Source organism: Streptomyces sp. NPDC042364 (assembly GCF_056437585.1).
In genome coordinates this window covers 1-89,769 of sequence record NZ_JBWKAJ010000029.1, presented here as the reverse complement: position 1 = coordinate 89,769, position 89,769 = coordinate 1, and the positions used below count along the sequence as shown (strand labels likewise).

The 89,769-nt window shown below is 71.5% G+C and carries 78 protein-coding genes, 6 pseudogenes and 1 riboswitch; of the genes and pseudogenes, 46 read left to right on the top strand and 38 right to left on the bottom strand.

What is annotated here, in order from left to right; translation table 11 throughout:
• Positions 1-94 (top strand): annotated as a pseudogene (locus AC067N_RS35895) (sarcosine oxidase subunit gamma); the annotation flags it as partial.
• A 218-nt stretch (positions 95-312) separates the two neighbouring features.
• Entirely contained in the window at positions 313-1,167 is an 855-nt protein-coding gene (gene folP, locus AC067N_RS35890; protein WP_478683134.1) for a dihydropteroate synthase, read from the top strand.
• Here folP and AC067N_RS35885 read toward each other — a convergent pair.
• Positions 1,155-1,952, bottom strand: a complete 798-nt coding sequence (locus tag AC067N_RS35885; RefSeq protein WP_478683133.1) for an IclR family transcriptional regulator — start codon at positions 1,950-1,952, stop codon at positions 1,155-1,157. The two genes, folP and AC067N_RS35885, sit on opposite strands and share 13 nt — an antisense overlap.
• Positions 1,953-2,363: 411 nt before the next feature.
• Between AC067N_RS35885 and AC067N_RS35880 the strand changes: the two genes are divergently transcribed.
• The 8 genes from AC067N_RS35880 to mshA all read left to right on the top strand — a co-directional run bounded on the left by AC067N_RS35880 (position 2,364) and on the right by mshA (position 11,736).
• A complete protein-coding gene (locus tag AC067N_RS35880) occupies positions 2,364-3,449 on the top strand; it encodes an S-(hydroxymethyl)mycothiol dehydrogenase (protein WP_478683132.1) in 1,086 nt (361 codons plus the stop codon).
• Complete coding sequence (locus AC067N_RS35875; RefSeq protein ID WP_478683131.1) at positions 3,446-4,078, top strand: MBL fold metallo-hydrolase; 633 nt, start codon at positions 3,446-3,448, stop codon at positions 4,076-4,078. The genes AC067N_RS35880 and AC067N_RS35875 overlap by 4 nt, the downstream gene beginning before the upstream one ends.
• An 87-nt stretch (positions 4,079-4,165) precedes the next feature.
• Positions 4,166-5,299 (top strand): aromatic ring-hydroxylating oxygenase subunit alpha, encoded by a 1,134-nt coding sequence (locus tag AC067N_RS35870; RefSeq protein WP_478683130.1) that lies wholly within the window; start codon positions 4,166-4,168, stop codon positions 5,297-5,299.
• 219 nt (positions 5,300-5,518) lie between these two features.
• Complete coding sequence (locus AC067N_RS35865; protein WP_478683129.1) at positions 5,519-6,700, top strand: NAD(P)/FAD-dependent oxidoreductase; 1,182 nt, start codon at positions 5,519-5,521, stop codon at positions 6,698-6,700.
• Between the two features lie 49 nt (positions 6,701-6,749).
• Entirely contained in the window at positions 6,750-8,009 is a 1,260-nt protein-coding gene (glyA, locus tag AC067N_RS35860; RefSeq protein WP_478683128.1) for a serine hydroxymethyltransferase, read from the top strand.
• Between the two features lie 68 nt (positions 8,010-8,077).
• Positions 8,078-9,460 (top strand): L-serine ammonia-lyase, encoded by a 1,383-nt coding sequence (locus tag AC067N_RS35855; protein ID WP_478683127.1) that lies wholly within the window; start codon positions 8,078-8,080, stop codon positions 9,458-9,460.
• Positions 9,461-9,511: 51 nt separating this feature from the next.
• Positions 9,512-10,369, top strand: coding sequence for a formate dehydrogenase accessory sulfurtransferase FdhD (gene fdhD / locus AC067N_RS35850; RefSeq protein WP_478683126.1), 858 nt, complete (start codon positions 9,512-9,514; stop codon positions 10,367-10,369).
• Positions 10,366-11,736 (top strand): D-inositol-3-phosphate glycosyltransferase, encoded by a 1,371-nt coding sequence (gene mshA / locus AC067N_RS35845; protein WP_478683125.1) that lies wholly within the window; start codon positions 10,366-10,368, stop codon positions 11,734-11,736. Before fdhD ends, mshA begins: the two co-directional genes overlap by 4 nt.
• Before the next feature lie 312 nt (positions 11,737-12,048).
• Here mshA and AC067N_RS35840 read toward each other — a convergent pair whose 3' ends face one another.
• Complete coding sequence (locus AC067N_RS35840) at positions 12,049-12,291, bottom strand: hypothetical protein (RefSeq protein WP_478683124.1); 243 nt, start codon at positions 12,289-12,291, stop codon at positions 12,049-12,051.
• A 261-nt stretch (positions 12,292-12,552) separates the two neighbouring features.
• Here AC067N_RS35840 and AC067N_RS35835 point away from each other — a divergent pair, with 261 nt between their 5' ends.
• Entirely contained in the window at positions 12,553-13,869 is a 1,317-nt protein-coding gene (locus AC067N_RS35835) for a phytase (RefSeq protein ID WP_478683123.1), read from the top strand.
• A 65-nt stretch (positions 13,870-13,934) separates the two neighbouring features.
• On the opposite strand, the gene AC067N_RS35830 is transcribed toward AC067N_RS35835, so the two are convergent.
• The 4 genes from AC067N_RS35830 to AC067N_RS35815 form a co-directional block, all read right to left on the bottom strand.
• Positions 13,935-14,636: a FadR/GntR family transcriptional regulator gene (locus tag AC067N_RS35830; RefSeq protein ID WP_478683122.1), complete on the bottom strand. Its 702-nt coding sequence runs from the start codon at positions 14,634-14,636 to the stop codon at positions 13,935-13,937.
• A gap of 70 nt (positions 14,637-14,706) precedes the next feature.
• Complete coding sequence (locus AC067N_RS35825; RefSeq protein ID WP_478683121.1) at positions 14,707-15,747, bottom strand: ABC transporter permease; 1,041 nt, start codon at positions 15,745-15,747, stop codon at positions 14,707-14,709.
• Positions 15,748-15,749: 2 nt separating this feature from the next.
• Entirely contained in the window at positions 15,750-17,375 is a 1,626-nt protein-coding gene (locus tag AC067N_RS35820; RefSeq protein ID WP_478683120.1) for a sugar ABC transporter ATP-binding protein, read from the bottom strand.
• A 52-nt stretch (positions 17,376-17,427) separates the two neighbouring features.
• Positions 17,428-18,480, bottom strand: a complete 1,053-nt coding sequence (locus tag AC067N_RS35815) for a sugar ABC transporter substrate-binding protein (RefSeq protein ID WP_478683119.1) — start codon at positions 18,478-18,480, stop codon at positions 17,428-17,430.
• A 406-nt stretch (positions 18,481-18,886) separates the two neighbouring features.
• Between AC067N_RS35815 and AC067N_RS35810 the strand changes: the two genes are divergently transcribed.
• From AC067N_RS35810 to AC067N_RS35785, 6 genes are read left to right on the top strand one after another with little or no spacing between them, the layout of a single operon-like run.
• Entirely contained in the window at positions 18,887-19,738 is an 852-nt protein-coding gene (locus tag AC067N_RS35810) for a fumarylacetoacetate hydrolase family protein (RefSeq protein ID WP_478683118.1), read from the top strand.
• Between the two features lie 14 nt (positions 19,739-19,752).
• Complete coding sequence (locus AC067N_RS35805; protein ID WP_478683117.1) at positions 19,753-21,090, top strand: enolase C-terminal domain-like protein; 1,338 nt, start codon at positions 19,753-19,755, stop codon at positions 21,088-21,090.
• Positions 21,087-21,857 carry an SDR family NAD(P)-dependent oxidoreductase gene (locus AC067N_RS35800; protein ID WP_478683116.1) on the top strand — a complete coding sequence of 257 codons (771 nt, stop codon included), beginning with the start codon at positions 21,087-21,089 and terminating at the stop codon, positions 21,855-21,857. The genes AC067N_RS35805 and AC067N_RS35800 overlap by 4 nt, the downstream gene beginning before the upstream one ends.
• Positions 21,854-22,897, top strand: coding sequence for an aldo/keto reductase (locus tag AC067N_RS35795; protein WP_478683115.1), 1,044 nt, complete (start codon positions 21,854-21,856; stop codon positions 22,895-22,897). Before AC067N_RS35800 ends, AC067N_RS35795 begins: the two co-directional genes overlap by 4 nt.
• Positions 22,894-23,205 (top strand): L-rhamnose mutarotase, encoded by a 312-nt coding sequence (locus AC067N_RS35790; RefSeq protein WP_478683114.1) that lies wholly within the window; start codon positions 22,894-22,896, stop codon positions 23,203-23,205. The genes AC067N_RS35795 and AC067N_RS35790 overlap by 4 nt, the downstream gene beginning before the upstream one ends.
• Positions 23,202-24,095, top strand: coding sequence for an amidohydrolase family protein (locus AC067N_RS35785; RefSeq protein WP_478683113.1), 894 nt, complete (start codon positions 23,202-23,204; stop codon positions 24,093-24,095). Before AC067N_RS35790 ends, AC067N_RS35785 begins: the two co-directional genes overlap by 4 nt.
• Positions 24,096-24,144: 49 nt before the next feature.
• Here AC067N_RS35785 and AC067N_RS35780 read toward each other — a convergent pair whose 3' ends face one another.
• Genes AC067N_RS35780 through AC067N_RS35765 form a run of 4 tightly spaced genes read right to left on the bottom strand, consistent with a single transcriptional unit; the run spans position 24,145 to position 26,809 of the window.
• On the bottom strand, positions 24,145-25,002 hold the full coding sequence (locus AC067N_RS35780; RefSeq protein ID WP_478683112.1) for an energy-coupling factor ABC transporter ATP-binding protein: 858 nt from the start codon (positions 25,000-25,002) through the stop codon (positions 24,145-24,147).
• Positions 24,999-25,748: a cobalt ECF transporter T component CbiQ gene (gene cbiQ, locus AC067N_RS35775; protein ID WP_478683111.1), complete on the bottom strand. Its 750-nt coding sequence runs from the start codon at positions 25,746-25,748 to the stop codon at positions 24,999-25,001. Before cbiQ ends, AC067N_RS35780 begins: the two co-directional genes overlap by 4 nt.
• 6 nt (positions 25,749-25,754) lie before the next feature.
• On the bottom strand, positions 25,755-26,114 hold the full coding sequence (locus AC067N_RS35770) for an energy-coupling factor ABC transporter substrate-binding protein (RefSeq protein WP_478683110.1): 360 nt from the start codon (positions 26,112-26,114) through the stop codon (positions 25,755-25,757).
• Entirely contained in the window at positions 26,111-26,809 is a 699-nt protein-coding gene (locus tag AC067N_RS35765) for an energy-coupling factor ABC transporter permease (protein WP_478683109.1), read from the bottom strand. Before AC067N_RS35765 ends, AC067N_RS35770 begins: the two co-directional genes overlap by 4 nt.
• A gap of 30 nt (positions 26,810-26,839) precedes the next feature.
• Positions 26,840-27,023, bottom strand: a riboswitch (cobalamin riboswitch).
• Positions 27,024-27,267: 244 nt separating this feature from the next.
• Here AC067N_RS35765 and AC067N_RS35760 point away from each other — a divergent pair.
• Both AC067N_RS35760 and AC067N_RS35755 read left to right on the top strand, forming a co-directional pair.
• Positions 27,268-28,005, top strand: coding sequence for a DUF1775 domain-containing protein (locus AC067N_RS35760; RefSeq protein ID WP_478683108.1), 738 nt, complete (start codon positions 27,268-27,270; stop codon positions 28,003-28,005).
• Positions 28,006-28,131: 126 nt separating this feature from the next.
• The gene (locus tag AC067N_RS35755; protein ID WP_478683107.1) at positions 28,132-28,917 is read left to right on the top strand and encodes a TSUP family transporter; all 786 of its coding nucleotides are present in this window, start codon (positions 28,132-28,134) and stop codon (positions 28,915-28,917) included.
• A gap of 72 nt (positions 28,918-28,989) precedes the next feature.
• Here AC067N_RS35755 and AC067N_RS35750 read toward each other — a convergent pair.
• The 5 genes and pseudogenes from AC067N_RS35750 to AC067N_RS35730 all read right to left on the bottom strand — a co-directional run.
• Positions 28,990-29,417, bottom strand: a pseudogene (locus AC067N_RS35750) (IS5 family transposase); the annotation flags it as partial.
• Between the two features lie 77 nt (positions 29,418-29,494).
• Positions 29,495-30,172 (bottom strand): Fic family protein, encoded by a 678-nt coding sequence (locus AC067N_RS35745; protein WP_478683106.1) that lies wholly within the window; start codon positions 30,170-30,172, stop codon positions 29,495-29,497.
• Positions 30,162-30,920 carry a hypothetical protein gene (locus AC067N_RS35740; protein WP_478683105.1) on the bottom strand — a complete coding sequence of 253 codons (759 nt, stop codon included), beginning with the start codon at positions 30,918-30,920 and terminating at the stop codon, positions 30,162-30,164. Before AC067N_RS35740 ends, AC067N_RS35745 begins: the two co-directional genes overlap by 11 nt.
• A 570-nt stretch (positions 30,921-31,490) precedes the next feature.
• Positions 31,491-33,251, bottom strand: a complete 1,761-nt coding sequence (locus AC067N_RS35735; protein WP_478683104.1) for an FAD-dependent oxidoreductase — start codon at positions 33,249-33,251, stop codon at positions 31,491-31,493.
• 45 nt (positions 33,252-33,296) lie between these two features.
• Positions 33,297-35,246 carry a maleylacetate reductase and hydroxyquinol 1,2-dioxygenase domain-containing protein gene (locus tag AC067N_RS35730; RefSeq protein ID WP_478683103.1) on the bottom strand — a complete coding sequence of 650 codons (1,950 nt, stop codon included), beginning with the start codon at positions 35,244-35,246 and terminating at the stop codon, positions 33,297-33,299.
• Positions 35,247-35,423: 177 nt separating this feature from the next.
• Here AC067N_RS35730 and AC067N_RS35725 point away from each other — a divergent pair, with 177 nt between their 5' ends.
• Entirely contained in the window at positions 35,424-36,329 is a 906-nt protein-coding gene (locus tag AC067N_RS35725; RefSeq protein ID WP_478683102.1) for a helix-turn-helix domain-containing protein, read from the top strand.
• Between the two features lie 71 nt (positions 36,330-36,400).
• Positions 36,401-36,988 (top strand): carboxymuconolactone decarboxylase family protein, encoded by a 588-nt coding sequence (locus AC067N_RS35720; protein WP_478683101.1) that lies wholly within the window; start codon positions 36,401-36,403, stop codon positions 36,986-36,988.
• 11 nt (positions 36,989-36,999) lie between these two features.
• Here AC067N_RS35720 and AC067N_RS35715 read toward each other — a convergent pair whose 3' ends face one another.
• On the bottom strand, positions 37,000-37,920 hold the full coding sequence (locus tag AC067N_RS35715) for a LysR family transcriptional regulator (protein WP_478683100.1): 921 nt from the start codon (positions 37,918-37,920) through the stop codon (positions 37,000-37,002).
• Positions 37,921-38,071: 151 nt separating this feature from the next.
• Here AC067N_RS35715 and AC067N_RS35710 point away from each other — a divergent pair, with 151 nt between their 5' ends.
• The 8 genes and pseudogenes from AC067N_RS35710 to AC067N_RS35675 form a co-directional block, all read left to right on the top strand.
• On the top strand, positions 38,072-39,067 hold the full coding sequence (locus AC067N_RS35710; protein WP_478683099.1) for a fumarylacetoacetate hydrolase family protein: 996 nt from the start codon (positions 38,072-38,074) through the stop codon (positions 39,065-39,067).
• Entirely contained in the window at positions 39,064-40,026 is a 963-nt protein-coding gene (locus tag AC067N_RS35705) for a cyclase family protein (protein ID WP_478683098.1), read from the top strand. The genes AC067N_RS35710 and AC067N_RS35705 overlap by 4 nt, the downstream gene beginning before the upstream one ends.
• Before the next feature lie 62 nt (positions 40,027-40,088).
• Positions 40,089-41,216 (top strand): FAD-dependent oxidoreductase, encoded by a 1,128-nt coding sequence (locus AC067N_RS35700; protein WP_478683097.1) that lies wholly within the window; start codon positions 40,089-40,091, stop codon positions 41,214-41,216.
• A 53-nt stretch (positions 41,217-41,269) separates the two neighbouring features.
• Positions 41,270-42,253, top strand: a complete 984-nt coding sequence (locus AC067N_RS35695) for an amidohydrolase family protein (protein ID WP_478683096.1) — start codon at positions 41,270-41,272, stop codon at positions 42,251-42,253.
• A gap of 25 nt (positions 42,254-42,278) precedes the next feature.
• Positions 42,279-43,217, top strand: coding sequence for a VOC family protein (locus AC067N_RS35690; protein WP_478683095.1), 939 nt, complete (start codon positions 42,279-42,281; stop codon positions 43,215-43,217).
• 84 nt (positions 43,218-43,301) lie between these two features.
• On the top strand, positions 43,302-44,255 hold the full coding sequence (locus AC067N_RS35685; protein ID WP_478683094.1) for a fumarylacetoacetate hydrolase family protein: 954 nt from the start codon (positions 43,302-43,304) through the stop codon (positions 44,253-44,255).
• A 245-nt stretch (positions 44,256-44,500) separates the two neighbouring features.
• Positions 44,501-45,757 (top strand): MFS transporter, encoded by a 1,257-nt coding sequence (locus AC067N_RS35680; RefSeq protein WP_478683093.1) that lies wholly within the window; start codon positions 44,501-44,503, stop codon positions 45,755-45,757.
• Positions 45,758-45,898: 141 nt separating this feature from the next.
• Positions 45,899-45,976, top strand: a pseudogene (locus AC067N_RS35675) (succinyl-CoA--3-ketoacid-CoA transferase); the annotation flags it as partial.
• Between the two features lie 348 nt (positions 45,977-46,324).
• Here AC067N_RS35675 and AC067N_RS35670 read toward each other — a convergent pair.
• The gene (locus tag AC067N_RS35670) at positions 46,325-46,561 is read right to left on the bottom strand and encodes a hypothetical protein (RefSeq protein WP_478683138.1); all 237 of its coding nucleotides are present in this window, start codon (positions 46,559-46,561) and stop codon (positions 46,325-46,327) included.
• Positions 46,562-46,941: 380 nt separating this feature from the next.
• Entirely contained in the window at positions 46,942-48,258 is a 1,317-nt protein-coding gene (locus AC067N_RS35665; RefSeq protein ID WP_478683092.1) for an MFS transporter, read from the bottom strand.
• Between the two features lie 149 nt (positions 48,259-48,407).
• Between AC067N_RS35665 and AC067N_RS35660 the strand changes: the two genes are divergently transcribed.
• A complete protein-coding gene (locus AC067N_RS35660; RefSeq protein WP_478683091.1) occupies positions 48,408-48,767 on the top strand; it encodes an ArsR/SmtB family transcription factor in 360 nt (119 codons plus the stop codon).
• A gap of 12 nt (positions 48,768-48,779) precedes the next feature.
• On the opposite strand, the gene AC067N_RS35655 is transcribed toward AC067N_RS35660, so the two are convergent.
• On the bottom strand, positions 48,780-50,870 hold the full coding sequence (locus AC067N_RS35655; protein WP_478683090.1) for a glycoside hydrolase family 43 protein: 2,091 nt from the start codon (positions 50,868-50,870) through the stop codon (positions 48,780-48,782).
• 363 nt (positions 50,871-51,233) lie between these two features.
• On the bottom strand, positions 51,234-52,100 hold the full coding sequence (locus tag AC067N_RS35650; protein WP_478683089.1) for a (2Fe-2S)-binding protein: 867 nt from the start codon (positions 52,098-52,100) through the stop codon (positions 51,234-51,236).
• Between the two features lie 197 nt (positions 52,101-52,297).
• Between AC067N_RS35650 and AC067N_RS35645 the strand changes: the two genes are divergently transcribed.
• The 5 genes from AC067N_RS35645 (at position 52,298) to AC067N_RS35625 (ending at position 59,729) form a co-directional block, all read left to right on the top strand.
• Entirely contained in the window at positions 52,298-53,497 is a 1,200-nt protein-coding gene (locus tag AC067N_RS35645) for an ATP-grasp domain-containing protein (protein WP_478683088.1), read from the top strand.
• Positions 53,479-55,299, top strand: a complete 1,821-nt coding sequence (locus tag AC067N_RS35640) for an IucA/IucC family protein (protein WP_478683087.1) — start codon at positions 53,479-53,481, stop codon at positions 55,297-55,299. Before AC067N_RS35645 ends, AC067N_RS35640 begins: the two co-directional genes overlap by 19 nt.
• 128 nt (positions 55,300-55,427) lie before the next feature.
• Positions 55,428-57,131, top strand: coding sequence for an IucA/IucC family protein (locus AC067N_RS35635; RefSeq protein WP_478683086.1), 1,704 nt, complete (start codon positions 55,428-55,430; stop codon positions 57,129-57,131).
• Positions 57,128-58,318 (top strand): type III PLP-dependent enzyme, encoded by a 1,191-nt coding sequence (locus tag AC067N_RS35630; protein ID WP_478683085.1) that lies wholly within the window; start codon positions 57,128-57,130, stop codon positions 58,316-58,318. Before AC067N_RS35635 ends, AC067N_RS35630 begins: the two co-directional genes overlap by 4 nt.
• Before the next feature lie 226 nt (positions 58,319-58,544).
• Complete coding sequence (locus tag AC067N_RS35625) at positions 58,545-59,729, top strand: 4-hydroxybenzoate 3-monooxygenase (protein WP_478683084.1); 1,185 nt, start codon at positions 58,545-58,547, stop codon at positions 59,727-59,729.
• Between the two features lie 99 nt (positions 59,730-59,828).
• On the opposite strand, the gene AC067N_RS35620 is transcribed toward AC067N_RS35625, so the two are convergent.
• Together AC067N_RS35620 and AC067N_RS35615 are read right to left on the bottom strand one after the other, a co-directional pair.
• Positions 59,829-60,173: a DUF8129 domain-containing protein gene (locus tag AC067N_RS35620; RefSeq protein ID WP_478683083.1), complete on the bottom strand. Its 345-nt coding sequence runs from the start codon at positions 60,171-60,173 to the stop codon at positions 59,829-59,831.
• Between the two features lie 131 nt (positions 60,174-60,304).
• Positions 60,305-60,667: a DUF6479 family protein gene (locus AC067N_RS35615; RefSeq protein WP_478683082.1), complete on the bottom strand. Its 363-nt coding sequence runs from the start codon at positions 60,665-60,667 to the stop codon at positions 60,305-60,307.
• Positions 60,668-60,900: 233 nt separating this feature from the next.
• On the opposite strand from AC067N_RS35615, the gene AC067N_RS35610 reads away from it, so the two are divergent.
• Both AC067N_RS35610 and AC067N_RS35605 read left to right on the top strand, forming a co-directional pair.
• Positions 60,901-61,278 (top strand): four-helix bundle copper-binding protein, encoded by a 378-nt coding sequence (locus AC067N_RS35610; RefSeq protein WP_478683081.1) that lies wholly within the window; start codon positions 60,901-60,903, stop codon positions 61,276-61,278.
• Positions 61,279-61,416: 138 nt separating this feature from the next.
• Positions 61,417-62,595, top strand: a complete 1,179-nt coding sequence (locus AC067N_RS35605) for an acyl-CoA dehydrogenase family protein (RefSeq protein ID WP_478683080.1) — start codon at positions 61,417-61,419, stop codon at positions 62,593-62,595.
• Between the two features lie 190 nt (positions 62,596-62,785).
• On the opposite strand, the gene AC067N_RS35600 is transcribed toward AC067N_RS35605, so the two are convergent.
• Positions 62,786-62,995: a hypothetical protein gene (locus AC067N_RS35600; RefSeq protein WP_478683079.1), complete on the bottom strand. Its 210-nt coding sequence runs from the start codon at positions 62,993-62,995 to the stop codon at positions 62,786-62,788.
• A 237-nt stretch (positions 62,996-63,232) separates the two neighbouring features.
• Between AC067N_RS35600 and pspAB the strand changes: the two are divergent.
• Both pspAB and AC067N_RS35590 read left to right on the top strand, forming a co-directional pair.
• A pseudogene (gene pspAB, locus AC067N_RS35595) lies at positions 63,233-63,402 on the top strand (PspA-associated protein PspAB); the annotation flags it as partial.
• Positions 63,403-63,748: 346 nt separating this feature from the next.
• Positions 63,749-66,292: a heavy metal translocating P-type ATPase gene (locus AC067N_RS35590; RefSeq protein WP_478683078.1), complete on the top strand. Its 2,544-nt coding sequence runs from the start codon at positions 63,749-63,751 to the stop codon at positions 66,290-66,292.
• An 18-nt stretch (positions 66,293-66,310) separates the two neighbouring features.
• Here the strand turns inward: AC067N_RS35590 and AC067N_RS35585 are convergent, their stop codons facing one another.
• Positions 66,311-66,502 carry a WD40/YVTN/BNR-like repeat-containing protein gene (locus tag AC067N_RS35585; RefSeq protein WP_478683137.1) on the bottom strand — a complete coding sequence of 64 codons (192 nt, stop codon included), beginning with the start codon at positions 66,500-66,502 and terminating at the stop codon, positions 66,311-66,313.
• Positions 66,503-66,732: 230 nt separating this feature from the next.
• Here AC067N_RS35585 and AC067N_RS35580 point away from each other — a divergent pair, with 230 nt between their 5' ends.
• The 3 genes from AC067N_RS35580 (at position 66,733) to AC067N_RS35570 (ending at position 70,253) form a co-directional block, all read left to right on the top strand.
• Positions 66,733-68,019 carry a DUF418 domain-containing protein gene (locus AC067N_RS35580; protein WP_478683077.1) on the top strand — a complete coding sequence of 429 codons (1,287 nt, stop codon included), beginning with the start codon at positions 66,733-66,735 and terminating at the stop codon, positions 68,017-68,019.
• 468 nt (positions 68,020-68,487) lie between these two features.
• Positions 68,488-69,147: a response regulator gene (locus AC067N_RS35575; RefSeq protein ID WP_478683136.1), complete on the top strand. Its 660-nt coding sequence runs from the start codon at positions 68,488-68,490 to the stop codon at positions 69,145-69,147.
• On the top strand, positions 69,144-70,253 hold the full coding sequence (locus AC067N_RS35570) for a sensor histidine kinase (protein ID WP_478683076.1): 1,110 nt from the start codon (positions 69,144-69,146) through the stop codon (positions 70,251-70,253). Before AC067N_RS35575 ends, AC067N_RS35570 begins: the two co-directional genes overlap by 4 nt.
• Positions 70,254-70,516: 263 nt before the next feature.
• Here AC067N_RS35570 and AC067N_RS35565 read toward each other — a convergent pair whose 3' ends face one another.
• The 3 genes from AC067N_RS35565 to AC067N_RS35555 form a co-directional block, all read right to left on the bottom strand.
• Complete coding sequence (locus AC067N_RS35565) at positions 70,517-71,044, bottom strand: hypothetical protein (protein WP_478683075.1); 528 nt, start codon at positions 71,042-71,044, stop codon at positions 70,517-70,519.
• Between the two features lie 107 nt (positions 71,045-71,151).
• Positions 71,152-72,939 (bottom strand): ABC transporter ATP-binding protein, encoded by a 1,788-nt coding sequence (locus AC067N_RS35560; RefSeq protein ID WP_478683074.1) that lies wholly within the window; start codon positions 72,937-72,939, stop codon positions 71,152-71,154.
• A gap of 76 nt (positions 72,940-73,015) precedes the next feature.
• On the bottom strand, positions 73,016-73,231 hold the full coding sequence (locus tag AC067N_RS35555; RefSeq protein ID WP_478683073.1) for a hypothetical protein: 216 nt from the start codon (positions 73,229-73,231) through the stop codon (positions 73,016-73,018).
• Positions 73,232-73,445: 214 nt separating this feature from the next.
• Between AC067N_RS35555 and AC067N_RS35550 the strand changes: the two genes are divergently transcribed.
• Positions 73,446-74,714: a DUF418 domain-containing protein gene (locus AC067N_RS35550; protein WP_478683072.1), complete on the top strand. Its 1,269-nt coding sequence runs from the start codon at positions 73,446-73,448 to the stop codon at positions 74,712-74,714.
• 110 nt (positions 74,715-74,824) lie between these two features.
• On the opposite strand, the gene AC067N_RS35545 is transcribed toward AC067N_RS35550, so the two are convergent.
• Positions 74,825-75,742 carry a hypothetical protein gene (locus tag AC067N_RS35545; RefSeq protein ID WP_478683071.1) on the bottom strand — a complete coding sequence of 306 codons (918 nt, stop codon included), beginning with the start codon at positions 75,740-75,742 and terminating at the stop codon, positions 74,825-74,827.
• A gap of 86 nt (positions 75,743-75,828) precedes the next feature.
• Between AC067N_RS35545 and AC067N_RS35540 the strand changes: the two genes are divergently transcribed.
• Together AC067N_RS35540 and AC067N_RS35535 are read left to right on the top strand one after the other, a co-directional pair.
• Positions 75,829-76,500, top strand: a complete 672-nt coding sequence (locus AC067N_RS35540) for a response regulator transcription factor (RefSeq protein WP_478683070.1) — start codon at positions 75,829-75,831, stop codon at positions 76,498-76,500.
• Positions 76,497-77,750 (top strand): sensor histidine kinase, encoded by a 1,254-nt coding sequence (locus tag AC067N_RS35535; RefSeq protein ID WP_478683069.1) that lies wholly within the window; start codon positions 76,497-76,499, stop codon positions 77,748-77,750. Before AC067N_RS35540 ends, AC067N_RS35535 begins: the two co-directional genes overlap by 4 nt.
• Before the next feature lie 161 nt (positions 77,751-77,911).
• On the opposite strand, the gene AC067N_RS35530 is transcribed toward AC067N_RS35535, so the two are convergent.
• From AC067N_RS35530 to AC067N_RS35490, 9 genes are all read right to left on the bottom strand, one after another.
• The gene (locus AC067N_RS35530; protein ID WP_478683068.1) at positions 77,912-78,109 is read right to left on the bottom strand and encodes a hypothetical protein; all 198 of its coding nucleotides are present in this window, start codon (positions 78,107-78,109) and stop codon (positions 77,912-77,914) included.
• Between the two features lie 8 nt (positions 78,110-78,117).
• Entirely contained in the window at positions 78,118-78,678 is a 561-nt protein-coding gene (locus AC067N_RS35525; RefSeq protein ID WP_478683067.1) for a hypothetical protein, read from the bottom strand.
• A 409-nt stretch (positions 78,679-79,087) separates the two neighbouring features.
• On the bottom strand, positions 79,088-79,744 hold the full coding sequence (locus tag AC067N_RS35520; RefSeq protein ID WP_478683066.1) for a potassium channel family protein: 657 nt from the start codon (positions 79,742-79,744) through the stop codon (positions 79,088-79,090).
• Positions 79,741-80,400, bottom strand: a complete 660-nt coding sequence (locus tag AC067N_RS35515; protein WP_478683065.1) for a potassium channel family protein — start codon at positions 80,398-80,400, stop codon at positions 79,741-79,743. The genes AC067N_RS35520 and AC067N_RS35515 overlap by 4 nt, the downstream gene beginning before the upstream one ends.
• Positions 80,397-83,225, bottom strand: a complete 2,829-nt coding sequence (locus AC067N_RS35510; protein ID WP_478683064.1) for a cation-translocating P-type ATPase — start codon at positions 83,223-83,225, stop codon at positions 80,397-80,399. The genes AC067N_RS35515 and AC067N_RS35510 overlap by 4 nt, the downstream gene beginning before the upstream one ends.
• Positions 83,226-83,507: 282 nt before the next feature.
• Positions 83,508-83,810 (bottom strand): adenine nucleotide alpha hydrolase family protein, encoded by a 303-nt coding sequence (locus AC067N_RS35505; protein ID WP_478683063.1) that lies wholly within the window; start codon positions 83,808-83,810, stop codon positions 83,508-83,510.
• Between the two features lie 386 nt (positions 83,811-84,196).
• Entirely contained in the window at positions 84,197-85,411 is a 1,215-nt protein-coding gene (locus AC067N_RS35500; protein ID WP_478683062.1) for a V-type ATP synthase subunit D, read from the bottom strand.
• A 21-nt stretch (positions 85,412-85,432) separates the two neighbouring features.
• Positions 85,433-86,908, bottom strand: coding sequence for a bifunctional aminoglycoside phosphotransferase/ATP-binding protein (locus AC067N_RS35495; RefSeq protein WP_478683135.1), 1,476 nt, complete (start codon positions 86,906-86,908; stop codon positions 85,433-85,435).
• Positions 86,909-87,011: 103 nt separating this feature from the next.
• Complete coding sequence (locus tag AC067N_RS35490) at positions 87,012-87,881, bottom strand: universal stress protein (RefSeq protein WP_478683061.1); 870 nt, start codon at positions 87,879-87,881, stop codon at positions 87,012-87,014.
• 211 nt (positions 87,882-88,092) lie between these two features.
• Between AC067N_RS35490 and AC067N_RS35485 the strand changes: the two are divergent.
• Positions 88,093-88,860 (top strand): annotated as a pseudogene (locus tag AC067N_RS35485) (universal stress protein); the annotation flags it as partial.
• A gap of 283 nt (positions 88,861-89,143) precedes the next feature.
• Here AC067N_RS35485 and AC067N_RS35480 read toward each other — a convergent pair.
• Positions 89,144-89,533 (bottom strand): annotated as a pseudogene (locus AC067N_RS35480) (helix-hairpin-helix domain-containing protein); the annotation flags it as partial.
• Positions 89,534-89,769: the final 236 nt, after the last annotated feature.

Sequence of the window (89,769 nt, the reverse complement as noted above, 5' to 3'; positions counted from 1 at the left end):
CGAACCCAGCACCGGATTCTGGATCCTGGTCCGCTCCTCCTTCGCCGGCCACCTCGCCGACTGGCTCCTCGACGCGGCCACCGAGTACATGTGAGTCACCCCGGCCGGGGGCCGAGACACCTCACCCCGGTGGGAGCCCCTCGACGGGTTCCCACCGGGCTTTCTCCGGTAGGCGGACGACACAGCCGCCGTCAGTACGTCGAAAGTCGGACACCAGTGACCCTCACCGCCCATGGCACCCCCGCACCCTCGCGTCCGGGAACGCCGGACCTGTATCCGGACGGACTCCCACGGCCCGGCCGGACCCTCGTCATGGGCGTCGTGAACGTCACGCCGGACTCGTTCTCCGACGGCGGGCTGTCGTATGCCGCCGACGCGGCCGTGGTACACGGGATCGCCCTGCTGGAGCAGGGCGCCGACATCGTGGACGTGGGCGGCGAGTCGACCCGCCCCGGCGCGCTACGCCCACCGGTGGAGGAGGAGCTGCGACGAGTTCTGCCCGTCGTCCGGCGGCTCACCGCGGCGGGCGCGGTGGTCAGCGTCGACACCATGCGGGCCGAGGTCGCCGCCCGCGCCCTGGAGGCGGGCGCCCGGCTGGTGAACGATGTGTCGGGAGGCCTCGCCGATCCCGCCATGCTGCCTCTGATGGCCCGGGCGGGTGTGCCGTACGTGCTGATGCACTGGCGTGGCCACTCCGCCGGTATGCAGGCGAACGCCCTCTACGGCGACGTGGTCGGCGACGTGCTCGACGAGCTGCGGCCGAGGATCGATGCCGCCCTGCAGGCGGGCGTGCCGCCCTGCTCACTGATCATCGACCCCGGGCTCGGCTTCGCCAAGGAGCCCGAGCACAACTGGGAGCTGCTGGGCAGACTCGGCGAGTTCCGCGCGCTGGGCCGTCCCCTCCTGGTGGGCGCGTCCCGAAAGGCCTTCCTGGGGCGGCTGCTGGCGGACCGGGCGACGGGAGAACCGCGCCCGGCGCGGGAGCGCGACGCCGCGACCGCCGCCGTCTCCGTGCTCGCCGCCGCACAGGGTGTCTGGTGTCTGAGGGTGCACGACGTCGCCTCGACGCTGGACGCGGTACGGGTCACGGCCCGCTGGGGCGTCGAGGCGGCGGTGGGGGAGCGGTCGCCGCTGGAGGCGCCGCTCGCAGCGGGTCAGCCCAGATAGCCCATCCTGCGGCTGATCTCCTCGGCGCCCCGCGTCAGTACGGGCACGAGTTCGCGGATGCGCTCCTCGGTGAAACGGTAGGCCGGGCCGGAGGCGCTGAGCGCGGCGATGACCTCGCCCTCGCGGGAGCGGATCGGGGCCGCCATGGCGTGCAGCCCGATCTCCAGTTCCTCCAGCGTCATGGCGTACCCCCGTGCACGCGCCTCGGTGAGATGCTGGTCCAGCTTCCTCCTGGACGTCAGCGTGTGCGGCGTCAGCTTCCGCAGCCCGGACGCCTCAAGGACCTCGGCGCGCCGCTGCTCCGGAAGGTGAGCCAGCAGGATCTTGCCGCTGGACGTGGCGTGCACGGGGGTGAGCTGGCCCACCCAGTTGTGGGTCCCGACCGCGCCCGGGCCACGTACCTGGTGCAGGTTGACCGCGTAATGCTCTTGGAGCACCGCGATGTTGACGGTCTCGCCGATCTCCTCGCTGAGCCGCTCGCAGACCAGCCGGCCCTGCTGGGTGATGTCGAGCCGGCCCGTGACGGCGCCGGCCAGTCGCACGATGCCGAAGCCGAGCCGGTACTTGCCCCGCTCGGCCGTCTGCTCCACCAGTCCCCGAGCCTCCAGCGCGCCCAGGAGCCGGAAGGCGGTGGACTTGTGGACGTCGATCTCGGCGGCGACCTCGCTTACGCCGGCCTCCCCGCGCCGGGCGAGGATCTCCAGCACGCTGACGGCGCGATCGACGGACTGCACACCGCTCACCGCAGCACCCGCTGTTGCGCTCTCTGCCGCGTAGTTGCTCATAGTGCAACTATATGCGGTCGCGTCCGAACGGTCCCGGGGCGCTCGCGCCTCCCGGTGGCCATGGCCGAAACCGGTCGCCCGCATGGTCGCACGGCCTCTCCGGTCCGGGGAAGAGGGAGGCGCCGGGTGTGGTCGGGCAAGACGGCGCGGCCAACCTCTTGACAGCGGGTGTCCTCAGGGAGACAGTTTGGACGTCGTTGCTCATGGCGATGAAGGTTGCGTCATGTGAAACGAAATGGATGGTGGCTCTGCCAGGGCATCCACCCCTGGCCTCACGCAGGAACTCCCTGCCCCCCTCTTCTTCCGTCCCTCCCTCGCTGATCGCTCCGGGGAGCGATCAGTGCCCTCCCTCCATCCAGCACATCCGGCCGAAGCACGGATTCGGCCGTCCCCTCGACGAGGAGATCGACCGTGACACACGAGGTACGCGCCGTCGTTGCCCGGAAGAAGGGCGCCCCGGTCTCGGTGGAGACCGTCCTGGTGCCGGACCCCGGCCCGGGTGAGGCGCTGGTACGGGTGCAGGCCTGCGGCGTCTGTCACACCGACCTGCACTACCGGGAGGGCGGGATCAACGACGACTTCCCGTTCCTCCTCGGCCACGAGGCCTCGGGTGTGGTGGAGTCGGTCGGCGAAGGCGTCACCGATGTCGCCCCCGGCGACTTCGTGATCCTCAACTGGCGCGCCGTCTGCGGCACCTGCCGGGCCTGCCGCCGGGGCAGGCCCTGGTACTGCTTCGCCACCCACAACGCCGGCCGGCCGATGACCCTGGCGGACGGCACCCCGCTCTCGCCGGCCCTCGGCATCGGAGCCTTCGCCGAGAAGACCCTGGTCGCCGCCGGCCAGTGCACCAAGGTGGACGCCCTGGCCTCGCCGGCCGCCGCCGGTCTGCTCGGCTGCGGAGTGATGGCCGGGTTCGGCGCCGCGGTCAACACCGGGGGAGTGGGGCGTGGCGACTCCATCGCGGTGATCGGGTGCGGCGGCGTGGGCATGGCCGCGATCGCGGGCGCCAAGGTCGCCGGCGCCGGCCGCATCATCGCCGTCGACGTCGACGAACGGAAGCTCAAGTGGGCGGAGCGGTTCGGCGCCACCGACACCGTCGACTCCTCCAGGACGGACGCCGTCGAGGCGATCCGTGAACTCACCGGCGGCTTCGGCGCCGACGTCGTCGTGGACGCGGTGGGCCGCCCCGAGACCTTCAAGCAGGCCTTCTACGCCCGCGACCTGGCCGGCACCGCCGTCCTGGTGGGCGTCCCCACCCCGGAGCTGACCCTCGACCTGCCCCTGCTCGACGTCTTCGGACGCGGCGGGGCACTGAAGTCCTCGTGGTACGGCGACTGCCTGCCCTCCCGCGACTTCCCCGCACTGATCGACCTCTACCTCCAAGGCCGCTTCGACCTGGGCGAGTTCGTCACCGAGACCATCGGCCTGGACGACGTCGAGGCCGCGTTCGCCAAGATGCACCACGGCGACGTCCTGCGTTCGGTGGTGGTCCTGTGACCGCCCGCATCGAGCGCCTCGTCACCTCCGGCACCTTCGAGCTGGACGGTGGCACCTGGGAGGTCGACAACAACGTCTGGCTGATCGGTGACGACGAGGAGGTCCTCGTCGTCGACGCCGCGCATGACGCGGACGTCATCGCGGCCGCCGTCGGAGACCGCCGCCTCGTCGCCGTCGTCTGTACCCACGCCCACAACGACCACGTCAACGCCGCCCCGGCCCTGGCCGCCCGCTACGGCGCCCCCATCATGCTCCACCCCGCCGACACCGTGCTGTGGAAGATGGTGCACGGCCCCCGGGTGCCGCACTTCTGGGAACTGGTGGGGGGCGAGGACCTGAACGTCGCCGGGATCGAACTGCACGTGCTGCACACCCCCGGGCACTCACCCGGCGCGGTCTGCCTGTACGCGCCCGAGCTGAACGCCCTGTTCTCCGGCGACACCCTCTTCCAGGGCGGCCCCGGCGCCACCGGCCGCTCCTTCTCGGACTTCGACACCATCATCGCCTCCATCAAGGACCGGCTGCTGACCCTCCCCGCCGACACCACCGTCCACACCGGTCACGGCGGCACCACCACGATCGGGGCCGAGGCGCCCCACCTCGACGAGTGGATCGCCCGCGGCCACTGAACCGGCCACCGCAGGCACCACCGACCACCCCCAAGCCCCGTTCGGCCTTCGCCGCGTGCGCGTCCGACCCATCCCGAAGGTGACCCGATGACTCTCACGAATCTGCCGCCCAGCCTCCTCCCCACGCTCGCCGGCGAGTACTACACGGACCCCGGAGTCTTCGCCCGGGAGCAGGAGCGGGTCTTCGAGGCCATGTGGTTCTGTGTGGCCCGCGCCTCCGAGCTGGCCAAGCCAGGCGCGTTCCGCACCTACCAGGTCGGACGTGAGAGCGTGCTCGTCTCGCGGTCCCGGGACGGCTCGATCAAGGCCTTCCTCAACATCTGCCGGCACCGCGGGGCCAAGCTCTGCACGGAGGAGTCCGGCGAGGTCAAGCGGGCCTTCCAGTGCCCGTACCACGCCTGGACGTACGGCCTGGACGGCAAGCTGGTGGCCGCACCCAACCTGACCTCGATGCCGGACATCGACCGGACCGAGTACGGCCTGATCAACGTCCACGTCCGGGAGTGGCTCGGCTATGTGTGGGTGTGCCTCGCGGACGAGCCGCCGTCCTTCGAGGCCGATGTCCTGGGCGCGGTGGTCGAGCGGCTCGGCGATCTGGAGTCGATCGAGCGCTACGACATCGACAACCTCTCCGTCGGCCGCCGGATCACGTACGACGTGCGGGCGAACTGGAAGCTGATCATCGAGAACTTCATGGAGTGCTACCACTGCGCCACGATCCACCCGGAACTGACCGAGGTGCTCCCGGAGTTCGCGGACGGATACGCCGCCCAGTACTACGTCGGGCACGGAGCGGAGTTCGGCGAGGAGATCCAGGGCTTCACCGTCGACGGGTCCGAGGGCCTGGACCGCATCCCGGGCGTCGCCGAGGACCAGGACCGCCGCTACTACGCGATCACCGTCAGGCCGCAGGTGTTCATCAACCTCGTGCCCGACCACGTGATCTTCCACCGGATGTACCCGATGGCGGCCGACCGCACGATCGTCGAGTGCGACTGGCTGTATCTGCCGCACGTCGTCGAGGGAGGCAAGGACGTGGAGCGTTCGGTGGAACTGTTCCACCGGGTGAACCAGCAGGACTTCGACGCCTGTGAGCGCACCCAGCCGGCGATGAGCTCCCGGGCCTACGCCAAGGGCGGAGTGCTGGTGCCCAGCGAGCACCACATCGGCGAGTTCCACACCTGGCTCCAGGGCAAGCTGGACATCGGACCCGCGCACTGACCTCGCCACGACCCCTCCGATACCCCCGTCCACCCGCCGATCCGGTCCCTCCGGCAGGTGGACGGGCCTCAGATGGCCGTTGCGACAAGCGCAACGCCGGGCGCAATCAGGAACGGACAAACCGTCCGCCCTCTTGACACCCCCGAACTCCACCCAGACCATGTTGCGCATAACGCTTTTTGTTGTGCCATGTGAGACATCCCTTCGTATGGAGCCCGCATGAGGAGCATCACCGTCGTCGGAGCGTCACTGGCGGGACTGAGCACGGTCCGAGCGCTGCGCGCAGAGGGCTACGACGGCGAGATCGTCGTCGTGGGGGAGGAGCGCCACGCCCCCTACGACCGCCCGCCGCTGTCCAAGGACTTCCTCAAGGGCGACATCGACGCGGACGCGCTCGCCCTCGGCGACGCGGACGAGTACGACGACCTCGACGCGCACTGGCTGCTCGGTGAACGCGCGGTGCGCCTCGACCCCGTCGCCAGAACGGTCACCCTGACCGGCGGACGGCGGGTGCGCACCCACGGCGTGGTCGTCGCCACCGGCGCGAGCCCCCGCACCCTCCCCGGCACCGACGGGCTGGCCGGCGTGCACACCCTGCGCTCCCTGGACGACGCCCTCGCCCTGCGGGCCGAGCTGCTGAGCGGCCTGCCGAGGGTCGTCGTCATCGGCGCCGGTTTCATCGGCGCCGAGGTCGCCTCCACCGCCCACCGGCTCGGACTGCACGTCACCCTCGTCGAGGCGGCCGACGTACCGCTGGAACGCCGGCTCGGCCGCGAGATGGGCCTGGTGTGCTCCTCCCTGCACACGGATCACGGCGTGGCCCTGCTCCGCGGCACCGGGGTCGCGGAACTCCTCGGCGAGGACCGGGTCACCGGCGTACGGCTGGCGGACGGGCGGGTCCTGCCCGCCGACGTCGTCGTGGCCGGAGTGGGAGTCCGGCCCAACACCGACTGGCTGGCCGGCTCCGGAGTCCTGGTCGACGACGGCGTGGTCTGCGACACCGGCTGCGCGACCACCGTCCCCGGCGTCGTCGCCGTCGGCGACGTGGCCCGCTGCCCGCACCCGTTCACCGGACGGCACGCCCGCATCGAACACTGGGGCAACGCCACCGAGCAGGCCAGGACCGCCGCCCGCACCCTGCTGACCGGCGTCTCCACGCCCGCCCCGCCCACCGCGCCCTACTTCTGGTCCGACCAGTACCGCACGCGCATCCAGCTCGCCGGGTACGTCGCTCCGGGCGCCGAGCCCGAGGTCGTCGAGGGCGACCTCGACAGCCGGACCTTCACGGCCGTCTACCGCCACGAGGGCAACCCCGTGGCCGTGCTCTCCCTCAACCAGCCGAAGTTCTTCAACCGGCTCCGCCGCACGCTCGTCCCCGCCGTCGCGGTCGCCGTGTCCTGAGCGCCCTCGCCCTCACCCCCGTCCTCCGAACCCGCACAGGAGACCGCTGATGACCCTGTTCAACCAGTCCCTGCACGAGCTCGACCCCGAGGTCGCCGCCGCCGTCGACGCCGAACTGACCCGCCAGCAGTCCACCCTGGAGATGATCGCCTCGGAGAACTTCGCCCCGGTGGCGGTCCTCCAGGCGCAGGGATCGGTCCTGACCAACAAGTACGCCGAGGGCTACCCCGGCCGTCGCTACTACGGCGGCTGCGAGCACGTCGACGTCGCCGAGCAGGTGGCGATCGACCGGGTGAAGGCCCTCTTCGGCGCCGAGTACGCCAACGTCCAGCCCCACTCCGGCGCCTCCGCCAACCAGGCGGCGCTGTTCGCGCTGGCCCAGCCGGGCGACACCATCCTGGGCCTGGACCTCGCGCACGGCGGCCACCTCACCCACGGCATGCGGATCAACTTCTCGGGCAAGCAGTTCAACGTCGTGCCCTACCACGTCGGTGACACCGGCCTGGTCGACATGGACGAGGTCGAGCAGCTGGCCAAGGCCCACCACCCGAAGGTCATCATCGCGGGCTGGTCGGCGTATCCGCGTCAGCTGGACTTCGCGGAGTTCCGGCGGATCGCCGACGAGGTCGGCGCGTACCTGTGGGTCGACATGGCCCACTTCGCGGGCCTGGTCGCGGCCGGACTGCACCCCAACCCGGTGCCGTACGCCGACGTCGTCACCTCCACCACCCACAAGACCCTCGGCGGTCCCCGCGGCGGCATCATCCTCGCGCGCGGCAAGGAGTTCGCGAAGAAGCTCAACTCGTCGGTCTTCCCGGGCTTCCAGGGCGGCCCGCTGGAGCATGTGATCGCCGCGAAGGCGGTGTCCTTCAAGGTAGCGGCGAGCGAGGAGTTCAGGGAGCGCCAGCGCCGCACGGTCGAGGGCGCCAGGATCCTCGCCGAACGGCTGACGGCTCCGGACGCGCGCGCGTCCGGCGTGGACGTCCTGTCCGGCGGCACCGACGTCCATCTGATCCTGGTCGACCTGCGCGACTCCGAACTCGACGGGCAGCAGGCCGAGGACCGTCTCCACGAGGTCGGCATCACCGTCAACCGCAACGCGGTTCCCAACGACCCGCGTCCGCCGATGGTCACCTCCGGTCTCCGTATCGGCACGCCGGCCCTGGCCACCCGCGGCTTCACCGCCGAGGACTTCACCGAGGTCGCCGACATCATCGCCGAGACCCTCAAGCCGACCTACGACACCGAGGCCCTCACGGCCCGGGTCAAGGTCCTCGCCGACAAGCATCCGCTCTACCCCGGCCTGTGACGACAACCTCCCTCAGGGGACGTGCCGCGACCGCTCGGCACGCCCCCTCCGACTCCACGGAGCGTGGCGTGGCTATCAGCGTCTTCGACCTGTTCTCCATAGGCATCGGCCCGTCCAGCTCGCACACCGTGGGCCCGATGCGCGCCGCCGGGATGTTCGTCCGGCGGTTGAAGCAGGACGGCGTGCTGGCCCAGACCGCCGCGGTACGAGCGGAGTTGTTCGGCTCCCTCGGCGCCACCGGCCACGGACACGGCACCCCCAAGGCGGTGCTGCTCGGCCTGGAGGGCAACGAGCCGCACACGGTGGATGTGACCCGGGCCGACCTGGACGTCGAGCGGATCCACGCCACCGGACGCATCCGCCTCCTCGGCGCCGAGATCGGCCCCGCCCACGAGGTCGGCTTCGACGCCTCCACGCACCTGGTCCTGCACCGCAGACGGTCACTCCCGTACCACGCCAACGGCATGATCCTCTTCGCGTACGACGCCGACGGCGCGCCCCTGCTGGAGAAGACGTACTACTCCGTCGGCGGCGGCTTCGTGGTCGACGAGGAAGCCGTCGGCGCGGACCGCATCAAGCTCGACGACACCGTGCTGCCCCACCCGTTCGGCACCGGCGACGAACTGCTGCGGCTCACCAGGGAGACCGGCCTGTCGATCTCCGCGCTGATGCTGGAGAACGAGAGGGCCTGGCGCACCGAGGCGGAGATCCGCGCCGGCCTGCTGGAGATATGGCGCGTCATGGAGGCCTGCGTCTCCCGGGGCCTCGGCCGCGAGGGCATCCTGCCCGGCGGCCTGAAGGTCCGTCGCCGGGCCGCCGCGGCAGCCCGCGCCCTGCGCAGCGAGGGCGACCCGTCGGCCCGCGCCATGGAATGGACCACCCTCTACGCGATGGCCGTGAACGAGGAGAACGCCGCCGGAGGCCGGGTCGTCACGGCCCCGACCAACGGAGCGGCCGGCATCATCCCCGCCGTCCTGCGCTACTTCCTGGAGTTCGTCCCGGGCGCCGACGACGACGGTGTCGTCCGCTTCCTCCTCGCCGCCGGCGCCATCGGCCTCCTCTTCAAGGAGAACGCCTCCATCTCCGGTGCCGAGGTGGGCTGTCAGGGCGAGGTCGGCTCCGCGTGCTCCATGGCCGCCGGCGGCCTCGCCGAGGTTCTCGGCGGCAGCCCCGAACAGGTCGAGAACGCCGCCGAGATCGGCATGGAGCACAACCTCGGCCTCACCTGCGACCCGGTCGGCGGCCTCGTCCAGATCCCCTGCATCGAACGCAACGGCATGGCCGCGGTCAAGGCCGTCACCGCCGCCCGCATGGCCCTGCGCGGCGACGGCCGCCACCATGTCTCCCTCGACAAGGTCATCAAGACCATGAAGGAGACCGGCGCGGACATGAAGGTCAAGTACAAGGAGACCGCCCGCGGCGGCCTCGCCGTCAACGTCATCGAGTGCTGAGCGCCGCACGGCAACGGCTCCGTCCTCGACGGCAGAACTGGGAGTGAGGCCATGGGACGGGTCACCGAACGACGGCGTGTGCTGCGGATCCGGCAGGGGGAACCGAGCACCCGCCCCGACACACTGGTCGCGGAAGAGCCGATGGAGATCCGCCTCAACGGCAGACCGCTGGCCATCACCATGCGCACCCCCGGCGACGACTTCGCCCTCGCCGCCGGTTTCCTGGTGAGCGAGGGCGTCGTGAGCCGGGCCTCGGACGTGGCCAACATCGTGTACTGCGCGGGTGCCACCCAGGACGGCGGCAACACCTACAACGTCGTCGACGTCCGCCTCGCCCCCGGAGTGGCGTTGCCCGAGATCACGCTCGAACGCAATGTGTACACCACGTCCTCCTGCGGCCTGTGCGGGAAGGCCGGCCTCGACGCCGTACGGACCACGACGCGATGGCCGATCGCGGACGAGCCCCCGGTCCGGGTCACCCCCGACCTGCTGGCCCTCCTGCCCGACCGGCTGCGCTCAGCGCAACGGGTGTTCGACCGGACCGGCGGACTGCACGCCGCCGGGCTGTTCTCCCCCGAGGGTGAACTGCTGGACCTGCGCGAGGACGTCGGCCGCCACAACGCCGTCGACAAACTGGTGGGCCGCGCCCTCCGGTCAGGTGGACTGCCGCTGTCCCGGACCATCCTGCTGGTGTCCGGACGGGCGTCCTTCGAACTCGCCCAGAAGGCCGTCATGGCGGGCATCCCGCTGCTCGCCGCCGTCTCGGCACCGTCCTCCCTCGCGGTCGACCTGGCCACGGAGACCGGACTGACGCTGATCGGCTTCCTGCGCGGCGGCTCCATGAACGTGTACGCGGGTGAGCACCGCATCGACCTGCGCACCGGGGCCACGGCGGGAGCGGGCACATGACCCCGCTCGACGCATTCCGCCCCTCGCGAGGCTCCACCCACGGCTCCACGCTCGTCGGCCCACCTCCACAGCGGCCGGCCGGCGGGCCCGACCGCCCCCGCCGCGTCGCCATGCTCAGCGTGCACACCTCACCGCTGCACCAGCCGGGCACCGGGGACGCCGGCGGGATGAACGTCTACATCGTCGAACTCGCCAAACGCCTCGCCGCCCTCGACATCGAGGTGGAGATCCTCACCCGGGCCACCTCGGCGGCCCTCCCGCCCGCCGTACAGCTCACCCCCGGCGTCCTGGTCCGCCATGTGACCGCCGGCCCCCGCAAGGGCCTGGCCAAGGAACACCTGCCCGCCCAGCTGCGCGCCTTCGCCCACGGGCTGACGCGGACGGGGCCCGGCCGGCACCCGGGCCACTACGACCTGGTCCACTCCCACTACTGGCTCTCCGGACATGTCGGCCGCCTCGCCGCCGAGCGATGGGGCGTTCCCCTCGTCCACACCATGCACACCATGGCCAAGGTGAAGAACGCCTCCCTTGCCGCGGGCGACACCCCGGAGCCCGCCGCCCGGGTCCGGGGGGAGACCGAGGTGGTACGGGCCGCCGACCGGCTGATGGCCAACACCCGGGAGGAAGCCGACGATCTGCTCCGCCACTACGACGCCGACCCCGGCAAGGTGGCCGTCGTCCACCCCGGTGTCGACCTGGACCGCTTCCGGCCGGACACTCGGGGCGGCACGGCCGGCCGGAGCGCGGCCCGGGCTCGCCTCGGACTCCCCGAGAACGCGCTCATCGCGCTGTTCGTCGGTCGCATACAGCCGCTCAAGGCGCCCGACATCCTGCTGCGGGCGGTCGCCCGGCTGCTGGCGGAGCGGCCCCGGCTGCGCGAGCGGCTGGTGGTGCCGGTGGTGGGAGGGCCGAGCGGCAGCGGACTGACCGAGCCGGAAGCGCTCCAGAAACTGGCGGCCCGCCTCGGGATCTGCGACGTCGTCCGGTTCCGGCCGCCGGTCGACCAGGACCGGCTCGCCGACTGGTACCGGGCGGCCTCCGTCCTCGTCATGCCCTCCCACAGCGAGTCCTTCGGCCTGGTGGCCGTCGAAGCCCAGGCCTGCGGCACCCCGGTGATCGCCGCCAGGGTCGGCGGCCTGCCGGTGGCCGTAAGGGACGGACTGAGCGGAGTCCTCGTAGCCGGTCACGACCCGGCCGACTACGCGCGGGCACTGTCGGGTTTCGCCGACGACCCGACCCGCTCCACCCGGATGGGCCAGGCGGCCGTCCGCCACGCCCGCTCCTTCGGCTGGGCCTCGGCCGCCGCGGCCACGGCGGAGCTCTATACCTCGGCCCTGGGGGAACGCCGGCTCGACCGGAGCCGCTGAGCGCCCGGCGAGGCGCCGGCACCAACGCCACGGGCCCCGGGACGCCGCCTTCCGGGGGACTGCTGACCAGGACCGACCGACTGTGGCGCAGCGTGCCCTCCCGGCCGGTGTCCGGCCGGGACGAGGCGCCGGACCGTGCGGCCGGAGCGCATCCCGGTTGCTCGGGGCACCGTCCGGCGAGGAGGACGGGGCATGACGCTCCCGTTCCGGGCACCTACCGAGAGGGCCGAGCCGCTCCCGAGCCGGCACGGCGAGGCCGCCCCGTCATCGCCCTGCTGACGCTTCCCTCCGCCTCCTCGCGCCCATGCCGTGTCATCGGGCGCAGCCGAGGTCCAGCACCTCGATCACGTCGCCGTGGACCGTGTAGACGAGCCAGCACCAGTCACCGAACACCGCGGCCAGCTCCCTGACCTGGATTCTCGGCTCCTCGGCCACCGCTTCGATGAGGGCTACGATCTCCTCGTGGACGGTGTCCGGGACGTCGAACAGCGCGTCGGCGGCCTGCTGAACCAGTTCGACCTTCATGGGGTCCCCCGCGGATGGCAGGAGCAGCACGGGGCGAAACAGTGCTTCTTACACGATAGGTCCGCGGCGCGCCCCGTGCCGAGGGCTGCCCGGGAACACCCGCCGCCGACCGGACCGCCGCGCCCGCGTCCCGGGGCGGCGCGGCGTGACACCACGGGGCTTTGGTCATGGCATGGCCAGATCGCGTCTGCCTGCGCGCAAGCTTCCCTCCGCAGTATCTGCATGTCCCCGACAATCGGCAGCAGTCCGAGCACGCTCTGCCGACCTCCGATCGACGGTGAGGAAGCGCTTGTGAGAACGCCCCGTACAGCCCGGCGAGTTGCGGCCCTCGCCACCGGTACCGCGCTGACCGCCCTGCTCACGGCGGCTCCCGCCGACGCGGGCCCGTCCGCCCTGCCCGTGGTGACCGCCACCGGCGAGACCGCCGCGCTCCACGACGACGAGCCCGGCGGCAACTCCGACGCCGACGACCCGGCGATCTGGCGCAACCCCGCCGACCCCGGCCGCAGCCTCGTCGTCGCCACCGCCAAGGAGGGCGGTCTGCGGGTCTACGACCTGGACGCCCGCCTGGTGCAGTCCCTGCCCGCGCCGAAGCCCCCGGCCGAGGACGACGCGCCGGGCCGGTACAACAACGTCGACCTCGTCACCGGTCTGCGCACCTCGGCCGGCCGCGCCGACCTCGCGGTGGTGAGCGACCGGGGCAACGACCGGCTTCGCGTCTACCGCATCGACCCCTCCCGCCCCGGCGGTCCCCTCACCGACGTCACCGACCCGGCCGCCGCACCCGTCTTCTCCGCCGACCAGGCCGAGATCAACGACCAGCGCACCGCGTACGGCCTCGCCACCTGGACCGACCGGGCGAGCGGCCGCACCTACGCCCTGGTCAGCCGGCGTGAGCGCACACGTCTCGCCCTGCTGGAACTCGTACCCACCGCGCACGGCACGGTCGGCTACCGCAAGGTCCGCACCCTCGACCTGCCGTCCTCCTTCCGGCTGCCCGACGGCTCCACCTGGAGCCCCTGCGCCGAGCCCGGTGAACTCCCGCAGGTCGAGGGCATGGTCGTCGACCCGGCCACCGGCACGCTCTACGCCGGCCAGGAGGACATCGGCATCTGGCGACTGCGCGCCGACCTCACCGGTAGGCCCGTCCTGGTCGACAAGGTCAAGGAGTACGGCGTCCCCGGCACCTATGACGAGGAGACCGAGGAGTGCGTGCCGGGCACCGACCCGGGCTTCGGCGGGAAGCGGCTGACCGCCGACGTCGAGGGCCTGACCCTTCTTCAGGAGAAGGACGGTGACGGCTACTTGCTGGCCTCCAGCCAGGGCGACGACACCTTCGCCCTGTACGACCGTGAGGTGAGCGAGGGCAACGAGTACGAGGGCGGCTTCCGGATCGGGGCCGCGACGCAGACCCTCGACGGCGTCCAGGAGTGCGACGGCGCCGCGATCCTCAACGCCCCGCTGGGCAACCGCTATCCGCGTGGCCTCCTCGTCGTCCAGGACGGCCGGGAGACCCCGGAGGCGCCGGACGGCGAGGGCGGCACCCGCGCGGCCACCGGCTTCAAGTTCGTGGACCTCGGTGACGTGGTGGACGCCGCCGACCTGTGACCGCCCGGTCCGCGGGGCGGGCGAGGGCCGCCGGGGTCGTGAGGTCCGGCGTGGTGGGGGAGCGGTCAGTCCTCCGCCCCGCAGGAGGGATCGTCGACGAGCCCGGCGGCCAGCCACTGCTCCACCGCAGCGACATGCACCGTAGCCGTGGAGACCGCAAGCTGGGCGTCACGGGTCCGCAGCGCGCGGAGGATCTCGTCGTGCTCCCGGTGGGCGTGCTCCACGGCCCGCTCGGTGCGGCTGCCCCGGACGATGCGGGCCCGCTGGGTACGGGTGGACAGCACCCGCAGCAGCATGGACAGCACCGGGTTGCCGACCGCCTCGACGATCCGCAGATGGAACATGATGTCGTGTCCCACGAACTCCTCCACCGTCGCCGCTGCCCGGGACCGTTCCAGGATCGCGCCCAGCTCCCGGAGGTCCTCCTCGGTGAGCAGGGGGGCGGCCAGGCCGGTCGCCTGGGGCTCCAGCAGCCGCCGTACCTGGAGCAGCTGAAGGGCGGTCCGCCCCTGGGACACGTCCGAGGCGAAGGAGAGCGACTCCAGCAGCAGATGGGGCTCCAGACTGGAGACATAGGTGCCGTCGCCCTGCCGGGTGACCAGGATCCGCATCGCGGTCAGCGCCCGTACCGCCTCCCGCAGCGAACTGCGGGACAGGCCGAGCCGGCCGGCGAGGACCTCCTCCTTGGGGAGCCGGGAGCCCGGTGCGAGCTCACCGGCGACGATCATCGCCTTGATCTTGTCCATCGCCTCGTCCGTCAGTGCCACGAGGGTGCCTTCCTGTGCCGGGGCCGGCGGACGGGCGGCTCCGCAGGGGCGTGCCGCCCGCCGGCCACGTCTACTCCTGCCTCTCGCCCGAGGCGAAGCGGGAGATGATCAGCGCGACGATGATGATCGCCCCGTTGAGGAACTGGTTCCACAGCGGCGGCACACCCGCCAACGTCATCACGTTCACGACGAGTTGCAGCGTCAGCACACCGGTGAGCGCGCCGAACACCGAGCCCTTGCCGCCGTTCAGGCTCACCCCGCCGATGACGGTCGCGGCGAACACCTGGAAGATCCAGCCGCTGCCCTGGGTGGCCGAGATCGACCCGTAGTGCCCGCTGTAGAGGATGCCGGCGAACGCCGCCAGCACACTGCCGAGGATCAGCACCGCCCACACGATCCGGTCGACCCGGATACCGGCGGTGCGCGCGGCCTCCGCGTTGCCGCCGATCGCGTACAGCGCCCGACCGTGCCGCAGCCAGGCCAGCGCGCTGCCGCCCGCCGCGAACAGCACCACGCATATCCAGATCGCGGCGGGGACGCCCAGCCACGACGCCTTGCCCAGATAGGTGAAGGAGGAGGGGAGCTCGACGATGGACTGGCCCTCGGAGAGGGCGACCTGGAGGCCGCGGAGCATCGTCAGCATGCCGAGGGTGACGATGAACCCGTTGAGGCGGAGCTTCAGGATCAGGAAGCCGTTGACGGCCCCGATCACCACGCCCACCAGCAGACAGAGCGGGACGGCCGTCCACTCCGGGAGCAGCCCGAGCCCCGTGAACCGGGCACCGCCGGCCGGCAGGACCAGCCAGACGGCGATGACCGGCGCCACGCCGATGGTGGACTCCAGCGACAGGTCCATCCGCCCGGCGATCAGGATCAGCGCGGTGGCCAGGACCAGCAGGCTCAGCTCGGTGGACTGCTGGGCCACACCGATGAGGTTGTCGGCGGTCAGGAAGGCCGGGGAGACGATGAACCCGATCAGCCCCAGCACGAGGATGGCCGGTACCAGGGACAGCTCACGGAAGCGACCGAGGTCGAGCCCGCGGCGCTTGCCGCCCGCGGTCTCCCGCGCCGTGCCCGCTGTGGGCTCGGTGACATCAGTGGTGGCGGACATGACTACCTTCCGTGCTCTTCGGTGGTGTCGGATGCTTCGGTGCGGTCGGTTCCGCCCCCGGACGCCTCGGCCCGGTCGGCCACGCCCTCCATGGCGGCGACCACCTGGTCGTCCCTCCAGCCGCGGTCGAACTCGGCGACCGCACGCCCGTGGAACATGACGACGACCCGGTCGCACACGCGGAGGTCGTCCAGCTCGTCGGAGACGATCAGCGCTGCCTTCCCGCCGTCCGCGACCTCACGGATCCGGCGCAGCAGGAACTCCTTGGACCTGACGTCCACGCCGTTGGTGGGGCGGATCGCCACCAGCACCCGGGGGTCGGTGGCCAGGGCCCGGGCCACCACGACCTTCTGCTGGTTGCCGCCGGAGAGGGCGGAGACCGGGGTCGCCGCGCCCGGCGTCTTGATGTCGAGTGCCCGGATCATGCGCTGGGCGAAGACCCTGGTCCGGGCGGGCAGCACGGTGCCGTACGGGCCCAGCTGGTCGGTGACGGTGAGCGTCGCGTTCTCCGCCACGCTGCGGTTGTTCACCAGGCCCTGCAGATGCCGGTCCTCGGGGACCAGACCGACGCCCACGGCGAGCGCCGACGGGACGTCGCCGGTGCGGATGCCCCGTCCGCCGACGGAGACGGTGCCCTCCTCGGCGCGGTGCAGACCGGCAATGGCCTCTCCGACCCGTACGTTGCCGCTGGCCGTGGCGCCGGCCAGGCCGACGACCTCGCCGGCCCGCACGGTCAGCGAGAGGTCCCGGCAGGCGCCGGGCAGGCTGAGCCCCTCCACGGCCAGGAGCTCGGCGGCGTCGGACCGGACCGGACCCCGGTTCTCCACGATCTCCGCGGCGGTCGTGGTGGACTCCCCGGTCATGGCCTCCACCAGTGCCCGGTGGCCGAGTTCCGCGACGGGGGCGGTCAGGATGTGCGCCGCGTCGCGGTAGACCGTGACCGTGGCGCAGAGGTCGTACACCTCCTGGAGGTGGTGCGAGATGTAGAGGAAGGCCACGCCCTGCCGCTGGAGGTCGCGGAGCTTGCCGAACAGCCGGTTGATGCCGCGGGCGTCGAGCTTCGCGGTCGGCTCGTCCAGGATGATGAAGCGCGCCCCGAACGACAGGGCCCGGGCGATCTCCACGAACTGCCGCTGTTCGACCGTGAGGTCCTTCGCCCGGGCGGCGGCGTCGACGTCCACGCCGTACTCGCCGAGCAGTTCCTCCGCCCGCCGCCGCAGCCGTTTCCAGCGGATCGGCTGCAGCGGACCTGCGCTCTGCCGGTTCAGGAAGAGGTTCTCGGCGACCGTCAGATCCGGGATGATCGTCGACTTCTGGTAGACGCAGGCGACCTTGGAGCGCCAGGCGTCGATGTCCCCCAGGGCGGGCGCCGAGGCGCCGGAGAAGCGCAGGGTGCCCGTGTCGGCGGGCTGCAGGCCGGTCAGGATGGACACGAGCGTCGACTTGCCGGCGCCGTTGCGGCCGACCAGCGCGTGCGACTCGCCCGCGGCGACGCTGATACGGGCGTCGCGCAGGGCGACGGTCGCGCCGAACCTCTTGGTGATCCCGGTGGCCTCGGCCACCGGGGCGGGGTTCCGGCCGGCCGCGTGTCCGCCGCCGTCCGCCGGGGCGGTCGCGGTGTCCGCCATGGTTGATACCGTCCTTCGTGGGGTGGGTACGAGGGGTCGCCGGTCCGGTCGGTCACTTGCCGACGGTGTTGCCCCACAGGGCCTTGTCGTCCACGTTGTCCTTGGTCACCAGGGGGGCGGGCAGCTGGTCCTCCAGCCCGTTCGGGATCTTGATGATGATGGAGTCGTGGTCGGTCGGGCCCGGCTCGAAGGTCTTGCCCTCGGCGGCCGCCTTGGCGTAGTACAGCGCGTACTTCGCGTACAGGTCGGCGGGCTGCGAGACGGTGGCGTCGATCTGGCCCTTGCGGATGGCGTCGAACTCCTGCGGGATGCCGTCGTTGGAGATGATCGAGATGTGCCCCTTCCGGCCGGCCGGCTTCAGCAGGCCCTTCTGCTCCAGTAGGGCCAGGGTCGGCTGGAGGAAGACACCGCCGGCCTGCATGTAGATGCCGTTCAGATCGGGGTGCTGGGCGAGCAGGCTCTGCAGCTTGGCCGAGGCGACGTCGCCCTTCCAGTCGGTGGGCAGCTCGAAGACCTTGATCTTCGGGAACTTCTCCTTCATACAGGCGGCGAAGGCCTCCGAGCGGTCGCGGCCGTTGATGGAGTCGAGCGCGCCCTGGAGCTCGGCGACCTTGCCCTTGCCGCCCAGCCGCTCACCGAGGAACTCGCACGCCTTGGTGCCGTACGCGCGGTTGTCCGCGCGCACCACCATGTAGACGTCGCCCTTGTCTGGGCGTGTGTCGACGCTGACCACGGGGATCTTCTTCGACGCGAGGGTGTCGAGGGTGGAGGCGATGGCGCCGGTGTCCTGGGGGGCCATGACGACGGCCTTGGCGCCGGTGTTCTGGAACACCTGCACGTTGGCGACGAGCTTGGTGACGTCGTTCTGTGAATTGCTGAGGGGCAGGGCGTTGATGTCGTCGGTCTTGATGTCCTTCTTCAGGTAGTCCGCGTAGGAGTTCCAGAAGTCCGAGTCGGACCGCGGCAGGTCGATACCGATGGCGGGCCTGTCGGCGGCCGAGCCGGCCGATCCCGAGCTGCTGTCGCGGTTGCACGCGGTGAGCAGGCCGAGGGCCGCGAGGGCACAGGCCGCTGCGGCGGTGGAGCGGGTGCGAGCGAACTTCATGGCCGGGTTGTCTCCTTAGCCAGGACGGGGGAGTCCCCTGAGGGCGGACCGAAGAGAGGGGAGGAGCGAGGGTCAACCGGTGTACGAGCAGCGGAGTTTGAGGGCCACGACCCTGTGGGATTCCGGGGGCGATTCCTCCGATGTATCTCGGACGACGAGGACGTTACGACGGCATTGCCGAGACTGACAAGGGGTAGTCCGCAGTGATTTCGTCGACCTTTGGGTGATCATCTGCGATGTGCCCCGGGGTCATTTCACCCATGAAGGATGTTTGACCTGTGCGGAGTAACCCCCGTGGATCAAATACATCCGAGGAATGCGTTGTCAGCCTGCCGTTCGGCCTCTACAGTCACGGTGCGCCATTCCTCCGATGACTTCTGATCTCCTATGGCAAGGGAGCTGCCCAGTGAAACTGCTACGCGTCGGCGCCCCCGGCGAGGAGCGGCCCGCGGTCCGCACCGATGACGGCCGGCTGCTGGACCTGTCCGGCGTCACCGCCGACATCGACGGCTCCTTCCTCGGCTCCGGCGGTATCGAACGGGCCCGTGCCGCCCTCGAAACGGGCGGGCTGCCCGAGCTCGACCCCACCGGCCTGCGGATCGGCGCCCCCGTCGCCCGCCCCGGCAAGATCGTCTGCGTGGGGCTCAACTACCGCGACCACGCCGCCGAGACCGGGGCCGCGATCCCCGAACGCCCCGTCGTCTTCATGAAGGACCCCGGCACGGTCGTCGGCCCCCATGACGAGGTGCTCGTCCCGCGCGGCTCGGTGAAGACCGACTGGGAGGTCGAGCTAGCCGTCGTGATCGGGCGACGCGCCCGGTACCTGGAGGGCCCCGACGAGGCGGCGGAGATGATCGCGGGCTACGCGGTCAGCCATGACGTCTCCGAGCGCGAGTTCCAGCTCGAGTACTCCGCCCAGTGGGACCTCGGCAAGTCCTGCGAGACCTTCAACCCGCTGGGCCCCTGGCTGGTCACCGCCGACGAGGTCGGTGACCCGCAGGACCTGGGGCTGCGCCTGAGCGTCAACGGCGTGAAGCGCCAGCACGGCCACACCCGCGACATGATCTTCCCGGTCCACCAGGTCGTGGCCTACCTCAGCCGGTACATGGTCCTGGAGCCGGGCGACGTGATCAACACCGGCACCCCCGCGGGCGTGGCCCTCGGCCTGCCCGGCACCCCCTATCTCCGCGCCGGCGACACCGTCGAACTAGAGATCGACGGGCTCGGAGGCCAGCGCCAGACCTTCGGCCAAGCGTGAAAGGCAGCACCCCCTTGACCACGACCCCCGCCCGGATCACCGCCGTCGACACCTACGACATCCGCTTCCCCACCTCGAGGGAGCTGGACGGGTCCGACGCCATGAACCCGGATCCCGACTACTCCGCCGCCTATGTCGTGCTGCGCACCGACGCCGGCGACGGACTCGAAGGCCACGGCTTCACCTTCACCATCGGCCGCGGCAACGACGTCCAGGTCGCCGCCATCGGCGCCCTGCGCCCCCATCTGCTGGGCCGCGCCGTCGACGAGCTGTGCGCCGACCCCGGCTCCCTCAACCGCGACCTGATCGGCGACAGCCAGCTGCGCTGGCTCGGCCCCGAGAAGGGCGTGATGCACATGGCGATCGGTGCCGTCGTCAACGCCGTGTGGGACCTGGCGGCCAAGCGGGAGGGCAGGCCGCTGTGGCAGCTCCTCGCCCACGCGGACCCCGAATGGCTGGTCTCCCAGGTCGACTTCCGCTACATCGCCGACGCCCTCACCCCCGAGGACGCACTCCGTATGCTCCGGGAGGGCAGGACCGGACTCGCCGAGCGCGAGGCGACGCTGCTGGAGCGCGGCTACCCCGGCTACACCACCTCACCGGGCTGGCTCGGCTATTCCGACGAGAAGCTCACCCGGCTCGCCGAGCAGGCCGTCGCCGACGGCTTCACCCAGATCAAGCTCAAGGTCGGCGCGGACCTCACCGACGACGTCCGCCGGATGCGCGCCGCACGCGCAGCCGTCGGGAACAAGGTGCGCATCGCCATCGACGCCAACCAGCGCTGGAACATCGGCGAGGCCGTCGAATGGACCCGCGCCCTCGCCGAGTTCGACCCGTACTGGATCGAGGAACCCACCAGCCCCGACGACATCCTCGGCCACGCCGCCGTCCGTCAGGGCGTCGCCCCCGTGAAGGTCGCCACCGGCGAACACGTCCAGAACCGCATCGTGTTCAAGCAGCTCCTCCAGGCCGGTGCCATCGACGTCCTCCAGATCGACGCGGCACGCGTCGGCGGCGTCAACGAGAACCTCGCGATCCTGCTGCTCGCCGCGAAGTTCGGCGTACCGGTCTGCCCGCACGCCGGCGGCGTCGGCCTGTGCGAACTGGTCCAGCACCTGTCGATGTTCGACTACCTGGCCCTCTCCGGCACGACCGACGACCGGGTCATCGAGTACGTCGACCACCTCCACGAGCACTTCACCGCCCCGGTCGTGATGCGCGAGGGCCACTACACCGCACCGCTCGCCCCCGGCTTCTCCGCCACCATGCACCCCGCGTCGCTCGCCGAATACCGTTACCCCGACGGCACCTTCTGGGCCGCCGACCTCGCTGCACGGGAGGAAGTCGCATGACGGATCTGACAGGGCTGCGGGCGATCGTCACCGGTGGGGCCTCCGGTATCGGACTGGCCACGGCCCGGCTGATGGCCGCGCGGGGTGCCGAGGTCGCCGTGTTCGACCTGAACCCCGCCGGGGCCACACCGCCGCTGCTCGCCTTCCAGGCCGACGTCACGGACGACGCCTCCGTACGGGCCGCCGTGGGCGCCGCCGTCGAACGGCTCGGTGGCCTGGACATCCTCGTGAACAACGCCGGCATCGGCGCCATCGGCACCGTCGAGGACAACCCCGACGAGCAGTGGCACCGGGTCCTCGACGTCAATGTCCTCGGCATCGTGCGCACCACCCGGGCCGCGCTCGCCCATCTGCGCCGCACCGCCACTGCCCGTCCGGGCACCGCCGCCGTCGTCAACACGTGCTCCATCGCGGCCACGGCCGGACTGCCGCAGCGTGCCCTGTACTCCGCCAGCAAGGGCGCCGTGCTGTCCCTCACCCTCGCCATGGCCGCCGACCACGTCCGCGAGGGCATCCGCGTCAACTGCGTCAACCCCGGCACCGCCGACACCCCCTGGGTCGGCCGGCTCCTCGACGCGGCCGACGACCCCGAGGCCGAGCGCGCCGCCCTCAACGCCCGCCAGCCCATGGGGCGCCTCGTCACCGCCGACGAGGTCGCCGCCGCCATCGCCTATCTGGCGAGCCCCGCCGCGGCCTCCGTCACCGGCACCGCCCTCGCCGTCGACGGCGGCATGCAGGGACTCCGGCTCCGACCGGCGGCCTCATGAGGACCGGAACCCTCGGCCGCACCGACGTCGAGGTCACCGAACTGGCCTACGGAGGCGCCGGCATCGGCAACCTCTACCGCCCGGTGGCCGACGAGGAGGCCGCCGCCGCGCTCGACGCCGCCTGGGACGCCGGGATCCGCACCTTCGACACGGCACCCCACTACGGCCTCGGCCTGTCCGAACGCCGCCTCGGTGAGGCACTGCGGAACCGCCCCCGGGACACCTACACCGTCTCCACCAAGGTCGGCCGCCTGCTCGTGCCCGCCGACGGCGACGGCGACGACCTGGCAGACGGCTTCGCCGTCCCCGCGACCCTGCGCCGCGTCTGGGACTTCAGCGCCGACGGCGTCCGCCGCTCCCTCGAAGCCAGCCTGGACCGCCTCGGCCTCGACCGGGTGGACATCGTCCTCCTCCACGACCCCGACGACCACGCCGAGCAGGCCCTCGACGAGGCCTACCCGGCACTGGAACGACTCCGTGGCGAAGGCGTCGTCGGCGCGATCGGCGTCGGCATGAACCAGTCCGCGCTCCCCGCCCGCTTCCTGCGCGAGACCGACATCGACGTCGTCCTCCTGGCCGGCCGCTACACCCTCCTCGAACAGGAGGGCCTCGCCCACGTGCTCCCCGAGGCCGCCGCCCGCGGCAGAAGCGTCCTCATCGGCGGCGTCTTCAACTCCGGCCTCCTCACCGACCCCGGGCCGGGCGCCACCTACGACTACGCGCCCGCCCCGGAGCCCGTCCTCGACCGCGCCCGCCGGCTCAGGGCGGTCACCGAACGCCACGGCGTGCCCCTGCGCGCCGCCGCCCTCCACTTGCCGCTCGGCCACCCGGCGGTCGCCGGCGTCCTCACCGGCGCCCGCTCGGCCCACGAGGTGCGCGACACCGTGGAGCGACTGCGGACCCCCGTACCCGCCGCCCTCTGGGACGACCTGCGCGCGGAAGGTCTGCTCGCCCCGGACGTCCCGGTGCCCACGCCCCTGACGACGCCCCTGACCAGGGGGCCCGCTGAGACAACCCCGTCACCGAAGGAGCCGTCGTGAGGGTCGCCCTGCACACCAAGGTCCGCGCCGACCGCGTCGCCGAGTACGAGGCCGCGCACCGCGAGGTCCCCGAGGAACTGACCGCCGCGATCCGCGCCGCCGGGGTCGGCGCCTGGACGATCTGGCGCAGCGGCACCGACCTCTTCCACGTCCTGGAGGTCGAGGACTACGCGGCGATGATCGCGGAGCTGGAGAGACTGCCGGTCAACATCGCCTGGCAGGCCCGCATGGCCGAACTGCTGGACGTCGTCCACGACTACTCCGCGGAGGGCTCCGACGCCTCACTGCCCGTGGTGTGGGAGCTGTGACCGGCACGGGCACGGGCGTCGGAGCGGGCACGGTGGACGGCGTCGGTGTCGTCGACGCCCACCACCACGTCTGGGACCTCTCCGTCCGCGGCCAGGACTGGATCACCGGCCCCGAACTCGCTCCGCTGCGCCGTGACTTCACCCTCACGGACCTGGAACCGGAGGCGCGTGCCGCCGGAGTCACGGCCACCGTGCTCGTGCAGACGGTCACCGTGGTGGAGGAGACCCCCGAGTTCCTGGCCCTGGCCGCCGGCAGCACCCTGGTCGCCGGGGTCGTCGGCTGGACCGACCTCACCTCGCCCGAGGTCGCCGACACCCTCGCCGGGCTGCGCGAAGGCCCCGGCGGCGAGCATCTGGTGGGCATCCGCCACCAGGTGCAGGGCGAGCCTGATCCCCGCTGGCTGGTACGCCCGGACGTCCTGCGGGGCCTGTCCGCCGTCGCGGACGCGGGCCTCGCCTACGACCTGCTGGTCAGACCCCACCAGCTCGCCGCCGCCGTGGAGGCCGCCCGGCGGCTGCCCCGGCTCACCTTCGTCCTCGACCACCTCGCCAAACCGCCCGTGGCCTCCGGCGAACTGGAGCCGTGGGCGGAGGGGATACGGCGGCTGGCCGCCCTGCCGAACACCGTCTGCAAGCTCTCCGGGCTGGTCACGGAGGCCGACTGGGACTCCTGGCGGGTTGCCGACCTGGTCCCGTACGCGGACACCGTCCTGGACGCCTTCGGCCCCCACCGGCTGATGTTCGGCTCCGACTGGCCCGTCTGCCGGCTCGCCTCCGACTACCGCGAAGTACTCGACACGGCCGAGGCGTTGGTCTCCCGGCTCAGCCCCGCCGAACGCCGGGACGTCTTCGCCGACTGTGCCGTCCGCACCTACGGCCTGCCCATCTGACCGGGGCAGGCGGACCACTGCCCCCGGCCGCGTGGCCGTGCGGCCCGGGTCAGCCGTCGGCCGGTACCGGGGGAGCGGCCCCCACCAGCGCCGCCAGCTCGTCCGGGGTCCGCGGACCGGGCGCCTGGTCGGTCAACAGCCCCTGCTCGCGCAGGAGCCGGGTGACCGCGATGCCCCAGGGCAGGCGCAACCCCGCCTGTTCGAGGAGGTCCGTACGGGCCAGCATCGCGGCCACCGGGCCCGTCCGGGCACCGGACGGGGTGAGCAGCGCCGCGTCGTCGGCCCACCGCAGCGCCAGATCGACGTCGTGCGTCGCCATCACCACGGTCGTGCCGGAGCGGCGGAGCCCGTCCAGGGTGGTGAGGAGCCGTTCCTGGCCGTCGGGGTCGAGTCCCGCGGTCGGCTCGTCGAGGATCAGCACCCGCGGCCGCATCGCCACCGCGCCGGCGATCGCGGTCCGCTTGCGCTGGCCGTAGGAGAGCAGATGGGTGGGCCGGTCGGCGAGGGCGGAGATACCGAGCGCGGCGAGCGCCTCGTCCACCCGGACCCGTACCTGGTCGTCGGGCAGCCCGAGGTTCAGCGGTCCGAACGACACGTCCTGGGCGACCGAGGCCGCGAAGAGCTGGTCGTCCGGGTCCTGCACCACCAGCTGAACGGTCGTCCGCAGCCCGGTCAGGCCCTTGCGGTCGTAGGTCACCGGCCGCCCCTCGACCGTCAACTCACCCGAACGCGGCCGGAGTCCACCGCTGAGCAGCCGCATCAGCGTCGTCTTGCCGCTGCCGTTGCGGCCCAGCAGGGCGAGCGCGCGCCCCTCGCGCACCTCGAAGTCGAGCTCACTGAGCACGGCCGGGCCGTCCTCGTACGCGAACGACGCGCCCCGCAGGGCGACGAGCACGGGCTCGCTCATGTCAGCGGCCTTTCCAGGACGAAGGTGAGAGCGGCCACGGCCGCGAGGAGGACGACGCTGACGGAGGTGAAGCGGACGGAGACCCGAGCCTCGGGCACCAGGACGCGCAGGGTGCCGTCGTAGCCCCGCCCGGCCAGGCCCGTCTGGAGCCGCGCCGCCCGGTCGAAGGCCCGTACGAACGCGGTCGCGCCGAGCCCGGCCAGGGACCGCCAGGTGGCGGCGCGGGTGGTGTGCCCGAGCCGGGCCGCCTGCGCGTCGCGGATCCGGCGTACGGAGTCCAGGAGCAGGAAGCTCATGCGGTACGTCACCAGGGCGACGTCCACCACCGGTGCGGGCACCCCGGCCCGCACCAGCCGCGGCAGCAGGTCCGACATGGGGGTGGTGAAGGCGAACAGCAGGACGCCCAGGGAGGCGGCGGAGGTCCGCAGCAGCAGCTCCGCCGCACGGACCGGACCGCCCGCGGCCAGGGTCACGAACCCGTCGGGCCCGCCGACCTGGACGAGCAGCGGCAGCGCCCCGGTCACACAGAACCCCAGCGGCACCCGGTAGGCGCGCCACAGCCGGCGACGCGGCACACCGGCCGGTCCGAGCAGCACGACGAGCGCGGTCAGCAGGACGAGGGCCGCGCCGGGCCAGGGCGGCAGCGAGATCGCGAGCACGGTGAGGCCGAGCCCGAGCACGGCCTTGTCCACGGGATGGCGGCGGCGCCAGCGACTGCTGTGCGCCGCCTCGTCGATCGGTAGCACGTGGCGTCAGACCTCTTCGGAGCCGGACCCGGCCGGCGTCCTCGCGGTCTCCTGCTGTGCCAGTGCCCGCGCCTCGCCCTGGCGGCGGCCCCGGTGCAGGCCGAAGTAGTAGGCGAGGACGCCCGCGCCGAGGGCGGCCTGGAGGGAGAACAGCGCGGACTCGATCTCACCGGAGGGCGGCTCGTACAGGGGCGAGAACCACGGCTTGTAGTCCGGCTCGATCTCGGTGATCGCGCTCTCGGCCTCCCCGTCCGCCCCCGTGAAGGGCTCCTTCTTGTGGTCGCCGAGGCCGAGAGCCAGCGGCAGCACCGCGAGCGCGGCCACCACGAGCAGCAGCAGGACGTTGATCTTCGTGTTCCGGCTCATCGCGCCACCGCCTCGCTCTTCGTCTCCCGCTTGCCCGCCACGAGCACCCCGAGCCGGGTCAGCTCGCCCTTGCTCGACTGCACCAGAAGCCGCATCACCAGCACCGTGAGCAGGCCCTCGCTCACCGCGAGGGGGAGCTGGGTGATGGCGAAGATGGAACCGAACTTGCCGAGCGCGCCCAGGAACCCGCTGCTCGGGTCGGGGAACGCGAGCGCGAGCTGGACACTGGTGACGCAGTAGGTGGACAGGTCGGCGAAGAACGCGCCGAAGAACACCGCGACCATCAACGGCACGTCGTAGTGCCGCAGCAGCTTGTAGACGGCGTATCCGGCCCAGGGGCCGACGATCGCCATGGAGAAGACGTTGGCGCCGAGTGTGGTCAGTCCGCCGTGGGCGAGCAGCAGGGCCTGGAAGAGCAGGGTGATGGTGCCCAGCACCGCCATGATCGGCGGCCGGAACAGGATGGCACCGAGTCCGGTGCCGGTGGGGTGGGAGCAACTCCCGGTGACGGACGGCAGCTTCAGCGCCGACAGGACGAAGGTGAAAGCCCCCGAGGCACCGAGCAGCAGCGTGCTCTCAGGGTGTTCCCTGACCTCACGGGTGAGTGACCGTACTCCGTGGACGACGAACGGCGCGGACGCGACACCCCAGGCGATCGCGTGCGCCGGGGGAAGGAAACCCTCGGCTATGTGCATGGCTCAGCAGACCCTCTCCAGCACCTCGTGGATGGTTGACGTGCCTTGGCCGGTCTCCTGGCTGACGGGTACCACCGCCCGTGCTCCGCCTTCCCGGGTCACAAGGACCCAGTGGCTGTCCGCGAGGACTGGAGCCGGACTTCCCGATCACAGTGGCGAGGGCCGCACCGGCATCACACCGGATTTCCCGTTCACCAAGGCGTGGTGACAGTAGTGCCCCCACAAGGCCGCTGACAAGCGCAGACGGGGGCGTGAAGGCGGTGGTGAACAGCACACACCCCGGCGCACGCCTCAGCTGTCCCACGCGCCGCACCGCGCGGGGAGGACCCAACGGCCTTGCCCGGTGCGGCGGATTTGCCGGTAGGACGGACGTCCCGGCACCGCGGGCCGCCCTTGGCCCGGACGTCGGCCCTGCGCTTGAATGCAGGCTTCACACCTTCGGTACAAGGGAGTCAGCTGTGCACCGCCCGACCCTGGCACGCAGCACGCGCCGTCTCGGCGTCCTCACCGCGACCGCGCTCGCGTTCGCCGTCGTCACCGCGGCACCGGCCGCGGCGCACACGGAGGTCGAGGCGGAGGGCGCCCGCGCCCTCGACCAGAACGTCGAGCTGACCTTCTCCGCCGAGTCGGAGTCCGCCTCCGCCGGCATCACCAAGCTGGAGGTCATCCTGCCGAAGGGCATCGCCCCCGCCGACGTCGGCTACGAAGAGGGCCCCAAGGGCTGGAAGTTCGCCGCCACCGAACGGGGCTACACCGTCTCGGGACCGAAGCTCGCGGTGGGGGAGGACGCCGAGTACGTCGTCTCCGTACGGCAGTTGCCCGACGCGAAGTCGCTGGTGTTCAAGACGCTGCAGTTCTACAGCGACGGCAAGGTGGACCGCTGGATCGAACTGGACGACTCCGGCGGCGACGGGCACGGCCACGGTCACCCCGCGCCCCGGCTGGACCTGGAGCCCGCCGCTCCCGGCGCGGAACTCGTCAGTCCCACCCCCAGCCCTTCGGAGGAGCCCTCGCCGGCGACCGCCTCGCCGGAGCCCGACCTCGAGGCCGCGGAAGCAACGGCGAAGCCCGCGGCGGACAGCACCGACGGCGACGACGGCGTCCCCCTGGCCGTGCCCCTCGGTATCGGCGCGGCCGTCCTCGCCCTCGGCGGTGGCCTGTGGTGGTGGCGCGGCCGCCGCGGCGGAGCCGCCTGACCCGTACGGACCGGACGGATGACGACGGACCGGACGGATGACGGTCTCACGGATGAAGCTCTCCTGGACGAAGGTCTGACGGATGATCTTTGAGGGATGAAGCTCGGCCGGATGGAGGTCTGACGGATGACGATCTGGTCGACGGGGGCGGCCGGGCTCGCCGTCGGCATGCTGATCGCGGCGGTGACCGCGCCCGTGGGGGTCTCGGGCGCGGTCTTCCTGCTGCCCGTCCAACTGAGCGTGCTGGGTGTGCCGAGCCCGGCCGTCACCCCGACGAACCTGCTGTTCAACGTGGTGTCCGGGCCCGGCGCCCTGTTGCGTCACCACCGCGCGGGCGCCCTGGACGGCCCTCTGACCCGCGGGCTGCTGGCGGGCACCCTGCCCGGCGTCGTCATCGGTGCCGTGGTCCGGGTCCTCGCGGTCCCCGGCGCGACCGTCTTCCGTCTCCTGGTTGCCGCCCTGCTGATGCCGCTCGGCGCGTGGCTCGTGCTGCGCACCCTGCGGCCCGCCCGCCGTGTCCAGGCGCCGGAGCCCTCGCCCCGTGCGGTCACCGGCCTGGCGCTGGTGGTCGGCGTCGTGGGCGGGATCTACGGGATCGGCGGCGGCTCCCTCCTCGGCCCGATCCTGGTGGGGCGGGGCATGCCCGTCGCCAGGGTGGCGCCGGCCGCGCTCGCCTCGACCTTCGTCACCTCCGTGGCCGGTGCCGCGGCCTTCACCCTGCTCTCCCTCACCGGCTCCGGCGACATCGCCCCCGTCTGGTCCCTCGGCCTGGCCTGCGGCCTCGGCGGTCTGCTGGGCGGCTACCTGGGCGCACTCCTGCAACCACGGCTCCCCGAGACGGCCTTGCGGCTGCTGCTGGGCACCCTGGCCACGGCGGTGGGTGTCCTGTACGCCGTACAGACGGTGCGTTGAACGCCTGCGGCCTTCCGCCGCGGGACCCTGCCGCGACCCGACCGACCCGGGCGCACATAGTGACAGGACTCCTTAGCAGACGAGCCGCCGATAACGGATGAGGGTGCAGGCGATGCTCGCGAACGCGAGGAAGTGCTCGGCCTTGCGCTCACAGCGGCGGTGGAGGCAGCGGCAGCCTGCTAGCCAGGACATGGTGCGCTCGATGGTCCAACGGTGGCGGCCCAGCCGCTGCGAGGTCTCGATCCCCCTGCGGGCGATGCGTTGCTTGATGCCACGCCCCCGTAACCATCGCCGCAGGTGGGACTAGTCGTAGCCCTTGTCCGCGTGGAGCTTGTCCGGTCTGCGTCGCCGCCCGCGGCGGGAGCGGATCGGCGGTATGCCCTTCACCAGGGGGATCAGTGCCTGGCTGTCGTGCAGGTTCGTCCCCGAGATTCCGACGGACAGAGGTAGACCCGTCCGCTCGGTGATCAGTGGATCCTCGATCCGTACTTGCCCCGGTCGACAGACATCCCACGCGTTTGCTTCGTCAAGTGTCGGCGTCACACCGACGTGCTCAGCCGCGTACGGATGTACGTGCTCACCTCCCGGCCAGATTGATCAAGGGAACTTGACGGGAGGTTGCGCTCTCAGGAGCGGGCCCTCGGTGGTGGGCCGAGCGGATGAGGACGGAGACCAGGACAGCCAGGTCAGCTGCGCCGGCAGCGTCGTCCGCGTAGCGCGTGGTCTGTAAAGGGCCAGTCTGATCCAGCCGGACTCCCTCCAGCTCCAGGACATAGGCGAGGGTGAGCATGGCGAGGCGGGCATTGCCATCGGTGAAGGGGTGGAAGAAGGCCACGTCCAGGTAGGCCCTGGCTGCGCGGGAGGCCAGGGGGACTTGGCGGTCGGCGCTGTCGCGCAGGCAACGCGCAAAATCTCGCTGGGTGTGTGGCGTGAGTGCGTAGCGTTCCCGGCCGCCCTTGGCGAAGGCATCGCCTTGCCGGAATGCAACCTCTGGCATGCCGAGGACAAACCGCTGCCACTCAGCCAGAAGCGCGCAGGTGAGGGGGCGCTTGTGGGAGGCGTCTGCGCGCGACTGAGCCAGCGCCGCTCGCAATCGGTCGGCTCGACCCGGATCCGAGGAACGGCCCCCCGCATCGCACCAGGTACCGAAGCCGTCCACGGTCGCCTCGACTGGGGCCGGTGTCTCACCTGCCGCGGAAGTCCAGTCGATCTGGTTCCTGACATGGCACCAGTCGGTCAAGGCGTCAGCGGTCACGGTAAGGCTGCTCTCCGGTCAGGCCTACGGCAAGGTCCTCGCCCACGGCGTCGACCAGGGTCCGCGACGGTTCCGTCCAGCTCTCGAACCGTCCACCGATTGCGGTCTCGACCGCGTCCTTCGCGCTTTCCGACCCCATGCCCGTAGAAGAGAGGAACCACGTCAGCACCGTGCGGCAGAGCCCGTACCAGCCGCATTCGGCACCCGTGCGGTCCACCACCACTGTCACCAACCGGGTAGCCGCCCGTTCCAGGTGCCAGCTGCGCTCCTCGGCGTCCGCTCCAGCGGGCGGCGCCAACCGACCGAACCGCTCGGCCAACTCCTCCAGCCAGTCGCGCCACTCCAGCAGCGACGCGATCACCTTGGCGGCCGTCGCTGCGGGTTCGCCTATCGAATGGGAGGCGCAGCACCAGCTGGTGACGATGCCACCGCCGCCGCCCTCGCCAACCGCCCAATGCCATCCGCAGGCCCACCGGCCGTATCGGGCTGCCAGAAGCACCGTGACCTCGGTGATGAAGCGATGATTCGCTTCCCACCCGGCATCGGCAGGAGGCACCATCGAGGCGATCGCTGAGGTGACCTGAGAGTCCTCCTCATCGTTCCAGGTGAAGGCAATGAGATCGGGATCGACCGCAGACCATGGCAACCAGGCCGGAGCGAGCTCGTCATTGATGGCCGTGGCGTTCCTCCAGAACCGGGCAGTGCAGGGCGACTGAGCGATCGTGCCAAAGCCTCGCGGCTTTGTCATACAAGTTTCCGCGCCGCCGATCTACTTCCATGGCGCACAGTGGGACGCTGCCGGGCCATCTGCAGAGTTCGGTGGGCGGCCATGTCGGTCCGCAAGATGGTGCGACGGCGCGTACGGACGAGGGTGCCGTCCAGCAGAACCACGACTCCGCCGCTGCCACGCACACCAGCACCGAGGGCGTCCTATTGCCACCACCAGGCCAGGCACCTCGCCGTCGTCGCCGACAACCACGACACCCTCTGGGCCCTCGCACCGGACGGCCACGACTGGAACGCCGCCGTCATCAACGACCCGCTTCTCACCGCCGTCGTCAAGGGCTACATCCGCCACGGCCTCTACGTCCAGCAGATCTACGCCGACTTCCCCGACGAACTGAGCGCCCGCTACGGCCCCGGCCCCTCCAGCACCTGGGACGGCCCCCGGACGCCGGCACCGCACCACGGTCGCTCCCGAGACCGCCCCCGCAGGCCTGACCAGACTCAGGCCGCGGTCACGTGCGTGCAGGCCAACTCGGCGGGTCAGGAGCAGTCGCCGCCAAGTGGGCGAAGGTCATGCGGCGTGTGCCGCACGTCATGCGGGTCGGCGGTGCACCCTGGTCAGCGCCTCCCGCAGCAGCCGGGTCGCCTCGGTGATGTCGGCGGCGCCGCCCGGCCGGCGCCAGGCCACGTACCCGTCGGGGCGGACGAGCAGCACACCCTCCTCGTCGATCTCCGCGCGGCGGCTCCACTCGCCGTACGCGTCGTGCGCGTCGCGGTCGATGACGACGGTGCGCAGGTCGAGACCGAGTTCCCGGACCAGGGTTTCGGCGGCGTCGGCCCACGGGGCTCCGGCCAGGCCGGTGACGACGGAAAACTTGCCCTTGCCGACCAGGTCGAGCGTCGAGATGCGCGCGCCCTTGTCGTCCACGAGCCAGGCGTGCGGCAGTTTCGCGCCGGGGCGGGAGGTCGGGCGGCCGAAGAGTTCGTCGTCGCGGGAGATCGTTTCGACGGTGCCGTCGGGGATGACGGCGGCCGACTTGTAGCGCTGGTTGTGTTCGACGCCGTGGGCGTTGAACTCGTAGTGCTTCAGTTCGATCGCCTCGCGGATGGCCCGCCGCTTCTTCGCCCCGTCGGCGTCCGGCTGCCGGGCCGCGTGCAGCGCCTTGGAGATGCCTTCCTCGTCCCCACCCACGACGCCGAGAGCCTCGAAGAGCGGAAGGAACTGGTCCCGGGAGAGGTTCGCGCGTTCGACGATCTGCTTGGCGACGGGGGCTCGTTCGTCGGTGTAGGTGTCCAGCAGCGCCGGTCCGGCGTGTCCCTTGAGTACGGCCGCCAGCTTCCACGCCAGGTTGTAGGAGTCCTGGACGGAGGTGTTGGAGCCGAGGCCGTTGGACGGCGGATGCCGGTGGACGGCGTCCCCGGCACAGAAGACGCGGCCGGCGTGCAGCCGGGTGGCGTAGGCGTGGTTGACGGTCCACAGGGAGGCGCTGTCAATCTGCACGTCGAGTTCGTCGTCACCCACGAGGTCGCGGACGATCGCTGCCGCAGCTTCGTCGGTGAGCGCGGACGGTGGGTTGTCGATGTCGTAGCCCCAGACGATGAGCCACTCGTTCCAGGGCCGGACCATGCGCAGCAGGCCCATGCCGATGCCTCCGACGTCGGCGCCCGGGCGCATGATCCAGTACAGGACGCTGGGACGATGTTCGACGTACTGCCCGAGGTCGGCCCTGAAGACGATGTTCATGCTGCCGGCCTTACCCATCTGCCCCTCCATCGGCAGCCCCAGCTTCTCCGCGACGATGCTGCGGCCGCCGTCGGCGCCGATCATGTAACGGGCGCGGACAGTGTGCTCGTTTCCGCTGGGCCGGTCGCGCAGGGTGGCGGTCACGCCGTCCGCGTCCTGCTCGAAGTCGACGAGTTCTGTGTTCAACCGGACCACGGCGCCCCGCTTGGCGGCGTTGGCCAGGAGGATGGGCTCCAGGTAGGTCTGCGGGAGGTCGATCATCCCGCAGGGACTCTGGGACGCGTACTCGGTCAGGCTCTCGTCACCGGTGCCCCAGGTGCGGATGCGGCCGATCTCGTCGCCGACGAGTGAGGTGGCGAACACGGTGTCGCCCATCAGATGGCTCGGTGTGCCCTTCTCCAGCGCCTCTTGCTCGATCCCGAGGTCGCGGAAGACCTCCATGGCACGCTGGTTGGTGATGTGGGCCCGCGGGGTGTCGGCGAGCCATCCGTACTTGGTGACCAGGTGGGTGCGCACACCGTAGGTGGCCAACAGCAGGGCGGCGGTTCCGCCGGCGGGTCCGCTGCCGATGACGAGAACATCGGTGTCGTAGCTTTCAGGCGTGCTCATGCTGTCTCCGTGAAGCTCTGTGGAAATCCGTCAGGGAATGGGCGCTCAATGCCCGAGACTCGCGATGCGGAAGGTGAAAGCGAGTTGGCGCCACTCGCCGTCGACAGGCCGGCCGTCGGGCGTGGGGCCGGTGCGCCGGACGAAGTCCGTGACCAGGTCGTCCTTGACGCCGAAGACCGCGTCGCGCCGGCCCGGGGCTCCGTCGAGGTAGGCCCCGCCCCGGACGAACAGCTGGGTGATCAGCGGCTGGTGTCCGGGGGCGTTGATCAGGAAGTGCACGTGCGGTGCACGGTAGGGGTGGCGTCCGACGGTGTAGAGCATCTTGCCGACCGGACCGTCGTCCGGGATCGGGTACTCGGACGGCAGGATCGACCAGAACGTGAACCGCCCGTCCGCGCCGGTGGTGAACCGGGCACGCAGCACCGGCCCGTCCAGATCAGGGAGTTGGACGTCGTAGAAGCCGTCCTCGTTTGACTGCCAGACGTCCACGACGGCACCGGCGACGGGTTTCCCCTCCTGGTCGGTCACCGTGATGTCCGCCCACATCGGCGTGCCCGTGAAGTCTCCCGCGATATCGCTGCCGTGTTCGGCGGCGGGCGGCCCGGCGACATAGAAGGGTCCGAGGATCGCGGAGGAAGTGGTGTCGGGCGTACGGGAGTTGGCGAGGGCATCGACGACGCTGGACACACCGAGGGTGTCGGAGAGGAGGATGAACTCCTGCCGCGTGCCGGTGGTGATGTGGCCGGCCTCGGTGAGGAAGTCGATGGCCCGCTGCCACTCCTTGGGGGTCAGGTCGTTGCGGATCGTGTAGGCGTGCAGGGTGCGGGCGAGATCGGTGAGCAGTTGCCTGAGACGCGGGTTCGTGCAGCCGTCGAAGCTGGCCACGACCTCGTCGGTCAGCGCGCGCAGGTCGGGAACGGACCCGGCCGCCGTCTGCGGGCGGAGGCCGTGCCAGGCGTCCCGCAGCAGGTCGGCGAGGCCGGTGCGGGTCAGTTCGCGCGGGTTCGGATACGGCTGCGCGGTGGCCAGTTCCGCCGCGCGGTCCAGGTCGGCCTCGGCCATGCCGAGATCCCGCAGTGACGTCGGTCCGCCGACCCGGCGGATCAGGTCGAAGACGCCGGTGGGGGCGTCGGGCACGCCCAGGGCGCGCGCGATGCGTTCCATCGTCCGTTCGGCGGCAGGCGCGTTGTACGCCATGGCGTGCGGGAGGATCACCGTGTGGGTCTCGGCGTGCGGCAGGCCGAAGGTGCCGCCCAGCGTGTGACAGAGCTTGTGGTGCAGGCCCATGCCGACGGCGCCGAGGCAGCTGCCGGACAGCCATGCCGCCTGCAGCAGATCCGCCCGTGCCGCCACGTCCGAGGGACGGTCGTGGAGGGCGGGGAGGGCTCGGCCGATGGCGGCGACCGCTTCCAGGGCCATGGCGTCGGTGACGGGATCGGCGTCCGGTGAGTAGAGGGCTTCCACGGCGTGGGCCAGCGCGTTGATGCCGCTGGTCACGGACATGGCGATGGGGAGAGCGAGGGTGAGCTCTACGTCGTAGACGACCGTTTCCGGCAGGATCGCGGGTGAGGACCGGGTGACCTTGCGACCGTCCACCGTCTCGCCGAGCACGGGGGTGACCTCGGAACCGGCATAGGTGGTCGGCACGATGATCTGGGGCAGGTCCGTGCGGACTGCCAGCGCCTTCGCGAGGCCGGTCGTCGAGCCGCCGCCGATGGCCACGAGGCAGTCCACCCGCTGGTCGCGCAGGAGATCCAGGGCCTGCTCGGTCACCTCTACGGGAGTGTGCATGGCGGCGCCGTCGAACTCGGCCACCACCAGGTCGCCCAGGACTTCACGGAGCCGTTCGGTGTCCGTGCGCAGGACCGGTGATCCGTCGGAGAGGAGCAGTACCCGGGACCCGCCGAGCCGTTCGGCCTCATCGTGGACCTGCGGGAGCGTTCCCGCGCCGAAGACCACCCGGCTCGGGCTGGCCGTGTGCACAAAACTCCTCATGAAGCTGCTCTCCGTGCTGCGGGGGTCAGGGGGTCTGTCGCAGTATTCGAGGCCGTGCACCGGCGTTCCTGCACAATCTCGGCATCGCTCTGCACAGAAACGGCGTCGTCCGCCGCCTGGTCCGTGCTTGCCCGCCCGTACGGAAGGCAGCAACACTGTGCCGCGAGGGAGGGCCGCATGAGCGAGATGGGACTCGGTGACACCCACGGAATCCTGGTTCGGCCGGGCGTGCGTCCCGTCCGCACGAGTGCGGGTCTCGGCTGGGAGAGGCTGTATGTGTCGACGCAGCGGGAGCTGCCGTACCGGGATGCCTTTCAGGGAGCCGGCAGCCACCTGGTGATCCTGCATCTGGACGGGCCCGTCACCGTCCGCAGGGGACGCCGGGGGTTGACGGCCGCGCGGCAGGTGCCGCCCGGCGGTCTGTTCCTGCATCCGGCCGAGACGGAGCTGGACGTGGAACTCGGCGGCTACCTGAACACCGTGCATGTCTACCTGTCGGACGCGGCCCTCCAATCGACCGCAGATGGTGGCCGGCCGGTACGGCTGGAGGAGGAGTTCGGCACCACGGATCCGCTCCTGGAGCAGCTGGTTCTGGCCCTCGACGGTCTCGTACGGCGCTGGGAGCCCAGTGCCAGCACCTACGCGGATCAGCTCGCGCTCATGACCGCGGCCCAGCTGGCCCGTCGCCACAGCGTGCGGGTGGGGGCACCCCCGGCCGGAGGCTGGGGGAGGGTCGACGAACGTGCGGGGCGGCAGGCAGGGCTCACCGACCGGCAGTTCGCGGCCGTTCGGGAACTCATCGACGCCCGGCTTTCCGAGCCGCTGGCGTTGGAGGACCTCGCCTCGGCAACGGGCCTCGGCGTCAGCCAGTTCGCCCGGCGTTTCAAGGCCCGCGTCGGGTGCCCTCCCCACCGGTACCTCGTGCGCCTGCGCGTGGAGCAGGCCGCCCGCCTGCTGCGCGCGGGTTCCATGCCCATCGCGCAGGTGGCGGCGGCATGCGGCTTCTCCCACCAGGAGCACCTGACCCGAGTGATCCGCGCCCAACTCGGCACGACGCCGGCCGCCCTGCGCCGCGAGGGCTGACGGAACCGCTGCGTGAGGCGCGCGGGCTGCAGCGGGCTATAGTTCCCCGTCGTCGAACGAAGGGAGCGACGATGGTCGCGCGCCTTGCAGGTTTTCTCCCCGGCGATCTGACCGAGGAACAAGCCGCGGTCTACCAGGCCATCTCCGGAGGCCCACGCGCCACCGGTCCTCAGCTCTTCGCCCTCACCGACGGCGAGGGACGGCTTCGGGGACCGTTCAACGCGATGCTTCTCAGCCCTGCGGTCGGTGCCGCTGTGCAGGCCGTGGGTGCGGCGGTGCGCTATCGGTCCTCGCTCAGCGACCGTGTGCGGGAGATGGCCGTGCTCCTCGTCGCCGCTCACTGGGGCAGCGCTTTCGAACGAGAGGCGCACGAGGCCGTGGGGCGTGCCTGCGGTCTGACCGAGGAGGAGCTGGGCTCCCTGCGTTCCGGTGCGCTGCCGGCCCTCACCGATCCCGACGAGACCGTCGCGCTGCGGACCACGGCCGCCCTGCTGCGCTGCGGCAACCTGGGCGACGACGAGTACGGCGCGGCCGTGTCGGCGATCGGCGAGCGCGGCCTGTTCGAGCTGACGACCCTGGTGGGCTACTACTCCACGCTCGCCCTGCAGCTCCGCGTTTTCGCGGGTGAGGAAGGCGAGCCGAGGCCGTCGGCGCCCTGAGGGCAGCTCGGTCACCCCTCCGGTGAGCGCTCTGCCATCCGTTTCGCGACCCGCGCGACAGTCTCGCGAAGCCACGTGTGCGCCGCGTCGTGGGTGTGGACGGGGTGCCACCAGAGAGCTTCGTGGAGGGGCATCGTCCCGTACGGCGGCTCCATGATCCGAATGCCTGCGGCGTCCCGCAGCCGCTCGGCGAGTCTGGCCTGGACGAGAGCGATTCTCCCGGTTCCGGCGACGAGGAAGCACAGTGCCTGGAAGGTGTCGGCGGAGACCTCCGAGCGGGGCTCGATGCCGAGCATGCTCAGGTGCCGCGTGGATGTTGTGTCGTACAGCCGCCGGTATGTCACCCAGGGCAGCCGGCTCAGGTCGTTCGGTGTGAGTTCGTCGCCCACCTCCGTATTGTCCTGTGAGACCACGAAGACCCAGCGGTCCTGGAAGACGTCGACCGCCGGGTAACCGCTGATGAAGCCGTGCGGCAGCAGTAGCCCGTCGGTGGTGCTCAGCAGTGCGGCTGTCTCCTCGGTGACCGTGGCGGGAGTCAGCTCGAAGTGGAGCCGGACCCCGGGCGCCTCCGCGTGAACGGTGCGGGTCAGTTCGGTGCCGAAGACCGTCACCGCGTAGTCCGAAATGATGATCTTGAACTCGTGGCGGTCCTCGGCCGGGTCGAATTCGGCCTGGCTGCTGAAGACCCGTTCCGCCATGTCGCAGGCCCTGGCCGTCCGCTCCAGCAACGCCTGGCCGAGGGCGGTCAGCTCGTAGCTGTTGCCGGTCCTGAAGAGAAGTTCGTCGTCGAAATGCCGGCGCAGTCGCGCGAGGGCGCCGCTCATCGCGGGCTGGCTGAGCCCGATGCGCTGTCCGGCCTTGGTGACGTTGCGTTCCTCCAGCAGGGCGCGCAGAGCAACCAGGAGATTCAGGTCAAGGCTGGCCAGATGCATGGCGCTCCCAAGGGCTGGTCGCCCGTCGAGAGACGAGAGACGAGACAAGAAGCTCATCGGTGCGGCCGATGAGCTTCATCCGGCGAATCGATTTCCCCAATCGGTCGTGGTGCGGCCAGATTAGTCGCACCGCCACCGAGAGGACACATCCGTGAAACGTGATGTTGATTCACCGCCCTTCTCGAGCCCCTTCGCCCTCGGCACCGTCAGCGCAGCAGGCCGGGATCCGTTCCCCGCTCTGGTCGTGCCGGGCGGCCATGTACTGGACCTGCGTGCCGCTCTGGGCGCGCCGGGGCTCACCGTGCGCACGCTGCTGGAGGGCTGGGACGAGGTGCTGCCCCGTCTGCGCGCTCTGGCCGCGGACACGGCCGGCGACTGGCTGCCGCTGGACGGCCTGCGGGTACATGCCCCGGTGGAGCCACGGCAAGTGTTCCAGTCCGGCGCCAACTACCGGCAGCACGTGATCGACCTGGCCGTCGCCCACCGCTCCCCCGACGACCCCCGCACGGTCGAGGAGGCGCGGACGGAGTTCGCGGAGGTCATGGACCGGCGGGCGCGCGAGGACCTGCCGTACGTGTTCATCGGTCTGCCGAGCGCGATCACCGGCCCGTACGACGACGTCGTCCTGCCCGCATGGGCCGCGCAGCCGGACTGGGAACTGGAGCTGGCGGCCGTGATCGCCAAACCCGCCCACCAGGTCTCCGTGGAAGAGGCCCTGGAGTACGTCGCCGGGTACACCATCGCCAACGACCTCACCGACCGCGCCACCGTCTTCCGCCAGGACATGCCCGGCATCGGCACCGACTGGCTGCACAGCAAGAACGCTCCCGGCTTCACCCCGCTCGGCCCGTGGATCGTCCCCGCCGAGTCGATCGCGGACCCCGGTGACCTGCGGGTCACGCTGAAGCTCAACGGGAACACCATGCAGGACGAGTCCACCAAGGACATGCTGTTCGGGCTCGCGCGGCTGGTGTCGTACATCTCGCAGACCGCCCAACTCCTGCCCGGTGACCTGGTGTTGACGGGCAGCCCGGCAGGAAACGGCATCCACTGGGGCCGGTTGCTGGCCGACGGCGACGTCATGGAGGGCTCCATCACCGGGCTCGGTGTGCAGCGCACCCGTTGTGTGGCCGGGACACCGGCATGAGCCTGGACCGGCGCGACCCCGAGGGCGCGATCGCCGAGGCCGCGAAGGCGTACTCGAACTGGGGACGCTGGGGAGAGGACGACGTTCTCGGCACCCTGAACTTCCTCGACGAGGCGAAACGCCGCGAGGGCATGGCGCTGGGCCGACGCGGGGTGAGTTTCTCGCTCGCACAGCGCTTCGACATGAACGGCCCGCAGAAGGGCTGGCTCAGGCGCACCAACCCCATCCACACCATGCTGATGACCGGCACCGACGCGGCTCTCGGCAACCAGGGTTCCCCGCACGGTATCGGCGGCGCCGACGACCTCATCACGATGCCGTTGCAGTGTTCCACCCAGTGGGACGGACTCGGCCACGTCTTCGACCACGGCAAGGCGTGGAACGGACGCGACGCCGCGAAGACCGTCACCTCCGACGGCGACCTGGTCACCGGCATCGAGCACATGGCCCCGTACGTCGCCGGGCGCGCGGTCCTCCTCGACGTCGGCCGGGTCATCGGGGTCGGCGGCGAGCTGCCCGACGGCTTCGCCATCACCGAAGAACACCTGACCGTCACCGCCGAGGCACACGGCGTCGTCGTCGGCCGGGGTGACATCGTCCTCGTGCGCACCGGGCAGCTGGCCCGGGTGCGCCGTGAGGGCTGGGGCGAATACGCGGGCGGTGACGCACCCGGCCTGTCCTTCACCACCGCCGGCTGGCTGCACCGCACCGAGATCGCCGCGATCGCCACCGACACCTGGGGCTTCGAGGTCCGGCCCAACGAGTTCGAGAACGCCTTTCAGCCGCTGCACCAGGTCGTCATCCCCAACATGGGCTTGCTGGTCGGCGAGATGTGGGACCTCGACGCGCTCGCCGCGGACTGCGCGGACGACGGCGTGTACGAGTTCTGGCTCACCGCCGCACCCCTGCCCATCACCGGAGCTGTCGGCTCACCCGTCAACCCCATCGCCGTCAAGTAGCGCATCGGCCCGATCCCCGTGAAGTAGCTGGATCGCACAGCCAGAGGAACAAGGGAGTTCCCATGACCGACACCCGCACCGTCCTCGTCGTCGGCGGCGGCACCGCAGGAAACGGCCTGACCGTCCTGCTGCGCAAGGCCGGCATCGACGTCGACCTCGTCGAAGCCAGGGCCGACTGGAACGTCCACGGCTCCGGCATCACCACTCAAGGCAACGCCCTGCGCGTGCTGCGCGAGATCGGCGTGTGGGAGGAGGTCGAGAAGCACGGCTTCGGGTTCGACGCGCTCGGCATCACCGCTCCCGACGGGACGGTGCTGCACGTCGACGCGCATCACCGCACTGGCGGACCGGACCTGCCCGCGGTTGTCGGCATGCAGCGGGCGGACCTCCAGCGCATCCTCATCGACGCGGTCCGAAGATCCTGTGCCCGGGTCCGGCTCGGTACCACCGTCCAGCAGCTGGAACAGGACGCCGCAGGTGTCGACGTCACCTTCAGCGACGGCACGTCGGGCCGGTACGACCTGGTCGTCGCCGCCGACGGACTGCACTCCGCGACCCGCGCCATGATCGGCATGAGCGAGCGGCCCGAACCCGTCGGCATGGGGATCTGGCGCGTCTGCGCACCTCGTCCCGCACGTGTCGAGCGCACTGACCTCGCTTACGGCGGACCCTGTTACATCGCCGGCTACTGTCCCACCGGCCCGGACTCCCTCTACGCGTACCTGGTGGAACCCCAGCGGGACCGCGCGAGCCTCGTCCCCGACGCCTACGCCGAGGAGATGCGCCGTCTCGCCGAGCCGTACGGCGGTGCCTGGGACGAGATCCGCGCGTCCATCACCGATCCGAAGAAAGTCAACTACACGGTGTTCACCCGGCACCTGGTCGAGGGCTCCTGGCACCGCGGCCGCGTCGTGCTCGTCGGCGACGCCGCGCACAGCTGCCCGCCCACTCTCGCCCAGGGCGCGGCGATGTCCCTGGAGGACGCCCTGGTCCTGGCGGAGCTGCTCGCCGGCCGCGACGACTGGGACGACGAACTGCTCACGGCCTACTACGAGCGGCGCATCCCCCGAGTCCGGCTGGTCGTGGACGGCGCCGTCCAGATCTGCCGGTGGCAGCTGGAGGGGGTACGCGATGCCGACGTGCCCGGTCTGATCGGCCGCACGATGACCATGCTGACGGAACTGCCGTGACACCGCCCACCCGTCTCCCGCCACCGCCGTTCCTAGGAAGCGCTGCGCGCCCTTTGACTGTCGACGTCCACGCCCACGTCGTACTCCCCGAGCTGGAGGAGGCCGTCGCCGGGTGGCCGGAACGCGCCGCCGCACGCGCTCTGGAGGCCCGCCGCAACGGCCCAAAGGCCCAGGCCGTCAGTGGGCCCATGATCCGTGAACGCATCCCCCTGCTGACCGACGCCAAAGCCCGCCTGGCCGCGATGGACGCCTGCGGTGTCGACATACAGCTCGTGTCTCCCGTCCCCGACTACCACTACTGGGCGGACGAGGAGCTGGCCCGCACCGTGTGGGAGCTGGCCAACACCGGTGTCGCGGCACACTGCGCGCAGGCACCGCAGCGGCTGCGCGGCCTCGGGCTGGTCCCGCTCCAGCACCCGCACCTGGCCGTCGAGGCTCTCGAACACGCCTTGGAGCAGGGCCTGTCGGGTGTCGAGATCTCCTCGCACGCACCCGGCCGCGAACTGTCGGACCCCGCATACGAACCCTTCTGGAGCCGCGCGGAGGAGACCGGGGCGGTGCTGTTCCTGCACCCCTACGGCTGCACCCTCGACGAACGCCTGGACCAGTGGTACCTGTCCAACACCGTCGGCCAGCCCACCGAGAACGCCGTCGCGCTCTCCCACCTGATCTTCTCCGGCGTCCTGGACCGCCACCCGGAACTGAAGCTGATCGCCGCGCACGGGGGCGGCTATCTTCCCACCCACATCGGCCGCTCCGACCACGCCTGGCGGGTCCGTCCCGATGCCAAGGGCTGCGCCCACCCACCCAGCAGCTACCTCAAGCGGCTGTACTTCGACTCGCTCGTCCACGACCCGTCCGTCCTGCGCGAGCTGGTCCGGATCGCGGGTGCCGACCGGGTGCTGCTCGGTTCCGACTTCCCCTTCGACATGGGGGCCGAGGACCCACTGGCCGCCCTGCGCGCCGCTCACCTGCCCGACCCCGACTTCCACGCCATCCGCGGTGCCAACGCGGCATCGCTGCTGCGCCTCACCTGAGGCCACTCGAACAGGAGCCCCACTCATGGCCGAGCGTCTGCTCACCCACCTGAGGCATGTCGACCTCGCCGTTCCCGACTACGACAAGCAACTCGACTTCTACGCCGGCATCTGGGGCCTGACCAAGGTCGCCGAGGACTCCGGCATCTCCTTCCTCGCCGCCGAGGGCAGCCCCGAGCAGTACATCGTGCGCCTGCGCAAGGCCGAGGAAAAGCGCCTCGACCTCATCTCCTACGGCGCCGCCACCCCGGCCGACGTCGACACCCTCGCCGAGCAACTCCTCACCGGCGGAGTGCAGTTGATCTCCCAGCCGGGCAAGGTCGACACCCCCGGCGGCGGCTACGGCTTCCGCTTCTTCGACATCGACGGCCGCACCATCGAGGTCTCCGCCGACGTCGCCGCACGACAGCACCGCAAGATCGAGGAGAAGGAGTCGATCCCGGTCAAGCTGTCGCACGTCGTCATCAACTCCCCCGACCTGGGCGCCACCAAGGAGTGGTACGAGCGCCACCTCGGCTTCCGGCTCTCCGACACCCTCTGGCACCCCAAGATGGGCGAGGCCATGCATTTCATGCGGATCAGCTCCCAGCACCACTCCATGGCCATCGCCCAGGGCCCGCACACCTCCCTGCACCACATCTCCTTCGAGATGCGCGGCATCGACGAGTACATGCGCGGCACCGGCCGACTGCTGCGCGCCGGGGTGCACAAGGTCTGGGGCCCCGGCCGCCACTACGCGGGCGACAACACCTTCTCCTACTTCCACGACCCGCACGGCAACACCGTCGAGTACACCACCGAGCTGGAGCAGTTGGACGAGGACACCTGGCACCCCCACGTCTACGACTTCTCCACCGACGAGGTCTCCGACCAGTGGGGCACCGCCAACCCCGTGAACGAACTGGTCGCCAAGGAGTCCTTCAACGACCCCGACCGCGGCTGCTTCACCGCCCCGCCGGTCTGATCCTCCCTGCTCCGGGGGCGCGGCGATGCCCCGCTCGGCCCTCAGTGCCCGCCGCGCCCCCGGCCCGCCTCCCTTGGAGCCCCCATGCGCTTGGCCACGTACGAGTATCAGGGCCGCCGCCACTGCGGCGTGCTGGACGGTGCCGCCATACGTCCCTTCCCCGACGGCACGACACTGCTCGACCTGATCCGCTCCGGCCTCCCGCGAGCGGCAACCGACCTCCCGCCCACCGCGGACCCGGTCCCGCTGGACGCCGTACGGCTGCTTCCGCCCCTGGAACCGCCGTCCGTGCGCGACTTCTACACCTTCGAAGAGCACATCGAGGGCGTACGGCGCTCCGGGGACCGCGGCGTACCCGAGGCGTGGTACGACGCACCCACCTTCTACTTCACCAACCCCGCCGCCCTGATCGGCGCACACGACGACGTCCCGTATCCGCCCGGCAGCAAGGTGCTGGACTTCGAACTCGAGGTCGCGGTCGTCATCGGCCGCGAGGGCCGCGACCTGACGCCCGAGCAGGCGCGCGACCACATCGCCGGATACACCCTGTTCAACGACTGGTCGGCCCGCGACCTCCAGGTCCGTGAGATGCAGGTGGGCCTCGGCCCCTGCAAGGGCAAGGACACCGCCACCACCCTCGGCCCCCACCTCGTGACCCCGGACGAGCTGGAGCCGTACCGGGACGCCGACGGCTTTCTGCGCCTCGCCCTGACCTCGGAGATCAACGGCGAGGTCGTCGGCAAGGACCTGCTGTCCAACATGAGCTGGACCTTCGAGGAGATGATCGCCTACGCCTCACGCGGAACCGTCGTCCGAGCCGGCGACGTGCTCGGCTCGGGCACCTGCGGCAACGGCGGTTGCCTGGCCGAACTGTGGGGTATACGAGGCGAGCGGATCCCGCCGCCGCTGAAGCCGGGCGACACCGTCACCCTCACCGCGGACGTCCTCGGCTCCGTCCGCAACACCGTCATCCCCGGCCCCGAGCCGGTACCCCTCCCGACCGGACGCCGTCGTCCCCGAAGCCGTCCCCGTCCCTGAACGGACCGGACTCCGCCGGCACAACCCGCCCTGCTCAGGCCACGACACCGCATCGGTCGCGCGGATGAGCCGGATCCGGCATACCGATCGCACGGAGGGTGGGCGGCGGGCCCCCGAGGCCGCATAGTCGTCCCACCTGCACGCCGCGTCCCCGTTCTGCGTCGGCGTGACGTCCTCCCCGCATGCCGAACGCCGCCCGCGCCTGTACGGCATGCCCACTGCACACACCGTCCCCCGGAGTTGCCATGCCTGCTTCCGTTCCCTTGCCCTGCGCCGCGGTCGACGAGTCCGCCCCGCCGTCCGTGAGTGTGTCGGGCCCGGCACACCTGCTACGGGTGAGCGCGCTGATGGCCGGCAGCTGTCTGCCCGTGCTGGGCGCGGTACTGATCGCTCCTGTGCTGCCGAAAATGCAGGACCACTTCGCCTCGACCCCCGGCGCCACGGCGCTCGTCCCCCTCGCGCTGACCATTCCGGCACTGGCACTTGCTCTGCTGGCACCGTTCGCCGGAGTGATCGTGGACCGCGTGGGCCGCAAGCGTCTGCTCCTGGTGGCGACCGTCCTGTACGCGCTGTTCGGCACCGCACCGCTCTGGCTGGACTCGCTGGGCGCGATCATTGCCAGCCGCGCCCTGGTCGGCGTCACCGAGGCTGCCATCATGACCTGCTGCACCACCCTGATCGGCGACTACTACTCCGGCCGGCGGCGGGTGAAGTACCTCGCCCTGCAGACCATGTGCGCCTCCGCGTCCGCCACGGCGTTCTTCGTGCTCGGAGGTGCTGCCGGTGCGGCGGGCTGGCGGGTCCCGTTCTGGGTGTACGCGGTGAGCCTGCTGCTCGCCCCGGTGCTGGCCTTCGCCCTGCCCAGCCCGACGGTGCGCGAGGTCACAAGGACAGCCGTGGAAGGTCTCCAGGCTGCCCATCGCCCCTTCCCTTGGCGGCAGATGACGGGCAGCTGCGCCCTGACCTTCTTCGGGGCGATGGTTTTCTACACCGTTCCCGCGGAGATGTCGTACCTGCTCGATGACCTCGGCGTGGAGAGCACCGGTGTCATCGGTCTGGCAACCGCGGGCGCGAGCGCCGCCACGGTGGCCGGAGCGATTACCTTCGCCCGGCTGAAGCGCTCCCCCGACCCGATGCTGCCCGCCGTCCTCACCATCTGCGCGGCCGGTTTCGGCGTGATGTTCCTCGCCGACAGCATCCCGCTGATGGTCGTCGGTGCAGTGATCAACTGCCTGGGTACGGGAATGCTGTTGCCGGCGGTCCTCACCAGTGCCATGTCCCGGCTGAAGTACGAGGACCGCGGCCGGGGCACGGGGCTGTGGACATCTGCCTACTTCGGCGGCTGTTTCGTGTGCCCGCTGGTGCTGCTCGCCGTCGAGTCGGTGGTCGGCACTCTGGCCGGTGCCGTGGGCCTGCTGGGCCTGGCCACCGCAACAATCGCGCTCGGGCTGCTGGTCGCCGGGCGGCGGGCCGTGCACACGGGCCCCGCACGATCTGTGTGAACACCGTGGAGACCCCGATCGACGGCGGCCTCACCGCGCACAGCGGCGCCGAGCCGGTCTCGGACGCCGTGCGCCAGGAAACCTGAACCACGCGCTCCGCGCCGCCGGGGCACCCGAACCAGCAGAAAGGCCCTCTCACCCATGGACAAGGCCCGCCCAAGCGCCGACGAGGCGGTCGCCGACATCCCCGACGGAGCCTCCCTGGCCGTCGGCGGCTTCCTTGGCCATCACCGGCCCCGACGCCTTCGCGACGATCTCCATGATCTGCCGATAGTCCGGCGTGAGCACCTCCACACCATGCCTTCCTTGCGGTCCGGGATCAGCCGCATCCCACCCGCCCCGGGCGTCACCACCACCGGCTCCGGCTCCGGCTCTGGCTCCACGATGCCCGACGGCCGCCGTCCCCCGTCCGTCGCCTCGGCCCACTGCCCGAACACCACCTCGGCCGCCTCAAGCCGGCCCAGCTCGGCGTCAATCTCCGCCAGTTTTTGCGCAGCAGCTCGGCCGAACCGGCTCGTGGCAGACGATCACCTGCTGATGATCGCGTCCGAGACCGGCACCAGCGTGTCAATCTCCACCCACACCAGTGGCCCGACCTGCGAGTTCAAGATGAAACGATCTCACTGGACGTCCCGTCGCGTGCAGGCAGGCGACCAGTAGCCCCCGGGACATCTCGATGGCGACCGGAATCGGGTGATCTTTGCTGTCGTCGTGTTCGGTCAGCAGGGCTGTGAGCTGGGCAAGTCCGGCAGCATCGTCGCTGATTCGTAGCTTGGCCAGCCGTGTTCCACCGGCGTCGGCCAACGCGACATCGTGGTCCGCAGGCCAGAGCCTGGCCAGGGTGCGCGTGCTCCCTAATGGAAGTGCTCAAGGCACAACATCCCACCAGCCGTTCGCAACCCCAGCGAACTGCACGGTCCTTCGTCTACGTGAGAGCTCCTGGGCTCGCGACGCGATGAAAGGTGTTCCCTGCAGCTGGCTCAGGCCACGACCATCGAAGCCCTTGGTTCGCACCGTCGGGTGGCGCGATCTGAACTGGGTCTGTTGAGACCACCGCAAGGCGTTTGTGTCTTCGTGAGGCCGGACGCGGAACGGTTCCGGCCGGGACCAGATCGCTCTCAGCAGAGGGCGGGCGCAGGTGCGGGTCCGCCCCCGGCAGCCCCGGCGGCCAGGGTGATCCGCCGCTACAACCCGGCGTGCAGCCCGTCCCCCAGCCGCCCGTGGCTGTGCCGCCAGCCCGTCGGCACCCGCAGGGCGCCCGCCAGATGAGGGTGGCCGAGCGGGAGGTCGGAGTGCACATGCGTCGCGGGCTGCGCCGGCCACAGCCGTACGGCGAGTAGCGCGGCGGCCAGGGCGACGGAGCCCAGGGCGAGCGCCGTCCAGCCGAGTCCGGCCGTCGCGCCGAGCCAGCCGGCCAGCGGATAGGTCAGCAGCCAGCAGCCGTGCGAGAGGGAGAACTGGGCGGCGAACGCGGCCGTACGCTCCCCGGCCGGCACCGAGCGCCGGATCAGCCGTCCGGTCGGTGTGAGCACCGCCGAGCACGCCGCGCCGAACGCGGCCCAGACACCGAGCAGCGCGGGCACCCGCCAACCGCCGCCCGGCGCCGCGGTGACGGCTCCCAGCCCGGCGAAGACGACCGCCAGCACGAGCGCGGCCGGCAGCATCACAGCCCGGTCCGGCACCCGGTCCAGCAGCCGCGGCAGCAGCAGCGCCACCACCATCGACCCCGCCCCGTACGCCCCGAGCGCCAGCGGCACCGCACCCTCGGACAGGCCCAGCACATCGCGGACGTAGACCACGGAGTTGACGGTGACCGTCGCACCGGCCGCGGCGACCGCGAGGTCCAGGGCGAGCAGTGCCCGCAGCCGGGGGACGGCGAGGAAACCGCGGATGCCCGAGCGGCGGCCGCCCCCGGGTTCCGGGCCTGCGGTCCGACCGGGCAGTACGGCCGAGACCACCAGCGCGGCCGACGCGAGGAAACCGACGACGGTGCCGGTGAACAGCCAGTTGTAGGTGATGACGGACAACAGCGCCGCCGCGAGCGCGGGGGAGAAGAGGCTCTCCAGGTCGTAGGCGAGACGGGACATCGACAGGGCCCTCGTGTAGGCGCGCTCCTCGGGCAGCACGTCCGGGATCACCGCCTGGAACGTCGGGGTGAACACCGCCGACGCGGACTGCAGGAGGAACACCAGGACGTACACCTGCCAGACCGAGTCCACGAACGGCAGGAACACCGCGACGCCGGCGCGCACCAGGTCCGCCGTCACCATGAGCGCCCGGCGCGGCAGCCGGTCGGCGATCGCGCCGACGGCGGGGGCGATCGCCACGTACGCCACCATCTTGATCGCCAGGGCGGTACCCAGCACGGCCCCCGCGTCGGCGCCCGCCAGGTCGTACGCCAGCAGCCCCAGCGCGACGGTCGCGAGACCCGTACCGACCAGGGCGATGACCTGGGCGGCGAACAGATGCCGGTAGGTGCGGTGACGCAGGACGGCGAGCATACGGGCGGCTCCCCTCGGCGCGACGGCTCGGCGCGCTGGCGCGCGATCACCTCCGAGTGTAGCCATCATGTGCGCACCTGTGCACATGATGGCCCGGAAGTCGCCGTCACGGTCGACCCGCGGCCGCCCCATGGCTCTAGGCTGGCCCCATGCCTGAACGCCACGCCGTGTCACCTGCGCCCGGTGCGCATCTGCGCGCTCCCGACAGCGCGCGGCTCACCGAGGCGACCGGGGTGTTCGCGATGCTCTCCGACGTGACCCGGCTGCATCTGCTGTGGCTCCTGGCGCAGGGCGAGTCCGACGTCGGATCCCTCGCCGAACGCTGTGAGGCGTCACGGACCGCGGTCAGCCAGCACCTCGCGAAGCTGCGGCTCGCCGGGCTCGTGCAGACCCGCCGCGAAGGGCGCCACATCCACTACAGCCTCAGCGACGGACATCTGCGACGCCTGGTCCTGGAGGCCCTCAGCCACGCCGACCACCGCGTCAGCGGACAGGCGCCGCACGACTGACGGCCGGTTCACTCAGACGGGGTCGACGGACTCCAGGGTCGGCACGACCTCCTCGATCGAGCCGTCCGCCGCGAACACCAACCGGTCCAGGGTCGACTCACGGTGCGTGCCGTCGCCGCGCGGCGTTCCGGGACCGGGAACCGCGAACCGGTGGTAGCAGATGTACCAGTCGTCGGTGCCGGGGACGTTCACGACGGTGTGATGACCGGTGGCGAGGATTCCGTACGCGGGGCGCTTGCGTAGGATCACCCCCTTCTTCGTCCACGGCCCGAGCGGCGAGGGCCCCGTCGCGTAGGCGACCCGGTAGTCCTCGCTGCGGGTGTCGTCCTCCGACCACATGAAGTAGTAGACGCCCCGCCGTTTGATGACGAACGCTCCCTCGCGGAAGCCCTCGGGGGTGAACCGCCGCACCCGCGCCGGGTCGAACGACACCATGTCCTCGTGGAGTGGCACCCCGTACGCCTCGGTGTTGCCCCAGTACAGGTACGCGGTGCCGTCGTCGTCCCGGAACACGGCCGGGTCGATCATCTGGCCGGCGTAGTCGTCCCGTGCGATGAGGGGCCGGTCGAGCGCGTCCCGGAAGGGACCCGTGGGGCTGTCCGCGACGGCCACGCCGATCTGCTGGTTCGCGCAGAAGTAGAGGTAGTACGACCCGTCGTGCTCCCCGGCGGCCGGCGCCCAGGCGTACCGGTCCGCCCAGCTCACGTCGGACTCCAGGTCCAGGACGACCCCGTGGCTCTCCCAGGTCACCAGGTCGTCGGAGGAGTGGACCGTGAACCGGGTGCCGCCCCAGTCCTCGAAGCCGTCGGTCGTCGGGTAGATGTAGTAACGGCCGGCGAACTCCTGGATGTTGGGGTCGGCGGTCAGCCCCGGCAGCAGCGGGCTGCGCATGTGGAGGGCCTCCACCGTCCAGGTGCGCCGGGTGCCGTCCACCGCCGTGACCGTGTACCGCCGCGGAGTGCTGAAGTCGCGCGGTGTCCCGGAGGGCGGGTCGATCCTCGCGCCCGCCGCCAGGTCGAACTCGGGGGCGAGCGAGCCGAGTTCGGTGCCGGGATGCAGCGGCAGCACGACCTTCGAGGTGTCCTCGTCGACGAGGGCGTACGCCTTGAGCGGCCCGGGGACATGGGCGTCGACGACGGACGTCGGCGGCGTGTGGGCGGCGAGGAGCCGCTCGTACTCGGCCTGTGTCACCGGCAGCACGGAGCCGTGCCGGGCGCCGGGCGGCAGGGCGAAATCCTCGCACGGGGTCCACGTGCCCGAGCCGAGGTCGGTGGTCTCGAAGGGGACGTAGCCGCGCCCGCTGAACTCGTCGATGAAGAGATACCACTTGGACTCCGTGTTGGACCTGAAGACGATCGGGCCCTCGCCCTGCTCGATCGCTCCCTGTCCCACACGGTCGGCCACGAACTCCCACGATGTCGCCCGCAGGTCGGACGACTTCTCCACGGTGATGAACTTCCCGCCGGGTGACTCGGGCGAGTTGGCACGCTCGTCCTTGGTGAAGCGGTAGTAGGTGCCGTCGTGCCGGACGACCGTGGAGTCGATGACGGAGTGGCCGGGGTCGTTCCAGGGCCGGGGTTCGCCGAAGACGCGGAAGTCGCGGGTGGTCGCGCAGAGCATCCTGTTGTGGGTGTCGGCGGTGTGGTCCGGGTCGTCCTCGGCGTACAGCCTGGAGGCCCAGAAGACGACGTACTCGTCCCGGTCGGGGTCGTGACACGCCTCCGGCGCCCAGAGGTTGCCGGCGGTGTCGGGGGCGAGCGGGACCAGGCGCCGGTCGGTCCAGTTCACCAGGTCGGCGCTGTCCCAGACCATGAGTGCCTTGCTGCCGGTGCGCTGGACGCGGTCCCAGCCGCCGTCCGGCTCGCCGTGCATCCGGAGGTCGGTGGCGATCAGATGGAACCCGTCGCCCCGCGGGGAGCGGACGAGGAACGGGTCCCGCAGTCCCCTGGTGCCGAGGTCCGAGGTCAGTACCGGGGCGCCGCCGTTGAGTTCGCGCCAGCGCAGGGGGTCGTTGCCCCGGCTGAGCGCGCATCGGATCTGCTCGCCGTCCGGGCTGCCCTCGCCGGTGAAGTAGACGAAGACGTAACCGGCGTACTCCTGCAAGCCGACCTCCAGAGCCCTGCGTTCTTTTGAGGCTTCCTGTTGGAAACCCGTCGAAGAGTGTTGCTATCTGCGCCGACACGCGTCAATCGCCGTGCTGCTCCCCGAGGGCATCGAAAGTTTCGACACCGCCGCACCCCCGTGCGGGACGGCCAGGTCGGTGATCCGCCCCTCGGCGGGCCCGGCCGACGTGTCATGGGCAAGCAGCTGTTGACCGCCTGGGCCGGCGCTGTCGTCAGCTCACCACCTGAGTCGGCTCGCCCGTCGGCTGACCACCCGGGTCGGCTCGCGCGTCGGCTGACCACCCGGGTCGGCTCGCCCGTCGGCTGACCACCCGGGTCGGCTCGCCGGTCGTCTGGCGCCGGGTCAGCTCTCCAGCCGGCGCAGTCGTTCCGCGTCGCAGGTGCGCGGGCAGGTCGAGCAGGTCTCCGCCGGGCGGATCGTGTAGTAGAGGCAGCAGCCCCTGCGCGTGCGGGTCGGATGCTCGCGGCCGTCGGCCGTGCGCAGGAGGCGGAAGTCTGCGCCGCCCGGGAAGGGTGCGTGGGCGGCGGGCAGCACCTCCGAGGCGGCCCGGACACCGGCGGTCTCGTCGCCGCGCACGCGCCCGAGGTACCACAGCCCGGAGACCAGGTCGTCGGAGACCATGCCCCACAGCGCCCGGGAGCCCCGGCGCACATACGGCCCGAAAGCCTCCAGCACCGGCCCCATGTGATCCGCCACGGCCGTCCGCAACTCGGCCCGCAACGCCTCCTGGTGGACGACCGGCCGCCCGCCCGCGAGCACCGCCGCGGAGTCGTCCGGCAGGCAGACGAGGCCGGAGCCGGGACGGACCTCGTACGCACCGGACCCGAGGTCCACGCGAATGTCACCGGGAGCGATGCGCGGCACCCGCCGCTCCAGGTACCAGACGCCGCTCATCAGCAGGGCGACCGACCACACATAGTCATGGAGGGCGCGGGAGGCGGCGACATGGCTCGGCGCGGTGTGGTCGTGGCGCTGCCGGATCCGCACGGCCTCGGCCTCGACGAACGCCTCCAGGTTCGCCCGGTCGTCCGTCAACACCACTGTGTTCGTGGTCATTCCGGGGGATGGCGCCGGCCCCCCGCCCGGTTCCACGACACGCACGGACAGCACCTCGCACATCGTGTCCAGACGGCGGTAGGCGGCGGCGAGGAGACCCGGGACACGCGTGGGAACGGCGGCCCGGGGGAGTGCCAGGGAGGCCATGGTCATCGGCAACTCCAGAGCGTGAGGGAGTTTGGTGAGGCGAGGAGGTAAGCCTTACCTTAGCTGCAAGATCAAGTGCTGATGGCCAAGTGGGGTGCGGATCGTGAAGCGCGGGGCTGTCCAGGCCGTCCCCGCGGCCCCCTTCGTCGCCGGCCCGCCCCCGTCCGACCCGTCACCCGCCAGCGGAAGCCGTGCCCCCTCCCATGCGTCTGTATCTCCTCGCCCTCAACCCCACCGACTCCGTCACCGAGGGCTTCCTGCCCGCGGCCGCCCGCCTCGGCCCGGACGTCACGATCCTCACCGACCGGCCGGACGCCCACCACGGCGTGTACCCGGACCACCCCGGCGTCGAGGTCCTCCACTGCGACGTACGTGACTTCCGTGCCGTCATCACCCGGATCTCCACCCACCACCGGCCCGACGCGGTCTTCACCAACAGCGACCACCTCCAGACCCAGGCCGCCCTCGCCGCCGCGTACTTCGGGCTCCCCGGCAAGGACTGGCGGGCCACCCTGCGCTGCAAGGACAAGGGCGAGATGCGCCGCCGTCTGGCCGTCGCGGGAGCGGACACCGTGTGGTCCGCCGAGATCGCCGGCCCGGCCGACCTGACCGGCCCGCCCCTCGTCGACGCGCCGTACCCCTGTGTCATCAAGCCCCGCGAGGGCGTCGCCAGCGAGGACGTCGTACTCGTCGGGACCCCCGCCGATCTCGTCGCCCGCGGCAAGGAGATCCTCGCCCGCCGCCCCGGCGCCACGCTGGTCGTCGAGGAGTACCTGCCGGGCGAGCTGTACACCCTGGAGACCCTCGGCGACGGCCGCGTGCGGCATGTCCTCGGCGGCTTCCAGACCGAGCTGTCCGCGCCGCCGTACTTCATCGAGGAGCGGATGGCCTTCGTGGCGGCCCATCCGGAACCGGTCGTCGCGCAGGTCCTCGCGCAACTGGACGCGCTCGGCGTGGGGTTCGGCGCCTGTCACACCGAGTTCGTGGTCCACCAGGGCCGGGCCCGCGTCATCGAGGTCAACTACCGTGCCATCGGCGACCAGTGCGACCTCCTCCTCGCCGAGCTCCTCGACCTGCCGCTCTTCGAGCACATCCTGCGCACCCACCTCGGCGAGCCCCTCCCGCCCGACCTGGTGGCACGGTGCGACGGCGCGGCCCGCCTCGAGTACCCGTGCGCCGACCGTGCCGGCACGCTCGTCGCGGCCCCCGGACCGGCCGAACTCCACGTCGACGGCGTGCACCTGACGTACCGGCCGCTCCGCCGGACCGGCGAGCGGCACGAGCTGTACCGGACCAACCGCGACTACCTCGGTGTGCTCCGCGCGACGGGCCCCGGTCAGGAGGCCGTCGACCGGGCGGTGGCGGACTTCCTCGCCGCGCGGAGATGGGAGATCCAGCCGTGACCGCCGCCGTCGCAGCCACCGACCCGCGGACGCCCGCGTCCAGCACCGCGGAGACCCCCGATCCCGTCGGCTCCGTGGCGTCCGTCGACACCGCCGAGGCCACGCTGCTCGCACGCGTGCTCGGCGCCCTGCTCCGCGAGAACGTCGTCGGCCTGCGCGAGGACAGCACCCTCGTCGAGCGCCCGGACGGCCCCTGGCTGCGGCTGCCCACCGGTGACGACGCCCTGCTGCTCCCCGTCGCCGAGGACGGCTTCCAGCACGCGTACGCCGCTCGCCTGCCGCTCCTCGTCCGGGAGTCGGACGGCACCGCGTACCCGACCTGCGCGAGTGCCCTCACCGAACTGCGGGCCCTGGCCGACCCCGTCGACCAGGACGGCTTCGACGCCTTCGCCGAGGAGTGCCGACAGACCCTCGCCGCGATGCGGCTGCACGACGACACGGCCCAGGAGGTCACCGACGGGCTCGGCGAGCTGTACGGCACCGACCTCGCCGAATGGACCGGGCTGCGCGGCCAGCTGGCGTACGAGACCCTCGCCGCCCGGCTCGACCACCCCGTCTACCCGACCGCACGGGGCCGCGCGGGCCTCGACGAGCCGCGGCTACGCGCCTACGCGCCGGAGTTCCACCCGGACTTCCGGCTGCAGTGGCTCGCCCTTCCCCGTGAGTCGGTCACCGTCGCGGGGCAGCTCCCGGACGGGTGGCCCACCCCGTCCGCGCTCGGTCTCGCGGACCTCGACCGCACCCATGTCGCCCTGCCCGTCCACCCGTCCACCGTCGGCGCGCCCCTCGACGCCGCGCTGCGCGAGACCGGACTCGCGGACCGGGCCGTACTCGCCGACTGGCCGTACCTCGACGTCGTCCCCACCCTGTCGATGCGCACGGTCGCCCCCGCCGCCGCCCCCTCCCTGCACCTCAAGCTCCCGCTGGCCACCGCCACCCTCGGCCTGCGCAACAAGCGCACCGTCAAACCCGGCACCCTCGTCGACGGCGCCGCCGGCCAGCGGCTGCTGGAGGCGGTCATCGACCGCGAGCCCCGCTTCCGGGACAAGGTGCTGCACGCCGACGAGACCGTGTACGCCCACGCCGGGCACGAACTGCTCGCCGTCCTGTGCCGCCGCTACCCCGGGGACCTCGACGACGCCGCCGTCGTCCCGATGGCCGCCCTCCTCGCCGAGGCGCCCGGCGGGGGCCTGGTCGTCGACCACCTCGCCGACCGCCACCACGACGGTGACGTGACCGCCCTGCTGGACGCGGTGCTCACCCTGCTGTTCGACTGGCAGACCACCCTCTTCGGGTACGGCATAGCCCTGGAGTCCCATCAGCAGAACGTCTCCCTGGTGTTCGGCCCCGCCCCCGGTGAACTGCGCCTCCTGCTCAAGGACAACGACGGCCCCCGCGTCAACAGCACCCGGCTGACCGCCACGCTCGGCGGCGGCACCTGGGGCTTCGACGACGCGCGCACCTTCGCCCCGGGCGACAAGGCGGTGACCGACCTGTTCACCACCGTCACCGTCCACCTCTGCGCGGGCGCCTACGCGTTCGGCCTCGCCCGGCACGGCCGTGCCCCCCTGCCCGTGCTGCTGGACCTCGTACGGGACCGGCTCGCCGAGGCCGTCGACCGGCTCGGCGGCGACGCGGCGGCGGTACTGCGGGACCGGGTCCTCCACGCCCCCGAACTGCCGGTGAAGGCGATGGTGACCGCCGGGACCCTGCTCAGCAAGGAGCGCTCGGGCGCCGCCGACATCAACAAGCACTACACGACCGGCCCCAACTACCTCCTCCGGACGGGCGGCCCGGCATGACGGCCGAGGCACCCCCGATGACACGTCCCGCGTTCGCCGGCCCGCCGCGTCCATCCGCGACGGCACCACCGACCTCACCCTCTGCCGACCCTCCCGCCCCACCACCGCGTACCCGCTGGAGCCACCGCATGCCCCCGCTGACCGACTCGCTCGGTACCGCTCACCTGCCCACCGCCGACGACGCCACGGCCCACACCCTCCTCAACTGCCTGCTGCGCGAGGTCTCCGGCCCCGAACACCAGACCGCCGTCAGCGACGGCCACCTCCTGCTGAGACTGCCCCGCCGCGGCCCGCTGCTCCGCGTCGCCCTGCGCCGCACCTCCCTGCTCGGCGCCCACCGGTTCACCGGCCCGGTGCACGAGCAGTCCGCGACCGGTTGGACGCCACTGGACTGGCGCCGCCTCGCCGCGTACACGCACGACGAACTGTCCCTGCGCACCGGTGTCCGCAACGACGAGTTCCTCCACCAGGTCGACTCCAGCCACCGCGCCCTCGCCGCCGCGCTCGCCGACCGGGACGCCGGCCCCCACGGGCGCCCGGACTACCTCGCCTCCGAGCAGTCCCTGCTGTTCGGGCACCGCTTCCACCCCACTCCCAAGGCCCGCACCGGTGACGCCGGCGCCTGGCGGTCGTACGCCCCGGAGGCCCGCGCCGCCTTCCCGCTGCGCCACCTCGCCGTACGCCGGGACCTGATCGCCGAGGAGAGCGCCGAGACCGGCGCCACCGCCGTGCTCGACGCGGAACGCGGCGACGTCCCCGAGGGCTACCGGCTGCTGCCCGCGCACCCCTGGCAGTACGAGATGCTCCGCGGGCACCGCCTCCTGCGCGCGGCCCTGGGACGCGGCGACATCCTCGACCTCGGGCCCGGCGGCCCGGCATACGCGGCCACCGCCTCCGTCCGCACCCTCTTCGACGGCGACGCCTTCCTGAAGTTCAGCCTCAACGTCCGCATCACCAACTGCCTGCGCAAGAACGCCCGTTACGAACTCTCCGGCGCCGTCGCCCTCACCCGGGCCCTCGCCCCGGCCCTGGCCGACCTGGAAACCCGCTTCCCGGGCAGCGCGCTGCTCCGCGAACCCGCCTACCGCAGCCTCGCCCTCCCCGGCCCCGACGGCACCCCCGACCGCGCCCTCCTCGAAGGCTTCGGAGTGATCGTCCGCGAGGGCCTGTCCCGGCGGCTCCTGCCCGGCACGACACCGCTGCTCGCGGCCGCCGTCGCCGACGAGTACCCGACCGGCCCGGCCCACATCTCCCGTCTCCTGCCCGGACCCGGCCCCGAAGCCGCTCTCGACTGGTGGCGGGCCTACCTCCGCCTCCTCGTCCCGCCCGTCCTGTCCGCCTACTTCGACCACGGCGTCGTGCTGGAACCCCACCTCCAGAACGTCCTGATCTGCGTCGACACCGACGGCATGCCGACCCAGGTCATCTTCCGCGACCTGGAGGGCACCAAGCTCGTCCCCGAGCACCACGCCGACACCCTCGCCGCCCTCCCGCCCGAGGTCGCCGGACCGATGACGTACGACGCCCGGCGCGGCTGGGACCGCGTCGTGTACTGCCTGCTGGTCAACCACATCGCCGAGCTGCTCGCCGCCCTCGCCGACCTGCACCCCGGGACCGAGGCCGACCTGTGGGCGGAGGTCCGCGCCGCGCTGCGGGCCCACGCCGACGAGCAGAGCCGCCCGCCCCTGCTCGCCGCCCTGCTGGCCGGGGTGCCGCTGCCCGCGAAGGCCAACCTGCTCACCCGCTGGGAACGCAAGGCCGACCGAGAGGCCGGCTATGTCCGGCTGCCCTCGCCCCTCGCCGAGGACATCCTCCGCTGGAGCCCCCGATGACCGAGCCGACCCCCGCCGTACGCGAGCGCGTCCTGTCCCTCACCCCGACCGAACTCCCCGCCTACGTCTACGACGTGACGGCCCTGCGCGAGCACGCCGCCCGTGTGCGGTCCGCGCTGCCCGAACGGGTCGAGCTGTACTACGCGGCCAAGGCCAACCCCGAGCCGGAGCTGCTCTCGGCGCTCGGCCCGTACGTCGACGGCTACGAGGTCTCCTCCGGCGGCGAACTCGCCCACGTCGCCACGTGCGTCCCCGGCCGGCCGCTCGCCTTCGGCGGGCCCGGCAAGACCCCGGACGAGATCAGGACCGCGCTGGAGCTGGGCGTCGAGCGCTTCCACGTGGAGAGCGAGCACGATCTGCGGATGCTCGCCGAGCTGTCCCGGCGGGTCGCACCGGACCGCCGCGTGGCGGTGCTCCTGCGCTTCAACCTCGCTGTCGCGGACGGTTCCCTCGCGGGCGGCTCCCTCGCGATGGGCGGGCGCCCCACCCCGTTCGGCATCGACCCCACCCGGGCGGCGGACGTCCTGCGCACCCTCACCGACGGGACCTGCGCCCACCTCGAACCGCGGGGTGTCCACGCCCACCTGGCCAGCGGCCTCGACGCCCCCGCGCAGCTGGCCGTCGCCCGCTCGATCGTCGACTGGTCGACGGGCCTCGGCCTCCCCCTGGCCGAGGTGAACATCGGCGGCGGGATGGCCGTCGACTACGCCCACCCCGAGAGCCGCTTCGACTGGCCGTCGTACGGCGAAGGACTCGCCCGTATCCTCGACGACCACCCGGGACTGACCCTCCGCATCGAACCGGGCCGGGCCCTGACCGCCTACTGCGGCTGGTACGCCACGGAGGTGCTGGACGTGAAGCACAGTCACGGGGAGGAGTTCGCCGTGGTGCGCGGCGGCACCCACCATCTGCGCACCCCGGCCACCAAGGGGCACGACCAGCCCTGCTCGGTGCTGGCCGTGGGGGAGTGGCCGTACCCGTGGCCGCGTCCCGAGGCCGAGGGGGACCGTGTCACCCTCACCGGCCAGCTGTGCACCCCGAAGGACCTGCTCGCCAGGAACGTCCACGCGCCGGGGCTCCGCGCGGGGGACAGGGTGGCCTTCTCCCTCGCGGGCGCCTACGCCTGGAACATCTCCCACCACGACTTCCTGATGCACCCGCACCCCGGCCTGCACTTCGTCGGCTGAGTCCGCTCCGCTTCGCCGACCGGATTCCCTGCTTCGCCCCGACCGGATTCCCTTCATCGCCGGAACCGCCCGCCCTCCCGATCCCTCCAGGTGAGTGTGACCGTTGACAGGCGGGCGGACCGGGCGCAGACTCATACCCACAACTTAGTGAACTGAATTTCACCTGACGAACAAGGTCGGCTCCCGGAGGCGGGACGCGACTCGTCCTCAACGACGAGGAGTACTCATGCACACCACCGTCGGCATCATCGGCGGCGGCCCGGCGGGGCTGCTGCTGGCCCGTCTGCTGCACAACGCGGGAATCGACAGTGTGGTTCTGGAACGCAAGGACCGGGCGTACGTCGAGCAGCGGCAGCGCGCCGGAATCCTGGAACAGGCCACCGTCGACGTGCTGCGGTCCTGCGGCGCGGGCGCGCGCCTGGACGCCGAGGGGATGCCGCACGACGGCATCGAGCTGCGTTTCGCCGGCCATGCCCACCGCGTCGACTTTCCCGAGCTGACCGGCGGGCGCCGGGTGTGGGTCTACGCCCAGACCGAGGTCGTCAAGGACCTGATCGCCCTCCAGCTCGCCGACGGCGGCCCGCTGCTGTTCGAGGCCGAGGTGCACGCCGTGGAGGGCGTCGACGGCGACCGCCCGGTGGTCCGGTACACCCACGAGGGCCGTGAGCAGACCCTGACCTGCGACTACGTGGTCGGCTGCGACGGTTTCCACGGCGTGGCCCGCGATGCCGTCCCGGAGGGCGTCCGGTCGACGTACGAGCGCACGTACCCCTACTCCTGGCTGGGCATCCTCGCCGACGCCCCGCCCGTCTACGACGAGCTGATCTACGCCCACTCCGAGCGGGGCTTCGCGCTGGCGAGCATGCGGTCGCCCTCCGTGAGCCGCCTCTATCTCCAGGTTCCGAACGGCACCGATGCGGCGGACTGGTCCGACGAGCGGATCTGGGACGAGCTGGACGCCCGTTTCGCCCTGACCGCGAATCCCGGCTGGCGGCTCAAGCGCGGCACCGTCACCGCCAAGGCCGTGCTGCCGATGCGCAGCCACGTCACCGAGCCGATGCGGTACGGACGCCTCCTCCTGGCCGGGGACGCCGCCCACATCGTGCCGCCCACCGGCGCCAAGGGCCTCAACCTCGCCGCTACCGACGTCATCGTGCTCGCCCGCGCCTTCGAGCGGCTGAAGGAGACCGGCTCGACCGAGCTGCTCGACGCGTACTCCGACACCTGTCTGCGCCGGGTGTGGCGGGCCGAGCATTTCTCGTACTTCATGACCACGACCCTGCACACCGACCCGGAGCAGTCCCCGTTCGAGACCAGACTCCAGCTCTCCCAGCTGCACCGCGTCGCCACCTCCCGCCACGCGGCGGCCGAGCTGGCGGAGAACTACACCGGGCTGGCACTGGACGGCTGACCACCCACCGGAAGGGGCGCCCCGTGTCCGGGGCGCCCCTTCGTCGTGCCGGCTCTTCTCGGGGCCCGACGCCGGCCACGCGTGTTCTCGGCCCCGGCTCTATGCGCGGTCGCCCTTCGGCTTGCCCCGCTGGTCCGGTGTGCCGTGCGGCGGCGGGCTCATCGGCTGCGGCGAGGTCGCCGGTGAGACGGGGGAGCCGGAGCGGCGCCCGTGCTGCTCGGGCCGCAGCGCGCCGGGGTCGCCCGAGGTGGGCTCCGCGCCCGCGCGCAGCTGGTCCAGGCGCGCCGTCAGCAACTGGGTCACGGGCAGCCGGTCGGCGTGGCCGCGCTCGTACGCCGGCAAGTCCTCCACCTCCTCGGCGGTGAGCGACCGCACGCGGCTCTCCAGGCCGCCGATCGGCAGATGGTCGTAGTCGGGCAGTGGCAGCGTCCTGTGGTCTGCCATGGATCTCACTCCCTCGTGGCCGAACGTCCGCGTGCCGCTTCGGTGACGCTACGTGATCCTCGGGTGCAGTCCCCCTCCGGGCAGCGAGCCGACGGGCCCCTGCCGCAGCCGGGGCCCGCCGCGATGCGGTGTCAGTGGGCGCCGAGCCCGCCGCTGCCGAAGGAGCCGCTGCTGTTCTTGCTCCAGCGGGGCCGCTTCTTGTCGGGGCTGGGCCGGGTGCCCTGGTTCCCGTGCACCTCGTAGGGCGTCAGCCGGTAGTCGCTCTTCGGGATCTCGTCCGGCTCGCGGTTCGCCCGCTCCTCGCGCACGGCGCCGCCTTCGGGCAGCTTGGGCTGCTCGTCGGGCAGTGGACGGCGCGGCTCACGCGCACGGAGGCGCGCGCCCAGCCAGAGGGCCCCGATCAGCACCGACACGACCACCACACCGGCGATGAACGGCGCGGCGCCGCCCAGCACGCTGCGCTCTGCTGCGAAATTAGCCCATTCCGTCTTCATATTGAATGAATACCCCCAAAGGGTCAGGTGAACCCGGCGGCTCACATGGGAGGCGGTCGGGTGACCGTTTCCTCGCCCCCGTGCCGGGGTGTGCACGGGTGCCCGGTCCGGCGCCCGCGAAAACGGAACGCCGTGAACCGGGGTCGGCGGCCCCCGCAATCTGACGGACACCGCTTCCGGCTCGGCGAACGTTGGTCCGGTTTGACGGACACCGGTCCGGCTACCCGCCTCGGGTGACCTCGACGACGACATCCCAGCAGGAACTCATCCGGTTCCTCGAGGACCGCTTCGCGTGCGCCCAGGCGTGCACCGAATGTGCACGCGCGTGTGCCCTGCGGGCGAGCCTCGCCGATCCGGACGGCCCCGACAGCCAGGAACACATGCGACGCAAGGGCATCATGTGCGCGGAGGTGTGCGACGCCACCTGCCGGGCGCTCTCCGAGCAGGCCGACCTCGACGAAGCGGCCGTCCGCGTGCAGGTGGAGTGGTGCCGGACCGTCAGCCTGGAGTGCGCCCGCGTCTTCGACGAGCACCCCGGCGCCGAGGAGAGTGCCCGGGCCTGCCGGGACTGCGCCCGGGCCTGCACGGACTTCCTCGTCACCCTCGGCTGAGCCGCGCGGCCCCTCGGGCACCCCCGAGAGGAACCGACGGGAATCTAACGGACCGCGACGCTCCCGCGTGTTCCCAATTACTGGAACACGTTCTAGCGTGTGCGCCGTCAGTTCGGCCCTGGGGAGCCTGGAGGCGCCGTGCACCTCGAATACACGCCCGAGCAGCAGCGGTTGCGCACCGAACTGCGCGCCTACTTCGCCGAGTTGGTCCCGGCGGGCGCCTACACCCGCCACTCCGACCCGGCGGCGCAGAAGCGCTTCTACCGCGAGACCGTCCGCCGCCTCGGCGCGGACGGCTGGCTGGGCGTCGGATGGCCCAAGGAGTACGGCGGACGCGGCCTGAGCGCCATCGAGCAGTTCATCTTCTTCGACGAGGCCGCCCAGGCAGGCGTCCCGCTGCCGCTGATGGCGCTCAACACGGTCGGCCCGACGATCATGCAGTACGGCACCGAGGAGCAGAAGTCGTACTTCCTGCCGCGCGTCCTCTCCGGCGAGATCGACTTCGCGATCGGCTACAGCGAGCCCGACGCCGGCACGGACCTCGCCGCGCTGAAGACCCGCGCGGTGCGTGACGGTGACGAGTACGTCGTCAACGGCCAGAAGATCTGGACGACCAACGGCGACACCGCGGACTGGGTGTGGCTGGCCACCCGCACCGACCCCGGGGCGCCGCCGCACAAGGGCATCACCATGCTCCTCGTCCCGACCACCGACCCCGGCTACTCCTGCACCCTGATCAACACCCTCGCCTCGCACGACACCACCGCCAGCTACTACGAGAACATCCGCGTCCCCGTCTCCCGTCGCGTCGGCGAGGAGAACAAGGGCTGGCGGCTGATCACCAACCAGCTCAACCACGAACGCGTCACCCTCGCCGCCCACGGAACCATGGCCATCCGCTCCCTGCACAACGTCCAGCGCTGGGCCATGGAGACCAAGCTCGCCGACGGCCGCCGTGTCATCGACCTGCCCTGGGTACGCCGCCGCCTCGCCCGGACCCACGCCAGGCTCGACGCGCTCAAGCTCCTGAACTGGCGCATGGTCAGCGCCGTCCAGGACGGCACCCTCACCCCGCAGGAGGCCTCCGCCGTCAAGGTCTACGGCTCCGAGGCCCGCCGTGACGCCTACGCCTGGCTCATGGAGATCGTCGCCACCGGCGGCGCGCTCAAGGAGGGCTCGGCGGGCGCCGTCCTGCACGGCGAACTCGAACGCGGCTACCGCTCGGCCGTCATCTTCACCTTCGGCGGCGGCAACAACGAGATCCAGCGCGAGATCATCGCCTGGATCGGCCTGGGAATGCCCCGCGTCCGGCGCTGAGAGATGCCGTGACGAGGCTTTACGAGGAGCGGTGCCCGAAGCAACGCTCCCGTGTGGTCGTCGCCACGGACCTGGCCTGAAATCCCGCTGCTCGACCATAGGCGGCCTTGGTGCCGGTGACCGCAGGGCTGACCACCGACTGGAACTTCGGCCCGGTAGCGATCGCCCCACGGGTGACGGGAGCCCCGACTCAGTGGGCGTGTCCGTCCTCCGCATGACCGCCTTCTTGCTCGCCCGCGCCGGTTCCGGTGCTTTCGGCGCTGGGTGAGCTCTCGGGCGCCGTCGTTCCGGCGTCCTCGGTGTGGCTGTCCTGCGTATGACCGTCGTCTGTCTTCGCCGTCTCCGTTTCGCTGGCGGTCTCCTCGCCGTGGCTGTGGCCGCCGCCGGACTCGGCGGCCATGCCGGCGGCGATACCGCGCAGCCCGACGAATGCGACCGCCGCGGTGACCGCAGCCCGGTCGGGCCGATGATGCTGCGCCGGCGCGCGGGGTCGTAGCGCAGCACGTACGCCACGAAGGACAGCGCCAGCCCGAACGGGATCAGCATCGCCGCCCGCTCGGGGAAGTCCTCGAAGTGCTGCATGCCGCCACTGAGCATGCCGATGCCGAACGACAGCGCCAGCGAGGCCAGCACGATCGTGTTGGACGCGGATTCCGAACGGGCGGGTGTGCCGGTGGAGTTCAGCCGTGACGACTACGGCACTCATGGCTGCGCTCCCGCCGCGGTCCCGACAGCCTGCCGGCGCTGGTGGGCGACCTGCACGCGGTGAACACCGCACTTCAGGACAGCGGCTTCGGACCCCAGCTCAGCCCCGCACGTCACTCACCTCGTCACACCGGGGCCGCACCGCACTCGCCATGGTCCGGACCGCCACCCGAAGGCGCGCTGATGACTGCCGCTGCTGTACGGCGCGCGCGACACTGGTTCTGGGCCCTCACCACTGTTGCCGTACTCGCAGCGGGTGCCAGTACGAGGGGCTGCACGCCGTCCCTGGTGCGGATCCGGGCCTTGGCGCCGGCTGTATCCGTCATCCGGGCGGCGCGGACCTCAGCCGTGCTCACCGGTCCGCACCGGCTCCCGCGGGTGCTGCGTACCCACGCTGCCGGCCCGGCTGTGGGAACGCGGCGGAACGAACCCCGAAGGAGGGATGAGCGTGCCTGACCCCGCAGACGACCACGGTCACCGCAGGCATGCCCCGGCGGTCCCCCGCAAGGAGCGCAGCACGGCGCTGCTGGATGTGCGGGGTCTTGCGTGGGCGTCGCAGCAGAGCACCGTCGCCGCCGTGCTGGGGCGGCGCCCTGGCGTACTGGAGGTTGAGGTCAACGCGGTCGCGCAATCGGCGACGGTGGTCTTCGATCCCCGGCGGACGTCGCTGGCCGAGTTGCACCGCTGGGTGACCGAGTGCGGCTACCACTGCGTGGGCCAGGTGGTGCCCTCCCACGTCTGCGATCCGATGGCCGAACCCGATCCGCCCGTGGGGGAGGTCGCGGACGAGCACGCGGGGCAGGAGGGCCGGGCCGCCGGCGTGGCCGTAGTGCCTGAACCCGCGGAGTCGGCACGGGCCGCGCACGTGGAGCCCGCCGAGGCGCCGGCGGCACCGGAGCAGATGCCCTCCCCGCACGAGCTGATGGGCCACGGTGGCCACGGTGGGATGTCGATGGCGGCGATGGTGGCCGACATGCGCAACCGTTTCCTGGTGGCGCTGCTGTTCTCGGTTCCGATCGTGATCTGGTCGCCTATCGGCGAGGACGTCTTCGGCCTCGACGCGCCGGTCCCCTTCGGTCTGCGCCAGGACGTGTGGGCGCTCCTACTGTCCCTGCCGGTGATCTTCTACTCGTGCACGATCTTCTTCGACGGCGCCGTACGGGCCCTGCGCGCCCGCACCCTGGACATGATGGTGCTGGTCGCGGTCGCCGTCGGCTCCGGCTGGCTGTACTCCCTGATCATCACGCTCACCGGCGGCGGCGACGTCTTCTACGAAGCGGCCACCGTCCTGGCGTCCTTCGTGCTGCTCGGTCACTGGTTCGAGATGCGTGCCCGGGGCGGCGCCAACGACGCCATCCGCACGCTTCTGGATCTCGCCCCGCCCAAGGCCCTCGTCGTACGCGACGGGGTGCCGGTCGAGGTGCCGACCGCCGAGGTCGTGGTCGGCGACCTGATGCTGGTCCGCCCCGGAGCCAAGGTCGCTGTCGACGGGGTTGTGGAGGAGGGCGAGAGCGAGGTCGACGAGTCGATGGTCACCGGCGAGAGCCTGCCGGTGCACAAGGCGCCCGGCGCGCAGGCGGTGGGCGCGACCATCAACGCCAACGGCACGCTGCGGGTACGCGCCACCAAGGTCGGTTCCGACACCGCCCTGGCCCAGATCGTCAAGCTGGTCCAGGAGGCCCAGAACTCCAAGGCACCGGGACAGCGGCTGGCGGACCGGGCGGCGTTCTGGCTGGTCTTCGTCGCCCTGATCGGCGGCGCTGCCACTTTGGCGGTCTGGCTGCTGGCCACGGACCGCTCGCTGGGCACCGCGATGCTGTTCGCCATCACCGTCGTGGTCATCACCTGCCCGGACGCCCTGGGACTCGCGACCCCGACTGCCATCATGGTCGGCACCGGCCTCGGAGCGAAGCGAGGCGTGCTGTTCAAGAACGCCGTCGCCCTGGAGGCGTCCGCCGGCATCCAGGTCGTCGTCATGGACAAGACCGGCACCCTGACCAAGGGCGAACCGGAAGTCACCGACGTGGTCACCGCCCCGGGCACCGACGAGGCGGAGCTCCTGCGGCTCGTCGCGGCGGTGGAGCGCGAGTCCGAGCACCCGCTGGCCGAAGCCGTCGTACGCCACGCCGAAGCCCGCGCCGTGGGGCCCGCGAGTGCCCGGCACTTCGAGAACGTCCCCGGTCATGGCGCGACCGCCGTCGTCGACGGCCACCGGGTCGCGGTCGGCAACCGTCGCCTGGCGCTGCGCGAAGGCGTGGACCTCGGCCCCTTGGCCGACCGCCGCGAAGAACTGGCCGACACCGGCCGCACCGTCGTCATCGCCGCCGTCGACGGACGGGCGGCAGGTCTGCTCGGCGTCGCCGACGCGCCCCGGGAAACCTCGGCCGAGGCCGTGGCCGAACTACACGCCCTCGGCGTCGAGGTGGTCATGCTCACCGGCGACAACCGCGCCACCGCCCGGCGGATCGCCGGACGCCTCGGCATCGACACCGTCATCGCCGAGGTCCTCCCGGGCGACAAGGCGGCCAAGGTCGCCGAGCTGCAGCGCGGCGGCCGCAAGGTCGCCATGGTCGGCGACGGCGTCAACGACGCCCCGGCGCTGGCCCAGGCCGACCTCGGCATCGCCATCGGCGCCGGTACGGACGTCGCCATCGAGACCGCCGACCTCGTCCTGATGCGCTCCGACCCGCTCGACGTGCCCACCGCCCTGCGCATCGGCCGCGGCACCCTGCGCAAGATGCGCCAGAACCTCGGCTGGGCCATCGGCTACAACGCCATCGCCCTGCCGATCGCCGCAGGCGTCTTCGAACCGGCCACCGGCCTGGTGCTCCGCCCGGAGATCGCCGCCCTGTCCATGTCCGGCTCCAGCATCATCGTCGCCGTCAACGCCCTCACCCTCAAACGCCTCCGGCTGCCACGCACCGCGCCCCCGCCTGCCGAACCACCATTCGGCGCCCCCGCCACCGGGGCGGGCGGCGCGCCGACGCGCTGAAACACAGTGACTGCGCGCTCAGTGCCCTTCGGAGGAGGACACAGGCAGGCGCTGGGTGAACGTCCTGCCGCCGTCACGGGATTCGTACACGCCGTCCTGCGTGGCCGCCAGGACGCGCTTGGCGTCGACGGCGGTCAGGGCCTGGGGCCGCCCGCCCGGAACGGGCCCGGTCTTCGTCCAGGTCGCCCCACTGTCGGTGCTGCGGTGCACGGAGCTTGTTCCTCTCCTCGATCTCGGCGTTCTGCGTGGTGATGATTTCCGCGGCCAGCTTCTTGGCCGGCCCGTACTGGCCGTCCTCCTTCTCGCTGGTGGCCATCTCTACGGCGCCCCGGTGGCGGCGCGGTTCCGCCGGTCGGCGGGGCAGTCCCAGCCGGTCGGCGGGGGCGTTGCCGAAACCTGTCGGATGCTCCACCTCCTGGCGGCACCGAAGGATTCGGCGTATGACACAGGTAAAGCCGCCGCAGGAGCTGTCGGCTCCGCAGAGGAACGCGACACCACCGCCGCAGGCCCCGTCCGAGTCCTCCGGGCAGCAAGTCTCGGGCGGCCCCTCGATGGGACGCATGGTCGGGCTGGATCTGGCCCGTGCGCTGGCGGTGTTCGGCATGTACATCGTGCACATCGCCCCGATGGACTCCCCCCAGGGCAGTGTCGGCAGCTGGGTGTACTTCCTGGCCGAGGGACGCTCCTCGGCCCTGTTCGCCACCCTCGCCGGGTTCTCGCTGATGCTGATCGCCGGGCGCCGTGAGCCGAAGACCGGCCTGGCGGGCCGACAGGCGAAGGCCCGGATCGCGATCCGCGCCGTGATCCTGCTGGCGCTGGGCACCGTGCTGGCGATGGAGTACGGGGACATCATCATCCTCGCCTACTACGGCGTCTACTTCCTCCTCGCACTGCTCCTGGTACGACTGAGCGCCAGGACACTGGCGCTCATCGCGGCCGGGATCGCGCTGGTCATGCCGCAGCTGGCGTTCGTTCTGAAGATGTGGCTGAGCGACTCCGTCCAGCAGACCGTCAACGCCTACGACCCGCTGGAACGCCTCAGCACCGTGGGAGTACTCGATCTGCTGCTGACGGGCCTCTACCCGACCATCACGTGGATGGCGTTCGTGACCACCGGCATGGCTCTGGCCCGCCTCGACCTGTCCGCCCCCGTCGTCCGGCGGCGCCTGGCCGTCCTCGGTGCCGGCCTCGCCACAGCCGCCTACGGCCTGGCCACACTGCTGACCGGCGCGAGCGCCGTGTGGAACGTCGGCGGAGGTGGGGGACCTTCCAGCGGCTCCGGTCCGGGCGCCATGGGCAGCGGCTCGGCATTCTCCGGCTCCGGCTCCATTGGCAGCGCACCCGGCGGTCCCGAGCTGTCGGCCTCGGACCTGCTGGGCGCCGTGTCTCACACAGGCACCACCTTCGACACCATCGGCTGCGCGGGCATCGCGATCCTCGTGATCGTGGCCGCGACGGCGGCGATGGACCGCCTGCCGCCACTGCGCCGCCTGGCGAAGCCGGTCATCGCGGTGGGCACCATGTCCCTGACCGCCTACGTAGGCCACTTCCTCGCACAGTCCGCGTGGCCCGCTTCCGGCGCCGGCACCACGACGTCCTGGGTGCCCGTGCTCACGTACATCCTGACAGCGATCGTGTTCGCCACGATCTGGTCCCGCTTCTTCCGCCGCGGCCCTCTGGAGTATCTGCTCAACGCCGCCACCAAACCCGCCCGGTACATCCGCTGATGTCCGGTCGGGGTGGCTCGGCTTCCTGCCCCACCCCGACCCGCACGGCCCGCTCGGCCCGCAAGGGGACAGCCCTTGCGGGCCTCGCCAGTGGACCTGGCCGACCGATCCCGGCCCCGCCTGACGCCGACCTGCCGTCCGCGGCGCGGCCCGGGCGGTCCATCAGCTGCCGGCCGAGACGGAGGGCGGCCGCCACGAACCGGCCTATCGCCTCCGGAAGACGGGGTATCGGCCGGGAGAGCAGTGCGGAGTCCGGGCGATGGATCATGGCCCTCAGACTGGAGGCCGGGCCGATCACGGCCCATCCGGCAGAAGGCTGCCGTGGCCCTGCCGAGTGGTGGGTGCTACCCCGCCGTGTGGCTGGAGCTGCAGCTCAGCGGGCCGCCGGGACCGATCGTGGCTTTAGGGTTGGGTCGGCGTGGGCCGGACGGTATGAACGAAGGGTAGGGGGAGCGCGTGATCCGGGTAGTGGTGGTTGACGACGAGGCCCTGGTCCGCTCGGGCTTCCAGCTGATTCTGGGCGCGTCCGAGGACATCGAGGTCGTTGCGACCGCCGGTGGCGGCGAGGCGGTCGAGACGGTCCGCCGGGAGCGGCCCGATGTGGTGCTGCTGGACATCCGGATGCCGGACGTCGACGGGCTCACCGTGCTCCGGGAACTGCGCACGATGCCGGACCCGCCGGTGGTGGCGATGCTGACCACGTTCGACGCCGACGAGTACATCCTCACCGCCCTGCACTCCGGCGCGGCCGGTTTCCTCCTCAAGGACACCGAGCCCGAGCAGCTCGCCCACCTGGTGCGCACCCTGGCCGCGGGCGGTGTGGTGCTGTCTCCCAAGGCGTCACGGACGCTGCTGCTCAGCCACCCCGGCACCGGGACGGCCGTCGACGAGGAGGCCGCGCGGGTCCGGCTGCTCACCGCGCGGGAGCGCGACGTCCTCGTCCTGGTGGCGGAGGGGCTGTCGAACGCCGACATCGGGGCGCGTATCCACCTGGGGGCGGGCACGGTGAAGGACCACGTCAGCGCCATCCTGACGAAGCTTCGCGTGGCGAGCCGGGTGCAGGCGGCGCTGCTGGCGCAGCGGGCCGGGCTGCTCGACGAGCGCCTGCGGTCGGAGGCCGGGGGATGAGCCGTGCACGCGCCCTGTGGCAGCGGGTTCCCGCGCCGGTCATCGACCTGGCCCTGGTGGCCGCGGCGGCCGTGGACGTGCGGCTGAACAACTGGGAGCCCACGCGCCTCGAGCTCGCGCTGGCGGCTGTCGGGTGCACCGCGCTGGCTTTCCGGCGCCGGTTCCCGCTCGTCGTGTTCCTGCTCACCCTGCCCGTCGCGCTGATGCAGGATGTCGCCGTCGCCGTGCTCGCGGCGCTGTTCGCCCTGGCCGAACGCTCCCGCGACCGCCGTCTCCTCGCCGTGTGCGTCGCCCTGGCCGCCGTCGCGAGCAGCACTCCGTGGCCCCTGGCCGAGGTCGACCGGACCATGACATTGGTCTTCTTCGTGTACGGCCTGGCCACGACCGCGGCACCGGTCCTCTTCGGTCAGCTTCTCCAGGCACAGCGGGACCTGGCGCGGCGGTTGGCCGAGATCGAGGAGGCAAGGGAACACGAGCGGACCCTGCACGCCCAGGCCGTCCTCGCTCGCGAACGCGCCCAGCTGGCCCGGGAGATGCACGACGTGGTCTCCCATCAGGTCAGCCTGATCGCCGTACGGGCCGGGGCGTTGCAGGTTGCCGCCCGGGACGTGGACGCCAAGGAGGCCGCTCGCACGATCCGTTCGCTGAGCGTCACCACGCTCGACGAACTGCGCACCATGGTCACCCTGCTGCGGGCCTCCGGCGGCGACGCAACCGAGCTGACACCTCAACCCACCCTTGCCGACCTGCGTAAACTCGTGGAATCGAGCGGCACTCACGTACAGCTGACAGGGGAACTGCCGCCCACGGTGAGCACGCCCACCCAACGCGCCCTCTACCGTACGGTTCAGGAAGCGCTGACCAACGTCCGCAAACACGCACCTGGCGCCACGGCCAGCGTCGAATTGTGGCAGGACGGCGAGGGCATCGGAGTGACCGTCACCAACACCCCGGCCACGCGTCCTTCCCTGTCCCTCCCCGGCTCCCGGCAAGGCCTCGTCGGGCTGCGGGAACGTGCCGACATCCTGCACGGCACCCTGGATGCGGGCCCGACCGCGGAAGGCGGCTATCGGGTACGGCTGCGGGTCCCGCTCGGCGCGGACTGAGCTGTGAACCCTGGGAAGGATCCTCCGGGTGCGGATGCGCGGTGAGCCGCCGCCAGGCCGGCTGCTCGGCATGGTCGTCGCTGTTCGCGCGGACGGCGGACCGGTGATCCGCCGCGGCCATGGCCGTTGGCCGCATCCCACTGGTGGGGGCGGCCGCCCTGCCGGCCACCGGATCATCGAGAGCCGCGTCCGAGTCGGCGAGGCATGCGGCCTCCAGGAAGACTGCTGCGGCCGGACAGTGCTACACGTGACAAGTCGCCGCGTCACTTCAGCAGCGTGCTGACCAAGGCGACGGCCACTCCCAGGATCGCGTCGGCACAGCCGATCCTGAGAGCTCGTCCCCATGTGCTGCCCGCGGCCCGGGAAGCCAGCACGCCCCAGCCCAGCAGCAGGACGGTGTTGATGCCGAAGGCGACGTACTCGATGCCTGCCGAGCGCCACCAGCCGAGGCCCGCCCCCCACAGCAGCAGTGCGGTGGGCAGCGCCGCCACCACCAGCGGCCATTCGGCGAGCACGGCACGCACCACACCCCGTACGCCGGGACGTCCCTGCGCGTCGCGGTGGGCGATCTGGTGGGCGTAACCATGGGCCAGGGCCGAGGCGAGGGCGGTGAACAGGACCCACAGGGCGTCGTCCATGCGTGCCGCTCGAGTCGTCTCGCCGAACTGGGTGAGCGCGGCGACGGCCGAACTCGACACCAGCAGCCCGTACACGCCGCCGAACAGCGCGGTCGGCTGCGCCGGCCATCTCCACACCGCTCGTCTGTGACGGATGGCGGACTCGGTGTACATGGGCGGCCTTTCGCGGTCTTGGTCTGCGTGGTGTGGGTGTGGGCGTGGTTGGTTGTCCGGCCGGGCGTGGGGCAGTGGCCGACCGGACCACCTCGCGTGTGGTGGGGTCATCTGGCGGGGGTCAGGAGCTGGGTGGCTGCCAGTTGTGCGTACAGCGGGTCCTCATCCACCAGTTCCTCGTGGGTGCCGATGGCGCGGACCCGTCCGGCGTCCATGACGACGATCCGGTCGGCGCCGGTCACCGTCGACAGGCGGTGGGCCACCACCAGCACGGTGGTTTCGCGGGCCACCTCCGTGAGGACGTCCCGCAGCGCCAGCTCGTTGACGGCGTCGAGCTGCGAGGTCGCCTCGTCCAGAAGAAGCAGGCGGGGCCTGCGCAGCAGGGCGCGGGCGATGGCGACGCGCTGCCGCTCGCCGCCGGACAGCTTGGAGCCGCGGTGTCCGACCGGGGTGTCCAGGCCGTGGGGCAGGCGCTCGACGAGGGTGTCGAGTTTCGTCCGGACCAGGACGTCGCGGATGTCGTCGTCCGTCGCGCCGGGCGCCGCGAAGACGAGGTTCTCCCGCAGGGTGCCGGCCAAGACGGGCGCGTCCTGTTCCACGTACCCGATGGCGGACCGCAGCTCGGACAGGGACCAGTCCTGGACGTCCTTGCCGTCGACCAGGACCCGGCCGCCCGTGACCTCGTGGAACCGCTCGACGAGCGCGAACACCGTCGACTTGCCCGCGCCCGAGGGACCGACGAAGGCCGTCGTCCCGGTGCCCGGCACCTCGAAGCCGACCTGGTGGTGGACGTACGGCAGACCGGGCCGGTAGCGGAAGGACACGTCCTCGAAGCGGACCGACGCGGGGCCCGGCATCGCAGCCTCCTGCCGGGGCGGGGTGTCCTGCCGCCCGATGACCGGCTCCGTCGCCAGACGTTCCACGGCCGCGATCCGGGAGATGGCGGCCGACCCCTCCTGGTAGGAGGAGGCGGCGTCGACCAGCCGGGACACCGGCTCCATCAGATAGAAGAGGTACAGCAGGAAGGCGATGAGGGTGGAGACCGGGATCTCCCCGGACGCCACGCGCGCCCCGCCGACGGCGAGCACCGCGAGGAAGGCCAGCTGTACGGCGAGTTCGTCGGCCGAGCCCGCCGCGGCCTCCCACTTCGCGCTCTTCACGCCGTGCCGCCACGCCCGCCGCGCCGCCGCCTCCACCCGGGCGGTCTCCCGGCCCTCGGCCCCGGACGCCTTCACCGTACGGAACGCCCCGAAGGCCCGCTCCAACGCGACGGAGATCTCCCCGACCGCCTGCTGCGACCGTTCGGTGGCCCGCGCGATCCGCGGCATCACCAGCGCGACGGCCCCGCCGACCAGCACGACCACGCCGAGCGTCACGCCCAGCAGCACGGCGTCGAGGAACGCCATCATCACGATCGCCGCGACGAACGCGACCGCGCCGGTGGTCGCGGAGACGACCGCCTGGGTGCTGACCGCCCGCAGCAGCGTCGTGTCCGAGGTGACGCGGGACATCAGATCACCCGGCGGGATCCGCTCGAACTCCGCGAGTCGCAGCCGCAACAGCCGCCCCACCACGGTGCGTCGAGCGGCCAGGACCACCGACTCCGCCGTCCGCTCCAGCACATACGCGCCGAACGCCTCGACGGCCGTGCCCAGCACCACCAGTACGGTGAGCCCGATCAGGATCCCGGTGATCGTCCCACCGGAGGCCATCCGGTCCACCAGCGCCTTCGTGGCCAGCGGCTGCAACAACGCCCCGGCGGCCCCGACCAGGGCACACAACAGACCAAGGGCAACGGCCCAACGGTGCGGCCGCACATACCCGTACAGCGCCCTGACAGTCTCCCGGGCAGACAGGGGCGTCTCATCCTTCGCCGGGGCGGATGCGGTGTTCACAACATTCCTTCCTTCTGCGGGCCGCCCGGCACCGCATGGACGGTGCCGGGCGGCCCGGCGGTGACGGTGTGCCGGCTCAGCGGACGAGTCCGGCTGTGCTCGACGAAAGGGCGCGCACCAACGCTTCGGGGAGCTCAGGGCGTACGACGACCAGGACGAGGGCGCCCGCAGCCAGCACCAGGCCGAGGAACTCCAGGAAGTCGCCCCTGCGAGGGACCACGTCATGCCCCGGTTCGTCAGCTGGTGAGGCGTGGGAGGTGTCGGGCTCCTTGCGCCGCGCACGGTGTGTCATGCCTCCACCCTGGAAGCCCGGCCGCCCCGCACCCATCCGGCAACCGTCGGGTCCACCCCCGCCGAGTGGCTGGACAAGACCACCGCCCGGTCGCACCGGGCCGGGACGGGGACGAGGTTCCGCCGGTCGGCAGGGCGGTACCCGCCGGTCGGCGGGGGCGTTACCGAAGCCTGCCGGATGGCCCGCCGCCTGAGCTCCGCGCGAGGTTTGCCGTATGACACAGACGCAGCCGCCGCAGGAGACGTCAGCTCTCCCGGAGAACTCACCTCCGCCGCCCCGAACCTCCCCCGAGTCCGCCGTGCCGGCCTCGGCCGGTCCCTCGATGGGACGCCTCGTCGGGGTGGACCTGGCCCGCGCGCTGGCGGTCTTCGGCATGTACATCGTGCACATCGGCCCCCCGCTGTCCGCCACGAGCGGCGTGGCGAGCTGGATCCGTTACATGGCGGATGGCCACTCGTCGGTCCTGTTCGCCACTCTCGCCGGGTTCTCGCTGATGCTGATCGCCGGCCGCCGCGAGCCGAAGACGGGCCTGGCGGGCCGGCAGGCGAAGGCCCGCATCGCGATCCGCGCCGTGGTCCTGTTGGTGCTGGGCACCGTGCTGGCGATGGAGTACGGGGGAGTGATCATCCTCGGCTTCTACGGGGTGTACTTCCTCCTCGCCCTGCCCCTGGTGCGACTGCGTGCCAGGACCCTCGCGATCATCGCAGCCGCGTTCGCCCTCGTCACACCGCAGCTGGCGTTCGCCCTGAACTCGCTGCTGACTTCGTCGGTCCGGGAGAGCATCAACGCCTACGACCCGCTCCGCCGCCTCAGCGAGGTGGGAGTGCTCGACCTGCTGCTCACCGGCTTCTACCCGGCGCTCACGTGGATGTCGTTCGTGATCGCGGGCATGGCACTGGGCCGCCTCGACCTGTCCTCCGGCACCGTTCAGAAGCGCCTCGCCGCGCTCGGCGCCTCCCTCACCGCGGCCGCCTACGGCATGTCCCTGCTGCTCGCCGGATCGGGCGCGTTGAGGAGCCTCGCGGAAGACGGGTCGTCGTCCGGCAGCTCCGGTTCGATGCCCCCCGCCAGCGGTTCGATGTCCCCGGACGGGGGGTCGTTCCCCGAGATGCCCGCGTCGTTCCTGCTGAAGGCCGGGCCGCACAGCGGGACCACGTTCGACATCATCGGCAGCGTGGGCGTCGCGATCCTCGTGATCGTGGGCGCGACGGTGGCGATGGACCGCCTGCCGCGACTGCGCCGCCTGGCGAAGCCGGTCATCGCCGTGGGCACCATGTCCCTGACCGCCTACGTCGGCCACTTCCTCGCCCAGTCGGCGCTGTCCGTGCCCGCCGGGACCGGCTCCCAGCGATCATGGGTGCCGCTGCTCATGTTCGTCCTCGGGGCTACCGTGTTCGCCGCGATCTGGTCCCGCTTCTTCCGCCGAGGCCCCCTGGAATACCTCCTCAACGCCGCCACCAGGCCGGCGAAGCACATCCGATGAGACCCCCGCCGGGGTGGGACGCCCCCTCGCTCCACCCCGGCACCGAGCGGACGGCCACGCGGGGTGCGGTGGGGGTGCCGTAGGGGCGGGACGGTTGTCCGGTCATGTTCTCAGCAGGCTTCGCCGCCGCCGCTGACGAGGCGAAGGCCGACGGGCGGGCCGGCCCATGGTGTCCCGTGGATCATTGTCTCCCAGGTCCGGCCGAGCGGATCCCCACCGAGCAGGGTCGCGATGCTCGGATAGTACGCGGGGCTCATGTTGCTCACCTGGCTCGACCACCTGAGGAGGAGTTCGTCGTCGAACGCCACGTGCATGGAGGAGACACGCTCAAGGGCGACCTTAGCGGTGAACTTTCCGACGAGAGGGTTCGCCGTGGTGCGGTTGAGCGGCGCGAAGCAGGAGCCCTTGGCGCTGCGGACGGCCCTGGTCGCGTTGGTGATCTTTCCGGTCAGTTCCCCGCGGACCGGTGACCTGGCGAGTTCGATACGGACGGGGAGGGTTGCGCGGAGGTCGTAGTCGCCCTGTCGGGTGCGGACACCGATGGTGCCCTCCATGGCCCGGCCGGCGAAGGCGGCGCGGAGGACGGCGTTCTCTGCGATGTCCGCAACCGGTTTGATCTTGGTGACGGCACCCTCGGAGATCGTCGCGAGGTAGATGGTGTTCGCGTAGGCGGTGTGGCCCTTCCTGGCATCCGCTTCCAGTCGCCTGGCGACGGCGGCGGCGAGCGGCACATCGCCGCCGCGGGTGTGGAACTTCGTTCCGCCGCGCTTGAGGGCTCCGTAGCGCTGTGTGCGGGACGGGTCGCTCGGCAGTCGGACGGGCTTCTTCCCCGCGAACAGTTTCGTGCACTGCACGATGCCGTTTCGCTGTGTGGAGGCCGCGCAGATTCCGGACAGAGCCTGGTGTGAGGCGTTGTTGTCCGGAGCCATGGTGGCCTTGCTCGTCCCGCATCCGGCGAGCACAAGGGCGGTGAGCACGCCGGCCGTCGCCAGACGCCTGCCACGGAAGCTTGGAGTGGTCGTGTTCATGGCGGCAAGCGTGCCGGGCTGTACCTGAAGCGGTTCTGAGGGGTATCTTCAGGATTTTTTCAGCTCGGATGGCGGAAACTGAGCGGATGCGCCTGCTTCTGGTCGAGGACGAACAACGACTCGCCGACGTCATCAAGTCCGGACTGGCGGACAAGGGTTTCGCCGTGGACGTGGTCGGTGACGGCAGTGAGGCCGTCTGGATGGCCGGTGAGCACCGGTATGACGCGATCGTGCTGGACGTGATGCTGCCGGGCCTCAACGGCTTCGCGGTGTGCCGGAAGTTGCGCGAATCCGGCAACTGGACACCGATCATGATGCTGACCGCGATGGACGGTGAACTCGACGAGGTCCAGTCGCTGGACAGCGGCGCGGACGACTACCTGGCCAAACCGTTCTCCTTCGCGGTGCTGCTGGCGCGGCTGCGGGCCCTCGTCCGCCGCGGGGCTCAGGAACGGCCCGCCGTCATCGAGGTAGGCGATCTACAGGTTGACCCGGCGGCGGCGTGCGCCCGGCGCGGCGGCGTACACATCGCGCTCACTCCCAAGGAGTTCGCGGTGCTGCACCTGCTGGCCCGCAGGGCCGGCCAAGTAGTCACCAAGGCGGAACTGCTCCAGCACGCCTGGGATTTCGCCTTCGAGGGCGATCCCAACATCGTCGAGGTCTACATCAGTGCCCTGCGCCGCAAGATCGACGCACCGTTCGGGGCGCGCATCCTGACAACCGTGCGAGGCAGCGGTTATCTTCTGGAGCTTTCGTGAACCGGCTGTCGGTGCGGATGCGGGTGACCCTGGCCGCGACCGTCATCGTCGCCACGGTACTGACCGCGGCCTCCCTCGTGCTGATCCTCACGATGCACGACAGTCTGGAAGGTGGCGTCGCCGACGAGGCCACGCGAAAGGTCAGGGCCAGTGCCGCCGCCCTCAAGGAGGACCCGCCCCTCGACGCGGCTCCACCCACCGGGGTGGGCAGCGCGGAGCCGACACCGGGGAAGAACGAGAACGGCGCCGGCACGGGCGAGGAGAAGGTGGTCCTGGCCGACGGCTACGCGACCGCCAGCACGGTCGTGGACACCGCCGACGGCCCGGTGACGGTGAGGGCCCGGGTCTCGCTGGCCCCCGTCCGCAACGCCCTCGACATGCTTGAGCAGTTGCTCCTGGTGGGTGTCCCGGTGCTGGTGGTGCTGATGGCCGTCATGACATGGCAGTTGATGGGCAGGGTGCTGGCCCCCGTGGAATCGATCAGGGCCACCTTCGCCGACATCACCGCCAAGAACCTCCACCGCCGCGTGCCCGAGCCCATGACCCGCGACGAGGTGGCACGCCTGGCCCGGACCATGAACACCACCCTGGGCCAGCTGGAGTCCGCGGTCGAGCGGCACAAGCAGTTCGTCGCCGACGCCGCCCACGAACTGCGCAACCCCGTCGCCACGCTCAGCGCCCGACTCGAACTCGGGATGACGCAGGCACCCGACCTCATCACCGAGGCCCTGACCGACGTGGCCCGCATCAAGGAGCTGACCGGTGATCTGCTGCTCCTCGCCCGACTCGACGGCGGCGAACCAATGATCGGCACCGACGTCGACCTGGCTCAGGTGGCGGCCGAGGCCGCCGCACGACCGGCCCCCGTGAAGATCGCGCTGGAGCGGGAGCCCGATGTCATCGTGACCGGCTCCCGCCCTCACCTGGAACGCATGGTCGCCAATCTCGTCGCCAACGCGGTCCGGCACGCCGCCTCCCAGATCACCATCAAGGTCACGGCCGACGGACTGGACGTCATCGACGACGGCCCCGGCATCCCGGCCGCCTCCCGCGAGCGGGTGTTCCAGCGCTTCCACCGACTGGACGAGGCCCGGGCCCGCGACGCGGGCGGATCCGGACTCGGCCTGGCCATCGCCCGTGACATCGCCACCGCCCACGGAGGCACCCTGACGGTCCGGGACACACCCCACGGCGCGCACCTGTCCTTCCGCATCACCGACGCCAGACGGACCGAACACGTTCACTCATGAATCTGCTGGTCGGCCGGCGTGCCGGGTCGCGCTGGGAGAGGCTGTTCTCGCGGGTGAGGAGGCGAGCCACAAGGTCTTCCCCGGCGATGTGGATCACGGCTTCGGGTCGGGCGGGCCGGAACCGCAGGTCAGGCATGGGCGCGCAGTGCTGGGGGCTCGGGTCACAAGGGAGATGTCCGGTGCGGGCGCGCGACTGCAGTGAACGACTCTCCTTGGGTATCGCGGCCGACGCGGACGAGCGCCGGGTAGACGGCCGAGGTGACGACCATGCCGGGAATCCAGGACAGGTCGCCGTTGGAGAATTGTCGCGCGACGGGCCCGACGTACCAGGCATTGCCCATGGCCGGGATGCCGGACACCACACCGATCAGGAAGGCGATGAGGACCTTGAGGTTGACCCCGTTGTGGGTCCACGTGGCCGGATCGCTCCAGTCTTTCCGCCGCGGGTGTACATGCCGGGGACGTCGTACTCTCCGTGCTGGACGAGGTAGAAGTCCACGAGGTTCACCGCTCCCCAGGGAATGGGCAACAGGAGCAGGAACGACAGGAACGCCGTCGGGTTGCCGGTGAAGTCCTGTGACGCCGTGACGGCCAGGCCCAGACCGATGACGAGGGTCGGCAGCATCATCCCCGCACGGGTCCTGAACGAGTTCGGGATCTTGACGAAGGTCGAGAGGCCGGTGATCAGGTTCAGCATTCCGCCGTGGAGGTTCAGCATGTTCGTCACGGCCAGGCCCAGGGCGGTCACCACCAGGACGATGGCCGAGGCCGTGCGGGACTGCGCCCGCTCCTCGAACACCCGGGTGAACTGGGCGAGGAAGTAGTCGGCGGCCGCTCTGTCGAAGCAGCGGGCCGGCTTGATCTTCAGGACGTTGAGCTCGACTCCGGGGGTTGGACGACGACACCGAGTTCGAGCATGTGTTCGCACGTCTGAGTCGCGGCGGCGGGCGCCGGCTCCCTGTCGCCGCCCGGTACGACGATGTCGACCCCGCGGTAGAGGCCCGGCTCCGGGGCCCTGCGGCGTGTGCTGGCGAGAGCGCAGGAGTACGGCCGGCCAGGCAGGCTTCCGGCGGGAAGACCGCGGTGTACGGCTGCCGCGGCGAGTCCGGCAAGCCCGAGCTGGACGCCTCGTCCCCCACGTCATCGGCAAGCAGGGCGGCCTGCGGGTACGCGGCGCCGCCCGCGCCTTCCCCACCCCGTACGCAGGCTCCTGAGTGGCTGGCCGTGCAGGAGGCGCCGGCGCTGGGGAGGGCGCCACGGAGCCGCAGGTGATGCGGCCTCGAAGGCTCGAACAGCCGAGCGGATGTCGTTTCCGGATACCACGCATCGGGGCCGGCCTACTGGAACGCCGCGTGGATCTCCTGCTCGGTCGCGGAGTGCGAGACGAGGAGCAGTTCGTCGCCTGCCCGGAGTCGGATCGCCGGGTCCGGCACGGTGGGCTGTCCGTCGCGGACGATGGTGGCGACGACGGTCCCCTCGGGCAGCCGGACATCACCCAGAGGTCGCCCGGCCGCCCTGGACTGCGGTGTGATGGCCGTTTCGATGACGTCGACGCCGGCCTTGCTGAGCCGCAGCAGGGCGACCGTGTCGGTGGCGCCGGTGGCCTCCTCGATGAGGGAGATCAGCGGGGTCGCGGCGGGGACGGCGACATCCACGCCCCAGCGCCCGTCGAACAGCCAGGCGTTGTCGGCGTCGTTGACCCGGGCGGCCACGCGGGGTACGGAGAACTGGCGTTTGGCGAGCAGGCTGATGACGAGGTTGTCCTCGTCGTCCCCGGTGGTGGCGATGACGAGGTCGGCGGTCAGGGCACCGGCGTCCTCCAAGAGGGCCGGTTCACAGGCGTCCCCGGCGACCAGTCGCGCGGCGAGGCGGTCTTCCAGTTCGGCCACGCGGTCGTCGTCGATGTCGATCAGCGTGACGTCGTTGCGGGCGGCGGAGAGTACCTGGGCGATCTGGGTGCCGAGGCGTCCCGCGCCGGCGATGAGCACGTTCATGTCCCCAACTCCTTGTCGAGGAAGCCGCGCAGTCTGCCCAGCGCGGTGGCGGCGACGGCGAAGGTGACCAGGTCGCCCGCCTGCGCAAGCGTGCTGTGCGCCGGGATCAAGGAGCGGCCGACACGGGTGACCTCGACGACGCGGATCTCGCCGTCGACGTCGAACTCGGTCAGCCGCCTCCCGATGAGGTAGTCGGGCACCTCGGAGCGGATGAGCAGGGTCTCTCCGTTGCCGAAGCTGAGTTCGGGGCCCAGGTGGCGGTGCAGCAGCATCTGGTGGATCTGGTGCACGGTCCAGCGGACGCTGGCGATGGTGGGAATGCCGAGTTCCCGGTAGATGTCGGCACGCCGGGGATCGTAGATGCGGGCGAGAACGATCGGCACCCGGTAGGTCTCCTTCGCCGTGCGCGCGCTGACGATGTTGCTGTTGTCCCCGGAGGTGACGGCGACGAAGGCGTCCGCGTGTTCGATCCCCGCGGCCACGAGCACGCCGCGGCTGTAGCCATTGCCCTCGTGGAACCGGATGCGGGGGTTGTCGGGCAGCCGCCGGGCCGCCTTGACACTCCGGTCGACGACCGCCACATCGTGCCCTTCCGCTGCGAGCAGACCGGCGAGCGTGGAGCCCACACGTCCGCAGCCGACGACGATCACCTTCACCGCAGGGCTCCTTTCCGGCCGTCCGTACGACGACGCAGCCACCCCTTGCGGGCCTCGTCCGCGAGCAGGGGCAGGGTGCCGAGCCCGGCCAGAACCGCCCAGTCGACCGCGTCGAGCGGGGCGGTGTTGAACACGGCCTGCAGCGGCGGCAGGTAGCTGATCGCGGCCATCAGGACGACACCGAAACCGCCCGCCGCCAGCAGCGCCGGATTGGACAGCAGTCCCACCCTCAGAATGCTCTGCCGGTCGGTCCGCACGGTGAGCGCGTTGAAGAACTGGCTGAGCACGATCCCGGCCTGGACCATGGTGATCGCCTCCTGGTAGACGAGGGTGTCCTCGGTGAAGTCGTCGAACGGGATACCGGAGGAGACGACGTGCCAGAAGAAGACGCCGGTCACGCAGGCCGCCTGGATGCCGCCCAGAAACAGGATCCGTCCGACCACGGCGCCCGAGAACAGCCGTTCCCGGCGGGAACGCGGCGGACGGTCCATCACGTCGGGCTCCGGGGGTTCCGCTCCGAGGGCGAGGGCGGGCAGGACATCGGATCCCAGGTCGATCGCCAGGATCTGCACCGCGCTGATGGGCACCAACGGGAATCCGGCGAAGGTGGCCGCCAGGATCGGAACCAACTCCCCGACGTTGTGGCTGAAGAGGTAGACGAGGAACTTGCGGATGTTCTGGTAGACCGCCCGGCCGAGCCGCACCGCCCCCGCGATGGAGGCGAACGAGTCGTCCAGCAGCACCATCGACGCCGCCTCCCGGGCCACGTCGGTGCCGGAGGCTCCCATCGCCACGCCGATGTCCGCGTGTTTGAGGGCCGGGGCGTCGTTGGCGCCGTCCCCGGTGACGGCCACCACCTCGCCGCGCCGCTGGAAGGCGGTGACCACGCGCATCTTGTGCTCCGGGCTGACCCGGCACAGCAGCAGCTCGGACGGCTCGGCGAGCAGCGCGTCCAGTGCCTCGTCGTCCGTCGCGTCGAGCCGGGCGCCCGTCACCACGACCGGATCCGGCCGCCGTACGATCCCGACGCGGCGGGCCACGGCTTCCCCCGTCAGCGGGTGGTCGCCGGTGACCATGACGATCCGGATACCGGCCCGACGGCAGGCGGCGACCGCGTCGGTGACCTCCGGCCGCGGCGGATCCAGCATTCCGACCAGTCCCAGAAGCGTCAGCGCTGACTCGGCCTCCTCCTGCGTCGGGCGGGGCCCGTCCAGCTCCCGCCGCGCGACGGCCAGCACCCGCAGCCCCTGCGACGCCAACGCGTCACTCGCCGCCACGACCGGCGCGCGGGCCTGCTCGGTCAGCGGCCTGCGGTTCCCCTCCCAGTCCACATCCGTGCACCGCGCCAGCAGCTCGGCGGGCGCCCCCTTCACATACGCCTGGTAGCCCGCCCCGGTCTTGTGCACCGTGGTCATCAGCTTGCGGGTCGAGTCGAAGGGGAACTCCGTCTCCCGCGGCGCCGCCGCCTCCTCCGCACCCAGGTCGATCCCGGCCTTGGCCGCGACGACGAGCAGCGCGCCCTCGGTGGTGTCACCGAGCACTCGCCAGTGCTCCCGTGGTCCCGTGGGCGGAACCAGCCGGGCGTTGCAGCACAGGCCTGCCACCCGAAGCAGCTCACGGACCGGCGCCGCGTCGGCGACCTCACCGCTCGGGGCGTAGCCCACACCGCTCACCGCTTGAGGCACCCCGCCCGCCCACACCTGGGTGACGGTCATCTCCGCCTGGGTGAGCGTCCCGGTCTTGTCGGTGCACACGACCGTGGTCGACCCGAGTGTCTCCACCGCCAGCAGCTGCTTGATCAGGGCGTGGCGGCGCGCCATCCGTCGTACGCCGATCGCCAGCGACACCGAGAGGGTGGCGGGCAGCCCTTCCGGCACCATGGCCACCATCACCCCCAGGGCGAAGACGAACAGGCTCACCACGGACTCCCCGGTGGGCAGCCGCACGGCAAACACCAGGGCACCGATCGCCAGGGCCGCTCCGGCCACCCGACGGGCCATGGAGGCCACCTGGAGCTGCAGCGGGGTCTTCTGCCGGGGAGCCGCCGCGGCCAGCCGGTAGATCCGGCCGAACTCGGTGCTCTCGCCGGTGGCGAAGACCACGGCACGCCCCGACCCGGCGACGACGTCGGTCCCCATGAACACGCAGTTGCGGGCCTCCAGCGGAGGTCCGGCCGCCACCGGTTCGGCCGTACGGCCCACGGCGTTGCTCTCCCCGGTCAGAGGCGCGTTGTTCACGGCCAGCTCGTGTGCCTCCACCACCCGGCAGTCCGCCGACACCGCGTCCCCGGCCTCCAGCACCACCACGTCACCCGGCACCAGCTCCCGGGCGGGCACCTCCAGCCGCTCGCCGCCGCGCAGCACACGGCAGGTGTGGGGCACCATCGCCTCCAGTGCCTGGGCCGTCCGCTCGGCCGAGTACTCCTGGGCGAAGCCGATGGCGGCGTTCAGCACCACGACGCCCAGAATCGCCACCGCCAGCTGGAAGGTTCCGATGTCGCGCGGCTCCTCCAGCCAGTACGCCAGGAAGGTGATCCCCGACGCGACCATCAGCACGACCGCGAAGAGGTCCGTGAACTGCGCCCCCAGCTGCCGCCACACGGCGCGCCGCCCCGCCCGGGGCAGTTCGTTCGCACCGTACCTCTCCAGTCCGTCCCACGCCCGCGCTGCCGACAGGCCGCGGCGTGACGTGCCCAGCGCGGTGTAGACCTCATCAGCAGCGAGTTCCCGTACCGCCGGACGCGCACGGGAACCGGACGCGGCACGGACTGCCTCGCCCTTCCCTCCGCCCGGCACCAGCGGGTCCGGGTCGACGGTTCGCATCATCCGACCCCGTACGGTGATCGCGTCCGCGTCGCCGGCCGAATCGGCCGGGTTGCATGCAAAGCCTTGGACGGGGCTGCCATCACGGACTCCTGAGAACTCGACGGCGAGGACGGACGACTCGCCGGGTCGCCGCCCATGGCCGGCGGCGTTCTCTCATCGTGCGACGGGTCCGTCGGCACCGCCAGGGCCGTCCAGGGCACCGGCCGAGGGCCGTTCGCCGCCTCACTCCGGGACCGCTATGGCCGGGCAGCGGGCTCGGGGCGGCACTCCCTTGCTCACCGGTTACGCCGCGGTGCGGCCCGCGACCGTCTCGGACAACGCACGCCGGCGCTCCCGCACCGCGGCGTCCTCGTCCAGGGCCCCCAGACGCGGCGGACGCCACGCGTACCGGGCCCGCAGGACCGCTCGGCGCGGGGCCGCCTCCTCGAACGCCACGTCCACCGCCGCGGCCGAACGTGGACTGCCCTCGACACCGGCCACGACATACGCATGCTGCCGGGTGATGTGCTCCGCCTCCGGAACGACCGCCACGGGACAGGTCTCGTGGGCGCTGAGCGGGAGCGCCACCGATGCGGAGGTGAACATCTCGCGCCGTCTGCTCGGGGGAGCGCACCACGAACCAGGGCTGCACTGCGCGCCTCCTCACGCAGGACCCGCTCCGGCTCTCCCTCCACCAGCAGCGTCGGCACCTCCACTGCCGGCTGCCGGGACATGCGCTGCCGTCCACGGTCACCGCCATCACCACGTGGCCGGGAGGGTTGGCGACCTGCCCGTCCCTGATCTTGACGTTGATGGCGTTCACTGCACGGAATGGGACTACTGCCGCGCGGCGTTGCCGCGGAGCCCGAGTCTGGTGATCGTGCGGCGGAGTGCGGTGCGGATCGCCTGGGTTCCGGGCGCACCGCTGGGCTCCGTCGCGCACCTCTCGCCGACGGCGCTGCGCGGCCTCGGCCGACTGGCCGCGAGATCGGTCACGGCACTCGCAACAACTCGGCTGCGGCGTGGGCCGCCGCGTAGTCGGCGGCGGCGCGCACGGCACGGCCGTAGGCCGCCTCGGCGTGCACGAGGGCCGTGTTGGTGGGAGCGGCGGCGGTGGGCGGACGGGAGGACACGGACGTGGAGACCGCCGCCGGATGGCGTACCCCCATGGAGGTGGTCCAGTGCACCGTGACCTCGGTGGGGCCGATGCCTGCGGCGGCAGAGTCGAGGGCCTGTTCCCCACCCAGGAGCAGTCCGCGCAGCAGCCAGCTCTCGGCCTCGTACAGCAGGTCCCGCCAGTCGCGTTCGGCTGCCTCCCGTGCGCGCAGCAGCCGCTGGTGCTCGGAGCGCAGGATGCGCAGCCTCTGCTCCAGCAGGTCGGCTCCGCGTTCGGCGACATCGAGGCTGTGCCGCAGGCGCAGTCGTCCCGCACGGCCGGGCGGCGTACGGCGTGCGCCGGTCACTGCAGAGCCTCCGCGCCCGGGGTGTCCTTCGCCCCGTGGGCGTCGAGGAGGGAGGCGGGGAGCATGGACAGCTGGCTGCGGGGCGTCCACATCCTCGACCGAGGCCGCGGGAACACCGGAGCCCACCAGTTCGTGGCAGCGGTCGACGACCGCGAGGACGGCATCGGCCAGAGCAGCCGTCTTCGCCGGCCCGCAGTAGGCATCCCGCTCCGACAGCGCGCTCTGCTGCAGTACGCCGTCCCGGACCAGCCTGCCGGCCAGCACGCTGACGCGCTCCCGCGCGGGCAGGGCGGCGATGCCGATCAGGTCCACCAGGTCGGCGAGCCGGTCCGCCTCCGCCAGCACCGCTCCCACCCGGTCACGGCGCCGGGTCCATGCCGGGTCGCCGGCTGCCCGGTGTCCGGCGGCCAGGACCGGTACGTCGCGTGAGAAGGACCCCGCCCAGGAGACGGCCGGGTAGTGGCGGGTGTAGGCCAGGTCGCGGTCGAGGGTCCACAGGAAGCGGACGAACCGTTCGGTGTGCGCGGTCACCGGTTCCGTCATGTCCCCGCCGGGCGGGGACACCGCGCCGATCACGGTCAACGACTCCTCCGCGATCCGGGCGGACACCTCGGCGGCCAGGCCTCCGGTGCGCCATGCCTCGTCGACGACCACCTCACAACGCGTCCGGACCACCGAAGCGGTGACCACCGCGTCGTCCAGGGGACGCAGCGTGCGCAGGTCGGTCGGCGCGTCACGCGTCACCGGCGTCCCGGGACGGCACACCTAATCCGGCTCCATGTAGGGGCGGCGGAAGACCGGCGCCTGGCCGGTGCCCCACGGCCGTACGGCAGCCAGCGCTTGGGTGACCGCGGACTCCAACGTGCCACTGGTGTCGACCGCGACGGCCTCGGGCCATGGCTGTTCCCTGGCCGCCATGGCGGTGGCGATGCCGAGGTCGGCGTCGGACGCTCCGGGAGCGCGTGTGCTCAGGCGGGCCGCTGACACGCCGCCCGGCACGTGGCAGTGCAGGGCCAGCAGATCGGCGCTGGTGCTCTCGGCCATGCGCAGAGCCGCTTCCCGCTGTGCCGCATCAGACCAGGTGGCGTCCAGGACGACGGACTCGCCGGAGGACAGCAGGGCGGACGCACGGTCGAGCAGAGCGGCGTAGGTCCTGGCTGTCCACTCCGGCGTGTACAGGCCCTCGCCGTAGACGGCCGCCGCGGACTGCTCAGCCGGGATCCCTGCCAGCTCCTTGCGGAGGCGGTCGCTGCTCAGCAGCGTGACCCCCAGCCGGTCGGCCAGCGCTCCGGAGAGGGTGGACTTCCCACTGCCCGGCAGCCCGCCGACGAGCGTCAGACCGACGGCGGAGGTACGCAGGTGGCGCAGCGCCGCCGAGACCAGCCGCCGCGACGCCGCCTCCGCGCCATGCGTGCCCTGGCGCGCCTGGATCAAGGAGACCTTGGCGCGGACGAACGCGCGGTAGGCGACGTAGTGGTGCCACAGGGAAGGCGGTGCGGGGTCGCCGGAGTACTCGCCGTACTGGGCGAGGAAGTACGCCGCGGCCTGAGGGGCGCCGAGGTGTTCCAGGTCCATGGCGAGGAAAGCGGCGTCGTCGAGGCCGTCGACGTAGCGGAGATGGTCGTCGAACTCCAGGCAGTCCAGGACGCGGGGGCCGTCGTCGAGGCAGAAGATGTCCTCGGCGAGCAGATCGCCGTGGCCGTCGACCACCCGTCCCTGCTCGATGCGGGAGTCGAACAAACGCTTGCGGCCGGTGAGGTAGCGGCGTACCAGCCGCTCCACCTCCGTCGCCCCCTCCGGCACGACGCCGTCATCGGCCAACGCGCGGACCTGCTCGAAACTGGCCTCCCAGCGGGAGGACAGCGCGTCCCGCGTGCCTTGCTCGTCCACCTCGCGGCTCCGAGGCGCGTCCGCGTGCCACGCTGCCAGCCGCCGGGCGACGGCTCGCAGGACATCGTCGACGGTGACCCCTTCCCGTACGAGACGTGAAAGGCGGCGGTCCGCAGGCATCCGGCGCATCACCACGAGCGGTTCGGGTGCCTGCGCGTCGGGGCTTCCGATCTCACCCAGACCCAGATAGACGTCGGGGGCGAAGCGGCGGTTGAGAGCGACCTCGCGTTCGCACGCGGCCCGGCGGGCCGTCACCGTCGTGTAGTCGAGGAACCCCAGATCCACCGGCTTCTTCAGCTTGTAGGCGCGGTCGCCGACGAAGAACACGATCGCGGTGTGGGTCTCGCACACCTCCGCGCGCGGCACTGGCTCGCCGTCGCGTCGGGCACCTGACCGAAGCTCGGACGCGTCGGTTCGAGGCGCCGACCGCACCGGCTTCTCATGGAGGCCGGGCTCAGTCATGAGGAACCACGGCTACCGGGCAGTGCCCGTGATGGATGGCGGCGTGCGCCACTGGACCCAGGTGGGGCCCCAGACCCGGACGGTGCTTGCGTCGGCCGACGACCAGAAGCGCAGCGCCTTCCGCGGTCTGGACGACGGCCTTGGCGGGACTTGCGAGGCGGACGCTGTCGGCCACCTCCACCTGCGGGTACTTCTCGCACCAGGGGCGCAGAGCCTGGCTCAGCCGCTTCTGCGCGTCCCGCGTGCTCTCCTCGGTGATGTCATGGTCCACGCCCCAGGGCACCCGTGCGTGGAGCGGCACGCTTCGGCCGTGGACGGCCAGGAGCGGAGCACCCCTGGCGGCGGCGGAGTGGAAGGCGAAATCGAGCAGGTCGTCGGAGGATCCGTGCAGTTTCAGGGCCACAACCACACGGCTCGCGGGTGCCGGGGGCGGCTCTTCCTCCCGGGTCCTGGCGCGGACCAGTACGACCGGCCGCTCGGCCCGTGCCACGACGGGCATGCTGACGTCGCCCAGGAAGTAGCTCTCGACGGGCTCCAGCCCCCGTGACCCGAGCACGATCATCTCCGACTCCGTCGACGCCTGGAGCAGGGCGTTCTGGGCGTCGTCGGCGACCAGGTTCCCGACGATGGACAGGCCCGGGTGAAGCGCTTGGAGCTCAGACCGCGCGGTGTGGACCAGACGCTTCGCCCAGTAGTTCTGATCGACTTCCGAGGGGACGCGGGCCGGTTCCGGTGCCAGTAGTGGCCACGCGTGCAGCAGGCGCAGGGTGAGCTTGCGCTTCTCGGCCTCGTCGGCAGCCCAGCGGGCGGCGGCGAGGCTCTCGGGTGAGCCGTCGAGGCCCACGGTGACGACTGGTTGCATGGCGGCGGCCTCCGTCTCGTTACGAAGCTGTGAATGACGGGGATGACGGTGAACGAGTCCGATCGATTGGGTGGTCCGGACGTCGCCGACACGCCGAGCAGTGCGGTCTCTCATTCGAGGAGTACCCCAATCCCCTCCATGGCGCATTTCGGTTTCCCGCGCACGAGGGGGACGCGAGGCGCGGAATACGGTACGAAAGGAGACAAGAGCGGTGACGATTCCCCTGGTGGTCGGCGTCGACGGGTCCGAGGCGAGCCTTGAGGCGGTGGACTGGGCCGCAGACGAGGCGGTCCGGCACGACGTGCCGCTCCACCTCCTGCACGCCGCAGCGCGGGACGGCGAGGGGCCGGACGTGATCAGTGGTGCCTCGGAGCGTGTCGGGGCAGGAGCTCCCACCGTGCGGCTGTCGAGCGAGGTGCTGCATGAGGACGCGGCCGCCGCCCTCGTCGACAAGGGGCGCAACGCCTTCGCGCTGGTGCTCGGGTCCAGAGGGCTCGGAGACCTCGCCGGGATGCTTCTGGGCTCGGTCAGCCTGGCCGTCGCCGCCCGCGCCGACTGCCCGGTGGTCGTCGTGCGCGGTGGGGCGGAGCACCGGGGCAGCCGGTTCGGGAACATCGTGGTCGGTGTCGAGGACGGGGAGGGCAGCGGTACGGCCGCGCAGTTCGCGTTCCGCGAGGCACATGTGCGGCGCTGCCGGCTGGTGGCGGTGCACGCCTGGAGTGTCCCGGTCGGGACCCCCATGCCGCCGGGCCTTTCCGGATACGCCCTCCAAGCCCTCCAGCGCCCGCCGGCGCAGGTGCTCGCCGAGGCGCTGCACGACCCTGCGGAGCGGTATCAGGACGTGCCGGTGAGCAGCGAGGTCGTCGAAGGCTCGGCGCGGCGGGCACTCCTGAAAGCCGCGGCCGGCGCTGATCTGCTCGTTGTCGGTGCCCGCAGGCGGCATGGGCACATCGGTCTGCAGTTGGGTCTGGTCAACCATCGGACAGCGCCGACATCCGCGGCAGGTGCGCGGACGCGTACCTGCGGTGACCCCGGCGCGCAACTCGACCGGCGGTTGGTGATCGGCGCCCGCACAGGGAGGAATCCCGGGCCACCCCGGTCAGGGCACGGTGATGCTGTCATCGAGGTACACGTCCTGGACGGCGTGCAGGAGTTCGACGCCCTCGGTGGTGGGACGCCGAAAGGCTTTGCGGCCGGTGATCAGGCCGGTGCCTCCGGCCCGCTTGTTGATCACTGCCGTCCGTACGGCCTGCGCGAGGTCCCCTTAGCTTCTCCGCCTTGATGGCGTCGGCCGGCTCGCCCGCCGAGAAGATGTGCAGATCCTCGTAGAGCGCCATCGCCTTCCTGGGCCCGAGGGTGGGGATGGTGATGAGCTGCCGCACCCCTGCGGGAACCCGGGCCCGCCGCTCCTCGACCACCGTGACGTGGCCGGTGCGGAAGTACTCGATGACCTTCTCGGCGATCGACTCGCCCACACCCGGGATCTCCTTCAGACCCGCGACGTCCAGGTGAGAGACGTCGGCTGGGTAGCCGCCGATCGCGCGGGCGGCCTTCTCGTAGACGCGCGCCTTGAACGCCTCGCCTCCGGTGATGGCGATGAGGTCCGCGTACTCCTGAAGGAGCGCCTCGACCTCCTCGTTGGGCCGGACCACGTCTCAAGTCCAAGAACGGACTTGCGGCATGCCAGTTGAGGTCGAGCGCCCGGCGGGAGCGTGACCGGACGAAGGCGGTCGCACCCGACGTGCTCCACCTCCCATCTCGATGTGCTCGGTCACCTCCGGCGCGCGGAGCCGCCGGATGCTCCTATGGATGTCAAGCCGCAGGAGCGAGGTCGGTTTGCGTGATTGGTTCGGTTGGTGTGCTGGTGAGAGCGCGGTAGATCTCGCGG

Bases quoted from the DNA above. Each gene is read 5' to 3' on its own strand.
- AC067N_RS35580 (WP_478683077.1), top strand. From the start codon at position 66,733: ATGACACAGGTAAAGCCGCCGCAGGAGCTGTCGGCTCCGCAGAGGAAC.
- AC067N_RS35565 (WP_478683075.1), bottom strand. From the start codon at position 71,044: ATGTACACCGAGTCCGCCATCCGTCACAGACGAGCGGTGTGGAGATGG.
- glyA (WP_478683128.1), top strand. From the start codon at position 6,750: ATGACCCTGTTCAACCAGTCCCTGCACGAGCTCGACCCCGAGGTCGCC.
- AC067N_RS35740 (WP_478683105.1), bottom strand. From the start codon at position 30,920: ATGACAAAGCCGCGAGGCTTTGGCACGATCGCTCAGTCGCCCTGCACT.
- AC067N_RS35520 (WP_478683066.1), bottom strand. From the start codon at position 79,744: ATGAACGTGCTCATCGCCGGCGCGGGACGCCTCGGCACCCAGATCGCC.
- AC067N_RS35510 (WP_478683064.1), bottom strand. From the start codon at position 83,225: ATGATGCGAACCGTCGACCCGGACCCGCTGGTGCCGGGCGGAGGGAAG.
- AC067N_RS35765 (WP_478683109.1), bottom strand. From the start codon at position 26,809: ATGCACATAGCCGAGGGTTTCCTTCCCCCGGCGCACGCGATCGCCTGG.
- AC067N_RS35640 (WP_478683087.1), top strand. From the start codon at position 53,479: ATGGGAGATCCAGCCGTGACCGCCGCCGTCGCAGCCACCGACCCGCGG.
- AC067N_RS35725 (WP_478683102.1), top strand. From the start codon at position 35,424: ATGAGCGAGATGGGACTCGGTGACACCCACGGAATCCTGGTTCGGCCG.
- AC067N_RS35755 (WP_478683107.1), top strand. From the start codon at position 28,132: ATGACGATCTGGTCGACGGGGGCGGCCGGGCTCGCCGTCGGCATGCTG.
- AC067N_RS35540 (WP_478683070.1), top strand. From the start codon at position 75,829: ATGCGCCTGCTTCTGGTCGAGGACGAACAACGACTCGCCGACGTCATC.
- AC067N_RS35885 (WP_478683133.1), bottom strand. From the start codon at position 1,952: ATGAGCAACTACGCGGCAGAGAGCGCAACAGCGGGTGCTGCGGTGAGC.
- AC067N_RS35555 (WP_478683073.1), bottom strand. From the start codon at position 73,231: ATGACACACCGTGCGCGGCGCAAGGAGCCCGACACCTCCCACGCCTCA.
- AC067N_RS35550 (WP_478683072.1), top strand. From the start codon at position 73,446: ATGACACAGACGCAGCCGCCGCAGGAGACGTCAGCTCTCCCGGAGAAC.
- AC067N_RS35865 (WP_478683129.1), top strand. From the start codon at position 5,519: ATGAGGAGCATCACCGTCGTCGGAGCGTCACTGGCGGGACTGAGCACG.
- AC067N_RS35570 (WP_478683076.1), top strand. From the start codon at position 69,144: ATGAGCCGTGCACGCGCCCTGTGGCAGCGGGTTCCCGCGCCGGTCATC.
- AC067N_RS35680 (WP_478683093.1), top strand. From the start codon at position 44,501: ATGCCTGCTTCCGTTCCCTTGCCCTGCGCCGCGGTCGACGAGTCCGCC.
- AC067N_RS35730 (WP_478683103.1), bottom strand. From the start codon at position 35,246: ATGAGGAGTTTTGTGCACACGGCCAGCCCGAGCCGGGTGGTCTTCGGC.
- AC067N_RS35780 (WP_478683112.1), bottom strand. From the start codon at position 25,002: ATGAGCGAGCCCGTGCTCGTCGCCCTGCGGGGCGCGTCGTTCGCGTAC.
- folP (WP_478683134.1), top strand. From the start codon at position 313: ATGGGCGTCGTGAACGTCACGCCGGACTCGTTCTCCGACGGCGGGCTG.
- AC067N_RS35715 (WP_478683100.1), bottom strand. From the start codon at position 37,920: ATGCATCTGGCCAGCCTTGACCTGAATCTCCTGGTTGCTCTGCGCGCC.
- AC067N_RS35505 (WP_478683063.1), bottom strand. From the start codon at position 83,810: ATGTTCACCTCCGCATCGGTGGCGCTCCCGCTCAGCGCCCACGAGACC.
- AC067N_RS35600 (WP_478683079.1), bottom strand. From the start codon at position 62,995: ATGGCCGCCGAGTCCGGCGGCGGCCACAGCCACGGCGAGGAGACCGCC.
- AC067N_RS35820 (WP_478683120.1), bottom strand. From the start codon at position 17,375: ATGGCGGACACCGCGACCGCCCCGGCGGACGGCGGCGGACACGCGGCC.
- AC067N_RS35665 (WP_478683092.1), bottom strand. From the start codon at position 48,258: ATGCTCGCCGTCCTGCGTCACCGCACCTACCGGCATCTGTTCGCCGCC.
- AC067N_RS35720 (WP_478683101.1), top strand. From the start codon at position 36,401: ATGGTCGCGCGCCTTGCAGGTTTTCTCCCCGGCGATCTGACCGAGGAA.
- AC067N_RS35635 (WP_478683086.1), top strand. From the start codon at position 55,428: ATGCCCCCGCTGACCGACTCGCTCGGTACCGCTCACCTGCCCACCGCC.
- AC067N_RS35685 (WP_478683094.1), top strand. From the start codon at position 43,302: ATGCGCTTGGCCACGTACGAGTATCAGGGCCGCCGCCACTGCGGCGTG.
- AC067N_RS35620 (WP_478683083.1), bottom strand. From the start codon at position 60,173: ATGGCAGACCACAGGACGCTGCCACTGCCCGACTACGACCATCTGCCG.
- AC067N_RS35800 (WP_478683116.1), top strand. From the start codon at position 21,087: ATGACGGATCTGACAGGGCTGCGGGCGATCGTCACCGGTGGGGCCTCC.
- AC067N_RS35815 (WP_478683119.1), bottom strand. From the start codon at position 18,480: ATGAAGTTCGCTCGCACCCGCTCCACCGCCGCAGCGGCCTGTGCCCTC.
- AC067N_RS35795 (WP_478683115.1), top strand. From the start codon at position 21,854: ATGAGGACCGGAACCCTCGGCCGCACCGACGTCGAGGTCACCGAACTG.
- AC067N_RS35770 (WP_478683110.1), bottom strand. From the start codon at position 26,114: ATGAGCCGGAACACGAAGATCAACGTCCTGCTGCTGCTCGTGGTGGCC.
- mshA (WP_478683125.1), top strand. From the start codon at position 10,366: ATGACCCCGCTCGACGCATTCCGCCCCTCGCGAGGCTCCACCCACGGC.
- AC067N_RS35660 (WP_478683091.1), top strand. From the start codon at position 48,408: ATGCCTGAACGCCACGCCGTGTCACCTGCGCCCGGTGCGCATCTGCGC.
- AC067N_RS35545 (WP_478683071.1), bottom strand. From the start codon at position 75,742: ATGAACACGACCACTCCAAGCTTCCGTGGCAGGCGTCTGGCGACGGCC.
- AC067N_RS35700 (WP_478683097.1), top strand. From the start codon at position 40,089: ATGACCGACACCCGCACCGTCCTCGTCGTCGGCGGCGGCACCGCAGGA.
- fdhD (WP_478683126.1), top strand. From the start codon at position 9,512: ATGGGACGGGTCACCGAACGACGGCGTGTGCTGCGGATCCGGCAGGGG.
- AC067N_RS35645 (WP_478683088.1), top strand. From the start codon at position 52,298: ATGCGTCTGTATCTCCTCGCCCTCAACCCCACCGACTCCGTCACCGAG.
- AC067N_RS35630 (WP_478683085.1), top strand. From the start codon at position 57,128: ATGACCGAGCCGACCCCCGCCGTACGCGAGCGCGTCCTGTCCCTCACC.
- AC067N_RS35490 (WP_478683061.1), bottom strand. From the start codon at position 87,881: ATGCAACCAGTCGTCACCGTGGGCCTCGACGGCTCACCCGAGAGCCTC.
- AC067N_RS35615 (WP_478683082.1), bottom strand. From the start codon at position 60,667: ATGAAGACGGAATGGGCTAATTTCGCAGCAGAGCGCAGCGTGCTGGGC.
- AC067N_RS35690 (WP_478683095.1), top strand. From the start codon at position 42,279: ATGGCCGAGCGTCTGCTCACCCACCTGAGGCATGTCGACCTCGCCGTT.
- AC067N_RS35825 (WP_478683121.1), bottom strand. From the start codon at position 15,747: ATGTCCGCCACCACTGATGTCACCGAGCCCACAGCGGGCACGGCGCGG.
- AC067N_RS35870 (WP_478683130.1), top strand. From the start codon at position 4,166: ATGACTCTCACGAATCTGCCGCCCAGCCTCCTCCCCACGCTCGCCGGC.
- AC067N_RS35625 (WP_478683084.1), top strand. From the start codon at position 58,545: ATGCACACCACCGTCGGCATCATCGGCGGCGGCCCGGCGGGGCTGCTG.
- AC067N_RS35735 (WP_478683104.1), bottom strand. From the start codon at position 33,251: ATGAGCACGCCTGAAAGCTACGACACCGATGTTCTCGTCATCGGCAGC.
- AC067N_RS35650 (WP_478683089.1), bottom strand. From the start codon at position 52,100: ATGACCATGGCCTCCCTGGCACTCCCCCGGGCCGCCGTTCCCACGCGT.
- AC067N_RS35705 (WP_478683098.1), top strand. From the start codon at position 39,064: ATGAGCCTGGACCGGCGCGACCCCGAGGGCGCGATCGCCGAGGCCGCG.